Genomic DNA, 115,343 nt, shown 5'->3' with positions numbered 1-115,343 from the left:
GGCAAAACGGCGGATAACTTTTTCTAAAAAAACGATAACCCGGCCGAAAAAGCGCACCGGGTGGGGTAACCAGTAAGGATCAGCAATCAGGAGGTCTACTATAAACGCGGCTACCACAACAACTGCCGTTTTCATCCAGACTCCGCCGTAAACCCCGGAAAGAAAAGCTCTTTCACCCGGTTAACCAACTCGTTGATTAAATGGGGTAGGGGTTCGCCCCGGTAACCAACCAGCTCAATTTGCCCGCGGATTAAAGGAAGAAGAATTTTCGGCGCCGCACAGGAGGCCACCGCTTCGGCTATCCGCGGCGTCACTTCGCCGAGCATACTGTTCGGCACCAAGATACCAAGGGGGCCGACAACCAAATCAACGCGCGGCATATTCCAGACGATGGCGTTCTCGCCACTTGCCCCCTCGTTTGCCCCCGCTTTCAGCATCACCGACGTTGCCAGGGCGTTCGTGCCGAGGGCCAGGATTTCCACGTCTTCCGGGAGTTCCCGCCGCAGTTTTTCGGTGATGTGTTTGCCGATGCCGCCTCCCTGACCGTCGATGACTGCAATTCGCATACCCTGTCCCCTTTCAGGGACCAATTATAACACAGGGAGACAGCAGAAGAAAAGGCCTCCGGCGAAGCCTGATCAGCTGTCAGCATTTTAATTTGTTAGAAATAATTCCCAGGTTGTGTATAACTTTGTGAATAAATTTTGTAGCGGTTACGAATTTTGGCTTTCGCTGGAACGCAACCTGGATTCGAGTTCGATGATCTGCTGGTTTTTCTTTAAAAGCGACCGGGCATAACGCGCGTTCGCCCGCTGCAGGCGCCGGTTTTCTTTTTCCAGCCGCTTCAGGAAAAGGTTCCGCTCGGCCTCAACCTTTTCGAGAAGGTGAAGCAGCACCCTCCTGCTCAGCCGCACCTGCGCTAATTTCTCCTCCGTCTCCCGCAACCGCACCTTGAGCCTGCTGATTTCCTCCTCCTGGAACAAGAGCAAACCCTCCCTCTCCTTCGGCCCAGTTCCAGGAATAGTATTATGCCAAACTGTCAAAATTTAGACGTGTTCCTGGCTGCCCGGTAAAGCCTTTCCACCGCGCTATACCCAACCACCGCCGTCCCTAAAGGATACCGGCGGTCCGGCCCGTGATAGTCCGAACCGCCGGTTACAATCAAGCCGTACCGCGCCGCCAGTCCCCGGAAGTACTCTTCCTGTTCTGGAGCGTGTTCTGGGTAAACCGCCTCAATCCCGCAAAGCCCGGCAGGCACCAATTCTTCCAGCAGGTCCGCACCCCCACTTACCCCTGGATGGGCGAGCACGGCCGCACCGTTAGCATCCCTGATCAGCTGGACCGCATCGACCGCCCGGAGCCGCGCCCGCGGCACGTAGGCAGGACAGCCCCGGCCAAGCCACCGGGCAAAAGCCTCTTCTACCGTCCGGACAACCCCCTTCTGCACCAGCAAAAAAGCAATATGCGCCCGGCCAACCACCCCGGAAGCTAAGGCAGCGACTTCTGGTAGGGTAACCGGAATGCCGTGGCTCTTGAGTTTCGCGACTATCTTTGCCGCGCGGGCTTGACGCTGCTCAGCCAGCCAGGCCAACTTAGCCCGCAGCGAAGAATCATTATGGTCAATAAAATAGCCGAGGATGTGCACCTCACGGTCGTTTTCTTCCGTGCTGATCTCAACCCCCGGCACAACCGTGATCCGTTGCTCCGCCCTGGCCAGCGCCGCCGCAACACCACCAACAGTATCGTGGTCCGTTATCGCAATCGCCGCTAAACCCATAGCGACCGCCCGCTCCACCACCTGCTCCGGCGTCTCCGCGCCGTCGGAGGCCGTGGTATGGACGTGCAGGTCACAGTAACCCTGATTCTTATTGCCAGACATCACGGAACACCCGTAAAAAATTTTGCCCAAGAACCTTCCGGATATCCTCTTCCCGCCAACCGCGCCGCTCTAACGCCCCTGTGATGGCGGGTAAACAAGAAGGATCTTCAAGACCCGCTACCGTTTGCGGCGTCCCGTCAAAATCGGAACCTAACCCCACACACGCCACGCCGCCTACAGCCGCCAGGTGCTCGATATGGTCCACCACTCTTTCGAGGGTAGGCTTCTCCGGGTCAACAAATTCGGGCACGAAACTCACGCCAATAACACCGCCCTTTGCTGCCAGCGCCCGCACCTGCTCGTCCGTAAGGTTCCGTGGGTGGTCGCAGAGAGCCCGCGCGTTAGCGTGCGAGGCGATCACCGGCAGCCGCGATAGGCGGAGCACATCCCAGAAGCCCGCCGGCGCCAGGTGCGCCACATCGACCACCATCCCCAGCCGTTCCATCTCCCGCACCACTTCCCGGCCGAAACTGGTCAGCCCACCGCCCGTCCCGCTTTCCAGCACGCCGTCCGCCAATTCGTTTCGCCCGTTCCAAGTTAGCGTGAGACAGCTAACGCCCAACCGGCGAAGTACCCGCAGGACGCCCAGGCTCCCCTCCAGCACGTGCCCCCCTTCTACGCAGAGGGCGGCACCGATCTTCCCGGCGACCAGCGCCCCTTCCAGGCTCGCCCGGTCACAGACTGGCATAAGCTCCCCCGCGTAAAGAGAGAGGAAACGGTAAAAGGTATCGATCTGCTCCAGTGCCCGGCGCAAGTAGCTCCCGCGGTGGCGCGGCGCTACAAAAACCGCGAAGCACTGGAGGTTAACGCCCCCCTGCTTCAGTCTCTCCGGAGTAACTTGGCCCGCCGCCTCTTCTCCCCGCAACGCCGTCTGGTGCACCAGGAGGGAAAGGGTATCACAGTGGGCATCAACTACCGGCGCGGCGCGATGCAGCCGGGAAATCCCTTCAGGCCCCATCAAGATAAAAAAAAACCCCTTTCCGGCTCGCCCGGCAGGAGGTAAATGCATAACCCGCTGCTATCTTGGCTCTACAATGATCTTAATCGCCGTTCTTTCCTCCCCATCGATCATAACATCGGTAAAAGCCGGAATACATACCAGATCCATACCGCTCGGCGCCACAAAACCCCGGGCAATCGCAATCGCCTTCACCGCCTGGTTGACGGCTCCGGCACCAATCGCCTGGATTTCGGCTGAACCCCGCTCCCGCAACACCCCGGCCAAGGCACCGGCTACAGAATTTGGGTTGGATTTTGCCGAAACCTTGAGGATATCCATCCGCTTGCCCCCCTTACTTAGACTGATGCGTTAATCGCTTCTAAGACCGTTCGCCGGAAAAAATTTTTGGTGGTTACTTTTACCTACCCGCCTTTCTTTCTCTTCACCCAAAACTATATTCGCGGTCAAGAGGAAAATTCCTCCGGTAGCGGGCAGATTAAGATGAAAAAAATGCTAAATGGGCAGGAATATTCCTGCCCATCGCTTAAGAGGTGTTTCTTGACTTTCAGCCGGCTCCTACCCGGCTAAACATCGCAAATTCGCGCGTCTACAGTTTCCGGCTCTTCCGGCCGCACCATCCTCAGTGGTGTTCGTGCTCCTCCGGCATAATCTTAAAGTTCTCGACGAAGAAGCAGTAGGCCATGATGAGCAGGCTTACCAGGCCGATGCTAATCGAAAACTCCATCCAATGCGGGAAGTACCAACCGCCCATTGCCTGGTACATACTGGTAAAGACCACGTTCATCCGGTTGAGCATAACACCGATTACGATGAGCACGGCCGCCGTTACCATACCCGGGACACTTTCCCTGATGTGCTTTTTGGCTAAGAGGATGATCGGGATAATCACGCCGATAACCATCTCTAACAGGAAGAGGTTAGAAGGTGTGGAGCCGTCGAACATATCGAGGAAATGACCGCGGTAAACCAGGTCGATAACCTTAAGTACCAGATAGATGACCATGAGCCACATAGCGGCCTTAAGAAGCGGCGCCAGAAGCGGTACCTCGTGGCGGAAATCCTTCTTGTAAGCCTTGGACGCTAAGACACCCTCTACCACACACATGGCGGGTCCCACAAAAGCCGCCGAAAGGAAGAAGAAAAGGCCAATGAGCATGGACCACCAGAGCGGGTTCTGCCGGTCAATCATCGCGATATAAAGTGCACCTAACGCCGACTGGTGGAGAAAACCGATGACCAACCCGGCAACGAAAATCACGGGGAGAATCTTATCGAAAATCTCCTTCAACCGTGGTGCGTTGACGCGCTCAAAGAAGATGTGGCCGAACTGGAGGGTCATAACCGCCTGGTAGCCGATCACGCAGAGGAGAACTACGAAGAGCCACGAGTGGTAACCCCACGAAACAAAGGGCCGCCAGAAGTTGTACCAGCGACCGAGGTCCATGAGCACCCCGAGCGCCACCACAATGTAACCAAACCAGGCCGTTATAAGCGACGCGCGGGCGATATACTTGTACTGCTTGAGGTTCAGAATGTGCGCCACGAAAACGGTGAAGAAACCACCGGCCGCCAAGGCGATCCCGCACAGGTCGTCAAACGCGATCCAGAGCCCCCACGGCCACTGGTCGTTCAGGTTCGTAGCCGGTCCCAGGCCCTGGGTTAAACGGTAAATCATCGAAAAGGCCATAAGTCCTATCAAGGCAAAGGCCAGCACCCGGTAGCCGCTCATGGCGAAAGACCATTTGCCGCCGAAGACAGCATCGTAATCCGTAAAGTCACTTTCTTTTTTCACCGGACGCTCTTCTTTGTAAATCTCAATTTCCGCATGTTCCACATGCGCCATCCCCGTTTTCGCCTCCTTACTTTAAATTCCGCGTGGGCCCACAAATTACCAGCCGGTCCACCCCTTAATGCTCCTTCTCCTCCTTACTCTTGTTGGCCACATATAGTGTCGCCATTGCCGCCCCGTAAACTGCAGCCACACCGAGCGTCCACATTAACGCCTGGTCGGTGTACTCCGGAACGGCTCGGCCGGTAATCCTGCCGTCCTGCACCGTCTTCATTCCGAGTTGCTCAAAGGGGACATCAGAGATCATGAGGAGCGACGTGCCGCCGACTTCCTTTTCGCCGTATATGTAGTCGACGTATTGACCAGGGTTTTGCTTAATCCGCGACCGCGCTTCGTTGAGCAGCATCTGCCGGTCACCGAAGATGACCGCCCGCGTCGGACAGGCAGAAACGCAAGCCGGCGGCGCCCCAATCTTTGTCCGCTCGTAGCACATCCGGCATTTCTGTACCTCGGGGAAAAGTTCGTCCCACTGGTACTTCGGGACGCTGAAGGGGCAACCCATCATGCAGTAGCGGCAGCCGACGCACTTCGAGCGGTTGTAAAGCACGGCTCCCTCCGGTGTTTTATAAAAGGCGTGCGCGAAGCAGACCGCCTCGCAGGTGGGCCGCTCGCAGTGAAAGCAGGAACGCCGTACGAAGCGCCACATGCTCTTGTTACCCCGCTCGATCAGATAAGCGTGAATCCTTATCCAGTTGTTCCCCGTTAAAGGATCCTTGCCGTCCCAGTCCTTCTTGAGTTTCTCAAGCCGCCGGTCCATCCCGCTATCCAGGGGTAGTTCGTTCATGCCGCCCTTAGTTGGCACCAGATATCCCTTGTTGTACTGCCTGCAGGCAGCAACGCAGGCCCGGCAGCCAATACATTTGGTAACATCGAACAAGAACCCGTAACCCACTCTCTTACACCTCCAGTTTTCAAGAAGACGTTGGCGCGATGCTCACAACCCTTTCCCGGCCGACCTCGCTACTGGGGTAGAAGAAAGCCCCAGCCTTCCGCATCAAGGCTCCGGCGCATCCCTGCCGCACGGTAACCGGCGCGAACCGGATCACCGCCCGCGCCAGACGCCGCCAAACCCACCGTCCTGGCTGCCCGATCCATCCCGGCCGGAACGCACTCCGCCACCTCGGCGGCAACCAGGTTGATATCCGGAATTCTTTCCCCGCCGTAGTCCCATCTCGTTTCGCGGAGAGAGTCAGGTATACATCCGCCTTGCCCGTACGCATCACGCACGGCTTTGAAAAGCCTGTCGGCTATCCAGAGCGGCGCCCGCGCGTCTCCCGAAGGCTCAACCGCCCTGGCGCACCACTGAACCCAGCGTCCTTGACAGAGAAGCGAACCCTCTTTTTCCCACGGCGCTACCGCAGGCAGGAGGAAAACCTCCGCTCCGGGCCAAAACTGAAGAACTCGTTGGCGTTTGCGCTGCAGCTCTTCCTTACTCTTAAACCAGTCAACTAGAGCAAGCCATTCGAGGCCCGGGAACCAATCTGTCGCCTCTTCCGTGAGTAGAAAATCACCCCCCCAGATGAGCACACCTTTAATCCTTTCGCTCGCCAGTAATTCAGCCCCCGTTTTTAGCGGAAATCCTATCCGGCGTAAAAAAGTTACGGCACCTGGATACCGGTTGCGGCTTACTACCGGTATGCCAAGTGCCCGTGCAAACTTACTTAAGAGATAAACCTCTTCGTTGTATAAAAAGAGATCAGCCCACAGAATCACAACACCCCGGACTTCTCCCGTTCCTTCATCATCCAGGGTTGCCTCCCCCACCGCTCTTATTCGCCCCGCAACTGAACGCAATACCCAACCCCAGTCCCGCACTTCCCACGCCTCTGCTCCAGCAGGACGATAAAACAGGGTGCTTCCGCCTGCCCCGCGCTCGCTTCTCAGAAGGCTTAGTTCGAGAAGCGATACGCCCTCACTACACAAAAAACCCTGGTTTACCGGGTGGTCAGGATCCCCTTCAAAGCCCGCCACCGCGCCGTCCTGCACCGTCAAAAGTACACCGCAACCGAAGTCACAACCCGGACAAACCACCGGAACTTCTCTTAACTGATCTATATTTGTAAGGCTTAATATTTCCGCCGGCAATCCTTTACCTTTCGCTTCCCTGCGGGGGTGAGATACGGGGCTCAAACCGCCGAGGCTTTTAAGAAAATCCCGTCGCGAGATCTTCTGCAAACCGGAAAGCACCCCCCTCCCTCACGAAAAAAGCGAAAGATACGGGAAAATGCGTGAAAAGTTATTGCCTTCACTATATCACTCTCTTGAAAAAGTGTCAATAATCACCGCCTGTAGCCGCCAGGTAAACCGTTCCGTAACCAACCGCCGCCTGCCTGCCGAAATTACCCGCTGGTACCTTCTCCCGCCAAAGGCAAATAAAAGGAGAGCCCACCCGGGTAAGGCGGCCCCTCGTCAAGTGGGGGCAGCGTTATCGTCCACTTTTATATCCGAGGGGTTGTGGGCTCTCGCTTTGGGAGACCCGCAGAATACGTTTGGTTTTCAGTGAAAATCGTCCGGTTCGAGATACGGCCGGTCGATATCCACCATCGCGTTTACCATCAGCTCGACCAGACCACCGTAATTGATCCGGTACTTATCCCAGAGTTTGTAGTGGGCGATGGCGTCTCTGATAGCTCCCTTGCAGTTAGAGCAGGGCGCACAGAGGTATTTATACGGGTATTTGTTCGGGTCGAGTTCGTTTCTGAAGGCCTCGAGGGTTTGCTTCATTTTCATCCTGGTCGAAACCTTGTTCCGCCACTGCGGGAAATTCATGGACTGCATGATTGCCAAGCCCCCGCCGCCGCCGCAGCAGTAGTTGTAAACGCTGTTGGGAGTCATCTCCCGGAACTGCGGGCACAGCGCTTTGAGCGCGTAACGCTGTGGGGTAACGATACCCATCAGCCGCACCATGTTACAGGGGTCGTGCAGCGTCACCGGGAAGTTATTCCGGCTCGGATCGAACTTGATAACGCCGCTTTTGATGATCTCCCACAGGAGCGGCAGACAGCCTTCGCGCGGCATTTCCGAGCTTGATAAACTCGCGGGCAGGACCCGGTCCGCTACGACCACCAGCGCCTTGGTCGCGTGACCGCACTCACCCACCACGATCTTCTTAACGCCGAGTTTCTGGGCTATTTTGACATGCCGCTGCGCCACCCGCGCCAGCTCAACGTCGTCGTTCCAGAGGCCGTAGTTTACGGCGTCGTATCCGACCACGTCGCTCGAAAGCGTCCAGCTGATCCCCGCCGCCTCGAAGATGATCGCAAAGGCTTCCGGATTCTCGGGCCACGAGAGGTACTCACCGGCGTTATGGATCAGCAGGATGTCGGCGCCCTTTTTATCAACCGGAATCTTGATGCTCTTGCCGGTCCGGTCACCGATATCCTCCTCCATGAACTGCACAGTTTCCTTGAAACCACTAGGAGTCATCTGGGTAGACGAACCGATGGTGAGGTGATAGACACAGCCCTTTTCTAAGATTTCCGGCGCCGCGATGCCGAACTCCTGGCTGAAGAGCTTCCGGAGCTCCCGGGCGATCATTCCGTTATCTACGCCCATTGGGCAGCGCTGGGCACACCGGCGGCAGATGGTGCAGCGGTGGCACGACTCTGCAAGGCGCAGCACCGTCCGCCAGTTGAGGTCGATGTCGGCACCCACGAAACGTCCCAAAAGTCTTCCTTCGGGGGTGAAATATTTCTTGTAGATGCGGCGCAGGACCTCAGCCCTGTAGGTGGGCCGGTAGATCTCCTGCCGCCCGCTACCCAAGTAAGCGTGGCAGGCATCAGCACAGGTCTGGCACTTAACGCAGTAGTCCATCGAGAGGCGGAAAACCTGAACGAAGGTCCAGCTCTCCTGCGGGTCGAAGAGCTTCTGGAGGCCGCTTAAAAACTTATGAACAAGCGCGTCTTCTTCTTCTTTGCTTTTAGGCTTCGGCAGCCCCATATCGGTATGGCCGTCGAAACTTAAATCGTACTTTTCCCACCAGCTCGCCGGCGCCGGTTTAAAGGGTTCTTCTTCGTCGAGGTACGGTAGCGGCATCAGATCCGCCACTGTGAGGTTAACGAGCGGTTCGTCGCCAGGCCTGGAAATGTCCTTAAGACCGACCTTCTTTCTGGCAGCGGCCACTTCCGCCATAACTTATCCCTCCTTAAAAATCTATCCCTAAGATAAGGGGCTCCCTAGCGCGCTCATCCCCCTCCTTCCTCCTAATCCTTTCCAAACTCCTAAATTATTAGAATTTTCAAATAATAACTTTACATATGCTCACTATATTGATAACACCTTTCCTGTAGGCGTGTCAATAATTTTTCAAATGTTCATTTAAGCACAAACAAAAAACCCCTCTCCCGGACAGGAGAGGGGTCAACCTTTCAAGCTACGTTCGGCTGATCAATGGAAGTCCTCGTATTCAATGAACGGACGGTCGATATCCACCATCGCGTTCACCATCAGCTCCACCAGGCCACCGTAGTTGATCCGGAACTTATCCCACAAGCCGTAATGGGTAATCGCGTCCCGGATGGTCCCTTTGCAGTTCGAGCAAGGAGCACACAGGTACTTAAAGGGATACTTCACCGGATCGAGTTCGTTCTTGAAGGCTTCGAGGGTCTGCCGCATCTTCATCCGGGCGCCAATCTTGTTCCGCCACTGCGGGAAGTTGAAGGACTGGATAATCGCGTAGCCCGAGCCGCCGCCGCAACAGTAATTATAAACCCCGTTGGGTGCCATTTCCCGGAACTGCGGCGCGATGGCTTTGAGCGCCAGACGCTGGGGCTTCACCACGCCCATCGCCCGAACCATGTTGCAAGGGTCGTGCAGCGTTACCGGGAAGTTATTCTTGCTCGGGTCGAACTTGATCGCCCCGCTCCGGATGATCTCCCACAAAAGTGGCAGGCAGCACTCCCGCTCGACCTCGGAGCTGGATAGCTCGCCGGCCAGCACCCGGTCGGCGATGACCACCAGGGCTTTAGTTGCGTGGCCGCACTCCCCAACAACTATCTTTCTGCAGCCGAGAGACTTAGCAATCTTCACGTGCCGGACTGCTACCCGCGCGAGCTCCACGTCGTCGTTCCAGAGCCCGTAGTTGACCGCATCGTAACCCACCGCCTCGCTGGCCAGCGTCCAGCTGATCCCCGCCGCCTCGAAAAGGATGGCGAAGGCTTCCGGGTTCTCCGGCCAAGATAAAAACTCGCCCGCATTATGGATCAACAGGATCTCTGCGCCCTTCTTGTCCACCGGTATCTTAATTTTCTTGCCGATCCGGTCACCGATATCCTCTTCCAGGAACTCCACGGCTTCCTTGAAACCGGACGGGCTCATCCCTGTTGAGGAGCCGACGCGCAGGTGCTGGACGCAACCCTTCTCTAAAATCTCAATTGGGGCAATGCCAAGCTCCTGGCTGAAAAGCTTCCTGAGCTCCCGGGCAATAAGCGCGTTATCGACGCCCATCGGGCAACGCTGAGCGCACCGGCGGCAAAGGGTGCAACGGTGCCCAAGCTCTGCCAGCCGCGTCACCGTCCGCCAGTTCACGTCGACATCCGCACCAACAAACTTCCCGAGCAGCTTCCCCTCCGGCGTAAAGTATTTTTTCCAGATGCGCCGCAGAATCTCCGACCGGTAAGTTGGCCGGTAGATTTCCTTACGGCCGCTCGCCAAGTAAGCGTGGCAGGCCTCGTTACAGGTCTGGCACTTAACACAGTAGTCAAAGGAGAGGCGGAGCGCCTGCTTGAAGGTCCAGCTATCCTCGGAATTAAAAAGTTTTTCGAGACCGCTTAGAAACCGCCGGACCAGGAAATCCTCTTCTTCCTTCGACTTGGGCTTCGGAATCCCGATGCAACAGTGGCCGTCAAGGCTCATCTCGTACTTATCGATGAACTTTTTGGGCGTGGGCTCAAGCGGGGGTTCCTCGTCAAGCCCCGGCAGATCGATAAGATCCCGCATCGACAAAGAAACAAGCGGGTCGTCGTTCGGCCGGGCAATATCTCTAATGCTAACTTCAAGCGCCATTATTTACCCTCCCTCGCGTCAACAATCTCAACCTCTTCAACCCAGGTCTTCCCAGGGACGATGTGTGGCCCGGCCCAAGTAAGCTTATAGGATAGCTGGGAGGTTATCTTTTTATCTACCGCCGAGCCCTTAACGTTTAAAATATCATCCCACAAAACCTTGTCAATCGTGAAGTACTTCGCGACGTAATGGAAGAGTTTAGAGAAGGGCATATAGAGCAGAAAAAGCTCGAAAATCAAAAATTGTAGCGCCACCCAGAAAGGAACCGTGACCGGCTGAAGCGTGACGGCACCCGCCACGTAAGCCCGCGCATCATCGAAGAAGTAGGGATCGGTTACCCAGGCGATAATGCCTGTCGCGAAGATTGCTAACAGGAAAAAGAGGTTAAAGTAATCTACGGGAGCCGTATAGGCGGCAAGCTCGGCAATCCCCACCCGTTTAAGGATGAGGCCCAGCGAACCGAAAGCACCGGCAATAATAGCTACAGCACCAACTACGTTGCTAAGGGGAGAAATAGCCCCCCAGTTAAAGACTTCTTCCACCACCAGCAGGACTGCCCAGAAGCACATCAGGTAAATACCCCAGTGCATGCAGAAGGAGAAAGGCCACATCCCGTACTTGTTGTACTCTTTTACCTTCTTCAGCAAAAAGACCTCTGAAGCCATATCCAAGATGCCGTTAATGCGAATGTGGTGGCGCGGCTTGCGGACGTAGTCAACCTCTTCCATGTAAGAACCGCCGTGATGGTGCTTGGGCTCGAGCGGCAGTGGGTAGAGCTCCCACCGCAGGTGGAGCGGCATAGAGTTAAACTTGATAAAGCGGTAGATTACCATAAAGACAAAGACCGCCACCGCGAGCCAGGCAAGGTAAGCTGCAAAAGATCCCATTTTTCTACCTCCTCAATGCTTGGAATCGACTCACTACTTGGAACCAAGCTCTCCGTAGTTGACCCTTCCGGCAACATCCTCCCGCCCCGACCTCAACCTCCCTTCCTGAGAGAAGCCCAACTGACTGGTGAAGAAAAAAGCAGACTACCGCGGCAGAAAAACCCCAGTGAACTTTGGTAAAATTATATATGCAGATTTCCGCTAAATTCAAGAGAAGCAGAGATTTACAGAATATTCTTAATATTTAAATAATTTTTCCGGGCTAAAATCAAAAGATTCAAAAAACAAGGGCTGCCCGTTGCGGCGCAGCCCCGTCAAGGAACAATTTTGGCGTGACGCTACTCGTTGCTTATGAATTCAAGTTCTATAAAAGGCTTCGGAAGATCCGCCATCGCGTTAACGATCAGCTCCACCAGGCCGCCATAAGTGATCCTGTATTTGTCCCAGAGACCGTAGTGGCCGATTAGGTCCCGCATCGCCCCCTTGCAGTTGGAACACGCCGCGATAACGTATTTCGGCTGGCTAGGGTCAAGACAATCCCTAAAAGCTTCGAGGATCTGCTTCGTCTTCATGCGCTCACTTACTTTTTTGCGCCACTGGGGGAAGTTAAGCTCGTTCATAATAGCAAACCCGCTACCGCCGCCACAACAGTAATTCCGCGCGCCATTAGGCGTCATTTCCCGGAACTGAGGGCAGATCGCCTTTACTACGTTACGTTGCGGCATAACGATACCCATCAACCTAGCTATGTTACACGAGTCGTGAAGCGTTGTCGGAAAGTTATTCCGGGAGGGGTCGAGTTTAATAACCCCACTCTTTACGATCTCCCAAAAAAGCGGCAGGCAGCTCTCCCGCGGTATCTCCGATATACTGAGGTCGCCGGGGAAGACCCGGTCGGTAATCACGCAGAGAGTTTTGGTCGCGTGACCGCACTCACCAACTACAATCTTCCTTACGCCGAGTTTTTTAGCAATTTGCACGTGCCGCAAACCTATTCGCGCCAGCTCCACGTCGTCGCAGAAGAGGCCGTAATTCACACCGTCGTATCCTACAGGCTCGCTGCTCAACGTATAATCGATGCCTGCGGCGTCGAAAAGAACCGCAAAAGCCCCCGGGTTTTCGGGCCAGGAGAGGTACTCCCCGGCGTTATGGATGAGCAGGATATCGGCACCTTTTTTGTCTACCGGGATTTTAATCTTCCTGCCCGTCCGGTCACCGATATCTTCTTCGATAAACTCGATCGCCTCTTTGAACCCCCCGACACTCATACCGGTAGAGGAACCCACTTTCAGGTGTTGCCGGGTGCCCTTGGCGTACAGCTCCTTCGGGGCTATGCCCATCTCCTGGCTGAAAAGTTTCCTTATCTCCCGCGCAATGAGGCCGTTATCGATGCCTACCGGGCAAACCTGCGCACACCTACGGCAGACGTTACAACGGTAAGATACCTCCATTAGCCGGATAACTAACTTGTAGTTAAGCTCGATGTCAGCACCAACGAGGGATTTCAGGAGTTTCCCGCTCGGCGTGAAATACTGCCGGTACAGACGCCGCAGGATCTCGGAACGGTAGGTCGGCCGGTAGATTTCCTGGTGCCCGCTCGCCACGAAAACATGGCACGCCTCGGAACAGGTCTGACACCGCATACAATAGTCGGTTGTAAGGCGGAGAATCTTTAAAAAGGTCCAGTTGTTTTGCGGGTCAAAAAGTTTTCCTAAACCACTTAAAAATCGCCTTACCAGCTCGGCCTTCTCCTGCTCCGTCTTCGGCTTAGGAACACCGACTGGAGAATGCCAATCGAGCGAAAGATCGTACTTTTCTAACCACGACTCTGGTGGCGGTTTAACCGGCGGTTCTGCATCAAGGTAAGGTAGGGGCATCAACTTTTTAGTGTCGAGCTTGAGCAACGGCTCATCGGTTAAGGCAGCCAGGCGATTAAAAGCCAGCCCTTTTTGCTCCTTCATTTTTCTCCACCCCCGTCGGTAAGCTGGGCTTCCTCAAGCCAGGTTTTACCAGGAACAATATGGGGACCCGCCCAGGAAACGATATACGAGAGTTGCTTGGCAATCTTTCGGTCAAGGGGACTATCCTTTACCTTAAAAGCGTCGTCCCAAAGAATCTTATCGAAGGTCAGGTACTTGATGGCGTAGTGGAAGAGTTTTGAAAAGGGCAGGTAAATCAGGAAAAGCTCAAAAAGAAGGAGGTGCAACCAAACCCAGAAGGGAACTGGGAGCGGCGAAGCCTCAAAAAAGAGCGCCTGTTTAATCAAGGCACGGGTGCAGTCGAACGTAAGGTCGGCGTAGGACCACGCGATAAGCCCGCTCCCAAAAACCGCACCGAGGAAAATCAGGTTGAAATAGTCCTCCGGCGTAGTGTAGGAACCGAGTTTATCATTGCCCACCCGCTTGAGAATAAGGCCGAGGGAGCCAAAAGCGCCGCTGATGAAGGCCACGGGGCCGAGAAAGTTCACCAGGCCAGTAAACACTCCTAATTTAAGGCGCGCCTCAACCGCCAGGAGCAAAAACCAGAGAAAGAGAAGGTAGATGCCCCAGTGCATCAGAAAGGAAAAGGGCCATAGACCGAACTGGTTATAATCCTTGAGCTTTTTTAGGAGAAAAACTTCCGAAGCCATATCTATCAAGCCGCCGATCCGGGTATGATGCCGCGCCTTTTTTACGAAATCAACCTCCTCCATGTAAGAGCCGCCGTAATGGTGTCGGGGTTCCGTAGGTACAGGATAAAGCTCCCAACGCAGAAAAACCGGTAGTGACGCATACCGCAGCATCCGGTAAAGCCCAACCAAAACAAATACCGCCACCGCAACCCACGCTAGATAACTAACGACTACCTCCATCCTCCGGCCCCCTTTTTTAGAATTTTTAAAATTTTCTTACAACTAAGAATAACATGGGGCGCCACGGAGGGCAAGAAGGAATTTGCCCGCCGTCTTGCCGTATGGTGGTAAAAAAAGCGCCAGACGGGCTCCATCAAGCCCAATTCCGGCGCAAAAACCACAAGTTTGCCGCGTCTCGTTACATTACGAAGAAAACCCTTTAAAACCGGGTAAAACCGGCCGCCACCTGGGCCAAACGGAGCAGCGGACCCGGGAAGAGGCCGAGCAGGATCACGCCGGCCAGGCCGAGGATCAGCGCCGCCTGGGTTCCCCAGCCATAGGTTATCGGTGTTGTCTCCGCCGGCTCATCGACGTACATAACCTTGATAACCTGGAAGTAGTAATAGATCGAGATCACGCTTAACAGCAGCGCAACGGCCGCTATAACCACGTACCCCGCCTGAACCGCTGCCGCAAAGACTGCAAATTTCGCCATAAAACCGGCCAGGGGCGGTACCCCCGCCAGTGAAGCTAAGGCGATCACCATGACGAAAGTTAGGAAGGGTGCCCGCCGGTTGAGCCCGGCAAAGGCACTCGTTTCGCCGCCTGCCGTAAAGTCGGCGAAAGCACTGATCACCGCGAAAGCCGTAACCGTTGATACCGCGTAGAGTAGGGAATAGTACATCACCGCCGCAGTACCCAGGCCGCTGCGCGCAACAACCGCAAGCAGGATGTAGCCGGCATGCGCGATACTCGAGTAGGCGAGCAGCCGTTTGATGTTGGTTTGCGGTAGCGCCAGAATGTTACCGATAGCTACGGTGATGAGCGCCAAGATCACCAGGAGCGGCAGCCAGACACCGCTTAACCCGGCAAAGGTTTCGCCAAAGAGGCGCAGCACCGCCGCCAGCGACGCCGCACTCGAACCGGTTGCCAGGAAGGCCACCGCTGGACTCGGCCCGCCTTCATAAACGTCGGGCGCCCACATGTGGAAGGGTACAACATAGATTTTGAACCCCAGACCGGCCAGGATCAGCAGGCAGCCCACACCGGATAGTACCGGCCATTCCCCTGCACTGAAGGCCTGCCTGATAGCCGTTAGGTAGGTGCTCCCGGTAAGTCCGTAAATGAGACTCATCCCGTAGAGAAGCACCGCCGACGCAAGACCGCTTAAAAGCAGGTACTTCAGACCTGCCTCTGCCGGCCGCACCTCACCACGTTGCAGCGCGAGTAGCACGTAGAAGCTGACGCTGATGAGCTCGAGGGCGATGTAGAGCGTGATGAAGTCAAGCGCCGAAGGCAGAAGCATCATCCCTGCGGCCGCAAAAAGAACTACAGAGGCGAAGTCCCCGCTCTTCACTCCCTTCCGGACCAAAAAATCCGGCGCGAAGAGCAGGGTCATGCCGGCGGCCACAATGGCAACCAGCTTGAAGAAAACGGCCAGGTCGTCAACCCGGTAGCTGCCGTAGAAAGCAGTCTGATTCACCCCAAAAAGCTTCGCGGCGAAAATGCCCGCTAAGAGAAGCCCGCCGACGCCAAACCAGGCCGCATCCTTCCTTTGCAGGTCGGCCTTTGTAAAGATGCGCTCCGTCAGGATGATGAGCCCGCACAAGGACACGATGATTTCCGGCAGTAACAACTTGACCGCATCCATTTACCGCACACCCCCTAACGCCGCGAGCCAAGTAGTAAGACCCGCTACCGGCGTGGCCCCTTTAAAACCAGCCATGATCGGATCTAACCCGCTGGTGATCAAATTCATAAGCAACGACGGATAGACACCCATGGCGACAATGAAGAAAACGATGACCGTGATCACAACCCAGTCGTGCCACACCGCGTCTTTGAGCTTGGCGAATTCCTTATGCCGCAAAGGCTCAAAGTAAACGCGCTGCAGGGCCCGCAGCATGTAGTAAGCCGTGAAAACGATACCCGAAATCGCAAGGATGGAGAGCGTCGGGAAAATAGGGAAAGAGCCGACGAAGACGGAGAACTCCGCCCAGAAACTTGCCGTTCCCGGCAGGCCCACGGAAGCCAAACAACCGATGGCGAAGGCGATTCCTAACACCGGCATCACCTTGGCCAGACCGCCCATCGCCGCGATTACCCGGGTATGCGTCCGGTCGTACGTCATTCCCGCAATGGCAAAGTTCAGGGCCGCCATGATCCCGTGGGCGAAAAACTGGAAAAGCGCTCCCGCCAGACTCGCGACCGTGAGAGCAGCAATACCGAGCACCGAGTACCCCATATGGCTGATACTCGAGTTGGCGATCATGTATTTGAGGTCCTTCTGGCCCATGGCAACGAAAGCAGCGTAGACCACGCAGACGATCGCCAGCACCGCGATCACCGGCGCCCAGAAGAGCGCCCCCTGCGGGAAGAGCCAGCAGGCGATCCGAATGATACCGTAAGCCCCCAACTTCATCACGACGCCGGCCAGGATCATACTACCGGCCGTAGGCGCTCCCGTATGGGCGTCGGGTAACCAGGAGTGGAGCGGCACAATCGGTACCTGAACTGAAAACCCGAGGGCAAAGATTGCGAAAAGCAACAACTGCTGGTTGCGGGTAAACTCATGCCTGGCGAGTTCCAGAAGGTCAAGCGAGTTAATCCCCGCTACGAAGTAAAGGCAGAGAATACCGAGGAGGGTGATGGCGCCGCCCAGCGTGAGGTAAAGGGCGAGCTTCATGGCTGCGTATTCCTTCTTCGTACTTCCCCAGACGGAAATCAGGATGTATTTCGGCAGCACCGCCAACTCGAAGAAAACGAAGAGGAGAAAGATATCAAAGGAAGCGAAGACACCGGCACAGGCGAAGGTAAGCGCCAAGAAGGTGATGTAATACTCCTTCACCCGGTCTTGGATGCCCCAGGAGGCAAAGACGCCCGTAAAGCCGACGATTGCCGTGAGGAGCAACATCACGGCGCTGATTCCGTCAACCCCTACAAAGTACTTGATACCGAAGCTCGGCAGCCAGTTGATCTTTTCCGCGAATTGAACACCGCCCGCGCTAAGGTCGTAGGCGAGAACCAGATAAGCCGCAAGGACCAGGGAAATCCCCGTCGTGACGGCCGCAATCCAGCGAATCAGCTCTTTCCGCGCTGGAGACAAGCAGAAGATGAGCGCTGCCCCGACCAGGGGTGCAAAAACGGTAGCGCTTACAACCGGAAAGCTCATCGTATCCCCCCTCCAATCGCCGCACTCACACCAGGTTCACCCAGAACCAGGACGGCCACAATCACCAGCACGCCTAAGAAGAAAATCAGCGCGTAACGCTGCACCCAGCCGTTCTGGAAGAGCCGGAGCGAGCGTCCCAGATCCATGAAGAAGGCACCGATGCCGTTGGCCAGAACACCCGTGAAGATGTTTTCCTCGAACCAGGCCAGCACCGCCGCGCCGCCGTCAACAAAGCGCCGGATGAACCAGAGGTAGATTTCGTCGAAGTAGTACTTCCGCTCGAAGAGCCGGTAGATCGGTCCGAGCATCTCGGAAAGCGGGTCCGCCGCAGTCTTCCGGCGCCCGTAGATCGCCCAGGCCGCGCCAATACCCGCAAGCACCATCAGGTTCGAAATTACCAACGTGGGAACGTCGAACCCTGCAGCGTGGTGCGGGTGTTTGTAATATACAAAGGAAGCAAAACCATGCTCAATCCCCGGCCAGGCAAGAAAGCCGGCAAAAATCGCGAAGAGGGAGAGGACCGTGAGCGGTACGATAACCGTCCAGGGTTCCCGCCGCAGGTGGCGGTCCGACTCCTCCCGCGCCACCGGATCCACCGGTTCCATCTTCCATACCTGGCTAGGCCGCGGGTTGCCAATATCGGGCAGCTCCTCGTGGTGGTCGTGGTCGTGACCGTGGCTGACCGGAGACCACTCCGAACGTGGTCCGAAGAAAACTACGAAGATAAGCCGGAAGGTATAGAAGGCGGTCATGAAGGCGATGATCGTTCCCAGCCAGTAGAGTCCCATATGGCCGCTCTCCTTCGCCGCCACCAGGATCTCATCCTTACTGAAGAAACCGGCGAAGGGGAAAAGACCGGCGTTGGAAAGACCAGCGATGATCATCGTAACGGCCGTAACCTTCATAAACCGGTAGAGACCGCCCATCCGCCAGATATTCTCCTCGTGGAAATAGAGGAGCATCACGCTGCCGGCACACAAGAAGAGCAGGGCCTTAAAGAAGGCATGGACCATAAGGTGGAAGGTGCCCGCCGTGAAGCCCCCCACGCCGAGCGCCATCATCATGTAGGCAAGGTGGCTACAGGTGGAGTAGGCGATGATCCGCTTCATGCGGCTCTGAGCGATGGCCATCGAAGCGGCAAGGAAAGCGGTAATACCGCCGATGTAGGCAACCACGAGCATCGCCTGCTCGCTCACGTGGTAAAGGTCGTAAACCCGGGCCACGAGGTAGACGCCTGCCGCAACCATGGTGGCGGCGTGGATGAGCGCGCTGACCGGGGTAGGACCTTCCATCGCGTCCGGGAGCCAGACGTGCAGTGGAAACTGCGCCGACTTACCAATGGCGCCGCAGAAGACCAGAACCGCCGCTACAGTGAGGGCTAAACCCGACAACTGCCCGGTCTCAATCGCGTGTGAAACCGCCCCGTAATTGAAAGCGCCGACATAGTAGAAAAGCATCAGGATACCGAGCAAGAAACCAAAGTCACCAAACCGCGTAACCACAAAGGCTTTCTTGGCCGCCGCCGCTGCTGCCGGCTTGAAGTACCAAAAGCCGATCAACAAGTAGGAACAGAGGCCGACCAGTTCCCAGAAGATGTAGACCATCAGGAAGTTGTTGGCGAAGACGATCCCGAGCATCGAAAAGGTGAAAAGCCCCATGAAGGCAAAGTAGCGCGAATAGCCGGGATCATGCTCCATGTAAGCCGTTGAGTAAACCTGGATGAAAAAGCTTACGAAGGAGACCACGAAAGCCATGGCGGCGGATAGCGGGTCGACCAGGACGCCGAATTCAATCTTCACCGGCCCCACCGTAAGCCACTTGATAGACGATTCGTAGACGCCAGGTGTAGCAATAACCCGGGCCAGCTGAATTATAGCCAACACCGCACTGGCACCAATCGCCGAAACAGTCACCAAACCGCTGAGCTTCTTGTAGGGCCAGGTTACCAGGCTAATTATCAGAAAGGCCGCAAGCGGTAAGAACAAAATCCACCACGCTAATTCCATCGTCTCTTCCGCCTTTCCTTACAATCTACCCGGCTAACCCTTCAGCCAGGTGAAGTCGTCGAGGTTGACGGTGTCCCGGTAGCGGTTCAGCACCAGCACGATTGCCAGACCTACCGCCACCTCTGCTGCGGCAACGGCGATAGTGAAAATGACAAAAAGCTGACCGAGCAACGCCCCGGGATCGATAAAGCGGGCGAAGGCCACCAAGTTGATATTCACCGCGTTAAGCATCAGCTCAATGCACATCAGCACCACGATCGCGTTCCGCTTTGTCAGCGCCCCGAAGAGCCCGATAACGAAAAGGATGGTGCTGAGGCCGAAGTAACAGGGCAGACCCACCATCAGGATTTACGCACCTCCTCCAGGGCGATCATAACCGCGCCAACGAGAGCCACCAGTAAAAGGACCGCCGCAATCTCGAAGGGAACCGCCAGCTTGCTCAGCATGGCCTCACCAAGGTACCGGGTGATGTCGGTAACCGGCGCCTGGTCCGAAATCCGCCACGGCTTCTGGCAGCCCAGCCCGACGAGGATCACCCCGAGCGCCGCCGCGACCAGCGTGCCAATTACCAGTTGCGGCAGGTTGCCCACAAACCGGTTCGAATCGACCATCCGGCCGCGCCGCGTGAGCATGATGGCGAAAGCAATAACCACTGCCACCGCGCCAACGTAAATCAGAACCTGCATCACCGCTAAGAAATTAGCCTGAAGGGTAAAGTAGACTCCGGCCACTCCGAGGAAGCAGACCACCATCGCCACTGCGGCGTGAAAGATGTTGCGCAGAAAAACAACTCCCAGACCCCCACCAAGCACAAGAACGGTTAGGGCAGCAAACGCAACGTAACTTCCGAGTTGTCCGTCAACCATCACTCAGCCACCTTCCTTTGAGCGGATTCCTCCCGCCCCGCCGGACCCTTGACCGCCACGGCCTTACCCCCACCAGTTGCCCCGGGGCTCGGCGCGGGTAGAAATCCCTCAGCAAGCTCCACCCGGAGGACAGAACGGTCGTAACAGGTAAGGTTGATCTGGTCGGTCATGACCAGCGCGTTCTTGTTGCAAGCCTCCACGCAGAAGCCGCAGTAGAGGCAGTACTGCAGGTCCATCTCGTAGCCGACCAGGCGCAGCTTCTTGTCCTCGCCCCGTTCCGTCCTGACGGTGATCACCCGGTTGGGGCAGGCATTCTGACACAGTTTACAGCCGACACACCGCGCCGGGTAAAAACAGAAGCCGCCCCGGTAAATGGGTGAAAACTTTAACTTCTTAAACGGATACTCAACAGTGATGGGGCGCTTTAACATCACCCCGAGGGTTACCCGTAAACCACGTAATGCTCCTCTTCCGTGCGCCACGCTTTCTCACCCACCAATCCACCGAATAAGGGCAACCTCGCCGGCGCTAACAAAGATGTTGAGCAGCGCCAGCGGTACGAGAATCTTCCACGCAAAGTCCATCATCTGGTCAATCCGGAACCGGAGCCACGTCGAACGCACCCACATGATGCAGAAGGTTAAGGCCATCGCCTTGACCATAAACCAGACAAAGGGCCAGAGCCACGGCAGGAAAGAGAAAACCGGACCGTGCCAGCCGCCCAAGAAAAGCGTCGTGGCCATAGCCGAAATGGCAAAGGTATTCCCGAACTCTGCCAGGAAGAAAAGGGCGAAGCGCATCCCGCTGTACTCGGTATTGTAGCCGGCAACCAACTCCGATTCTCCTTCTGGCAGATCGAAGGGCGTCTGCCCCGTTTCCGCCAGCCCGCAGAGAAAGTAGATAATGAAGCCGAGCGGCTGGAGGAAAATAAACCACCGGGGGAGGAAGCCGAGCCAGGTTCCGCTCTGCGCCCGGACAATTTCCTGCGTGCTGAGCGTCCCTGCAAGCATCACCGCTCCCAAGAGAGCCAGCACCATCGGAACCTCATAGCTGACCACCTGGGCCACCGAACGCATACCGCCCACGAGGGAGTACTTGCTATTGGAGCCCCAACCGGCCATGAGCAGACCGAAGGCCGCCAAGGAACCAAAAGCAATGAAAAAGAGAAGGCCGACGTCAAGGTCGTTAAGGATCCAGGTCGGTGAGAGGGGCAAAACCATAAAAATCATACCGCAGGACAAGAAAACAAGGTAAGGCGCTAAAATGAAAACCGGTCGGTCAACCTGGGCGGGAATGATGTCTTCCTTTTGCATCAATTTGAGGGCGTCCGCCACGGTCTGGAGTAAACCAAACGGACCCGTGACCCGTGGCCCCAACCGGCACTGCATATGCCCCATGACCTTCCGCAGCATATAAACCAGCACGAGCGCCAGGATAGAAATCAGGGTTAAGACCAAAAGACCCGCGCCGACCCGGTAGAGTATTTCCGCCAGCCAGGCCGGAACGCCGCAGCCTTTCAGCCACCCGATTATCGCCGGGTAGGCACCCAAGCCTTGGGTTACATCCACATTTTCACCCCTTTGCGACTATTGAAGCCTAACGGTCCACTTCGCCCATTACCGCGTCGTAGCCAGCGAAGATGGCGATAAAGTCGGCAATCTTCCAGCCCCGCACTAATTCCGGCAGGGACTGCAGGTTGATGAAGAGCGGCGGCCGCCACCGGAAACGGTAAGGATTAGGCCCGCCATCGCTCACCACATAGCACCCCAGATCCCCCTTAGGCGATTCGATATGGACGTAAGCTTCGCCCGCAGGAGGCTTCAAAACCTTAGGCACCTTGCCCATGACGGGACCCGGGCCCACTTCCTCGAGGTAAGCGATCGCCTGCTCGATGATCCGCATGCTCTGCCACATCTCGAGGACGCGCAGCCAGTAAAAATCCCACGCGTCGCCGTTCTTGCCAAGCGGCACCTTAAAATCAAACTTGCTGTAGAGCGAGTACGGGTCCACCTTGCGGACGTCGTAGTTCACACCCGCAGCCCGAAGCATCGGACCGGTGATGGAGTACTTTAGCGCAACCTCCTTCGTGAGTTTCCCGACCCGCTTCAGCCGCATCTGGAAGATCTCGTTGCCGCTTAGGATGTTGTTGTACTGCTCAATGTGACCCGGCATTTCCTTGAGGAACTTTTTGAGCCGCGGGATGAACTCGTCCGGCAGGTCGCGCGCCACCCCGCCAATCCGGAAGTAAGTGGGGAACAATCGCCCCCCGGAAAGCATCTCCAATAGATCGTAGATCGTTTCCCGCTCACGCCAGACGTAGAGGAAGGGCGTAATAGCTCCGGTATCCAGACCAAAGCAACCAATCGCCATCAGGTGGCTGTGGATACGGCCGAGCTCCGCAAGGATGACCCGGATGATCTCCGCCCGTAAGGGGACTTCGATCCCGGCTAGCTTTTCCACCGCCATCACGTAAACCTGGTTGTTGTTGATCGCCGCCAGGTAGTCGGTCCGGTCGGTGTACGGGATAACCTGGGCCCAAGTCCGCGTCTCCGCGATCTTTTCGAGGCCCCGGTGGAGGTAACCGATAATCGGCTTGAGATCAACGATCGTTTCCCCGTCAAGTTCCACAACAGCCCGGAAAACGCCGTGCATCGAAGGGTGTTGCGGCCCAAAGTTTACCAGCACCGTCCGCGGGGCGCCGTTGCCGTTCGGGGAAATTTCTCTGATGTCGAGCGGTCCTTCTGTAGAGGTACCGGTCAGGTAGATTTCGTGCGGTTCGGTTTCCGGTGGTGCCTGATCGAAAGCCTTGAAGTCTTTCCGGAAGGGATGCCCTTCGAAACCTTCCCAAAGCATGATCCGGCTGAGATTGGGGTGGCCGGTAAATTTGACCCCGAAGTAATCGTAAACCTCCCGCTCCAGCCAGTTGGCCGCGGGCCAGATGTTGCTTGCGGTAGCCACTTCCGGTTGGTTCCGGTCAACCGGAACCTTGACCACCACCGTATCGGGTTTCTCGAGGTTCATCAACCGGTAGACGACCGTGATCTGGTTCTCCTTGATGTAGTCGACCGCGGTAAGATCGTGGAGCTGGTGGAAGTCGTAATCATCCCGGAGCGCCTGCAGCACGTCTGCGGCCTGCGGCGGTGCAACCTTAAGCTCGAGAACGCCGTCACGGTCGATACTGACCGTAACCGCTTCCCCGAAACGCCTGGAAAGGCCGGCTTTTATCTTTTCGGCATCGCGCGTTTTCATCGCCCTCTACTCACCACCGATTCCTTCATAATCTTTTCCCGCAGCCGCAAAATACCCTCAATGAGCGCCTCCGGCCGCGGCGGGCATCCCGGGACGTAAACATCCACCGGGATGATCTGATCAACGCCCGGTACCACGCTGTAAGAATCGCGGAAAGGCCCGCCGCTGATCGCACAGGAACCCATCGCCAGAACGTACTTGGGGGAAGCCATCTGCTCGTACAGGCGCTTCACGGTCGGCGCCATCTTTTTGGTGAGCGTTCCGGCCACTAACATCAGGTCCGCCTGCCGGGGTGAAGCGCGAAACATTACGCCGAACCGGTCAAGGTCATAGCGGGCCAGCGAGCCCGCCATCATTTCAATCGCGCAACAGGCCAGACCGAAGGTGAGCGGCCAGATGGAGCTCATACGCGCCCAGTTAAAAACGAGATCGAGCGGCGCGATGAGAACGTTACGGTGGACCACCATTTTCTTCAGCGCCGCCCGGGTCGCCTCCTGAATCCGGTCCTGCACGCAGACCACTGGCTCCGCCCCGGACGCCGCAACAGCCCCGGAGTGACCGGTATCTTCCATGGAAACCGAGCGTTCTACTTCCATTCGAGTGCTCCTTCCTTCCAGGCGTAACCCAGGCCGACCAGCAGAATGAGAATAAAAAGAATAGCCTCGATGTAAGCAAAGAGGCCGAGCCGGTGCAGGGCTACCGCCCAAGGGTAAAGAAAGATTGTCTCCACATCGAAGACGACGAAAACGAGAGCATAGAGGTAATAGGCCACGCGGAAACGGACCCATGTCTCGCCCCGCGTAGGAATACCGCACTCGTAAGGGGCCTGTTTAACAGGCGATTTGGGAGGCTTAGCGCGAAGAACCCATGCCAGAGCCAGCACAAAAACCGAAAAGCCCAGAATCACCAACGGATAGATAGCCAGGGTTAAGTAATCCTGCTGCAAACAACTCCACCTCCCGGATAAGATTTGGAGCCTCCGCGAGCTACCCTGAACCAACCGCTCCGGCCGGAACTTGATTCTTGCCCGCAAATGTTCCGGTCTTTACAGGCTGGCCCGGTCTTCCTGCGTCTCACCTCCCCGAGCTTTTATGAGCTCTTTAATTGTTGAGTAACTCAGAAACAAAAACTATCCGGAAAATTTTCTCTTTAAAAGGATTATGAAGCAAGGGACAGGTCTATTACGTCTTCTTTTTGGTCGAAATTTGCCGAAAGAAACCAGGAACAGCCTAAATTTTCATATTATTTTAATATAAAGCACCAGGGCTTTCAACATCTTTCTCTTAACGGGTGGTTAAAAAGTTTTAGCGGCAGCTATAAGGTCCGTAAGTGTCTCCTCCTCCCGAAGAACAACCGCCGCCCTACGAACCCTCACCCGAAGTCCGGCGTCAGCCATTCCTCCGCCACCTTCTCTACCCGCTGGTGCTTCTTGAGCCGCCCGGCCAGCTCTGCGGCTTTAAAACCTCCAGGTAAAAGCATCTCCGGCACGAGCTGCGATAGCGGCACAACCACGAAGGCGCGCTCCGTAAGATGAGGGTGCGGCAAGGTCAACTCCGGCGTAGCAAGCTGCAGGTCGCCATAGAGCAGGAGGTCCAGATCAATGAGGCGTGGGCCCCAGCGTTTTTCCCGGACCCGGCCGAGGGACGCCTCGATCTTAAGGAGCCACGCCAGAAGTTCCCGGGGCGGCAGCGCCGTTTCTACCTCAACCACACTGTTGAAAAACTCCGGCTGGTCCTCAACCCCTAAAGGGGCGGTACGGTAGAGCGGGGCCACCCGCTTTACCGTAATCTCCCCTGTCTCCGCGAGCAGCCGTACGGCCCGGCGCATATTCTCGCGCCGGTCACCAAGGTTACTGCCGACGCCGATATAGGCAGTCACTTCGCCGGACAACTTTTCCCCCGCAAGATTTCCACGCCGACGGTTTCGAAATATCCCGGCAGCGGTGCCCCCGGTTTTCTTACCCGCACGCCCACCTGCCGGACCGGAAAACTCTCGAGGATGGCGGTAGCCACCGCCTCCGCCAGCGCTTCGAGCAACTGGAAGGAACGGCCGCAGACTACCGCTTCCACCTTATGGTAGACATCCAGGTAGTTGATAGTCAGCTCCAGGTCGTCCGCCCGCCCGGCAAGGGAAAGGTCAAGGTAAAGGGCCACGTCAATCAGAAAACGTTGCCCGGTCTCCCTCTCCGCAGGGAACACGCCGTGCCGCGCAAAAAAAGCCATCCCTTCAAGAAAAATCTTATCCATGTAATTACGCGCCCCGCCGAAATTCAGCCTTTGCGCTTTAAAGCATCGGTCATCCGCGCCACCCGGACCATCTCCTTGACGTCGTGCACCCGGACGATATCTGCGCCCTTCATGATGCCCACGGCTACTGTAGCCGCTGTTCCTTCCATCCTCTCGGAAACGGGAAGGTCAAGCGCGTAACCGATGAAGGACTTCCGGGAGGTCCCGATAAGGATCGGGCAGCCCAGGGCGTTGAGTTCCTCAAGCCGGCGCATCACCTCGAGGTTTTGTTCGGGTGTTTTGCCAAAACCGATGCCCGGGTCAATAATGATCCGCTCCCGCGGGATGCCGGCCGATACAGCAAAGGCGATCCGCTCGTTGAAATAGGCGATAATATCCGCCATTAGGTCCCGGTAGGCCGTCCCCTTCTGGTTATGCATTAGCACCACCGGGGCACCAGCAGCGGCTACTGCCTCGGCCATCCCTTCGTCCCGCAGCGCCCACTGGTCGTTCACGATGTGCGCCCCCGCCGCCAGCGCCGCCCGCGCGACCGCTGCCTTTGAGGTATCGATCGAGACGGGCACCGGAACCGCAGGGATAACCGCCTCCAGTACCGGAAGCACCCGCCGCATCTCTTCCGCCGCGTCGACCGGCGTGTGGCCGGGGCGTGTCGACTCGCCCCCGATATCGATGATATCTGCGCCCTGCGCCACCATCTCTATCGCCCGCGCTTTCGCGGCTTCCACCGTTTCGTAGCGGCCCCCGTCGGAAAAGGAATCGGGCGTCACGTTGAGGATGCCCATTACCAGGGTCCGTTCCCCGATAACCAGCTGCCGGCCCCGGCAATCTAAGGTGTAGGGCCGACGCCCTTCAATATTCTCCAGCACCCGGCGGATCTCCTCACCGAGCCGCGCGAGACCGAAAGGCTGGAGGCGCAGTTTACGCACTAACTCTTCGTACTGGCGGAGGGTTCCCAAGAGCAGAACGTCCGTTTCCGCCACCGAATGATTGATTACCCCGCGGGAGACAGCCGCCTCCCCGCCTTTTGATAGCATCTCCTGCTTCAAAATGTTGGCCTGTACGGGGCTGAGCCCGCGAATTTTTACCGCCCGGAAGACCGCCTTCGGCGCCATAATCCGGCAACCCGGATCGTCGGCCCCCACACTCCTTATTTCTTCCGCCGCCGCCCGGAGGTTGGCAACTGTCACCACGCGCACTTCGTACTCGGTTCCCATTTTCATCGCGATCCCACCGACAAAAGAGCCGCAGGATAACTCCCCCTGCGGCTTTTCCGCCTCCTTACCTAACTCAGAGACTTCCCGTCAAGCTTGGCGTCGAGGATGCGGGGCAAGTGCTCCAGCCCGCTCTGGTCACATTCCTCAATTTCCCCGGCGTCCACCAACTTCGCGAGCTTGGGGTCAACGGGGAGGGTGGCGAGCAACTCGAGCCCCGTTTCCGCCGCTACGGTTTTGCCCTGCGGCGCGCCGAAAGCGTAAATCTTCTCGCCGCACTGCGGGCAGACGATGTAGGCCATGTTTTCGACCAACCCGAGAAGCGGGACCCCCATCATCTCGGCCATTCTGATCGCCTTCCGGACTACCATGATGGTAAGGTCCTGCGGCGACGAAACCACGATAATCCCGCTTAGCGGCAACGACTGCATCACCGTCAGCGGCACATCCCCCGTCCCGGGCGGCAAATCAACAAAAAGGTAGTCCAGGTCGCCCCACGCCACGTCGGTCCAGAACTGCTTGATTGCGCCGCTGATTACCGGTCCCCGCCAGATAACCGGCTCATCCTCTTTTTCGAGGAAGAGGTTCATCGAGATCACCCGGATACCGCAGGCCGTCCGCAGCGGGTAAAGGACTTCTCCCACAACCTCCGGGCGCCCCTTTACCCCAAAGCTCTTCGGGATGCTCGGGCCAGTGACGTCGGCGTCGAGGATGCCCACCTGGTAGCCGTCGCGGGTGAAGGTTACCGCCAAAAGCGAAGTAACGAGGGACTTACCAACCCCCCCCTTGCCGCTCATCACGGCCACGACCCGCTTCACGTTAGAAAGCTCGTTCTGCTGCAAGTACTCGAACTTTGGTTTCCCTTTGCCGGCTTCGCGCCCGTCACAGGCAGCGCAGGCTTCTCCGGTCTGCCCACTTTTCGTTTCCCCGCTCAAAGCAAAATCACCCCGTCCGTCCAGAATTTTATTCCCTGCCGCAGCGCCGCCGGTGCCGGTAACCCCGAAAAACCTCGCGTATTTCCGCAGGCGTTATATTTTTGATTTCTGCGCTGCCACATTTGGGGCACACCTCGGTTTCCGGGTTCCCCCGTGGCTCTTCCCACTCATTCTTGCAGGCCGGGCACTGCATTCGCCGCGTAATTAACTGGAAATAACCTCCTTCAACCCGGATAGCCTTCCCCTTTACCAACGCCTCCGCAATCTTCGCGCGGGCTCCGGTCAGCAGCCGCTGAAAAGTAGGGCGCGAGATGCCCATCCGGTCGGCACACTCTTCCTGCTCGAGTCCTTCCAGGTCTTTAAGTCTGATCGCCTCTACCTCCTCTACCCCGAGAGAAACCTCTTCCAGGCGGTAAAGGGGTATCCCGGCGGGTTTAAAAAAGGTGCAGTGGGGCATGTACTCTACCCGACGGCACTTTGGCGGCCTCCCCAAGCTCGCAGCCCCCTTTCGAAAAGATCGCGGAAGGGCGAGGACCAAGATATAATTATACCGGCTGGGATAAACCGGGTCAAGAAAAGCGACGGGAATTGGGGCAAAAACACCCGGGGCAAAACGCTGCAGCCGGACCAAAACCGGAACAGAGGCAAAAACCGCCCGGTAAAAGTTACGGGGAGGTAATTTCCTCCCCGTACTCGTTTTCCCCGCGTCAGGTGCCCCACGGTTAAAAGAGACCCACAGTACGCCCGTTTTCGTCGATATCCACCTTGAAGGCCGCCGGCTGCGAAGGCAACCCGGGCATAGTCCGCATCGCCCCGGCCAGCGGGTAAAGGAAACCGGCACCGACCGACGCCCGGATATCGCGGATCGGGAAGATGTAATCCCGCGGCACGTTGAGCAGCTTCGGGTCGTGGGAAATCGAGAGGTGGGTCTTGGCCATACAGATGGGCAGTTTACCCCATCCCTGGGCCTCGAACTGGGCGATCTTTCTCTCCGCCAACGGCTCGTACCGCACCCCGGCAGCATTATAAACCTTAGTCGCCAAAATCTCGATTTTTTCCTTGATTGTGAGATGATCCGGATAAAGGAACTGGAAGTTGCTCGGTTTTTCGCAGGCCTCTACCACGGCCCTCGCCAAGTCGACCGCCCCGGCGCCGCCATCCGCCCAGACGGTGATCGGGTAGGCCCCTTCCGCCCCGGCCGCGAGCGCCTTCTGCCGCACCGCCTCGACCTCGGCATCGGTATCGCTGACAAACCGGTTGATGGAAACCAGCACCGGAACACCGAAGTACCGCGCGATCTTGATCATATGGGCGAGGTTCTCGCAGCCCCGCTCGACGGCGGGCACGTTCTCCCGCAGAATCTCTTCCGGCAGCGGTTTCCCAGCCACCACGTTGCCGACGCCGCCGTGCATTTTAAGCGCCCGGATGGTACACGTGATTACCACACAATCAGGCTTCAGGCCCGAGTAACGACACTTGATGTTCATAAACTTCTCCATCCCGAGGTCCGCGCCGAAGCCGCTCTCCGTAACCACGTAATCCGCAAGCTTCAGCGCCATCATATCCGCCAAGATGGAACATTGGCCGTGAGCGATGTTCGCAAACGGACCGGCGTGGAGGATACAGGGCTGCCCCTCAAGTGTCTGGATCAGGTTCGGCTTGATAGCTTCCTTCATGATTACGGTCATGGCCCCGGCTGCCTTCAGGTCCTCTGCCGTAACCGGCTTCCCATCGTAGCTGTAGCCGATAACGATCCGCCCCAAACGCCGGCGCATATCCTTGAGGCTGGTCGTAAGCGCTAGGATCGCCATTACTTCGGAAGCCACCGTAATATCAAAGCCGGCCTCGCGCGGGTATCCGTTCTCCCGGCCGCCGAGTCCGATCACGATGTTGCGTAGCGCCCGGTCGTTCACGTCAACCACCCGCGGCCACATAATGGTAAGCGGGTCGATGTTGAGCGGGTTCTTGTGGAGGATAGAGGCATCAATCATCGCCGCGAGCAGGTTGTGCGCCTGCCCTACGGCGTGAATGTCACCGGTAAAGTGAATGTTTAAGTCCTCCATCGGCACGACCTGGGAGTAGCCGCCGCCCGCAGCACCGCCCTTAATGCCGAAAACCGGCCCCATCGAGGGCTGGCGGAGGGTGCAGATCACCTTCTTGCCGATCTTCCCGAGAGCCTGCGTGAGACCGATGGTGGTAACGGTTTTTCCTTCACCAAGGGGGGTAGGGGTGATGGCGGTAACGTCGATGTACTTTCCGTTAGGGCGGTCCTTAAATTTCTCCAGGACCTCAAGTTTGATCTTGGCTTTGTAACGGCCGTAGTAGTCAATGTCATCCTCGTCGAGGCCGATCGAGGCGGCGATGTCCCGGATCGGGATCATCTTGTGGGCTTGGGCAATCTCGAGGTCGCTCGGTACAACCCGCATACAGCTCTCCCATCCCTTCTTTTGTGAAAATTCTCGGCTTACCCCCGTCAGGGATTTTGATTGCTTTAGTTTAGCACTTTCCCGGGTCGTTTTACAATAAACCCCGCTTTTAAAAGCCATAAACGGCGCCCAAACTGCCAAAAAAGGGCATTGATTAGCTCACCCCGCAAAAGCCAGCCGCACCCAACACAAAGGCGGCCCCCACAGGGCCGCCCCGAACATTGACGCTGCGTAACATGGACCCGCGAAGATTACTCATAAATCCACCTATCGAGCGGCCGCTCGTAATTTAAGAGCTCGTCCGCCTTAAAAAAGATGTCGATCTCCCGCGCCGCGCTCGCCGGCGAATCAGAGCCGTGCACCACGTTGCGCCCCACGTCGATCCCGTACGTACCGCGGATCGTACCGGGAAGCGCCTTCTGCGGGTCAGTTGCCCCCATCATTTCCCGCGCCGCGGCGATTACGTTCTTCCCCTCCCAGACCATAGCGACCACGGGACCGGAAGTGATGTAACGCACCAGCCCTTCAAAAAAAGGTTTGCCGCGGTGCTCGGCGTAATGGGTTTCGGCAACTTCACGCGGCATGGTAAACATCTTGAGCCCCACCAGCTTGTAGCCGCGCCGCTCAAAACGGGCAATGATCTCACCGACAAGACCCCGTTGCACCCCGTCGGGCTTAACCATAACGAAAGTCCGTTCCAAAAATCTCTACCTCCCAGTGCTACTTAGCCTTCTGTTTTAACCGGCAGTCCCCTACTTTCGCCGGCTTTACCGCCCGCCGCCTTAACCGCCAGGCCGCTCAAAACCGCAACTTCCTAAAGGTAACCGCCGGCTCCGGTTGGGTCAGCGGTAAGGGACACTTCGTCTCCTTATTGAAAGAGATCGCCGGCGCCGGCTTGTCTTCGGCGCGGCCATCCTCCGGCACCCCCATGAGCGCAGCAAACTCTTCCGCTTCGATCGTCTCCTGCTCAATAAGGCGGTTGGCCACTAACTCGAGCTTGTCGCGGTTCGCGGTCAGAATCTCCCGCGCCCGGTTGTAGCAATCGTCAATCACCCGCCGCACCTCGCGGTCAATCGCGTAGGCAATCTCCTCGCTGTAATTCCGGTCCCGCGCGATATCCCGGCCCAGGAAAGGCGTGTCGTGCTTGTGGCCGAAAGTGAGCGGGCCCAGTTCCTCGCTCATCCCGTACTCCATGATCATCCGGCGCGCGATCTCCGTAGCCCGCTCGAGGTCATTCTGGGCGCCGGTGCTCACCTCTTTAAGCATCAGGTCCTCGGCTACCCGCCCCCCTAACAGCATGGTGATCTGGTCCAACAGCTGGGACCGCGTCATGTAGTAGCGGTCTTCCTTCGGCAGCAAAAGCGTATAGCCGCCCGTCCGCCCGCGCGGGATAATCGAAATCTTATGCACCGGGTCGGTATGCGGCAGGAGGTAACCTACGATTGCGTGACCAGCTTCGTGATAGGCAACGAGCCGCTTTTCCTTGTCGCTTATGACCCGGGACTTCTTCTCCGGACCGGCGATTACGCGCTCGACCGCATTTTCCAGGTCCTCCATATCAATCTTCTTTTTATTCCGCCGCGCTGCGAGAAGGGCCGCCTCGTTCAAGACGTTCGCCAAGTCGGCACCGCTGAAACCGGGTGTCCGCCGGGCCAACACGTCCAGGTCCACATCATCAGCCAAAGGCTTGCCACGGGCGTGGACCTTCAGGATCTCCTTGCGGCCGTTGATGTCGGGGATGTCCACCACGATCTGCCGGTCAAACCGCCCGGGACGCAAAAGCGCCGGGTCCAAGATATCAGGCCGGTTGGTCGCGGCGATGACGATTATGCCGTCGTTAGGGTTGAAGCCGTCCATCTCTACCAGGAGCTGGTTGAGCGTCTGCTCCCGCTCGTCGTGGCCGCCGCCCAAACCCGCACCCCGCTGGCGCCCCACCGCGTCGATTTCGTCAATAAAAACGATGCAGGGCGCGTTTTTCTTGGCCTGCTCAAAAAGATCCCGCACCCGCGCGGCCCCCACGCCGACAAACATTTCCACGAAATCCGAGCCGCTGATGCTGAAAAAGGGAACGCCCGCCTCCCCGGCCACCGCTCGCGCCAGGAGCGTCTTCCCGGTACCCGGTGCGCCGAAAAGGAGCACCCCTTTGGGAATGCGTGCCCCTAACTCGCTAAACTTCCGGGGGTTCTTCAGGAACTCGACGACCTCCTGAAGCTCCTCCTTCACCTCGTCAATGCCGGCAACGTCGGCAAAGGTGACCCGCTTCCGCTCGTCGGTATGCAGCCGCGCCCGGCTTTTACCGAAAGACATCACCCGGCTGCCGCCTCCCTGCGTTTGCTGCAACATAAAGAAAAAGAGCCCGATGAAGACCAGCACCGGTAAAAGGGCGGTAAGGAGATTCGCCCACCAACCGGGCTCCTGAGGCGGCAACTGCTCAATCCGCACTTTTTTCTCCCTGAGAAGCGGGTAAAGCCGGTCGTCAAGCACGGGACCGGTAGTCCGGAATTTGGTGCCGTTGCGCTTGGTCCCCTCGATAAAGTTGGTGTTGCTCTGGGTCCGGATGACCACGCTGGCAACTTCGCCCTGCTCAAGCGCCTGGAAAAAATCGCTATAGCTGATGCTGGCAACGTCGCCTTTGGGTGGTCTGGCGTACTGAATAAGCAAAATGATCACCAGGACGATGAGCAGGTAAATGCCTACGTTTTTAAAACGCTGCAAAAAACTCTCCCCCCGTTTTTCTCCCACCAAACGAAAGATTACTAACCAATAGATTATACCACAGCCACAGCCCTTTTATAAGCCTATAACACCGCAGATGGGAGTCTTCATATAGATTCTTCGCCGGAGGGTAAATTTTTTCCTGCTTTTCCCCGCAAAGTGATTACTTATAAGTCGTTTTTCTCCAGAGGAATAAGCTCCAAGTGAAGGCAGCGCCTCGTCTGGGAGGTTACCCGCACCGGCTCTGCCGGCCGCACGCCGGCAACCCATAAGATGCCGGTAGCGTCGACAATAAGGGGGATTCTATCCCGTTGGTAACGCGGAATCTTCTGGTTGATAAAGAAGCTCTTGAGCCGTACGGGAGCCGGGTAGCCCAGAGGATAAAAAAGGTCCCCCGAACGGCGCCGCCGCACGAAAAGAGGGGGCTTTACCCGTTCGTAATCGAGGAGCGTTTCCTGCAGCGGCAAGGTGGCAGGGTCCCTCCCGGGAGCCACTAGCTCGGCCTTAACGGCCACCCCTATCTCCCTAATGATGACCACGCCGGGAACAGGAAGCGGATAGCAGAAGTCGGGAACCGCCGGTATCGCACCGGTCCGGAAGAGAAGCCGCCCGTGAAGCCGGACCGCCTTCACCCCCCGGGGTAGAATAACTTCCCTGCCGGTGGCGCGCTCCAGTAACCTTAGCACCTCCTCCGTATGGAGGAAATCAAGGTCGTAAACGCTTCCCGTTACTTCCCGGTAAGCCAGACGCACCACCCGTCGGGCCATCGCCCGGGGTAGCGTTGATATGGCGGCCCCGTCGAAATAAACGCCCGCCGCCGCGACGCTGCGGAGGCCAGCGTAAACCTTCGCCGCCTCCGCCGCCAGGAATTCCTCTTCTTCCCGGAGAACCGCCGCTAGGCGACCAAGAGCAGGCACAAGCGCCGGATTATACTCCCGCTCCAGGAGGGGGAGGAGTTCGTGACGGATCTTGTTCCGGCGGTAAGCCGTCTGGATGTTTGAGGCGTCATAACAGGTTTTAAGTCCCCGGGAAGCACAGTAAGCCTCGATGGCCGCGCGCCGCACCTCAATAAGCGGCCGCACGAACGGCCCGCGCACCGGCGGTATCCCTTTGAGCCCCGCCAGTCCCGTTCCCCGAAGAAGGTTCATGAGCACCGTTTCGGCTTGATCATCGGCCTGGTGCCCCAGCGCCACCTTCGCTGCGCCCACCGCGCTGAGCACGCGGGTAAAAAAGGCGTACCGGAGTTCCCGGGCGGCCATCTCGGTAGACAGGCGCCGTTCGCCGGCATACGCAGGAACGTCGGCCGCATCCACGGTAACCGGCAGGCCGTAGCCGGAAGCAAGCCGGCGCACAAATTCGGCCTCCTCAGCCGCCTCCGGCCGCAAACGGTGGTTGAGATGGGCCACGTGAAGCCCAAGCCCAAACTCATCGCGCAACCGGGACAAAAGGTCGAGCAGCGCGACCGAATCAGGCCCCCCCGAGACGCCCACCACCACCGCGTCTCCCGGCGTAAGCATCCCGAAACGCTTGATAGTTTCCCGCACCTGCGGCAAAATATCCAATGAAGACCACCCTGGGCTTTAAAGTTCCACGCTTCCCCTTTTTTTCCCTCCCCCGAAAATCGTTCAACCTTAATACTGAGAGACCCAAAATCTATCAGCCGCACGGAAGCCTGGCTTACACGGCCACCACGCGGGCCACCACCACCGTCGCGTCATCCGGCAGCGTTCCCCCCGCTACAAAATGCGCCCGGTTGAGGATGAAGCTAGCGATCTTCTGCGGTTCGCCGGCACCAGCCTCCGCAAGGCACCCCACGAGCCACTCCTCCTTACCCTCCTCGCCCCGCCACGCTTCCAAGAGGCCGTCCGTCACCAGCACCACCAGGTCCCCGTCCTCAAGCTCTCGCTCCACCACGAGCACTTCGATCGGGTTAACAATCCCCACCGGTAGGGAAGGCGTCCGGATCACTTCCGCGGTGCCGTTGCTGCGGTAGAGAAAGCCGGGAGCCGCACCGATCTTCACCCACTGGAGCTTCCCCGTATAGAGATCGAGGACCGCCATATCCACAGTGGCGAAGCTTTCCCCGGGCGCGTGTAAAAGCAACAGCGAGTTCACCGTTTTGACCGCAAGTTCTGCACTGAAGCCGGCCTTCAAAAGAAGCTCTAAAAGTGAAACCGCAGTTGCACTCTCCTGGGCTGCCTGCGCGCCGGTGCCCATCCCGTCGCTCAGAATCAACGCACAGCGGCCGCCCTTCATTTGGAGGCGCGCAAAGGTATCCCCCGAAACCTCCTCCTTCGCCGCCGTGGCTACTCCCACCGCCAGCCGGAAGCGGAGCGCAGCGTAGAGGGTGAACCAGCACTCCTCCTCTCCCTCCCGGAGCGGGCAGGCCGTATGCGCCACGGAGTAAACCCGCCGGGCCACATCCGATACTACGGGGGCCACCACCCGCTGGCAGTAAAGGTTCCCGGTGCAGGCCTTTGTGCAAACATGCACCTCAATCTGCCCGTCGTCCCCTAAGGAAACCCGCAGGTCCTCAACGCGTAGCCGGCCCTTGCGCGCCATTTCCCGGAGCTCCGCCTCGATTGCCGCCACCCGGGCAAGACCCGCACCGAGCTCACCCGCGAAATCCTGCAAGACCCCGGCAATACCGCGCAACTGTTCCGCCACCACCGCCCGACTCTCCACCATCCGCCGGTACCAGTAGCGGTTCAGCCGGTGAGCCTCGTGGAGCAGTGAGAGGGTAAGGGTTAGTTCTTTTAGCTTGACGCATCTTTTTTCGAGATACTCAGGCAGGTCTCCGGGCTGAAGCTGTCCTTTGCTCTCGAGTGTATGCAGCGCTTCCCGGAAGACGACCGCCGCCTGGCGCTCCTCCCATTGCCAGCAAGTGCGGTGCAGGGGACAGTTGCCGCAGACCCGCTCCCTAACTTCCGACAGCAACTGCACCAGTTGGTTCTCCGCAGCCGGCCGCAGCGCGCCCGCTGCGTTGAAGGTCACCGCAAGCTCGTCGAGCACTTGCGCCCAGCCATTAAGCCGCCCGAGAACGAGCTCGCTGAAAGGTTTTGAGGCTTCGGCGACGGTCACCACACCGGAAAGCGAAGCCCGTAGGCCAGCGTACCACTTGAGCGGGACCAAAAGATAAAGGATAGTCGCAATCCCGGTCTCCGCCACGATTTGGGTTAAGCTGTTTGGATCCCGGATATAAAGCACGAGCAGGACGTTCCCGAGGGCAAAACCAAGGACCACTCCGGGCCTGCCGAATTTCCGGAAGCACCCGCCCAGAAAACCGGCAAACGCGTAGTTCGACACCGCCTGGGGAACAACCGTGTAAGCCAGTCCCGGGATCACCCCCAGGACCGCTCCCGCCGCCGCACCCGCACCGCCGCCTCCGGCGGCCGCGGCGAAAAGGAGGGCGAGCCGTGTCAGCACCCCTTTAACCGCAACCGGCCCCCAGACGAGATTCCCGCTCCCGGCAATCACCCCGGCCCCGATAACGGTGAGACAGAAGAGTTCTTCCGCACTCAGTTGCAGGCCTTTTTTCTCCCGCCAGGCAACGAGTCCCTGCTGAAAAAGATAGGTGAGCACTCCCGCAAAAGCCGCCTCAAACAGGATGCTCACGTAGGCGTAAGGGTTCGGGCCTCCGAAAGCTAGGAAGGCCATTTTTACCACCACAATAGCCACGGCAACTATGCCGGGCGCCCCCAGGGGCCGGCACACCAGTTCCTGAGGTGTCAGCGTCACGAGAAGCAACGTAGCGCCGGTAGCGGCGACCGCGCCCGCACAAGTAAGCCCCTTTAAAACGAAAACCTGGCCCGCTATCACGCTCAACCACACAGGCCAGGTGCACCCGCCGTAACTCAGGTTGGCCGCCACCGCGAAAGCAACGCCGAAGGGGGTCAGCGCCCCCAACAAAACCGCCCGCCCGAGGAAGAACCCGGCGAAATAAAGCGGCAACCAGCGGCGGTGCGCCCTCAGCCCTTCAACGATAAAAGATAGGTCGAACCCGGAGCGGGACCGCCGCCGTTCCCCGCGCGCAACCCTCCCTGACTCCTCTTCCCGCGCGATAACCCGGAGTTCCCGCCGGCGCGCGCTCTTCTCCCGCCTGTAAGGATAAACCTCCGTCGCCCGCTGCAACAAGCATACCACCCCGCCGGAATTTATTTCCTTATTATACCCCGGTGAGGTGGTAATTTCTGTCAGAATCAGGGCCGGTGATTTAATTTTCTTTCGACAGCATCCACCGCCTCGGCTGCCACACCGTAAAGGAGATCATGCTCGCTGACGGTCAACCCGGGAGCTCCGGTCAGCTCTAACAAAACGGTGAGAATCCGGATCCCGGCAAGGATGACATCGGCGCGCTCCGGCTGCAGCCCGGGAACGTTACGCCGCTCTTCAAGCGAAAGCGCGGCCAGCCGCGCGCCCATGGCGACCACCTCTTCCGCCTGGAGTTCGTAGCCGTGGACGCGCGCCGGGTCGTAGGCGGGCAGCGCCAGTGCCACCGCCGCCAGCGTGGTGATCGTCCCTCCGGTTCCAATAATCCGGCGGCCCGTGATCTTAGAAGCTACAGGCGCCAGCACGTGGGCGACCGTTTCGGCACCGCCCCCCTGCTCCGTCAGGCGAACTGCGCCGAGCGGCAGGCTACGGGCCATAAGCCGTCCTTTTTCCATCCAGATGATCTCCGTGCTCCCGCCACCGATATCGATAACTACCGTCTCGTCCGGGTCGAAGGCCAGCCCGGTCATAGCGCCGCAAAAAGTGTAAAAGGCCTCCTCGGTCCCGGAAAGGATACGCACCTCAAGCCCGGTAGCCCGGCGGATCAGCGTGAGGAAATCTTCCCGGTTAGCTGCCTCGCGCACCGCACAGGTGGCCACCGCGATAATCCTTTTGGCCCCCATCGTCTGCGCCCGCCGCCAGAATTCCGCAACCGCAGCTGCCGTCCTGGCCATCGCCTGCTCGGACAATCGCCCGGTGGCAACGAGCCCCTCCCCCAAACGGGTTGTTTTGAGCGCCGTTTCCACCCGGTCAACCACTTGGGGGCCTACCTCGGCTAAAAGGTAGCGTGTCGAATTAGTGCCAATATCTATTACGCCCACGCGCACCGGCAACACCCCTTATATTGAGTCCGCAGCCCCCTACCCCCGGATCATTCCTGCCAAAAGTCCATTTTTACTCTTGACCGCCCGTCTTTTCCCCTATTAAGATAATGCCTGATACTTTTCGTCGCAAAACCCGAGCCCAAGCTACAGCCACAGGAGGCGAAAAAATTGCAACTCCGACTCGGTCTGCCTAAGGGCAGCCTTCAAGAGGCCACTTTCCAACTCTTCCGCCGCGCCGGTTACAACATTACGGTAAGCGGACGCTCCTACCACCCAGCGATTGACGACCCGGAAATCGCGGTGGTACTTATGCGGGCGCAGGAGATTCCCCGCTACGTCTCTGAAGGCGTGCTCGACGCCGGCTTGAGCGGCTACGACTGGATTCAGGAGAACGAAGCCCGGGTCGTCGAAGTCGCCGAGCTCGTTTACGCCAAACAGTCGCAGCGGCCGGTCCGCCTTGTGCTGGCGGTAGCGCAGGATAGCAACATCCAGCAGGTAACCGACCTTGACGGCAAGCGAATCGCCACCGAGTTTGTGCGGCTCACCCGGCGTTACCTCGCCGCCCACGGCGTTACCGCGCACGTCGAATTCTCCTGGGGCGCCACCGAAGTAAAGGTACCCGAACTCGTCGACGCCATCGTTGACCTCACCGAAACCGGTAGCTCCCTTAAAGCAAACAACCTGCGGGTAATCGCTACCATTCTCGAATCGACGCCGCGGCTGCATGCCAATCCGGCCGCTTGGGAAGACCCCTGGAAGCGGAGCAAGATCGAAAACCTCGCCCTGCTCCTCAAAGGGGCGTTAGCCGCTTACGCCAAGGTAGGCCTCAAGATGAACGTTCCGGGCGACAGGCTCGCCACCGTCCTGGGCATCCTTCCGGCAATGAAGCAGCCAACCGTATCGCCGCTTTACAACAACGGCGGCTGGGTTGCCGTGGAAGTCGTGATCGACGAACACCGGGTACGGAAACTGATTCCCGCTTTGAAGGAAGCCGGCGCCCAGGACATCATCGAGTACCCCCTTAATAAAGTAATTCCCTGAAAAAATTAGTGGGTATTGCCCGCCCGGTTTTGGTCCCCTTCATGCCGTCTCCCTTGCCCTTCCTGCCGGGGGGCAACCGTTACCACCACGGGGACTTCTCCGGGTTTTACCAGGCCGAATTTTTCCCGGGCCAGCGACTCCACATAAGAATCGGACTGGAGAAGGCGAACGCGCTCCCAGAGCGCAGCGTTCTGGGCCTGCATCTCTTTTAACTCCCGTTCGGCTTGTCTTACGCTAGTCTCCAGAGCGTAGAGCCGGCCGAACTGGCTTCCGGTAACGATCAAAAGATAAATCAAAAAGACGACAAAGAGCAGTACCGGTAGCCGGCCGGGGTCGAAACGCACCCTGGGTCTCGTTTCCCTCCCCTGCTTAACCGTTTTACTCGCCGCCTTCACCGCCATCCGCCAGCTCCTCCTCGTCGGGTAGTAACAACCCGCCCGGCAAAACAATGACCACCTCATAGCCCTTCTGGCGCGCCCGGTTAAAAAGGGTAGCGACGCTCGAAGGGCTCAGCTTCAGGCGGCGGGCAATCGCCTCCGCCGGGTAACCCATCTCTTTTAGAACGACAACCTGCCGTTCGCGGAAACTGAGTTTCTCGGCACCCCTAATCTCAACGTGCAAGTCCTTCACCCGACCAGCTTATGCCCCGGTTTGTCCACAAAATGTGGACAAAATTATTACAGGTCTTCTACATAAATGAAAAATTTCCTGCCGGCGAACCAAAAACTTTCCGCCAGTTATTCTTCGGGCTTGCACCGGCGGCGCAGTGGCCACCGCCGCAAAAGGCTGGCGCAGCGCCGGAAGAATCTTGCGGTGGGCAAAAGGAAGCGTAGCGACACGCGCCAGAAACGCAAAAAGGCCGAACCGGCGCAAGTCGCCGCGGCCACCGTAGGCCGGCGCAAAAACCGGCAGTAAAAGAAGAACCCGGTGAGCATACCCAGAAAAGTATAGAACCGCACCCCGCCGGTATTGCCCGCAAAGAAAAGAAAACAGGCCAGAACGGTAAGACAAAGCCAGAAAAGGGTGTCCCCAAGCGCCAGCGCCACGCGCGTCCGCAACCGCAGCAGCCGGAAGGAAACCTGGTAGAGATCGTAAAGCCAGCCGCCCGCCAACCCCACAAGCACACTAAGACCGAAACCCTTGAGTTGGTAGAAGAAAGTGGCCACTACCGGAAAAGCCTTTCTAACAAACCGCGCCCGGCGCCCCGCCGGACGGTGCCTTTCTCCTCCGCATAGCTCAGCGCCTGAAACCGGCCCTCGACCACCAGCCGACCAGTATCGAGGTTGAGGTCGGTGATGTTCAGCCCCTCTCCCTTGAGCACTAAATAACCTAAGGCCGTATCCGCACGGATCTCCTTATCCGTAAATGCATCAACCTGACGCACCCCCTCGGCCACTACACGCTTTCTTTCTTCGAGGATGACCGTGTGGCGCTCCACTTCTTTCACAGTGTGTCACCCCTCTTTCCCCGCAAATTTTATGCGGGGTGTGCCACCGGGTAGAACCGGCCGGCCCAGCTTAGGCCCGCAAGCGCAAACTCTGCCACAGATAAAAAAACCGCGCTTAAAACCGCGCGGTTCAGTTATAACCGGATCACCGGGTAAACAAAATCAGTCCTCGAGGAACCGGTAAAGACCCGGCGCTTCTTTTGCCGTTACGTGCTCGGCAAGCCCAACAACTTCAAACTTTATTGTCCGGTGACCGAGAGAAAGAACTACCACATCCCCCGGCTTCACCCGCGTGGCCGGTTTCGCAGGCCGGCCGTTGACCGTCACCAACCCTTCCCGCAACACATCCTGCGCCACCGCCCGGCGGGGGATCAGCCGGCTTACTTTAAGAAACTTATCCAGACGCACCCCGGAGAAAACTATTTGCCCACAGCGTCCTTAAGCAGTTTGCCGGCCTTGAAAACAGGCACCCGCGCCGCGGGAATCTCGATTTCGGCTTTAGTCTGGGGGTTCCTCCCTTTCCTGGCTGCCCGCTGCCGCACCTCAAAGGTGCCGAAGCCCACCAACTGCACCTTTTCCCCGTTGGCGAGCGCGGCGGTGATGCTGTCAAAAACCGCCGCAATTGCCCTTTCTGCGTCTTTTTTCGTCAAATCTGCCTTTTCTGCAACGCTCGCTACCAGGTCCGCTTTGTTCACCCGTATCCCCTCCTGGAAGTATTTTGGCTAAACTCCCTAATTCGCTGCAGCCCTTTTTTCTCCTGCAAAAAAAGTGGTTAAAACGCAAATTTTTTTTCGCCGGACCAACCTCCTGCCCACCCAAACAGCTTATTTCTGAAAGCGATTCCAATTTATGGCATATGACTCCTAACCTTCGACCTCGAGGCGCTTGGCTTCTTCCCACCAGGCGTCCATCTGTGACAGGTCAAGATCTTTAAGTTCCAGACCCTTGTCCCGCGCCCGGGCTTCGATATATTCCATCCGCCGGATAAACTTCGCGGTGCTCTGGCGCAGGGCGTCTTCCGCATCTATCCCCAAGAGACGGGCCACGTTGACCACCGCGAAAAGAAGATCGCCAACCTCGCCGCCGACGCCCCGCCCGGCTGCTACAGCCTTCTTCAGCTCGCCAGCCTCCTCGAGAACCTTGTCCATCGCCCCGCGCCACTCATCCCAGTCGAAACCGATCCGGGAAGCCTTCTCCTGCACCCTGGTGGCGTACAGGAGTGCCGGCAAAGACCGCGTCACGCTCCCGAAGGTAGCGTTCGGCTTCTCCTTTTTTTTCAGGCGCTCCCAGTTAACCAGCACCTCCTCACTATCCTTCACCTCTTTACTGCCGAAAACGTGGGGGTGCCGGTAAACCATTTTCTTAGTAATCGTCCGGACGACATCGGCAAAGTCGAACTTCCCGGCCTCCCGCGCGATCTGGGCGTGGAAGACAATTTGTAGTAGTAAGTCTCCCAACTCCTCGCAGAGATTATGCGGATTGCCGCCATCAATCGCCTCTAAAACCTCGTACGTCTCCTCAAGAAGGTACTTTTTGAGGCTTTCGTGCGTCTGCTCCCTGTCCCAGGGGCACCCCTCTTTACTGCGGAGCTGGGCCATGATCCGGACGAGCGGCGCCACCGAATAAGAAGGCGGGCGCCGTCGCTTGACGGGAGGAAGATATATGGTAGTTAAATGGTCAAGCCACGGCAGCCGGTCGAGCGTGTACAGGGGAACGTCAGCCCGTTTCTCCTCATCCGGAACGCCGGCGGCACGGATTACCGTAACCGGGTGGGCATCGGAGTAGTAATCCATGAGGAAAAGCTTGACTTCAGAGGCGACCAGGCGGCTGTAAACCTGCATCACTACCGCCGGAAGGTGCGGACAGACAAGTTTGGGGTCAAGGGATAGGCCGTCGAGAACCACCATCCCCGCCGCAGGGTCAAGGGATAAAGCCGCGTAGACGGCGTCGAGAAAGCTCATTGCCGGAAGGAGCTGAACCGTAAGCCCTTCCGCTGCCGCCCCCGCCATGATCAGGCGGGTCGGCTCTTCGGCCACTAACGGGTGCCCTGGAACCGCGTAAACGACGGGCTGGAGCTTCGCTTGCGATATAACCGTCGCCGCGATACGCTTATAAACAGCGGCAAAGCTTTTCTCCTCTTCATAAAAGCGGTCAAAACTGTTGAAGGTAAGACCCATCGCTTTCAGTCGCGGCACCACGGGATGCTGCTCAGTGCGTAAAAAAATAACCCCCGCCTGGCGCAAGGTAGCAAGCACACCGACGGGGAGAGCCTCCCAACTTCCGGGGCCGAGACCGCAAACAGTTATCTGGTATGCGGCCATAATCCTGCTTTTTCAACCTCACCTCTTGAGTGTCACGCTGCGCCCGCCGCTCGCCTTCGAAGTCAGGGATGACGTTATCAGTGTTCCATCTGCTTTGCCAGAAAACCGGCAGCCGTTTCCGCCAGTTTTAATTCAAGCTCCCCCATCTTTACGCCAGGTTCCCGCGAAACCAAAATCACCGCGCCAATCGGGTCACCTTCGGCAATAATCGGCACGATTACCTCGGCGGTAAAATTGCACTCCCCGTTCTCCCCCGTGAGGCAGCCAGCACAGAACGGATCCTCCTTGGGGCAGTTGATCACTACTGGCCGCCGCCCCTCCATTACTTTTTCCACCGCCGAACTTATCGGCCGGTTGAGAAACTCTTTCTTTGCCGCGCCGGCAACGGCAATAATCGTATCCCGGTCCGCGATCATGGCGATGTGCCCTACCGCCTCGTGGAGCGAGTCGGCGTACTCCTTGGCAAAGTCACCTAATTCCCCGATAGGTGAATACTTCTTTAAAATTACCTCGCCGTCGCGGTCCACAAAGATCTCGAGAGGATCACCCTCCCTGATCCGAAGGGTTCGTCGTATCTCCTTGGGTATCACCACTCTACCCAGGTCATCGATACGCCGAACAATTCCTGTTGCCTTCATGGTTTTACCTCCTTGAGTTTGAATTTCCTGGACGGATTGATTGCGGCTTACTTAACTATGAGTAGTATACAACGTCTCCTTGCCCGTTATTCATTTTTTACCAAAAAAAGCAAACCGGCGGGACAATTATTTCCAAGCCTATTATAATCACTTCAACCCAATTCTACAAGAAATTCTGTTAATTTTTTCAGGGAGGCACTCGATTCCTGTCGCTCCGTGGCAGGCAGGAGGATAGTAAACTCCTCGCCCTGCTGGTGAAAACGCGCTCCGTACTTGCGCGCGATCATCCCTAAGCGTTCCGCTTTAAGTGTATATCCGGAAGCGAAAACGATCCGGTAGAGCTGGCCCTGCCGGGTCACCAGACGCACCCGTAAGCGCCGCCCGTGAACCCTCAGGAGCGCTACCGAAAGGAGGTTTTCGAGCGGCGGCGGGAGTGGTCCGTACCGGTCGCGGAGCGAAGCGGCCACCGCCGCCACCGCCGCAGGCGTCGCCGCGTCAGCAATAGACCGGTAAACCTCCATTTTATGGTAATCAGGCACGTAGCCCTCCGGCAGGTAGGCAGATATAGGCAGCTCTACCACCGTTTCGACCGGCGTCACCACCTTCTCGCCCCGGAGTTCCTGAATTGCTTCCCGCAGCAACCGGCAGTAAAGTTCAAAGCCAACCGCTTGAATGTGGCCGTGTTGTTCTACGCCCAAAATGTTACCGGCCCCACGGATCTCAAGATCCCGCTTGGCGATCTTGAAGCCGGCACCGAGATCCGTAAAGTCGCGGATAGCCTGGAGGCGCTGGCGCGCTCCTTCGTTGACGAGCTTATCCCGCTGGTAGAGGAAGTAAGCGTAAGCCAGACGGTTCGTTCGCCCCACGCGCCCTTTAAGCTGATAGAGCTGCGCCAGGCCGAGCTGGTCTGCATCTTTAACGATTAGGGTGTTCACGTTACCGATGTCGAGACCGTTTTCGATAATCGTGGTCGCCACTAACACGTCGTACTTACGGGCGATGAAGTCAAGCATAACCCGCTCCAGCTTTTCCTCGGGCATCTGCCCGTGAGCCGCAACCACGCGCGCCTCGGGAACTAAGTCCCGCACCCAGTCCGCAACCTCCGCCAGCCCCACTACCCGGTTGTAAACGAAATAGACCTGCCCACCGCGCACCAACTCCCGCCGGATCGCTTCGCGGATCAGAACCGGATTTTCCTCCATCACGTAAGTCTCCACCGGAAGGCGATCCGGCGGCGGCGTCGAGAGAATGCTGGTGTCCCTGATGCCTGTCAGCGACATGTAAAGGGTGCGCGGGATCGGCGTGGCGGTCATGGTAAGCACGTCGACCTCCCGCCGCAAGAGTTTCAATTTCTCCTTTTGGACCACGCCAAAGCGCTGTTCTTCATCGATGATCAGCAGTCCCAAGTCGGCAAACCCCACATCATTCTGGAGGAGCCTGTGGGTACCGATGACAATGTCAATCGTGCCGCTTTTCAACCCCCGGATCACCGCGCGCTGCTCGGCCGGAGTCTGAAAACGGCAGAGCCAGGCCACCGTGACCGGGTAAGGGGCAAAGCGCTCCCGGAAAGTCTGGTAGTGCTGCTGGGCTAGGATGGTGGTGGGAACTAAGACCGCCACCTGCTTCTGGTCCATCACCGCCTTAAAGGCCGCCCGCAGCGCCACCTCGGTCTTGCCGTAACCGACATCACCGCAGAGTAGCCGGTCCATAGGGCGGGGTTTCTCCATATCCGCCTTAACCTCAGCGATAGCCTTGAGCTGGTCGGGAGTTTCCTCGTACGGGAAGGCGTCCTCAAATTCCCGCTGCCACGGCGTATCCGGGGAAAAAGCGTAACCCTTAGCCGTCTCGCGCGCAGCATATAGAGAGAGCAGGTCGCCCGCCACCTCGCGGGCGGCCTGCAGCGCGCGGCTTTTCGCTCGCTTCCATTCACCTCCCCCGAGACGGGAGAGGCGCGGGGCGGCTCCTTCACCGCCGAGGTAATGCTGGAGGATTCCTACCTGGTCGGCAGGGATGTACAGCCGGTCCTCCCCTGCGTACTGGATCAGCGCGTACTCGCGGGTCACACCTTCCACCGTGAGCATCGTAAGCCCTTTATACAGGCCTATACCGTGCTCGGGGTGAACTACGTAATCACCCGGGCGAAGCTGGGGCTGCTCGCTCACCTCCTGGGCCTGCATGCTGGTCTTGAGCCCTAAACGCCGCCGGCCGAAGACCTCCGCCGCGGTGAGCAAAACAACGCGGCCTGCAGGAAAAATAACCCCCTCGCTCAGCCCCCCGGTAGTAACTAGGACCTCGCCGGGCGCGAGCTTTTCCACACCCGCCGCGTACCGCGCGAAGATCTCCCGTGCGCGCAGATCGGTTACTACCTGGTGGGCCTGCTCTGGCTTCCGCATTATGATAATGACGCGGTTTTCCCGGCGCCACTCCCGGATTTCTTCGGCCAGCGCGTCGATCCGCCCCAGAAAATTAGGGGCCGTTTTGGTCACTACGCTTATCTCCTTGCCGCCCGAACCGAAAGGCGTTTTCTCGGGAAGAAAAGAGAGGGATGCAACCGGCCGGCGTCCTAACTTCTGCGCCACTTCGGCCCAGCTCAGGTAAATCTCCCTCTGGCGGGGCAGCATCGCTCCCGTCGCCTCGAGCCCGGCGATAAACTGGGAGATTTCCCGCTCGGCTTCACCGGCCGCTACGGCGCACTTATCGGCCTCCACAACGAGACAGAGCCCCTCAGGAGCCAGGTAGTCGAGGAGCTGGGCCGGCCGTTCGTAAAAGTAAGGTAGCAGCGTTTCGCCCCGTGGCGGGTAGTGACCCGCCCGGAGGGCGGCGAGAGTTTCTTCGACCCAGTTCCCCAGACGCGCGGCCGCCTGTGGTGACTTGAGGCGCGGGGCAAAGTCCGCGTAATCCTTCTGCAGCCGTGCTACCGCTGTTTCGAACGCTGCGGGGGAATAGATCCCCTCCGTTGCCGGACCCACCGTTACCCGCGCGATCTTCTCCCGCGACCGCTGGGTAGCCGGATCAAAATAACGTAGCGAGTCGATAATGTCGCCGAAAAACTCGGCGCGCACCGGCGCTGGCGCTCCAGGGGGATAAAAATCAACAATGCCGCCGCGGCGGGCAAACTTTCCCGGTACCTCTACCACCGCGGCAGGCTCGTAGCCCGTCGCGGCTAGATGGCGCAGCAGCTCCTCCGGCCCGAGCGTATCACCACGGGTGAGAACCCGGCAGGCCGCCCGAAATACCGCAGGCGGCACAAGCCCCCGGAGCAACGCGGCCGCACTCGCAACGACAACGCCTCCCCCGCAGACCAGCGCCGCGAGAGACATCAGGCGCTGCCGCGGGATGAAGGCGCCCGGGAGAGCCTTTTCGGCCATAGCTTCCCAGGGCAAAAAAACAAAAACCTCCTCCCCGAGAAGCTGGCGGAGGTCGGCATGAAGCTTAAGCGCCGCTTCATCATTAGGGGTTACCACCAAGGCCGGCAGCCTCTCCCCAAACACCAGCCCCGCGATAAAAAAGCTTTGTCCTGTCCCGCTGAGCCCGTAAACCGCCCGCGACGCCCCGGCTTGGATAGCTTCTTTTACTTGCCGGATAACGGGCGTTTCGGCCCAGATTTCGAGAAGTGCACGCATCCTTTAATTTGGTTTACCGGCGGCGGTTGAATTTATTCATCGCCTGAACTAACCCCTCCCGCAATACACAGTCCAGCGCCGCAACCGCCAGTTCGCGCACGGCCTGTACCAGTTCCTCCTCCTCAGGCGCAAACCGGCTCAAAACGAAAGCGGCCGCATCACCGCCGCCCGGCGGCCGCCCGATACCCACCCGCAGGCGGGGAAAGTCTGCGGTTCCTACCGCTGCGATAACCGACTCGACCCCCCTGTGGCCGCCGCTAGACCCCCGGGGCAGAAGGCGGATCCGCCCCAGAGGCAAGTCGAGGTCATCATAAACCAGCAGCATCTGAGCGGGAGAGAGCGCAAGCTCGCGCAAAAGGGGCCCGACTGCCTGCCCGCTCAGGTTCATGAAGGTCTGGGGCAGGGCCAGCGTTACCGCCGCACTGCCCACCCGGATCACCGCTACCAGCGCCCTACAACGTGCCTCCTTGAAGCGGGCACCGTAGCGCTCCGCCAGGCGCGCGACCACCGCAAATCCGATATTATGCCTGGTTCCCGCGTATTCTGCGCCGGGATTTCCCAACCCAACGATTAGACTGACCGTACGCATCGCCACCCTTATAACCTAACAACCTACCTGGCTCCCTGTATAACCATTTTACTTCTTGCTGCCCGCCGGGCAAGCCTCTCCCGCTTCGGGAGCCAAAATTCCTTGACAGCAACTCATAATTTAGCTAAATTGTTAATAAGTCTTCAGTAAAGAATTTTACCCGTTATTAACCTTTATTTGCCGAAAAAAGTCTAAGTTTAGCCAAAATACCTGCGTAGCGCGCGTAGAAACAGGTGGTTAATATGGGAGATGCACCCGCACCTCGGCGGCTGCGGTGGTTGGGTTATGCAGTGGCAATCCTTGGAATTTTAGTCGCCGCATATTTCATTTCCGATATTGCCCTCAGCAGGGTAGAGCAACCAAGTTACTGCCCCCGCTGCCACGAAGTGAGGGCGCAGTATCTGGCCTGGAAGGTTTCCTCCCACAGCCAGATCAACTGCCTCACCTGCCACGGCGGTGATAACAGCAGTTTGCGCCGCTGGGCACGCCGCCGCGTTGAAGCCCGTAACTACATCATCCACCTCCTCGGCAAGGCCAAGTACCCTTACCAGAAAAATCTGGTTCCTGAAGATCAGGTCTGCGGCGAGTGTCACTCCCCGAACCGTGAAGTTACGCCCTCCGGCGACCTCATCATTCCCCACCGGAAGCACACCACCGTCACCGGAACGCCCTGCGCCGCCTGCCACGTTGACGTCGTCCACCTCCGCGCGGCCAAGCGTCTGGAGGTAGCTATAGAAAAAGCGGGCGGCCAGCAGGAAAAGGCGTTCCAGATCCTGGCGCAGGAACTGCAACACCTGGGCCCCAAGGACCGGCTGCCGCTCATGGGCGCCTGCATGGGCTGCCACAACGGCAAAAAAGCGCCCGATAAATGCGCGATCTGCCACAAGAAGCTCGATATTCCGGCCGACCACAAGGCAAAGGACTGGGTCTACAACCACGGTACTAAGGCCCGGCAGGATATTCACTACTGCGTTTACTGCCACGCCGTTTTGCTCGACGTGGCCCGGCCCGGCGAAACCATCACCCTCTTGCAGGGAGTACGCGGTAACCCCTTCTGCGTCAACTGTCACAGCCAGCGGCCCGTAACCCACGGCCCGGACTTCAAACTCAAGCACAAGTTCCGGGCTCAGGAGGACCTGGAGGGTTGCCTTGTCTGCCACGACGCGGAGAAAAGAGATAAAATGTCCCTGCGCGGCGTCGTTCGCTGCAGCGACTGCCACCACACGCCGGTGACCCACCCGCCAAACTACCGCCGCATCCACCCGAACATCGTGATGCGCGAAGGAGCGGGGCAGTGCTTTAAGTGCCACGATACCACGAGCTGCTCCTACTGCCACACAAGCGGCAGGGTGGGCCTGCCATAAATTACTCCGGCGGCGGGTCCCTCCCCCCGGTTTTGAGCGCGTCGCACTCAAGCGGTACGCCGCCTTCAAGTAGAACAGGGTTCCTGCCGATTTAAGTAAAAGACGGGCCTCGCGGGAGAAACAGGAGAAACGGTATATGCCTCCGGAGAGCGAAAAGAAGAACGGCAGCCAGCAAGAAAAGTGTCCCTTACTAAAAAAGCTTTTGCTCCAAGCGCAAAAGCGACGCACGGTTGTGCTTGCCGTTGTAGCCGGAGCCGGATTGGTAGCCGCCTTTCTCCTCTTAGTCTGGCCGTGGGGGCTTATCGCCCGCGAAAAAACAGCCGAACAGTGGTTGAAGGAAGGCCTTGAGGCTTTCAAGCAGCAAAAGTACTTCCTGGCCGACCGCGCCTTCCGGGAGGCCTTGCGGCTTGACCCCCGTCATGGCGATGCCGCTTATTACTTAGGGCAACTCTACGACTCCTGCTGGCGCCGCCGCGAAGCGCTCAAATGGTATACCCAGGCGTTCGAAACCGAGCCCGCCCTTGCCGCCGCCGCCTTCAACGCCGGGCTGCTTTATGGCCTCGACGGCTCAGCCGACATGGAACTCGCCTCCCAGAAGCAAGCCGTAGCGACAAATCCGGCCTTTGCCGCCGCCTGGTTTCGCCTCGGCGAAATCTACTTCGAGCGGCGCCAGTGGGCTGAGGCAGCAGAAGCCTACCAGCACGCGATAGAAAACCCGCGCGTTCAACTCGACCGGAACCTCATCACGGAGCGTCTTGCCGCCGCCACCCAGCACCTCGCTACCGGAGAGTTAAAAGGCGAGCACATCACCGGCACACCCCCAACCGAAGCGCCCCCGAGCGACCGGCTCTGCACCCGCTGCCACGCGGACCTCGGCCGCACCCATAAACTGAAAAACGACAACCCCAACGGGTGCCTCCGCTGCCACGCGCCCCACAACCCCGTAATGCCCCCGCGCCTCAAAACACCGGCGATGAACCAGTGCCAAGTCTGTCATTTTGAGTACAGCGAAGAGGCCATTAAGTTCGCACGCGGCGAGGGTGCCCTTATCCATATGCCCCTGGTTAACGGCCACTGCACCGACTGCCACCGGGAACACAAGCTCGGGGAGAAAGCGGTCTTACGAACAAGCCAGCGGTTTCTCTGCTTCTCCTGCCACCCGGATACCAAGGGGGAGCTTAACCGCCACCTGCAGCACCCCCCTTACAAAAACGGCTACTGCACCGACTGCCATAACCCGCACTTGAGCCGGCAGCCGGCACTGCTTCAGGGACCGGAGAACAAACTCTGCTACCTTTGCCATTTCGTAGGTACGAATATCAAAGAGCTGCCGGTGCAGCACTCACCCTTTAAAAACGGCTACTGCACCTCTTGCCACGAGCCCCATTCTTCGAACTACCAGGGCCTTTTGCGGCTCGAGCAGCTTCGCCTCTGCTATAGCTGCCACTTCGACCGCGAGGCCGACCTCGCCAAACCGTACAAGCACAAGCCTTACGCCGAGGGAAAGTGCTGCGACTGCCACGACCCGCACGCCGCCCTCACCAAAGGACTGTTACCGGCACGCTCGCAGACCGAATTTTGCCTCAAGTGCCACTCCCGGGAGTACGTCTTCGGTCCCAACCACCACCCGGTGCCTGAGGGGTTGCTATGCACCGCGTGCCACCACCCCCACGCCGGCTACGCGCGGGCGCTCCTACCCAAGAAAAGCCCCGACCTCTGCTTCGACTGCCACGACTTCGGCTGGGGCAAGATGGGGCTCCTCTACTTCAAGCGGAGCAAGCACGGGAAGCTCGCCTGCACCGACTGCCACGGCGGCACAGGTTTGGGCTTCCGCTTCCGCACGCGCGAAGAGGCCCTCCGCGCGTGTCTTCACTGCCACCCGCGCTACATCGGCAAGACCGCCCAGCGCGGCAAGAAAACCTGCTACCTCCACCCCGTCGGCCCTCCGTGGGAAGATTGGCACAAGGGCGGCTTGCTTACCTGTAGCTCTACCTGCCACAACCCGCACGGGACACCCTACCGTTGCCTTCTTACCGCCCGGGGCGACGGCCTGTGCCTCAAGTGCCATAAGAAGTAGGCGCGGTAGCGGCAAGACTTACTACGGCTAGTAGGGGACTTCCTATTACATTTTCCCGGACTTTATACTCTAAAAAGTTACCGGCCGGCGGTATAATATTTATGGAATCCGGTAATAACCGGATTTTGTCGAACTTTGTTCCAAGCTAATCAATTGATTTACCAGGGCAATTCTGCTAAAATAGCAATTGTCCTGGCGATAACCAAACCGTATACGGAGGCCAGTTAAGGATGGAAAACAATATCACCACCCGCCCGGGCCAGGAAGAAAAGATGCTGCCCCTCAGCCGGGCGCTCGTCATCCTCGGTATTGTCACGGGGATTATTGTAGCGGTCGGTCTCATCATCGGCTACACCTTCTTCTGGGGCAAGTACCAGCACCAGACTTACAGCGACATCGTCTTCGAAACCGCCCGGCAGCACGTGAAGCAAAACCCCAAAAGCGCGATGGCCCACTTAGAGCTCGGTTACGCTTATCTCATGCAGGGCAAAGCCGACCAGGCGCTGAAAGAGTACCAGAAGGCTTACAAGCTCGACCCCAAAAACAGGCAGGTGCAGTACAACCTTGCTCTGGGCTACATGGCGAAAAAAGACTACCCGGCAGCAATCAAAATTCTGGAGCCCCTCACAAAACAAGGTCTCTTTGATTTAGAAGCCCATTACTCCCTGGGCGAGGCTTATTATAACAACGGGCAGTACCGTGAAGCACTTAAGGCATTCTCCCAGGCTGCCGGTATCAGGCCCGGGCTCGCTAACATTTACTACTACATGGCCCTGTGTTACGAAAAGTTAGGCGACAAGAATAACGCCATTGCGCAAATCGACAAAGCACTTCGCCTTGCGCCAAATTACACAGAGTTCCAAGAACTAAAAGCCAAGCTCACAGGGCAGCCGGTGGGAGGTGAGCGGCGTGGCTGATCTACGTGCTACCATTGCCGCCAAACTTGCCGGTAAGCAGGTAAAACGCGAACACCTTATCATTGCGGCACTCTGTATTGCTCTGCTCCTTACCCTCTATTTCGCCTGGATGTACTTGCGCCGCACAAGCCCGATAGAAGGGTTGAAGGCGGCAGTAATGCCCATTCACCAGCCGAAATGGGTAGCGACGATCTACGGGGATAAAGGGATTTTTCTCCGCCAGCCCCGCAGGGTATACGTCGCCGATAATCAGGTATTTATCTCTGATACCGCTAACCACCGGGTGTTGGTCTTCGATTACAACGGCCATTACATCCGGAAGTTTGGGGACAGCGGCAAAGAACAAGGGAAACTCCGCTACCCTTACGGGATTGAAATCGTAGGTGGCGAAATCTTTGTGGCCGACGCAGGCCACAACAAGGTTCTTGTCTTCGGCCTTGACGGCAAATTTAGACGGTATTTCGCCGACAACGCACTGGCTAAGCCGGTAGATATAGTTTACGCCCACAACAAGTTTTATGTTGCCGATGCCGGGCGCCACCAGGTAGTTGTTCTAGACCAAAAAGGGCATGAAGTCGCAGCAATCGGCAAATACGGGAAAGACGGGGCTGGCGAATTCTACTACCCCAACGGCCTGGCCCTTACACCTGACGGGCGAATTCTCGTAGCAGATACAAACAACAGCCGTCTTCAGGTTTTTGACTTATCTGGAAAATTCCTTGAGATGTGGACCGGTGACATGAGCAAGCACGAGGCTTACTTTGCAGCACCCGCAGACATTGCAGTTGATAGAAAGGGTAACGTCTACGTAGCCGACCCGCTCTGCCAGCGCGTCAGTATCCTGGACCCCAAAGGTAAGCTAATTAATGCTGCCCAGCAAGTAGGGCCGCCAGAAGAAGGGGATGCCCTTTCTCTCCCGACAGGGGTTTTTATTGATGGCCGGCAGCGCCTTTACGTAGCTGAGTACGGTAAATCACGCCTTACCATTTACGACCTTAAGTAACTAAATAGTTTTTCCGGTAATACTCATTACTGCCATCCCGGCTCCGCCGGGCCTTCTCCGAAAAATTAAAAATGTGCCGGAAAGGAGGTGAACCAAGATGTGTAAGGCAAAAGCTACCCTGATCCTCGTGGCAGCGCTGGCCTGTTGCCTCGCCTTCGCGGCGCCGGCATTTGCCTGGACTCACGGCCAGTTCTCAGCAACGACCGATGCCTGTGCTGGCTGCCACGTGGCGCACGCCGCCCAGGCTCTGAACCTGTTGAAAGCCGGCCCCACCCAGACAGAGTTCTGCTTCCTCTGCCATGGCGACGGTGGCACAAGCGCCCCGTACGACGTTAAGAACGGCTATACCGAGGTGACCGTCGGCACCGATACCTACCAGTATCCCTCCACGGGCGGTGGCTTTGACTACCAGCTCACCTTTACCGACAGCAACGATAACGGTCTCTTCGACCTCGGCGAGCCCACAGCTTCGGCGGCTATTACCTCGCGCCACACCGTCTGGGGCTACAACCATGATGATAAGAACACCGCCGGTTCCTGGGCCGGGGAAAGCGCCAAGATCTTCTCTGTGCCGGGCGGCACCAACACCTTCACCGGTAGCGGCTTCGTCTGCGGCTCCTGCCACGACCCGCACGACGGCGGTACCACCCCGGACACAAACGGGTACGTCAAAGGCAGCGCTACCAGCCCGAACCCGCGGCTGCTGCGCCGGACAATTACCGTGGGGACAGCAACTTACTCTGGCCTCTACGTCGAGTTCAAGCTTGACACGGTCGGAAAGTTCACCTACGGTAATCCGTCAGTTGATTCCGGCGTCTACCGGGTAAGCGAGTATATCGACGGCAGCACCGGCTGGTGCGGCGCGTGCCACAACAAGTTCAACATCGTCGACGCCGATGCTGGTAGCACCAAAGATGCGTGGGGCATGTACCGCCACGGGATGGACCTCCGGGCTACGCTACCCTCAGGGTCAAAGGGTACCATCGACGTCGGCACACCGCTCGAGAAGAACTACGATTACGCCGGTGGCTCCGATCCGCAGGTCGCTTGCTTGACCTGTCACAAGGCACACTCTACAACTGCGACCGTTGCCGGCTGGGCGTTAAGCTGGCCACGCTCGGAGGGCGGTACTAGCACCACCTCTGCGCTACTCAGAATGAACAACCGCGGCGTTTGCTACAACTGCCACGGCGCTGCCCAGTACAACACCAACTCGACTGTGGCTAATCCGTAACTACATTTCGCTTTCGGGGTGGCTAATACGCCACCCCGAAAGAAACTTTTGCAGAGTTCGCGTAACTTTATCATGCTACGATATCAAAACTGACTGGCTAAATTTTTATCCAGTTGTTTTTTTTACATCATTCCATACCATTTACTGTCACTTCTGTTACATTGTTGAAACTCGTCGAAACGTCTCTTGTCCTGTCGGATATTAAGTTAAAAACGTAGAAAGGAGGTGATTCAGGGAAGTGACACGGATCAAGCTTATTACCGTTACCGTAGCCGTCCTCGCAGCCGCCCTGGCCTTTGCTGCGCCTGCCTTCGCCTGGACTCACGGCCAGTTCTCGGCAACGACCGATGCCTGCGCCGGCTGCCACGTGGCGCACGCCGCCCAAGCCCCGAACCTGTTGAAAGCCGGCCCCACCCAGACGGAGTTCTGCTTCCTCTGCCATGGCGACGGTGGTACAAGCGCCCCGTACGACGTTAAGAACGGCTACACCGAGGTGACCGTCGGCACCGATACCTACCAGTATCCCTCCACGGGCGGTGGCTTTGACTACCAGCTCACCTTTACCGACAGCAACGATAACGGTCTCTTCGACCTCGGCGAGCCCACAGCTTCGGCGGCTATTACCTCGCGCCACACCGTCTGGGGCTACAACCATGATGATAAGAACACCGCCGGTTCCTGGGCCGGGGAAAGCGCCAAGATCTTCTCTGTGCCGGGCGGCACCAACACCTTCACCGGTAGCGGCTTCGTCTGCGGCTCCTGCCATGACCCGCATGATGGGGGCGCCGTTCCGGACGCGAGCGGTTACATCACCGGCAGCGCTTCGAGCCCCAACCCGCGGCTGCTGCGTCGGACCATCACTGTAGGTAATGCCACCTACAGCAACCTTTACATGAAGTTCAAGTTCCAAACCGTCGGTACCTTTACCTACGGCAATCCCGCCGTGGCCTCCGGGGTTTACCGGGTAGTCGAGTACCTCTGCGATTACGGTGTCACCCAGGCGACCACGTACGGGAGCTCGGTCTGGTGCGGTGCCTGTCATAACAAGTTCAACCCACGCTACTGGACAGGTGCTGGTCTTAACTTCTTTGGCACCATGAAGCGCCACCCGGTTTACGGCCATGCCGTGCTGCCGACCGGAGCCAACGGCACCCTCGATACTGGAACGCCACTTGAAACCGACACCTATCCGATTGGCCCGGTTATTTCCCATTACGTCGGTTGTCTTACTTGTCACCGGGCACACTCAACGACAGCCACCGTAGCAGGCTGGGCATCCAACTGGCCCCGGGATGCAGGCGGCACAAGCAGCACCTCGGCGCTCTTGCGGATGAATAACCGGGGTATCTGTTACAATTGCCACGGCGCAGCCAAGTATAACTGCATCAATGATACCCGTATCATTTACGGAACAAACGGAACGTGTACTTCGTGCCACCAGTAACTTCAGTAAATATCTTGGCCGGGTGGGAAAAATCAGAAAAATTACTAAGAGAACCAACTGAGGTATTAAGCGAACGAGCAAGACTAAAATTTATAGCGACCAAATTAATTAAGTCGCAGCGGGAAGGCACGGCAAAATTGAAAGTATTCATGGTGCCTTCCCGCATATCAACTTTAACCAGTAGCCAATTTGGTATATGTCCCATAGCAGCCATTAATATCCTGGCAGATATGAGAGCTTAAGAAGGAAATCTCCGCAGCAGTGCCGAACGTTTAAATGTTTAGCTCTTAAACCCAACGTGGCAAAGCAAACCGAAAAAGGAGCCTGGTTGTGGCGCGGCAAACCCGGAAATTCAGTAACGTTTTATTGGCCGTTGTTTTCGTGGCAGCTCTTATTGCCGGAATCTCAGTCTGGAAAACGCGGGGGCCGCAAAAAGAGCTAACCCTCACGAAAGAAAACCTGCCCGATGGAGTGGTCCAGGTCCTTGGCGGCAGGCCGGAGAAGCCGCTCACCCTGCCACTTGATGTGGCCGTAGCCCCGGACGGGCGGATCTTCGTGGCCGATGCGGGGAACAACGCGGTGCAGACCTTCTACCCCTGGGGGCGGCCGCGGGGCCTCTTCGGGAAGGGAAAGATAGACTTCGTTTATCCGAACACGGTAGCCATCGACCAGGACGGCCAGCTCTACGTTGGCGAGTTCAATACGGGTCGGATCCGTGTTTTCAGCCCGAAAGGTGAGCTTAAACTAACCATTAACCGCCGGACCGCCGGCGTGCCCGTACAGCCGCTCGACCTGGCGGTGGGAAACGACGGGCGGATTTACGTGGCCGACCGGCAGGGTGCGATCCTCATTCTCGACAAAAACGGCAGGCTCCTACGCCAGATCAGCCTGGTCCCGGCTAACCCGCGGACGCTCTCTTTCCCGAACGGCATCGCGGTGGATGCTGACGGCCGGTTTCTCGTGGCGGACAGCGGCAACCGCCGGCTGCTTCTGTTCGCCCCCGACGGAAAGCTCCTCCGGGTCCTCGAAAGCGCTATCCTTACCCACCCGCGGGGATGCGCCTTCTGGGGCAAAAATTATATTGTTGTAGCTGACCCTTTCGCGGGTCAGCTCGTGGTATTAAACTATAATGGGAGGATAATTAAGAGTCTGAACGCGGAAAGCGAGCCGGGCCTTGCCGGGATTGTCCCGAACGGCCTGACGGTTTACGAGGATAGAATCTACGCCGCCGACCGGGCCCACAACGTGGTGCTCGTCTTTGGCCGCCGGCAGGAGTAAGGCAGGGAGGAAAGAATATGCCGGGAGAGAAAAGGCTTCTGCTCACCGTGATGGCGGTAGCTATTGCGATAGCGGTAACCATCTTAGGAGGCCGATATCTGGGCATAGCCATTGGTAACGCGGTAGAAGAGTCCGCACCAGAAACCGCTGTGACCTCCCAGCCCTTAGCAAGTGACGCCGGCGCGTCTCCGGCCGATACCGGCACAGGGCCGTCTTTCGCTCCCTCACCCGTTGACACCGAGCCGCCCGCGCCCCCGACCGGGCTTACGGTTACGGACCCCGGCACGGGCGACCGTTTGCTCCTCCAGTGGAATGCCAATGCCGAGCCCGACCTCCTCGGCTACCGGATCTACCGCGCGGTGAGCAACGGTGTTTACGCGCCTCCAGACGACGCTTACCAGCGCCTCGGCACCGCAATGGTCGATACCATTGATCCTTTTTTCACTGACAATACAGTTAGCCGTGATGTCTACTATTTTTACCGTATCACCGCGGTTGACCAGTCAGGAAACGAGTCCCTGCCGTCGAACCCGTCCTCGACCTTCGCCACCGATATAACGCCACCGGCTAAGCCGGCAGGATTCAAGGTGAAGGAGCTTGATACCGGCCACGACGTAGAGCTGAGCTGGCAGGCCAATACCGAGTCCGACCTCGCCGGTTACCAGCTTTACCGGGCCACCAGCCCCGCGGGCCCCTTTGCACTGGTCAAGATCCTGGGCCGGGGCGAAACCGCCTTCCACGACACCGACCTTACGCAGGGCCAGTGGTATTACTACTACCTGGTGGCTGCCGATGAAAAAGGTAACGCCTCCCAGCCAACGGATGTGGTTTCGGTGCAGCCGCGCCAGGCCGTGCGGGCGGAGTTTAACCAGGAGAACGCGGTGCTCCCCGCCACCATTTTCATCGAACCTGATTGCTCAGCCCTCTTCCTGAACGTTCCGGGGGACCGCATCCGGGTCCGCGCCCGCGCCGTCGACGAAAAGGGCGAGCCGGTGCCGCTTACCGGCACCATCCGCTTTGCCACGGCCTTCGGCGAGTTCCGCGACCCGGTCGTCACCGGTGACGGAACGGCTGAAGCCACCCTTACAGCCGACCGCCACGGCAGCGGCGAAATCGCGGTGGAGTACTACCCGCCGGGGGCCGATATTCCTGCGGTCGTGGATACCACCACCGTGCGCGCCCTCGAGTGGTACGTCTCCCTCAGCGCCTCCGGAAATCGCACGGTTACGGGCGGTAACGATATCGAACTCACCGCCACGGTAACCGACCAGAACGGGCGGCCGGTAACCGACTGGCAGGCTCGGATCGCTTTTGAAACGGTTGACACGCCTACTTTTAAACTCTTTAAAGATAAAGATCACCCAGGCCGCTGGCAGGGGGCCGCCCACGCTAACGTTATGAGTCGGGGGTGCGCCATGGGGGTTTCTGCCGGCCGCGTGGAAGAAAACGGGGAGTTAAAAGCGCTCTGGGTAGCCAGCACCACCCCAGGAACAACTCGGGTGCAGGCGGTGCTCTACTACGACGACCTGCGGGGGCCAGAGTGCCCGCCAAAGCGAGTTTGCTCCTCCGGCACCTGCACCATCGAAGTAGTGCCGGGACCCGCACGCTACGTCGGCTTTGAGCCCGCTACAGTGAAAACCGGCCGCGAGCAGCGCGTGACCGTCCAGGCATTTGACGCCTTCGGTAACCCAACCACAGACTACGGCGACCTCAAAATCTGGGTGCGGGTCCCCGCGGGCGTTGCGGCGGCTTTCTCCCCCGACAACGGCGAAACGTGGTGCAGTGGCGAAACCTGGGTGGAAGTCAGACCCGGTGACCGCCTGTTAGTTAAAAGCCCGAAAAAGGAGCTGCCCGCCGACGGTTGTATCCTGGTGACGCGTGCGGAAGGCGCCACCCTTGACCCGCCGCCCGGCGTGCCGCAGGTGAACCTGCCGCTGCGGGCAGAGTTTAGCAAAAATAGAGGGGAGCGGTAGTTCCTGCGAGCTATTATCCAAAGAGGCTTTTGTCGGCTAAGCTTAAAGAGAGGTTTATTTGGGCGCTAACTGGTGAACCAAATTTCTGAATTAGACGCTGCTTTACGAAAACAGAAATCGCTGGCCAGGGAAAGTCTTGGTCGTAGAAAGCCGGGGGCAAATTTGCTTGCCCGGCGCTAAATCTTTGATGCTTTGGTCTTTTTGTGAGGTGGGTTTCCTTGTTGCGCTTTAAGGGTTTCCCCTTGCTTCTATTCCTTCTATCTGCTTTTCTGGGCAGTAGTATGGCTTACCAATCGGTGCCGGCAGCGGCCTACGACAACCCGCACGGGCCCTACGATAACTTCCCTGCGGGCTGCGCCGCCTGCCACGTCGCCCACGCCGCAACTGGCCCTAACCTTCTATCCCGGGCGGCGACAAACACGACTGCGCTTTGTCTTACCTGCCACGACGGCACCGGCAGTGTTTTTAACGTGGTCTACGTTACGACTAACCAGGAGGTCTACGGGCTTGGCTTCTACGATACCGCAGCCATGCACTTTCACCCGGTCCGCGATATGGGAAACCCGCTGATTGGCCAGTCAATCGGCTGCACCGACTGTCACAACCCGCACGGCGATATGTCCGTGCCGGGCCAGGTATACGCGCGGCTCTTAAGCGCCTTCGACGGCACCACCAGACAGCACCAGGGGCCGAACTTCTGCCTCGCCTGCCACGGCAGCGTTGACCGGGGCTTCCCGAGTGTTGAGGACCCCGCGGTGAGCTACTGGGTTTATACGCTGGGTAACCACGAAAATAGCCGGGCAGCACACTACGATACCTCAAAGGCCGCGCTACGACCTGCATCGGGGACGCAAGTTACGTGTGTGATGTGTCACAACAAACACGCCGCCCGCTACGCGCGGCTTCTGCCGGAGCAAGGCGCTGATCTTTGCTTTAAGTGCCACAATAGCGCCACTAACTCCTTGCACCACCGAAACATCAAAGAGGAGTTTTCTGTAACCCGGGCCTCCTACCACGACATCTACGGTGCAAAAACCGGCGCGGTTCTTAGTTGCTCAAGCTGCCACGGGCCGCATACCGCGGTTGCCGCGCCGCTTGTTGCAGGCGGTGGGCCGTCGCTGCTCGCTGACCCGACCAATACCAAGGCCGCTTTCTCAGGAACCACCGGTACCGGCGATAACGGCGTTCCTTATACCGTGGGCACGGTCACCGATTTCTGCATCAAGTGCCATAATCCTACGCCACCTACAGCCACGGCAAGCACTACTACTTTCGTCCCGCTAACCATCAAATTCCCATCCTACACGCCAACCACCAACGCGAGCGGCTGGAATAAGAGCGGGTACTACGACAGCGCGCACCATAAAGCCAGGCTGTTGTGCACCGACTGCCACCAGAGCCACGGCTCGGACTACCCACTGCTGCAGCGGTATCCGGAAGATGACCCGAACACCGACGGCGAGTGCCTGCGCTGCCATAACAGCAGTAAGGTCCTCGGCGCGCCCGACATCAAGAGCGACCTCCTGCTCGCAGCCGCGAGCCACCCAACCCTTACCGTTACGGGAGCGCACCAAAATACCGAGGACTACACCAAGCTGCAAAAGCGCCACGCGGAGTGCGCCGACTGCCACGACGTCCACGTGGCAACAAAAGACAACGCGATTAAAGGCGTCTCGGGGGCAATTCCGGACTACACCAAAGCCTCTTTGTGGAGCATCCCGAACTCTTACACCTTCACGAAGGAGATAACCCACGAGTACGAACTCTGTTTTAAGTGCCACAGCTTCTTCAGCTACGGGAGCACGCCGCCCACTTCACCTAGCGGCGGGTTTACGGAGACCGACCCGAGCGTGGAGTTCAACCCAAACAACCCGAGCTACCACGCCGTAATCGGTGAAAGCAAGATAGCCACGTACCAGTACGGGGGTCAGACCTATTATTACGGCAAGCTCACCGGTGGCTGGAGCGCCACCAGCCCGATGAAGTGCACCGACTGCCACGGCAGCCCGAGCGGTGTCCGGGGGCCGCACGGCTCGCCGAACGCTTTCATCCTCAAGGCGCCGTGGGATCCGAATACCGATGATAGCGGCAAATACGGAACTGGTGGTGGTTTGGTTAGCGGCGGCACCAGCAGTCACGTGTGCTTCAAATGCCATGACTACGATTTCTACGCCAAGGAGACATATGGTAACAACGAACAATACCGGTCCAAATTTTCTTCTTACCTATCAAAGGACGGGTGCAACTGCGGTTATAAATACAACCTCCACGCCCTCCACGTTGGTAAAAAAGGATACGGCTGCGCCTGCTGCCACGGCGCGATACCGCACGGTTACAAAAACCGAGGGATTTTAGTGGAAAAGGACGACCCGGCGCCTTACTCTTACGGCTCGAAGCTCGATATCCTGACCCAGACCTTACCAGATCCAGGGGAGTGGAAGAAGGACGACTGTGCCCACGGGATGACCGGCAGCCCCTGCCACGGAGGAATGTAGAGGAATGTAACTAATCTTCTCTTCGTATCAGGCCGGCGCGAACTTTTGCCGGCCTTTTCATTTAAGGGGGTACAACCAATAAATCACGCGTAAAGCGCGAAGCCGAACTGCAACCCTTTGCTCTGTAACCGCGAAGGTGAGGGGCACCAGGCAAAGAAAAGGTGGGGAGCGTCCAGGGTCCAGGCCGGTTCAGAAACGCGTAAACACTTCTACGATTCCCTAAAATCTCTTGTAACTTGGTATACCTTAGATAGAGATAAAGTAAAATTTACCCGCTACGGAAGGAAAAAGGTAATTCGTGTCGAATTATAGCAGAACTGCCTAAGGTAACCTGGTCAGGAGGGCATAAAAAATGCGGCGTCTGACAGCTTTCGCTTGCTTTATCTTCTGCTGCGGCCTGCTTCTTGGGAGCTCGCTTTCCGGCTCGGTGGTCGCCCAGGCTTACGAGAGCCCGCACGGGCCTTACGCCAATTTCCCGGCTGGCTGCGCCGCCTGCCACGTCGCCCACGCCGCCATTGGCCCCAACCTGATGCTCAAGACGAATATTACCGCGCTTTGCCTTACCTGTCACGACGGCACGGCCAGTGTCTTCAACGTCGTTTACGTCCCCGAACTGGACATTTACGGCACCGGCGTCACCCGCGCCGTTTACGGCTTTGGCTTCGGCACCACCTCCGGCGCCGTTTACTTCCACCCGGTGCGGGATACCGACAACTCCTTAGTCGGGCAGGTTCTTGAGTGTATCGATTGTCACAACCCGCACGGCGATATGTCGGTGCCCGGCGCCGTTTACCCGCGGCTCCTCAACAGCTTCGACGGTACCACCCGTTACTATCAGGGACCTAATTTCTGCCTCGCCTGCCACGGCAGCGTCGACCGCGGCTTCCCCAGCGTGGAGGACCCCGCAGTAAGCTACTGGGTTTATACCTTAGGCAACCATAAAAACAGCTTCGCCGCCCACTACAACACGAGCAAAGCGGCGCTGCAGCCGCCTTCCGGCACCTTAGTCACCTGCGCCACTTGCCACTACAAGCACGCCTCGGACCTGCGGCGCCTTCTGGCCGGACAGGAGGAGAACCTCTGCTTCAAGTGTCATAACACCACGGCCAACTCGATGAGCGGGCGAAACATCCAGGCCGAGTTCCAGAAGGCTTCCCACCACGATATCTTTGGGACTACGGGTGCCAAGGTCGAGTGCTCGAGTTGCCACGGACCGCACACCGTCGGCGCAGCTACCCTGACCGACGCGACTACCACTTATTCGCAGGTTTCCAACCCCCATAATACCAAGTCGGTGATGGGCCGGGTTTACGCGCTCCAGGATAACGGTATCGGCAACACGGTAGGCACCTTTACCGACTTCTGCCTCGCGTGCCACGACAACAGCCCGCCAACAGCGAAAGCAAGCACCACCGAGTTTGTGCCTTACACTATCGTCTTCCCGAACACGAACTTCACCACCAATTCCAGCGGCTGGAATAAAACAAACTACCCCACCAGCGCCCACGGCACGAAACCGCTCCTCTGCACCGATTGCCACAACAGCCACGGCTCGGACTACCCGCTGCTGCAGAAGTACCCGGAGGACACCCAGACCGCCGACGGCGAGTGCCTCTGGTGCCATAAAGCCGGGAACACGTGGGGCGCGCCCGACATCCGCACCGCCGTCAGCACGGCCAACGCCTCCTACCACCCGACGCTGGTTTACGCCGGCCGTCACAGCGATACTGAAAGTTATAGCAACGTGCCGCTTACCAACCGCCACGCCGAGTGCGCCGACTGCCACGACGTCCACCAGGCGACCGGCGGCACTGGTACCGCCCCTGCCGCCCAGCCGGCGATTCGGGGCGTTTCCGGCGTGGCGCCGAGCTTCACCAGCGCTTGGACCACAGCCTCCAGTTATACCTTCAAGAAGCCGATTGACTACGAATACGAGCTCTGCTTCAAGTGCCATTCGCCGTATAGTTACAGCACAACGCCGCCCAACCCGACGCCGAGCAGCACCTCCCAAGTTCTGGGGGGCTTCGCGCAGACAGATCTGACGAAGGAGTTCAACCCGTACAACCCAAGCTACCACGCGGTAGTGGGCGGCAGCCAGATTCCTACCTTTACGGATAGTACGGGCGCAACCCATTACTACGGAAAATTCGTCGCCCCGTGGACGGCTACCAGCCGCCTTTACTGCGCCGACTGCCACACCACCAGCCTTGCCGCCGGGAAAGGACCGCACGGCTCGGGTTACGGCTTCATCCTGCCCAAGCCATGGAACCCGATCACCAGCGGCGGCTACTACGGCACCGGGGGGTACTACGCCGGCGATACCAGCGGCCATCTCTGCTTCAGCTGTCACGACTACGCCTTCTACAGCAACAACGTGGCTGGCGGCGGCGGCGGCAGCGACACCGTGCGCTCGGCGTTTTCGTACCCCACCGTGACCCAAACGAAGAAAGGGGTCACGGTGTACGCCGGCTCCGCCGAGAGCTACAACTACCACAGCATCCACTCCAACCTCGGCTGTGCCTCTTGCCACAGCGCCATCCCCCACGGTTACTTCCGGCGGGGCCTGCTCGTGCTGCCCACCGACGCCAGCCCCTACAATTTAGGCGCCCAGATTAATAAATCATCCCTCACGCCGCCGGCGCCGGGCACCTGGGACTGCAGCTACTGCCACTAAAAATACTTTCCCCAGCCAGGGGCAAAAGGGGCTGCCCCGCTCAACTTTCGGGACAGCCCCCCTCTATTTTTCCTTCCTTGAATTCCGCAATTCCGCCGGCGGTCGTCTGCAGATCATAATAACCAACCATACAAAAAATCAATCTCGGTCTTTCTTTTGTCCTGCCCGGGCCTACCGCTCGTATGAGGCTACCAGGATGATCCCCGCTTCTTTCGCCACCGCTTCGGCCGACGGGTGAACAAGGAACCCGAACATCACCTTGACCACCTCCGTCTTGACTTGCGGCATAACCTGCGCGAGCAGCCGCACAAAACCTTTTACTTCCCGGGCGTAAATACGGTGTTTCACTTCCCCGAGCACGGTAACCTTCGTCCCGTTGCGCTGGCCGACGCCGTACAAGTCCACTTCGTATTCCGCGCCGTTGACGGTAAAATGCTTGCGCCGAAGCCTTTCCACCCGGACGCATAGGTGCCGCTCCAAATAACCCGGCAGCACCACGCGGGCAATATCCTCCAGGGTAAAGCCAAATCTATCCGAAAGGCGGCCTACTTCGCGCCGGGTCTGCCTAAGGGCTACCCATAGATCCGCCACCACCTGTTCGGTGCGCCGCTGCGCCTCCGCCAGTTCCCTCAACTCCTGCCGCGTTTCCTTCTGCGCCTCGGCTAACTCCGCCAACGCCCGGTCAAGCCGCCCTACCTCCTGCCGCGTCTCCTTCTGCGCCTCGGCTAACTCCGCCAACGCCCGGTCAAGCCGCCCTACCTCCTGCCGCGTCTCCTTCTGCGCCTCGGCTAACTCCGCCAACGCCCGGTCAAGCCGCCCTACCTCCTGCCGCGTCTCCTTCTGCGCCTCGGCCAGCTCCTCTACCCGCTGCTCCGTCCGTTTCTGCGCCTCGGCTAGCTCCGCCAACGCCCGGTCGAGCCGGTCGAAACGTTCTTCATGACGCGCCGCCGTCTCTTCAACTTTTTCTCTTAACCGGTCGAAATCCTCGCGGGTGACTTTGATTTCCTTCATCCGGTCATCCACAATCTGGATGATCGCCCGGTAAACCTCTGGTGGAAGCCCCTTAAACTCAACGGACACCTTCTCTCACCCCTTTTCTCCCCCATCATAACATGGCCCTTCTTTTTGGAGCAAGAAAGCCTTTAATACTAAAAGTTTCATTTGACTTCCCTACCGAAAAGAATTAAACTGATAAAATAAAAGCTTTTCGGTAAAATTCGGGTCTCCAAAAAAGCAGCGGACCAAACAATGAGGTGGGTAAAAATTTTCACGGCGCTAAAAAACCATTTCACTTCTATCCGGGCCGTGCTTACGGTCCTCGCCTTTCTCGGCATCGCCTCCGCCATCGGTACCCTTATCCCGCAGAACGAAGAAAACCTGCTCGTTTATACGGAGCGGTACGGGCCTAACCTGGGCCGCCTGCTCATCGCCACTGGGCTTACCCACGTTTTCCGCTCCTGGTGGTTTATTGCCGCCGAAATTTGGTTAGTTATCAGCCTCTTGGTCTGCACTTACTACCGGGGCCAGTTCGCCTTGCGCCTCAGCCGCCGGGACGCCAAACGAGGGCTTGGCGCATGGGGCTTAACCATCCTTCACGTTAGCCTGATTCTCATCCTTGTTACCCTGATGGCGACACCCCGGGTTAGCAAAGAACAAAGAGTGGCCGGCGCCCCAGGCCAAATCATGGCGCTTACCGCTCATGGTGTCCCTTTTGACCTGCAGATAAAAGATTTCCAAATCGATTATTACCCGGACGGCACGCCCAAGCAGTTCCGCACGCAGTGCGCCGTCCTGGAAAACGGCCGCGCAGTCCGGGAAGACACCATTTCCGTCAACCACCCGCTACGGTACCGGGGGGCGAAAATTTACCAGATGGATTACGGCTGGTTTCTGCGCGGCCTTCTGACCACCGGTGGGCAGACGTCACCCTTCGAAGTCGTGGCCGACCGAAACCCCTATCCCATAGACCGCCAGCACCTGCTGCTCGCCGTATTCTACCCGGATTTCGCTTACGATCAGAACGGGAACCCGGTCAGCCAGTCCCAGCAACCACGAAACCCTTACGTCCTCTACGTCCTTTACGAGTACGAAAGGCCGGTTAAAATGGGCATCGTGCGCGTAGGCCAGAAGGAGGATGTCCCCGGCGGCAATATCACCTTTAGCGGCTACGCCCTTTACACCGGCCTTTTAGTGAAACGGAACCCGGCCTTACCCTATACCTTCGCCGGTTTCGCCCTGGCTACTGCCGGCGTTATCGCCTACCTTATCTTCAACCCGCGCCGGCGTAAGCCAACGCAAACCGAAAACGGCGGCGAGCCAGAAGCCTAACCCAAATTGTGCTCTATTGAAAGGAGTGCTTGCCCAGTGTATACTATCGAAAGCAATTTCTTTACGCTCGCCTTCATCGCCTACGTTCTTTCGCTAGCGGCCTTCTTCTCCTTTTTTTGGACCCGGAGCGAACGTTCTGCCAAACTCGGCTATCTTTTAACCGCCGCCGGCCTGCTCCTTCAGTTGGTTAGTCTCACCGCCAGGAGCATTGCGGCCGGGCGCTGGCCCTTTGCCAACCTTTACGAGTTCATCAGCCTCATGACCTTCGGCATCGCCGCCGGAACCCTTATCGTCGGGCTCCGCTACCGCATCACCGCAACGGGGATTTTTGCCACCCCGTTGCTCGCGGGGCTTATGGCCTACGCTTTCTCCATTAAAAAGGCCCCGGAGGCCCTGGTACCGGCGCTGCAAAGCTACTGGCTCCAGTTCCACGTTGCCACGGCCATCCTGGCCTACGGCGCCTTCGCCCTTTCCTGCGCCTTAGGCGCGATGTACCTGGTGAAGGACCGGCCCGGCGCGCCGGAAACGGGGCTACGGGCGCTGATTCCCGAAACCGGCTGCCTCGAACGCCTGATTTACGGGACGATCGCCTTCGGCTTCGCCTTCCAAACCCTCCTCATCATTACCGGCGCGGTATGGGCGGAAGAGGCTTGGGGCGCCTGGTGGAGCTGGGACCCGATGGAAACATGGGCGCTCATCACGTGGATCGTCTACGCCTTCTACCTGCACGGCTGGACGCGGGGCTCCTGGCGGGGGCGGCGGGGCGCTTGGCTCGCCCTTATCGGTTTTATCGCCGTTCTTTTCACTCTGATCGGCGTGAAGTACCTGATGAGCGGTCTACACAGCTATAAATAATCAGGCCGTGAGAACCCCCGGTTTTATCCCGGCCTACTTTTAAAAAACGCTGGCCCCGGCTGCAGAGATTAGCCCTGCGCCGGGGCCACGTTTTAAAACGGCAAACTTCGCGTTCTAAACTCAAGCTATCCCGCTACGCCTATCTCTTCATCGGTCAGGTAGCAACCCGGGTCAGGCGCCCAAAAATCGTTGTGCACCGCCTCCGCCCGCGCCCGGAAGTTGCCGTTGCAGATTTCGAGCCAGCGGCAGGCGCCGCAACGCCCCTTTAAGAGCGGTTTGCGGTTGCGAAGCTGGTTTAAAAGCTCATTCTGCGGGTCGTACCAAATCTCCCCGAACTTCCGCTCCCGCACGTTGCCGAGGGGGTGGTTTTGGGTGAACTGGTCGGGATAAACGTTTCCGAACCAGTCTACCGCCCCGATACCGCTGCCGCTCCGGTTGCCGCCGGTCCGCGCAAGCCACGCGTAAACCTCTTCCGCCCGTGCCGGATTCGTCTGGCGCAGCTTCAGGTAGATGTAAACCGCGTCCGCGTGGTTATCAACGGTGAGAATCTCTTTTCCCAGCCCCCGCCGGACAAAGTCCGCCGTCCGCTCGATGATGAGGTCCACAACTTTACGCTTCGTCGCCGGGTCCAGGTCCTCTTCGCGCAGGTTTCTGCCGCGACCAACCGTCACGAGGTGATAGAAACAGACCCGGTTTATCTCTTCCTGTTCCACCAGGTCGAAAATCGCCGCGACATCCTGGTAATTTTCCCTGGTAATCGTAAACCGCAGCCCGACGCGCTGCCCTACCGCCACACAGTTCTTGATGCCCGTAAGCGCGAGCTTATAGGCCCCTTTCACCGCCCGCATCCGGTCGTTAAGCTCCTCCAGCCCGTCAAGGCTGATACCAACGTAGCCGACACCGGCTTCTTTGATCCTCTGGGCGACCTCGCGCGTGATGAGCGTCCCGTTAGTCGAGATGACGGGCCGGATACCACGCTCCCGCGCGTAGTTTACCAGTTCAAAAAAGTCAGGCCGCAGCAGCGGCTCCCCGCCCGAGAAAAGCAGTACCGGGACATTCGCCTCCGCCAACCCGTCGATGAAGCGCTGCGCCTCCGCCGTTGTGAGCTCCCCTTCCGCCGGCCCCGGCGTAGCGCTCGCGTAACAGTGCCGGCAGCGGAGGTTGCACGCCCGGGTTGAGTTCCAGACTACCACCGGGCCAACGGGGCGCTCCCGAAAGTGGTAGCGCAACGCGTCCCCCACTTCTTCCTGGCCCGAAAGCATCTTCGAAATACTAAGCACGCTCTACCTCCTCATTAAGTCACCGTCACTTTTTTATATCACCGGCCCGCCAGGTTCGTCAATACAGAAATGACCACCAAAAAGGGGCTCAACCGCAAACCCGAAGCGCGCTTCACCAGCCCGTCAAAGGCTAACGAAGCGGAAGTCCCGTACCTTGTTACTCCAGAGTCGGCGTTAAGGCCGGATTAGGAATTTTAATCCGCCTGCATAAGAATTTTTTCGAATAAAGAGAAGGAATTGGCGCCTGGGTTGTAGAATTTATCCTCCACAAACTCCAGCAATTCCGGAGCGGGAAGGAGGTGAATACGTGAAACGCTCCTCCACTGAGTGGCGTAGAGGCGTATCACCGGGTATCATCCTCGCGGTCCTGCTCGTTTTGCTCATGGTAGCCCTCTCCGGCTGCGGCGAAAAACAGGCCGCCACCGAAACCGCCAAGCCCGAAGCCACCCAGGGCGAGAAAGCCCAGCCTGCATCGGCTAAGCTTGCCGACATTGAATGCGCTCAGTGTCACGAAATGCTGCCGGAGGTCGTCACCTGGATGACCTCTTCCCACAGCAAGATTGCCTGTACCAAGTGCCACACCAATTACGACCAGAAGAAGGCGCAGATGCAGGCGGCCCACGACGCGGGCAATATCCCGCGGCCGATCAGGGCTACGGAGAAGATCCCGGGCGATACCTGCAAACAGTGTCACTCCTCTAACCGGGCCTTCTCCTTACCGGGCGACCTCATTGTGCCGCACGAACTTCACGACAAGGCGCGCGTTGGCTGCACCGACTGCCACTTCCAGGTGGTCCACGCGGCGATCGCCGAGCGGAACGTGATCGCGCGGCCCGGCTTCACGAACTATGCCGACTGGACACCGCAAAGTGTCGAACGGGTGGCCACCATCCCGGCGCGGCAGCCGACGATGTGGGTCTGCCTCGACTGTCACAAGACCGCGAAGCCTAACACCCCGTGTAAGGCTTGTCACAGCGACCCGCAGAACTGGAGCGCGCCTTACCACGACCGGCCAGATTTCCTTTCCATCCACGGCAAGGAAGGCCGCAAGAATGTTGACCTCTGCGCGCGTTGCCACGCTAACCGCGAGGGCATGAAGTTTGCTGAGTCCGGAACCGGCGACAAGATCATCGACTTCGAGCGGGCCACGCCGCTCTGCTACGACTGCCACATGAAGCGGCCGGCTTTCCACGGCAGCAACTTCATGTCGCAGCACGCGAATGCCGCGAAGACGAAGGGCTTGCTTAACTGCTTCGCGTGCCACAGTATCGAACCGCCGAAGCCTGGGCAGAACGTCACGGGCACCTATTGCAACAACTGCCACTGGTTCCCGGTAAAGAAAACCGAAGTTCCCGCTCAGCAACAGCAACAGCAGAAACAACAGCAATAATAAAGCCGGGGACCAATAAAGAAATCCCAGGTGGAGCAAAAGCAACACAGAGTACAAGTTGCGCGCGAAAGGGGTGCCTTTTAGAAAAGGCGCCCCTTTTATTTCCGGTCACTTTCTTTTCGCGATAGTCCGTCTCGCCAGAAGGGCATACCGTAGCCCGCTCCCTCATATCTTGTTACCGAAGGGAGGGATCGGGGGTGCGTAAGAGCAAAGAACTCCTCGGCATGCCGGTGGTGAGCCTGGAAGAAGGCCTCCGGGTGGGCCGGGTAACCGGCCTGGTGGTCGATCCCGCAGCGAAAACCGTCGCCGCGCTCATCGTTGAAAAAGGCGGCCTTTTCCGGGAACAGCGCTTTATCCCCTTCCCGCAAGTTTACAGCATCGGCGCTAATGCCGTTACCCTGCACCGTTCCCAACAGGCGGCCAAAGGTGCCAGTCTCCCGGAGATTCTCCGCCTTTTCAAAGAAAAGATTGCGGTAACCGGCGCCAAGGTCGTGGCCGAGAACGGCGCCATCCTCGGTCACGTAACCGAGTACTTCGTCGATACGGTAACCGGCGCCATCACCGGGCTCGAAATCGCTCCCGCAAAACCGGCCTTCGTTCAGGGAGTGGCCCATCTTGATAGCGCCTTTATCCGGACCATCGGCAAGGAAATCATTGTGGTTACGGATGAGGCAAGCCGATCACTGACTCCGGTTGACGGGGGTCTAAAAAAACGGGCCAGCCAGACCTGGGAAGAAGTAAAGAGTAAAAGCCAGCAGTTTAGTGAAAGCATCAGCACAAAAATAAAAAACCTCCGCCATTCGGCCCACAGGCCCAGCGAAGGTGAAAATTCGGCCGAACCGGCGGCGAAACCGCCCGGCGACAATCAATCAAAGAGCTTCGATACGGAAAGGTCCTCGTGAATCCGGATAATCGCTTCGCCGAGAAGGGGCGCCACAGAAACGACCGTTATCTTGTCAAGCATCTTTTCTGGCGGAACGGGAATGGTGTTGGTCACCAGGATCTCTTTAATGGCCGGCGTGCTAAGGCGTTCGACCGCGGTCCCGGAAAAAACCGGGTGGGTGCAGAGCACGTAAACCTCGCGGGCGCCCCAGTCGCAAAGAGCTTGGGCACCCTTCGTAATCGTTCCGGCGGTATCGATAATGTCGTCCACCATCACCGCCGTTTTACCCTTAATGGGGCCGATGATGTTCATCACTTCCGCCTCGTTAGGCTCAGGGCGCCGCTTGTCAATCACCGCCAGCGGCGCACCCATCCTTTTGGCGAGTTCGCGGGCCCGGACCACCCCGCCGACGTCCGGCGCCACCACCACAATATCCTCAAGCCCCCGCCGCATCAGATGCTGTGCCAGCATGGGGCCGGCGGGCAGGTGGTCAACCGGAATGTCGAAAAAGCCCTGGATCTGCCCCGCGTGAAGGTCCACCGTTAGTACCCGGCGGGCACCCGCCGAGGTGATGAGGTTGGCAACCAGCTTCGCCGTAATCGGTTCCCGCCCCCTGGTCTTCCTGTCCTGACGCGCGTAGCCGTAATAAGGAATAACCGCCGTTATTCGCCGGGCGGAAGCGCGCCGCAGGGCGTCAATCATAATGAGTAACTCCATCAGGTTCTCATTAACCGGCCAGCAGGTGGGCTGGATAACGAACGCATCTGTTCCCCGCACATTCTCGTTAATCCGGACCCAGATTTCCCCATCAGAAAAGCGCCCCACCGCCGAATCCCCTAAGGGCACTCCCAGGTAGTTGCAGATTTCCTCCGCCAATTTCTGATTGGCGTTCCCCGAAAAGATACGCATATTCTTATGGCGGGAAAGCATGGGTACGCTACCTCACTCTCTTCCTTTCTTTTTCACCCAGTCAGGAATATTCCGCTGCCGGCTCCGGGCAATCCCCAGCGCCCCGGCAGGGACGTCTCTGGTAATGGTCGAACCCGCCCCGATATAGGCCCCCTTGCCTACCCGAACAGGGGCCACAAGATTGGTGTTAGACCCGATGAAGGCCCCGTCCTCAATCACCGTCGGCCATTTCCGCCGGCCGTCGTAATTGCAGGTAATGGTCCCCGCGCCTACATTTACCGAGCGGCCGATTTCCGCATCACCGATATAACTCAAGTGCGGGACTTTACTCCCTTCCCCGATAACCGACTTTTTCACCTCAACAAAACCGCCAACCTTCGCCCCCGGACCGACAACGGTACCCGGGCGGAGGTAAGTAAAAGGACCTACTGTCGCGCCGCTCGCTACTGTTGCCCCTAAAACCACCGCGTTATGCACCGCCACCTTATCCCCTAGCCGGGAATCGGTTATCCGCGTCCAGGGACCGATACAGCATTCGGAGCCGATCACCGTCCCCCCCTCAAGGAAAGTGAAGGGGTAAATGATGGTATCTGGCCCCACAACCACACCCGGGTGGACGTACGTAGCCCGCGGGTCCACCACCGTAACGCCCGCATCCATCAATCTCTCCACCACCCGCCGTCGGATAACTTCCTCTGCCACGGCGAGCTGGCGCCGGTCGTTCACCCCCAAAAACTCCGCCGCGTCCGGAGCCTCCCAGGCAGCAACAGGGACCCCCTCCTCCCGTAAGAGCCGGATGGCGTCAGGGAGATAGTACTCCTTCTGAGAGTTATCCGGAGAAATCCGCTTTAGAACGGAAAAAATGGCCGGCTTAAAACAGTAGATACCGGTATTAACCTCGCTAACTGACAGTTCTTCTTCCGTAGCGTCGCGGTGCTCCACAATACGCAAAACATTGCCGTCCTGGTCCCGGATCACCCGGCCATAGCCTGCCGGGTCCGCAAAGCGAGCCGTAAGCACCGCCGCCGGTGCCCCCTGAGCCCGGTAATAAGTATAAAAATCCCGGAGCGTCTCCCCCCGCAGGAGAGGAGCATCCCCGGGCAAGACGATAATATCCCCCTCGTAAGTTTTCAGTGCCTCCTCGGCCTGCAGCAATGCGTGGGCCGTACCAAGCTGCTCTTCCTGAAGCACCACTTCCGCCCTTCCGCCTACTGCCGCGACAACCTCTGCCGCGCCGTGACCGGCAACCACAATAATCTTTTCCGCTCCCGCCCCGGCAGCCGCGTCGAGCACAAAAGAAAGCATCGGCCGACCGGCCACCGGATGAAGCACTTTGGCCTTGCGTGACTTCATCCGGGTCCCTTTCCCGGCCGCCAAGATAACCGCCGCTAAACCCACGCCGACCTGTCTCCTTAAGATTAACCTGTCTTTTAAAGATTCTATGCCTCGCGCCCCGGAAACCCTACTGCTGCAGCGCGCTGTTATAGGCGCTCAAAACCGCTTCTTCAAGCTGGCGGCGCGCATCGGGAGTTATCGGGTGGGCTACATCCCGGAAATCGCCGTTGGGCCGGCGCCGGCTCGGCATCGCTACGAAAAGCCCGCTCTTCCCTTCCACCACCTTGATATCGTGAACGACAAAAGCATCGTCGAAAGTAACCGAAACCACCGCTTTCATTCTGCCTTCGTTAAGTACTTTGCGCACTTTTACGTCCGTGATCTGCATGCCCTTTCCTCCTCGAAAGCTTAACCACTACACCAAAAATTTCGCCAAACCTCTGAAGATTCCTCTCAAGCCTTAGCGAAAAATATCTTTAAATTTTATTATCCCGCAAACAGGAGCCTAAAATAGCCGAAAAATATCGTTTGCCACTTGTTTAACCACTAAACCTATTTTACTATTTAAGCTAACAGGAGGCACAAGCCTTGAATCTCAACTGGCTAAAAACCTTCACCACCGTCGCCGCAACCCGTTCCTTTTCCCGCACGGCCCGGGAGCTTAACCTGACCCAGCCGGCCGTTTCCAAACATATTGCGGCGCTCGAAGCCTTCTACGGCGTCAAGTTGGTTCACCGGTCGCGCCGAGCAGTGACCCTTACCGAAGCGGGCACCGCCCTGGTCCCCCTGGCCCAAAAGATCCTTTCCGCCGTCACCGAAGCCGCCCAAGAAATGGACTCTTTCGTAAATAGCGTAAAAGGAACCCTCGCCATCGGCGCCAGCACCATTCCGGGGCATTATGTGCTTCCCCAGATCATCCGCCGCTTCCGGGAAGAATACCCCGAGGTAAAGATTAACTTGGAGATCGCTGACACCGGGAAGATCATTGAACGGATCGTAGCGGGGGAACTCCCCCTGGGTGCCGTTGGGGCGATCAAAACCGCCCCGCTGCTCGCGGCTATCCCCTTCGCCCAAGACGAACTGGTGCTGATCATCCCGCCCGGCCACCCGTTAGCCAACCGGAAAATCATTACCACCGCGGCCTTAGCCGGGCAAGAGTTTATCCGGCGCGAAAGCACCTCCGGCACCCGCTACGAGCTTGAAAAGCGGTTGCGAAGCGCGGGGGTTGATCCCGAAAACCTCCGGGTGGTCGCTGAATTCGGCAGCACAGAAGCAGTGCTGGCGGCCGTAGAGGCAGGATTAGGACTCTCCTTCGTCTCCCGCCGGGCAGCCGAAAACAGGGCCAAAAGTGGCCGGCTGGTGATGCGCCGCCTTCAGGGGTTATCCTTGAAGCGGACCCTTTACCTCGTCTACCCCCGAAACCGCTGCCTCTCCCGGCCGGTTAAAGCCTTTATCAATTTCGTTACCCAAAAACCGTCTTAATTTCTGCATCTCACCCCTGTTACTCTTTTAGAAAGAATGCGGTAGCTTCTTTCTCTTGCGCCATCCGGTCCTTGCCCTTCCACGTTTTTATAACTTTTTTTCATAACACTGATAGCCAAGTATAAGAGGAAAGTTAAAAACGCTATGGAATTAAATTTATTACGTTAATTCCTATTGGACTTCAAAATGTGGAGGGAAAGGGGCCGGTGCCCCCCGCGGGCCGCAAACCCGTTGGCCGGTCCGGACGACCGGGGTTGGGTTCGACTCCCACTTCCCTCCTCCAAATAGAATGCTCCACCACCCCGCCCGGCCAGGAGCCGCGGCCGGCAAGTAGTTGCATCCCAAACGCCGCAAGATCCTCCGCGGCGCCCCGTTTGACAAACAATCAATGTGCTGATATGCTATGAGTGGCACAAAAAGCGGAACGGGGCAAAACGTTGCCGGCAACTTTTACTGGGGGGAGAAAGAGTGCCAATCTTTGAATTTCGCTGCCTCGCGTGTGGGAACCTTTTTGAGAAACTTTTCCTTGACACCAAAGAAGAAGTGGAAATCAAGTGCCCCGGGTGCGGTTCAGAAGCCTTCGAACGGGTAATCAGTAAGACTAACTACGTGATGGGTCTCGGCAAAGGCGCCGACAAGCCAAAACTGACGAGCAAATCCTGTAGCCCGGGAAGCAGTTGCTGGACCCTTGAGTTGCCAGGGTACGGTGATTAGGCGTTATGAGCTACCAGCCACTCCGCAAAGAAGTCACCAGGGAAGCGGTTTGCCCCTTTTGTGGCCTCGCCATTGAAAGACCGAAGGAATTGGCCGGAGAAAGAGTGCGCGAGATGCCCCTCGGGCAGTGTTCGGGTTGCGGCGCCGTTTACGCCTACGACGCTACGGGACACAACCTCGGGGCCGCCTTTAGCGAAGCCCTTGTCTTTGCTTGCAATGACGACTGGGGGCTCGCTTGGAACCTCCTTCCCGACGAAGACTACCTCCAAGCGGTCGTCGAGCGGTACGACCTCGAAACCCACCGCATCATTCCCAACGGTGCCCTTGGTGACAGGCGAGTGAGAGGCGCCCTTTTCTTCGTTAGGCTGCAGGAAGACATCCAGGAACTAACCCGGAACGCCGTGCAGCAAAAGCTGCGGGCAGCCCGACCCGCATCCCCGAAGCCAGCCGCTCCCGAACCACCGCCAGCAGAAATAGCCGCCGGGCCTCTTTCCAAGAAAGAGGTCGAGGCGTTAGTGGCTAACTACCAGCTGGATCCGGTTATCGCGGCGGCCCGCCACGACCGGAAAATAATGCGGCACCTGCAGCGCCTTCTCTGTGCCGGCGACGAACTGGTCCGCCTGCGGGCTGCCGAAGCTCTGGGTAAAGTAGCCGGGGAGCTGGTTACAACCGACCCGGCGGCGGTGGTTTCCGTCTTCCAGGGTCTTTTCAACCACTTCGCCGATTCGAGCGCTTCCAACTGGGGGAGCGTGGATGCCATCGGCGAAGTTATCGCGAACGCACCAGACCTTTTTGCCGGCTACATTGCAAAACTTTTTCCCCTCTTAACCGAGGAGTCGGTGCGACCCGCCGCCGTTAAAGCCTTGGCCCGCATCGCTGCAGTCCGGCCTGACGCCGTTCGCCGGCGCATCTTCTTCCCTCTCCTGCCTTTCGTCCAGGATAAGAACCCCCTGACGAGGGGCTATACAGCCCTGCTTCTCGGCCGGCTGGGCGGACCGGAAGCACGGCAACTCTTAGAAATGCTCCGGAACGATACGACACCGATTGGGGTTTACGAAGAGGGCAGGATCGTCACGAAGACCGTGGGCCAGATAGCAAACGAGGCCCTAGCTACTCTCCCCTGACAAGTGCTTCGACCGGTGTTTGCAAAGCCTTGGCAACCGAGATGAGCAGCGAAGCCCGCTCCGCTGCGTCGGGCTGCTTAGCCTTCGTAAGCAACAGCGCCGATAAACGGCAAAGCTCCCGGTATGCAGCATCCAGATTGAAAGTAGGATACTCTTTGCCTCTTTCGAAGCCCGCCTTCCAGCAGACCTGCGCTCTGCCCCGCACGGCCACCGGAATCCCGTAAACCCGGCAGGTGACCGGCCGGTGCGGGTAAAGCGCACATTCATCCTTGGCGTTGAGGAGGGGACACCTCACCCGCTGCCGCGATAGGGCGTAAGCCTGCATCACGGGATCATCGGTATAGTAGTTAAGTTTCTTTTGCACCAGGCGGATTTCTTCCTCTGCCTGCTCCGCCCGCCGGAGGATCTCCTCCTGCTCCCCGGCAGGAAGCCTTTCAAAGTGGCTTCTGATATAGGCCGCCTCGACTAAAAAAAGGCCGAAGACTGCGTGGCAGCAATCAGCACAGCCGTGCGCACACTTAACCGCCGCTCCGTAGTCGCGCTGCATCTTCGCAAAAGCCGCATCGGCAGCAGCGCTTATCTCTTCGTACGCCGCAAACAGTTCTTCAAACACCACTTCCATCCTCTCGTACCGGACGGTAAGGCTCGATTTCCCTCAAGAACTCCGGATGCACCGGAAAACCGTATTTTACCGCCAGATCTACATGCTCAACCGCCTTCGCATAATCCTCCTTCATGTAGTACGCGCAGGCTAAATTGTTATGCCCCAGACCGAAGTTAGGCGCCATGGCCACTAACTTCTCGCCGATCTCAATCGCCTTGTCCACATCGCCCTTCTGCAGGTAGGCGCTCACGAGGTTGGCCCAGGCCTGGACGATCTGGGGGTTGAGCTCGATCGCCTTCTCAAGCGCCGCGATCGCCTCGTCCGTCCGGGCCATTTGCAGGTAAGCAAAACCAAGGTTAGCATAACCCCGGGCGTACCGGGGTTCAATCTCGATTGCGCGCTGGTTGGCCAGCGCTACCCGCTCTAAGTCACCCCATTTAAAATAGATGTAACCAAGATTTACAAATGCCTCAAACATCCGGCCGCCGCTTTCAATGGCCTCTTCAAAGTAGTCGGCAGCCTCGTCAAGACGGCCTTCCTCCATGGCTTTAACGCCCAAATTGTAAAGCGCCGTAGAACACTCGGGGTTCTCGCGCAGCAGCCTTTTTTGCTCCTCGATAAAGGTTTCCGCGTCTTTGGGCGTTACCACAAATAATCACCCCTTCCCACATCTTTCCCCTCTTGCTGATTAAGTATGGAGGCTGCCCGCCACCAACAACGAGCAGCCTCCCCCAACAGGCTAACAGAAACTCCGGGCTGGAGCCACCGAAAGGTTGTTACTCTCCCTTATCGGTGGTTTCTCCTTCCCGACCGGCCAAGCAGTACATGGTCGTGCTCCCGGTGGAAAAGTAGGTAATCTTCCCTTCGGCAATAAGCTCGTTGCATGCCTTCTTTACGTCCCGAAGGCTAGCGTCCGGAAATTTTTTCTGGATAGCCTTCTGGAGATCGTTGAAGTAATGCTTCGACTTTTTTGCCTGGGTAAGATACTCCACAACGATCGCCTTCATTTCTTCCAGCGACATATGACGTCATCTCCTTAGTGCCCTGCGGGCCTTATTTTATGCCACCCGCCGCTTTTGATACCGCCCAAGCTGCATCCGTGTACTTGAAGAGGGTGCTGGTCCGGTAGGTGTCGTAAGCCAAGCGGTAATCGTCGACGAGGTGGTCCGTGAACGGCAGCTCGCACAGCTCGAAGAACTTCTCCCAGCCGATGCGCTCCGCCCACTCGCCGAGCCGCTCGTACTTGTTGGCGTGGGCCGCGTAAACTTCGACGATCTTCCGGATGGTCTTGCATACCTCGGGGTAGCGCGGGAAGTTGTTCGGCAGGAACGGCACGATTACCTTCGAGAACCGCGGCTGGCTCTTCCGGTTGGAGAGCTTACCGCCGGCGAGAAGCACGACACCGTCGCCCTCTTTATCGGCCAGCGGCAGCGCGGCACACATCGTGTAGCAGTTGCCGCAGAACATGCACCGATCCTCTTTGATTTTCACGGTCTTCTTCCCGTCCGGGGTGGTCGCCGGCGAGATGGCACCGAGCGGGCAGGAAGCAATCACCGTCGGGATCTCACAGAGCTTCGCAACAAAGTCGTGGTCGATCATCGGCGGCTTGCGGTGGTAGCCCAGCATCGCGATGTCGGAGCAGTGCACCGCGCCGCACATGTTGAGGCAGCAGGCCATCGAAACGCGGAGCTTCGCCGGCAGCTTCATGCTCTGGAAGTACTCAAAAAGCTCATCCAAAACCGCCTTCACGATCGACGAAGCATCGGTTGCCGGCGTGTGGCAGTGGATGTAGCCCTGAGTATGAACGATGTTGGTGATGCCGCAGCCCGTTCCGCCAATCGGGAACTTATAGCTGCCGCAGTACTGTTTCCGCTCCTTGAGGTCTGCTTTCAGCGCCTCGACCTTCTCCAGGCTGTCGCAGAGGAACTCAATGTTATTACGCGTGGTGAAACGAACGTAGCCGTCGCAGTACTTGTCGGCGATATCGCAGATCTCACGCAGCAGCGCCACGCTCATGATCCGCATGCCGCCACAACGGACGGTGTAAACCTTCTCGCCCGTCTCGGATACGTGCATCAGAATACCCGGTTCGAGAATCTCGTGGTAGAGCCACTTGCCGTAATTCCGCTGGATAATAGGCGGGAAAAAGTCCCAGTAATACCGCGGCCCGATATCGGTAATCCGGTTTTCTCTGGGTTTCTCCGGATTGTAAACGCCGTATCTCGTCGTAGATAGACCCATTGCGATACCTCCTTATACTTCCTTTCTGGTGTGCCTGGTTCTGAAATCGTTGATGTCTCTCTTGAACCCACCCGGCACATCCTCTTCCTTCCAGAAGATGTACGGGTTCTCCCGCGGCTTCCAGACCATCTGCGGCATCACCGGCACGCCGATAACCTCGCAGAACTTCGGCAGGCCCATCCGCTGGATCAACTCACCGAGGCGCTCGCGGTTCTTACCGTTGTCCATCCACCACTCGAAGACCTTGTCCACGATCGCCTTGATGTTGTCGTAAGGCGGTTCCGCTTCCATGAAGGGAATCGTCAGCACCGACATCTGCGCGCCCTCGAGGATCGGCGCCTTCGCACCAAAGAGCAGCATTACGCCGGTATCGGTACCGGGCCGGAGCGCGCGCGGCATGGTGTTGATGCAGTGCATGCAGCGGACGCAGTTCTTGTCGTCGATTCTAAGCTTGTTGCCCTCCATCCACATGCACTTGGTCGGGCAGAGGTCGATGACCTCCTTCTGGATATCGAACTTACCCCAGTTCCTGCCGGCAAACGCACCCGCATTGGGCGGAATCTCCCCGGCGATGTAAGCCTGAACCGCCTCCTGGTCGATCCGAATGTTGTCCCGCCAAGTACCGATCACCGACATGTCTGCCCGCGCGATCGAAGCCACGCAGCCGTTGGGACAACCGTCAAATTTCATCTTGAACTTATAGGGGAAACCGGGCCGGTGCAACTCGTCCTGGTAATGCATGGTCATCTCGTAGCACATTTCCTGCGTGTCGTAGAGGGCAAACTCGCACCGCGCCTTACCGAGGCAGCAGGAAGGCGTCCGCAGGTTAGAGCCTGAACCACCGATATCCTGGCTCAGGTGGTGGGCCATTTCCTGGAAGATCGGCTCGAGCTGCTCGGTCGTGGTGCCGAGGAAGATAATGTCGCCGGTGGAACCGTGCATATTCAGAATGCCGCTCCCGCGGAACTCCCAGAGGTCTGCCATGGCGCGGAGGAAGTCGGTCTTGTAAAACTTGCTGGCGGGCTGGTTAACACGGATGGTATGGAAGTGAGCAATGGCTGGGAACTGGTCGGGCAGGTCGCAATACCGGCCGATGACGCCACCGCCGTAACCGCTGACGCCGACGATACCGCCGTGTTTCCAGTGACACTCGCCGTGCTCAAAGGAAAGCTCGAGCACGCCCAACAAGTCTTCACACACCTCGCGCGGAATCAACATCCGGTCGTCAGCAAGTTTCCTTCTGCGGCAAGCCTCAAGCTTCAGGTCCGCAACAAAGCTCGGCCACGGCCCTGACTCAAGCTGCTCACATCTCGGAATGTCGTACTTTATTTTGAAATTCTTAAGCTCTTCATCCGAAGGGTTCTGTAACTCTTCGTCGGTGTAGATGCGGAGTTCCTGATAGTTTATTTCTTTCTGGGGAACTTTTGGCCCTGGGGGCTTGAATTCCTTAGACATAAGCTTAATCAATACCTCCCTCTTAAACTGAGTTTGCGAGCTGTGGGAAACAGAAGACTAAAGAATTTTCGGCTTGCACCCCCCTCCGCAACTCAAATGAGACTAGGCAAACTATCGCGAAGTCAAACAAGCCTCGCTTTTTGATAGTGGCCGCTTGGTGAAGATCGAGAGGATTGCTCCGAATCGTACAAATTTCAAAAAGTTAAGAATAATATAATACAGGGGTCGAGAACTTGTCAACCGTCTAAATAACAAATGTTTTGTCACCTTTCGTCCGCTCTTCTGCCGTATCCGCAGCTTTTGGAGTAAGCCCAACTGTAAAAGTGCATAATACCCTTTGGAGGGAGAGCATGGATCAAACCGAACTTAAGGCCGCGGTCGAAGCGTTGCTAGCAAGGGATAAAAACCTCCGGGGTTACGGGATACGGGTCAATGTCGACCGTAATACCGTTTACCTGACCGGCGTGGTGGATACTCTTAGTGAAAAAGAATACTTGGCGGCGTTAGTAAGCGCTCTCCCCGGCGTAGACCGGGTAGTGCCTGATATTGCCATCAGCACGGACGGTGCGATTAACGACGGCGCCGTCCTGGCAGAGGTGGCTGAAGAGTTGCAGGTAGCAGGAGTAGACCCCAAGCACATTGGCGCCAGAGTGAAGGATGGCGTTGTCACCCTCATCGGGAGAACGGACGACCCCGCAGAACTGGCTGCGGCACGTGAGGCGGCGGCGAAAGCCCGGGGAGTAAAAGGCGTTACCGCCGCCGTCCGCCTGCAAAGGGGCAACCGAGAAACTCTCGCCGCTATTTTTCACCGCCAGGTAAAAAACGACCGGGAAGAGGGAAAAGACTAAAATCGGGCGAAGCAAGGGAACGGCCTCGGCCTAAATCACTCTGTTTTTAATCTTCACCCGCTTTTTGCAGCTTTGCAAAGTATCTTTTGGGCCAACACGAAATCAGAAGGCTTATCGACATCGATCCCGATTTCGGGCCAAGGCGTAACCACCACCCGCCCCCGAACGCCTAAAAAGCGGGCGACTTTCCGCTCCGCCTGAACCAGCGACAAACGCCCCAAAACGTACCAGAGCAGAAGCCCTGGACCGACGACCAGCGCCAGGCGCAGCGGTTTCTTGCGGAGACGCACAAAGTCCCGGGCCCGACCCAGCGCCCTTTTCATCACGGTGGGATCAACCAGCCCAACGTTGCCACCGGTGAAAACTCCTTCTTTCAAGCGGACGTAAGTGCGCTTAACTTCCGGGTAGGCCCTTTCCACGGCATCCCGCGGCACAACAGAATAGTAGACATCGGCATCGTGGCGCGCGCACAACCGCAAGAATCCTTCTACCGCCACCGGAGTCAAGAGCGGGATATCCCCTGTCGCTACTAGCACCCGGGCGGCACCGGACACGGCCTCTAACCCTGCCGCCAGGTTCTCGATCATGTTCCCCTGCGGTGGAATGATGGTAACCCGCGCGGCGGGAAATTCTTTTTGAAGCTCCCCAGGACCGACAACCACAACCTTGCTGATAACTGCGGAATCAAGCAGCGCCTGGATCACGTACGCCGCAAGGGGCCGCCCGCATAAATCAATAAGTGCCTCGAAGCTCGCCGGTGAAATCTCGTGGAGTGGCCCGCTGTTAGGAGCTCCCGCCAGAACAACCGCCGGAATCATCATCTATCGCTCCTTCAGCGTGCTTAAGAGGCTGCTTTCGGCATTCTCTATGTGCTCGCGGGCTAACTGCGCCGCAAGCTCGCTGTTCCGTTCCGAAATTGCCTCGACGATTTTCCGGTGTTCCTCAACCGCCTCGCGGGTTCTACCCGGTCGGGAGAGGGTGGTCATCCGGAAGCGTTGGAGCTGGTCCTGAAGGTTGGAAATGATCTGGATTAGCCAGTTGTTGCGGCTGGCCCGGTAGATAATATCGTGAAACCGCGTATCCCGCGCTACAATTGTCTCGATATCTTGCGTCTCACTCACCTCGCCGATTTCCACCAGGGACCGTTCCAGTTCTTCAAGCTCCTCTTCCGTAATCCGCTCCGCCGCAAGGCTTGCCGCGAGAGCCTCCAGCGCCGCCCGGACTTCGAAAACGTCCGCAATATCCTTCACGCTGATACCGGCAACATAAGCGCCACGGCGGGGAAGCATCACCACCAGACCTTCGAGCTCGAGTTTGCGAATCGCCTCCCGTACAGGAGTCCGGCTCACCCCTAACTCCTCCGCAAGCTGCACCTCCATTAGCCGCTCACCCGGTTTTAACACCCCTTTGATGATCGCCTCCCGGAGGGACTCGAAAACCACCTCGCGGAGGGGCTTGTAGTTATCGAGCTTCACCGGCAAAAGCCGCTGCTGTTGCAGATGGCATCACTCCCCGAAAAAATACTCGCCCCGGCACAGGCGTTAGCCCGCGTCGAGCGGGCTTTCCTCCCGGCGTCCGAGGCCTGCCGCCGTCGTAGCAGTCACGATCACCCGGAGATCCCGCCCGGAAAAAACCTGCGCCGCCCGGGACGCCGCCTCAACCGAAGGGAAAAGCCCATAAAGCGTAGGCCCGCTGCCCGACATGAGCGCGGCGAGCGCGCCAGCCTCCTTTAACTCCTGCTTTAAACGAGCCAGCTCCGGGTGTTTCCTGAAGGCAACCGCCTCGAAGGCGTTACCGCAATATCCCAGGGCCTCGCGCCACGCGCCACGATCAAACGCCGCGGCCATTGCCGCGGCCACCGGTTCCCATTTAGGGGCCAAGAGGTCGTAATCGCGGTAAGCCTCACCCGTAGAAATCCCGTACGGCGGCTTCAAAAGAAGAACCCCCAGCTCCGGTAGCGCAGGCAGGTGGCGTATCCTCTCTCCCCTGCCCGTGGCCAGCGCCGTGCCGCCTGTGAGGCAAAAAGGAATATCGGCACCGATTTCTGCCCCCAGGGCCGCCAAAAACGCGGTGTCGCACCCCAACCCCCAGAGCTCGTTCAACCCAACCAGGGTAGCGGCAGCGTCGGCCGACCCCCCACCGAGCCCCGCGGCCACAGGTATCCGCTTAACAAGCGTGATCACCGCTCCTCCCCGGTAGCCAGTCGCTTCGGCCAGACGCCTGGCCGCCCGGACTACCAGGTTCGCCTCGCCTTCCGGTACCGGTTCACCTTCCACCGTGAGGGTCAAACCCGCCGCCGCTTCGAGGAATATACGGTCACCCAGCGCCAGGCTCTGCATCACCGTAGCTATCTCGTGGTAACCGTTGGCGTAGCGTCCAAGGATATCAAGGCAGAGGTTAATTTTCGCCCGTGCAACGTAGCAAATAGCCACTTAGTTACCCACACATACCGGGAGATGCTTTTTCATAACTTTACACAAAAAGCCTCACGGAAGCAAGAGTTTTGCAAGCAAGACTGGAGGATAGGGGGTGGGGCCCCTGCTTTGCGCTTACGCTCCGGCGACTGGCCACCTCTACGTTTCCACATTAACGGGCAACCAGACTCTCTTTCTCTTGCTCCTCAGCCTCCTCGCCGGCGCGGGGACGCTGCTCGGCGCGGTCCTTGCCCTCCTTATTCCCCTTGACCGCACATTGCCCTTTCTCGCCGGCTTTGCTGGTGGCGTCATGAGCAGCGTGGTGGCCGCTGAGCTCCTTCCCGCTTCCGTAGCGCTTGGCGGCCCCGGTCCTGCCTTGGTGGGGTGCCTTGCCGGCGGCGCCTTCCTTTTTTTCTTCGATCTTCTCTTACCCCACCGCCCGGCAGCGCGGGATGAGTACCGGCGCCTCGGCTGGCTCCTCTTTACCGCGATCGCCCTTCACGATCTGCCGGAAGGGATCGCCCTCGGCACCGGCGGCTCAGCCGCAGCGAAACTCGGCATTTTGCTGGCCGTCGCGCTCGGGGCACATAATCTCCCTGAAGGACTAATAAACACGGTGCCGCTGCGCCTCGGAGGGCTGGGGGCAAAAAGGCTTCTCACCCTAAACTTCCTTCTTTCCCTCGTCACTCCTCTGGGGACCCTCCTCGGGATAGCTATGGCCGAATGGCAGCCGCGCCTCATCCCGGTCCTTCTGGCGCTCGCGGCAGGAGCAATGCTTTATATCGTACTGAAGGAGCTTCTGCCCCGAATGGTAGATGGCGGCGGGGACACCGGCTTTCTCTGTGGCTTCTTACTGCTTATCCTGCTCTGGTGGTTATTAGAGCGGCTCTGACTTCCTGCGGCCGCGCTATTTTTTTAGCAGGCACCAGGCCCCTGCGGCCAGGAAGGCAACCCCGAGGATACGCCAGCAGCTAAAAGGAAGGCGGGTCATCCCGAAAAGACCGAAATGGTCGATTATCGTCGCCGTCAGCACCTGCCCTAAGATGATCGCGGTCGTTGCGGGCGCCACGCCAACCTTGGGAATGCACCGGGCAACGCTGTAAATGATCAAAACCCCGAACACGCCGCCCGTCCAGGCGTACCACGGCGCCTGACCGACACGCGAAAAACCGCCCCGCGCAAACGGCAACAACAGCCCCGCAAAAGCCGTTCCCACCGCGTGGACGATGAAGGTGGCCAGACATACGCCGGCAATCTTCCCCATGAGCGCGTTCACCGCACCCTGCACCGCCATAACGGACCCTGCAAGGGCCGCCAGAAGCAGCGGAAAAAGCTTTAAACCGAACATCGCCTCACCCGACGTCTATTATTTCCCAGGGGAGTTTGCCGCAACCGGCCAACTTTCTTCTTGTCTTTCCACACCCTACCGTGTTAAATTTGACGTTAAAGAAAAAACATTCATGAGAAAGGGGGGTTGCTCGCTTTTTGGGCCGTTTAATCTGCAGGGCAGGAACGGTTACGGAATTTTTCGCTATCAATCATGCCGATTCGGCAGATGAGCCGAGAAAAAATCGGGAGAGAGGAGTCAAGGTAATGCTGAAGCGGAGCGTTAAACTGATTTGCCTGCTGGCGCTTTTCCTTTTTGTGGCCGGTTGCGGTAAGGCCAAAACCACAACCGCCCCCGCACCACAAAGCGCGCCCAAGGAGCCCTACAAGATCGGCGCCATCGTTGATGCGAGCGGCCCCGCAGCCTCGCTCGGCGAGCCGGAAAGGGATACGTTGAAGATGCTCGCCGATGAACTCAACGCCAAAGGGGGCATCAACGGCCACCCGGTCGAGCTTATCATCCTCGATAACAAGAGTCTCGAAAGCGAAGCGGTCCTGGCGGCCAAAAGGCTCATCGACCAGGATAAGGTCCTGGCCATCATCGGCTGCACCCAAAGCAGCACTTCGCTGGCTATCGTAGACACCGTCACCAAAGCCCAGGTGCCCACGGTTTCGATGGCGGCCTCTGCCAAGATTGTCACCCCCGTTGCCGAGCGCCACTGGGTTTTCAAGACCGCGCAGAGCGACATCATCGTCGCTAACAAGATCGCCAAGTACCTCACCGACAAGGGCGTCAAGAACGTGGCTTTCCTTTCGGTCAACAACGCCTTCGGCGACTCGGGCCTGGTCAATTTTGAGAAGGCCGCCCAGGCAAACGGGCTTAACATCCTCCTGAAGGAAAAATTTGAGGCGACCGATACCGACATGACCGCCCAGCTCGCCAAGGTCAAGGCGTCCCAAGCACAAGCCACCGTCGTCTGGGCGATTCCGCCGGCAGCTTCAATTGTTACGAAGAACTTCCGCGATCTTGGTATCAAGATGCCGCTCATCCAAACCCACGGGATCGGCAACAAGAAGTTCCTCGAACTCGCCGGCACTGCGGCCAACGGTGTAGTGGCCCCGATGGGCAAGCTTCTGGTAGCCGAACAGCTTCCGGACAGTGACCCGCAGAAGCAGGTGCTCCTCAAGTATATCGCGGATTACCAGAAGCGGTACAACGCCCGTCCGAACACCTTTGGCGGCCATGCCTACGATGCGTTTAACTTGGTGGTAAAGGCCATCGAGCAAGCCGGTCCCGACCGGGCGAAGATCCGGGACGCCCTCGAGCAGATTACCGGCTACGCTGGTATCAGCGGTGTCTTCAACATGTCACCCCAGGATCACAACGGCCTCGGCGAGGATTCGATGGTTATGGTGGAGATCAAGGACGGCAAGTGGCAGCTTCTCCAATAAAACGGCCTACAGAAAAGTCTCTGACCACCAAGTCAGAAAGACATCCGGGGGTGCGGCTTTCCCTATGGGACAAGGCGCACCCTCATCTTGTCGCCAGAATGGAGCGCAGATGGGTTTGCAGCTAAAAATCTTATCGGGTAACGAAGCAATCGCCTACGGAGCACTAGAAGCCGGTCTCCACGTGGCTACCGGTTACCCCGGTACCCCGTCTTCGGAAGTTCTGGGCACTCTCGCCCGCCTGGCACCGGAATATGGCTTCTACGCCGAATGGTCCACCAACGAGAAAGTTGCCCTGGAGGTAGCCGCAGGTGCAGCGTTGAGTGGCGCCCGCGCGCTCGTGACGATGAAACAAGTAGGCCTAAATGTTGCCGCCGACGCCCTGATGACCCTGGCTTACCTCGGGGTGGTAGGGGGGCTTGTCCTCGTAGTGGCGGACGACCCCGGCCCGCATAGCTCGCAGAACGAGCAGGATACCCGGCTTTTCGGCCGGTTTGCCAAGGTGCCGGTACTCGATCCGGCTACCCCGCGCGAGGCGAAAGCGATGACGGTTTTCGCCTTTGACCTTGCCGAGCGGCTCCAGCTGCCCGTGATCCTTCGCCCCACCACGCGCGTTTCCCATGTCTGCCAGGAGATGGATGTGTGCCCAGCTTACCGGCCCCGGCCGGTGGAAGGATTCAGGCAGGACCCCCGGTGGGTTTGCATGCCCTCCCTCGCCGCCCAACGGCACGTGTGGCTTAACACCGTCCAGGAGCAGGTGGCAGCGCTCCTGGGCGAATCACCCTTTAACTTTGCCACGGTGGCCGGCGAAGCCGGCATCATCGCTTGCGGGGTTAGCTTCAATTACATCCGTGAAGCACTCCGGTTGCTGGGGCAGGAGGTCTCGGTGCTTAAAATCGGTACCCCTTACCCCCTTCCGGAGAAACCGGTGGTCGACTTCCTCCGCCGGATGAAACGGGTGCTGGTGGTGGAAGAACTGGAACCGGTGGTGGAAGACCAGGTAGTAGCCATGGCCTGGCGGCACGGCTTGCGTCTTTCGATTGCGGGCAAACGCGACGGCACCGTTCCGCGCGAAGGAGAGTTCGATGTTGACCGGGTTGCGCCGATAGTAGCGGCCTTCTTAGGGGTTCCGTACCGGCAGATTCCGAAAACGCTGCCGCCGCCACTCCCCCGGCGAGGCCCTGTTTTGTGCGCCGGTTGCCCGCACCGCGCCTCCTTCTACATTTTCAAGGAGGCAGCACAGGGGATGGATGTTGTTTTTACCGGGGACATCGGCTGTTACACCCTGGGCTTGGCCCCGCCTCTGGAAGCGGTGCATACCTGTCTCTGCATGGGCGCAGGCATCGGCATGGCGGCAGGCATCCACCGCGTTAACCCGGGGAAAAAGTGCGTCGCTTTCATCGGCGACTCCACTTTCTTTCATGCCGGACTGCCCGGCTTAATCAACGCCGTTTACAACCGGGCGGAGATCGTAGTGGTGGTGCTTGATAACCGAACTACCGCGATGACCGGGCACCAACCGCACCCGGGTACAGGGCGCACCGCCACCGGCGGCGAAACAGCCGTGGTGGACATCGCCAGCTTGGCCCGCGCCTGCGGGGTTACCTACGTCCGGGAAGTGGACCCCTTCGACACCGACACGGCACTGGTTACCGCGAGTGAGGCGCTGCGCCACAGCGGACCAGCCGTAGTAGTGATGAAAAGCCCCTGCACAAAGCTGGTCAAACCTATTACCCGTTACCGGGTGGTCACGGAAAGGTGCGTGGGCTGCGAAGAGTGTATCCGAAAGGTCGGTTGTCCGGCATTCCTACCCGGGGCAGAAGGACCGGTAATCGGTAGCGATTGCACCGGCTGCGGGCTCTGTGCCGCCGTCTGCCCCGCTGACGCTATCGAAAGGGTGACAGAATGAGCTTCGATGTGGTTATCGCCGGCGTCGGCGGGCAGGGGAACATCCTCGCCACCCGCGTCTTTGCCCGGGCGGCCGTAGCGGCCGGCTTTGGGGTGCTAACTTCGGAAAGCGTCGGGATGGCGCAGCGCGGGGGACCCGTCGCCAGTCACGTCCGGATCGGCCACGATCTTTCCGGGGCCATTATCCCAGACGGGAAAGCAGACCTCGTGATCGGCCTCGAGCTGGCGGAAACAGCCCGCGTTCTTCCCAAGCTGCGTTCCGGCGGCCAGGTCATAGCCGCCACCACCGTCATCCAGCCGCCGGCGCTGATCTTGACCGGCGCCGCCTACGATGCGGCGGCTATAGCCGCCTATCTCCGCGAGGCGGTCCCCGGCCTCCTGCTGATCGACGCTGCCGACGTTGCCACCCGGGCCGGTAACCGCCGGACAGCCAACAGCGTGCTATTAGGCGCTGCCAGCACCCTGGGCAGCTTTCTCCCGTTTGCTCCCGAATTGCTTTTGCCTGCGCTTCTCGAAAGCCTGCCGCCCGGCCTCCAGGAAGTTAACCGGCACGCCTTCACCCTCGGCAGGCAGGAGGCGGAAAGGATCCGGACGGCGGGACAAGGCACTTGATTCCATATGTTAGGAGGATGAGCGGATGGCTGAGCTGAGCCGAGTAGTCCCGGAAGGGGACCAGTTACGCGCCCGCCAGGAGGAATTACTCCGGCAGTTGATTGGGCGTCTCTTTGCAAACTCGCCCTTTTACCGGGCCAAACTCCGTGCCGCGGGAATAGAACCCGGCGATATAACAACTCTCAGCGACTTAGACCGGGTTCCCTTCACCACCAAGGAAGAGCTGCGGGAGGCCTATCCGCTTGGACTGATGGCGGTACCGGAGGAAGCGGTGGTTCGCATTCATTCCTCTTCGGGAACTACAGGTAAACCCGTTATCGTGCCCTACACCGCGAAGGACGTGGAAGACTGGACCACCATGTTTGCCCGCTGTTACACGATGGCCGGCGTCGGCCGGCGGGACCGGGTGCAGGTGACGCCCGGCTACGGGCTGTGGACAGCAGGCATCGGCTTCCAAACGGCAGCCGAGAGGATAGGGGCGATGGTGGTGCCGATGGGACCCGGCAACACCGAAAAACAGTTACAGATGATGGTCGATCTCGAAACCACGGTGCTTACGGCCACTTCCTCCTATGCCCTACTGCTGGCCGAAGAGATTAACCGGCGCGGCCTGCGGGAAAGGATCAAGCTCAAACGCGGCATCTTAGGTTCGGAGCGCTGGAGCGACAGGATGCGGGCCCGCATCGAGAAACTGCTCGGCATCGAAACCTTCGACATTTACGGGATGACCGAGGTTTACGGCCCCGGCATCGCCATCGATTGCCCGCTGCACCGGGGGCTACATTACTGGGCCGATTACCTGCTCTTCGAGGTGATCGACCCAGAAACCGGAAAAGAGGTGCCGCCAGGAACCCAAGGAGAGCTGGTAATTACCACGTTAGTTAAAGAAGGGATGCCGCTACTCCGCTACCGGACACGGGACATTACCCGCCTGATCCCCACGTCCTGTCCCTGCGGGAGCCCTTACCCGATGATCGACCGGATCTTAGGGCGCACCGATGACATGATTAAAATCAAGGGGGTGAACATCTACCCAGGACAAATCGATTTTGTCCTCAAATCGGTTCCCGGCCTCAGCAGCGAGTACCAGATCATCCTCACGCGGGAAGCAGGACGCGACCAAGCGCTGGTAAAGGTAGAAGGAGAACCCGGCGTAGATGCCGCTGCTGCCGCTGCCGCCTGTCGCAACGCGATCAAGACCCATATCGGGGTGACGTTCGCGGTGGAGGTAGTTCCGTTCGGCAGCCTGCCCCGTAGTGAAAAGAAAACGCAACGCGTTTTTGACCTAAGGGAAACATAAGGGCCCGTCCGGCAACAGGAGTGAAATCTCTGCTTGTTTTTCGTGCCCTAACGTGTTAGATTTGAACAGTGAAGGGAAAACCGGCAGAAAACGGGTATTTTTACAGTAACTAAATGGCATCGCAGGAAAGATTAGTCTGATGAGGCAAGGAGAGGAGAAAAGATGAAGCGGAGCCTTTTCCTGGTTTGTTTGCTCACCTTACTGGTCTTGGCTGGTGGTTGCGGCAAGGCTAAAACCACCACGACGCCAGCAGCAACTAAAGCGCAGAAAGAACCTTATACGATCGGGGCTATCCTTGATACAAGCGGTCCCGCCGCGTCGCTTGGCGAACCCGAAAGAGACACGCTGCAAATGGTGGTGGAAGAACTTAACGCCAAAGGCGGTATTGACGGCCACCCCGTGGAGCTCATCCTCCTGGACAATAAGAGTTCTGAAAGCGAAGCGGTGCTGGCAGCCAAACGTCTGGTAAACGAGGATAAGGTGCTGGCAATCATCGGCTGTTCCCAAACCGGGACCTCGCTGGCGATTGTAGACACCGTCACCAAAGCGCAGGTACCGATGATTTCGGTCGCTTCATCCGCTAAGATCGTAACGCCGCCTAGTGAGCGGCGGTGGATCTTTAAGACCACCCAGAACAACGAAATCGTAGCCCAGAAGATGATTGCGTACCTCAAGCAAAAAGGGATCAAGGACGTTGCGGTGCTGTCCGTAAACAATGCTTACGGGCGGGACGGCGCCGGTACCTTCATCGAACTCGCGGCCAAGAACGGCATCAACGTAGTCCTCCACGAAAAGTTCGAGGCCACTGATACCGATATGACGGCGCAGCTCGCCAAGGTGAAAGCCTCACCGGCCAAGGCCACCGCGGTTTTTGCCATCCCGCCGGCGGCCTCGATTGTGACCAAAAACTTCCGGGATCTGGGTCTTCAAATGCCGCTCCTCCACTGCCACGGCATCGGCAACAAAAAATTCCTCGAACTCGCCGGTGATGCCGCAAACGGTGTCGTTGCCCCGATGGGCAAGCTCCTGGTTGCCGAACAGCTCCCGGATAACGACCCGCAGAAACAGGTATTACTGAAGTTCATTGCCGATTACCAGAAAAAGTACCACGTGCGGCCGACGACCTTTAGCGGCCACGCCTATGATGCTTTCTACCTGCTCGTTAACGCGATCAAGCAGGCCGGTCCAGACCGGGCAAAGATCCGGGACGCGCTTGAACAGACCACCGGATTTGTAGGCGTAAGCGGTGTCTTCAACATGTCGGCCCAGGACCACAGCGGCCTTGGCGAGGATGCGATGGTCCTCGTAGAAGTGAAGGATGGTAAGTGGCACCTTTTACAGTAGGAGGATATGACTGTTGGGCACCGAAAGCCAGTACATCCAGTATCTCTTAAGTGGGCTGACGACAGGCAGTATTTACGCTTTGATCGCCTTGGCTTTGGTGGTTACTTTTAACATCACCGGGATCTTCAACCTTGCGATTGGGGAATTCGTGACGATCGGGGCACTCACCGCGGTAAGCCTGCTTCACGCAGGCTTACCGGCCACCCTATCTTATTGCATAGCCGTCCTGGTCGCCGGTTTGGTTGGTGCCCTCGTGGAGCGCGCAACGATTCACCCCGCCCGCAACGCCTCAGTTCTAAGTTTAATCATTATTACCATTGCCGTGTCGATTGTCTTACGGGGTGCGGCTCTTCTCATCTGGAAGACGTACCCCTACACTCTTCCTCCTTTCGTTACCGCCCCGCCGCTGCGGCTCTTAGGTGCCTCGCTTGTTCCGCAGAGCCTATTCATTCTGGGCCTGGCGGTGGTGGCCGTAAGCCTGCTCTTCATCTTCTTTGAGTTCACCTATACCGGCAAGGCGGTGCGGGCGGCAATGATGAACCAGACGGCAGCCCGGCTGGTAGGAATTAACCCCGGTCGCCTATCCCTTTTCGCCTTCACCTTCAGCGGCGCCATTGCCGCCCTGGCGGGCATCTTCATTACGCCCATCACTATGGCTACCTATGACATGGGGTTTATGCTGGGACTTAAAGGTTTTGTGGCCGCCATCCTGGGCGGCGTAACAAACGCCACGGGAGCCATTATTGGCGGCATTCTGCTTGGGGTCCTGGAGGCTTTCGCCGCCGGAATGGTCTCCTCCGGATTGAAGGATGCGATCGCGATGGTGGTTATGATCGCGGTGCTCCTGACCCGGCCAACGGGCATCTTAGGTTCAACCCGAAATAGCGCTTAAACCTTAAGGAGATGGATTTCTTGGTTTCGCGCAACTCCTGCTGCCGGCTCTTATTCTGCGGTGTTATCGTCTCCTTGCCGCTCATCATTAAAAGCACCTATATCTTGGGAATTCTTATCCTTATTGCGCTTTACGCCATCGTTGCCGAAGGCCTGGGGGTCCTGATGGGGTATGCAGGACAGGTTTCTTTCGGCCAGGCGGCTTTTTACGGACTCGGTGCCTATACCGCCGCCATCCTGGCTACGCGCTGTCACCTGCCACCGCTCCTCTGTCTTGTCGTGGCGCCCGTGCTGCCTACCCTGGTGGCGCTTATCATCGGCCGCTCGATTTTACGCCTCCGGGAGCACTACCTAGCACTGGCCACCCTGGGCTTCGGTATTCTCGTCTATGCGCTTTTCAAGGAATTCGCCGGGCTCACCGGCGGACCCTCAGGTCTCACCGGTATCCCGTATCTTTCTCTCGGACCCTTCATCCTGGACCGCGACTGGAAGTACTACTACCTCGTCTGGGTCATCCTCAGCCTCGTACTGGTCAGTATCGACAACCTCACCCGCTCACCCGTAGGACGGGCCTTCAGGGCGATCCACGCCAGCGAAAAGGCTACGGAAGCCGCCGGGATCGACACCACAACGCTGAAAGTACAGGCCTTTGGGCTGAGCGCTTGCTTAGCTGGGCTCGCCGGTGCCCTTTACGCCTTCTGGGTCACCTTCATCAGCCCCTCCCCTTTCAGCTTCACCGCCTCGGTCGAATTCGTCCTTATGGTGGTGATCGGGGGGCTGGGAACCCTATGGGGGCCGCTTTTAGGAGCCGCAATCATCGTCGGGCTTACCGAATTCCTCCGGTGGGCGGTCAGAATAATCATGCCGGAAGCGGGCGGCGAGTTTGAGATCATCTTTTTCGGTCTTATCTTCGTCCTGATCATGCTCTTCCGGCCGCAAGGACTCCTCGCGCCGCGCGCCTTCCAGGGCGCCACGACCGGGAAAATGGAGGAAGAAGGATGTTTGCGGTAAACAATCTCACCAAGCGTTTCGGTGGGCTCCTAGCGCTAAACAGGGTGAGTTTTTCGCTGGAACGGGGTGAAATCCTGGCGCTCATCGGACCGAACGGGGCTGGGAAAACCACCCTCTTCAACGTGGTTACCGGAAACCTTCGCCCTGATGAAGGGGAAATCATCTTTAAAGATAGACGGCTTAATGGTCTCAAACCCTTCCAGATTGCTCGCCTGGGGATAAGCCGCACCTTTCAGAACCTCGAGCTCTTCACCACCTTAACGGTGGCCGAAAACGTGATGGTTGGTTTTTACCGTTTGCACCGGACCGGTTTTTTTAAAGCGCTCCTGCGGCGTCCTGGCGTAATGCGGGAAGACCGGGAACTTTACCGGGAAGCCGTCAGGCTACTGAACAGATTGGGGCTGGCAGATAAAGCCGACTGGCCGGCCGGGAGCCTTCCCTTCGGGCAGCAGCGCCTGCTCGAGATTGCCCGGGCGCTGGCCGGGCAGCCGGAGATCCTGCTCCTGGACGAGCCTGCCGCGGGCCTTAATAACGCGGAATCCGAGGCCCTCGCGCGTTTTTTGCGTACGCTTCCAGAAGCAGGACACACCCTCATCCTGGTAGAACACGACATGGACACCGTCATGGGCCTCGCCGACCGGGTGGTGGTGCTCAACTTCGGCACCGTTATCGCCACCGGAACCCCCGCCGAAATTCAGCGCAACCGGGAAGTAATCGCCGCTTACCTGGGGGAAGAGGAGGAAGAGGCATGCTGAATGTCCGTGAAATCACCGTCTACCGCGGGCACATCCGGGCCCTGACCCAGGTCTCGCTTAGCGTAAATCCAGGGGAAGTGATCGCTGTCTTAGGGGCAAACGGCGCGGGAAAGAGTACCTTCTTAGGCGCGCTTGCCGGCCTCTACCCGCTGGCGAGCGGCGAGATCATCTTTCAAGGGAATTCCCTTAAGGGCCTCTCTCCCGAGGCCATCGTCCGCAGAGGTATCAGCCTCGTTCCGGAGAACAGACAGCTCTTCCTTTCGCTCAGCGTCCGCGACAACCTGCTTCTCGGTGCCTTCCACCGCTACCAGCGGGACAAAAGGTTACTGAGCGAAGAACTGGCCAAGATCCTCGACCTCTTCCCGGCCTTAAAGGAAAAATTAAAGGCACCGGCCGGGACTTTAAGCGGCGGCCTGCAGCAGATGGTCGCCATCGGACGGAGCCTCATGGCCAAACCCCGCCTCCTGCTCATGGATGAGCCCTCCGTTGGCCTCGCTCCCCTAGTGGTCCGCGAAATCATGCAAACAATCCGCCGGTTGCGAGAGCAGGGCCACACGGTTCTCCTCGTAGAACAAAACGCGCGGGCCGCACTCAAAGTCGCAGACCGCGCTGTGCTCCTGGAGCAGGGACGAATCGTCCTCTCTGGCAGCCCGAGCGAACTCGCCCGGAGCAGCAGCCTCTACACCGCTTACCTCGGCTACACCGCACCGGCTTGAGATCCCCCGGGCAAAACCTCATTCGGGCAAGCAATGATCAACCAGAGCAGGATTAGGAAAAGGATGAAGGGCGCCAGGAGAAAAAGGATGATAAACCAGATGAGGTCCTGAGTTTTATAATCAGCCATCGTGGATCCCTCCCTGTTTTCCAGTATATGCCAGCCAGTAACGGGTGTGCTTTTTTACTTGCGCACATCATTCCGCCCAAAATCCCAGTGGATTACCTCGCGCCCCTGGCTTTTCCTGCTCCCGGGCACCTCTTTTCCATTATCGGGATGCCCCTTCGGCCCGGGATTTTGTCCCCCGCCGAGCCGCTGCAGAAGCGGGACCACCTTTTCCATGACCTCCCGGTTCGTAAGCAGTCCCGCCAGCATCTTCAGCCCCTCCTTATTACCCAGGAGACCCGCAAGTTCCTTAGCACCGGGAACCACTCGCAGCCCCGCCGCGTTCACCTCCCCGCCTTCTTGCGTTTGGGACTTCGCCGCCGAAGAGATGAGCGGGCCTAAAAGCTGCTGGAAAAACTGCCCCTCGCCGCCGCCCTGGCGCCGCCCTAGTATCTCAAGCACCCCTAAGATATTGACCAGACTTAACAGCAAAAGCAGGCTATCGCCGGTGAAGCCCCCGCGGAGGTGCAGGTCGAGCAAATCGCGCAAAACCTGGCGGAGTTCCTGCCGCCCATCAATCCCGTTCGTTTTATCCACCCGCGCAACCCCCCTTTCAGGTAAGACCCGGAATCGCAGGGATCGTCCAGCCGGTCAGCCGCTCGATCTCCTCCTTGGCCGCCTGACGCGATGCCGCTACCCCCTTGTTAAAGCAGGCGCCGAGCCAACCCTCCAGGCGGGCCAGCTCCTTCCCGGCTTCCGGCCTGATCCTGACCCGAACCACCTCCTGAAGACCGTTGAGTGTGAGGGATACCGGCCCCTCGGTCACCTCGACGCGCAGCCCCTTCAGCGCATCCCTCACCCTGCCGATCTCCCCGAGAAACTTCCCGAGACCCTCGAGTTCGAACAAAATCAACACCTCCCGAACCTCCCACCACGGTATCACGTAAGCCAGTATATTCGCCGCCCCGAAAAATGGTGTCCCCGGCCCGACCATAACCCCAAAACCCCAACCTGCACACACTTTTTACCCGCCCGGAATATACTGCTTAACAGAAAAAGGAAAGTCCGCCGCGGTTCGCGGCAAGGAGGGTCAATCATGTTGTATAAGGAGAGCGACACTACCACCTCGATCTGGCTTATTCTGCTCCTGATTCTGCTCGCATTCCTGGTCTTTATGAACTACGGATGCAACTGACGGAGCTGTGAGCCTAAAGACCCTAACCTGTATCCCTAAGGAGGGTTGACGCAAAATGGCACACGATGATACCACTTCCATCTGGTTGATATTGCTTTTGATCCTGCTGGTATTTCTTGTCTTCCTGCCTAACTGGGGCTACAAGAAGTAAGGAGCGACAGCGCGCTTAAGGAGGGAAGGCTCGATGCCGGTAGATGTCACATCCATCTGGCTCATCCTGCTCCTGATCTTGCTGGCGTTCCTGGTATTCTTGCCCGCAGTGAACAAATAGCCGGCCCTACTGTAACTTAGCGGGAGGAGGGAAGATACCATGCCGTATACCGAGGATGTCACTTCGATCTGGCTGATTCTGCTCCTAATCCTTATCGCGTTCCTGGTATTCTTGCCCGCAATGAGCTACAAGGCGGTCGGTTAAGACCGCTCCTCCCCGCCCTTTCCGGCTACTTGGCATTATAACCAAGACCAGGGGGAGGAGGGCTTAGCTAATGCGGGTTCGGGATGTCGTAATAAACATCTGGCTCATCCTCACCATCATCCTGTTTTTGTTTCTAACCTTTACCGGGAACAAAATAACTTAACCGGCGGGAGAAGGAGCCCCAGGGTTCCTTCTCCCGATTTTAAGGCGGTGAAAAAAATGGACCTTTTGCGCCAAGCGCTCAAACGGCACCGGAAAAACCTCATCAACCTGCCGAACGTGGTGGGCGTAGGAATCGGCAGCAAGCAAACGCGCGGCACGGAAACGGGTGAGCCGGCGCTTGTTGTTTTTGTAGCGAAAAAGCTACCCCCGGAGTTCCTACCCCGCGCGGCCCTTGTCCCGAAAAGCATCGAAAAAATCAAGACCGACGTCGTAGAGACCGGGAGATTTCGCCTGTTAGTTGAAAACAGCGACCGCTACCGGCCCGCCCCGCCGGGGGTAAGCATCGGCCATTACCGGATCACCGCCGGGACCTTCGGCGCCGTGGTTTACGACCGCCAATCCGGCAAACCCCTCATCCTTTCCAACAACCACATCCTGGCCAACCGCACCAACGGTACTGACGGGAGGGCGCGCCGGGGCGACCCTATCCTTCAGCCCGGCCCGTACGATGGGGGGCACGCCGATAAAGACGTGATCGGAACCTTAGAACGGTTTGTTCCCCTCCGCTACAAAGAGGAACCGGCAACCTGCCCCGTGGCTGCCGGGCTCGAATGGTATATGAACACCCTGTTGCGCGTCTACCGGCCCAACTACTCGCTGCGTCTCTTCCGGCTTACAGAGACTTACAACCTCGTTGATTGCGCCGCAGCGGCACCCACTGATCCGGGGCTCATAACACCCGAAATACTGAAGATCGGTCCCGTCCGGGGAACGGCGGAAGCGGAACCGGGAATGCCGGTTAAAAAATGCGGCCGGACCACCGACCTCACCACCGGCACCGTCCGTTACACGCACGCAACGGTAAGTGTGGATATCGGGAATAACGAAGAAGCCTTCTTCGAAGAGCAGTTTATCACCGACGCGATGAGCAGACCTGGCGATAGCGGCTCCCTCGTGCTCGACGACAAAAACAGGGCGGTAGGGCTGCTCTTTGCCGGTTCCGATACCTATACGGTGTGCAACCGCATCCAAAACGTCTTGGATGCGCTTGCCGTTCGCTTCTGAATGGGAGGGGTGCTCATTGCCCAACGGTCTTCCGTTTAGCGCTTTAGCTCTGGCGGCCCTGCTGCTTGCCAGTCTCAACCCCGATGTAGAACAACGACTTGAAACTATCGCCACTGCCGCCCAGAACACCAAAGAAGCAATCCGGAATATCCGCCAGGGGATGCAAAATTTCAATCAGGGGGTAATCGAATTGCAAAAATTGAGGGGCTGACCTGAGGTCAGCCCCTTATCCTTGGACCGCAACGCTCCCAAATTACTGTGGCGCTAAGCCGGGTCACCCGGAGCCACGGGGATATTGATAATCTGCCCCACCTGAAGGTTATCCGGATCAACACCGGGATTCGCAGCCATGATCGCCTCTACGGTAGTTCCGTAGCGCTCGGCCAGATTATAAAAGGTGTCTCCGGGAGCAACGGGATGCCGGATCAGCGTCACGGGCGGAGCCGGAGAGACCTCCGGCAGCTTGATGCAGGTGATAACTCCTTGCTGAACCGTTTCCGTAACCTTTGCCAGAACCGTCACGGCCGCATCGACGACGATACCGCCTTCTTTCACCCGGGCCACCGCGTAGTCGATCGCCGGCAAAATGTGCACACCGTAGCCCGGCTTTGCCCCCCGAACACTCACCCTGGCGGTGAAGTCAAGCTGCGCATCGGCGGCATATACCTCTTCGTCCGGAGTCGCCGCCGCATAGATAACCCGGATACCGGCCCGACCGCGCGTCACCACAATATCGTCAATAACTTCGGCCGCCACAATGGTGACGCCCAGGGGCTCGGTCACCAGGATCCTCTTCGCCGGCGGGTCCGCCGGCGGTACGACCGCGACTTCGGCGAGGGCCACCGTGGCACTATTTTCGCCCACAACGGTCTCCACCCGCAGCTTCGCCTTCTCCACCACCGCAGCCCCCGTAACCGCGGTAACCACGTCGAGCTGCCTGGGCTCTACGACCAGAATCCGGCACGAGATCAGCGCGCGGGCGGCCAGCGCGCGGGAAGGAGCATCTTTTGGCGCCGCTTCCGCCACAAGCGTTCGGGCCTCCACCTGTACCGTCATTTTCTCTTTTACCCCTGCTACGGCCACCGTTTGGCCGAAAGGCACCATACATTCTAAATGATAGACGGAGCCGGCCGCGTTTGCCGCCCGGTAAACAACGTGAGCGTGCAGATTACCAGATAGATATACCTCATCCGTCGCGGTTTCCGCCCGCGTAATTTCGGTTTCCGTAAGCAGATCCAGGACCTCTGCCACCGCCGGCTTCTCCTCCGGCACCACACACTCGCCCAGGGCCAGCACTTCCGCGCTGGTGGTGGCCACAACGTCATCCACACGCAACCTTTTCGTCTCCTTAACTTCGACCCCGGAAGGGGCTTCCACAAGCACTTCGATCTCCTTGTGCTCTGTTACTTTAACCTGGAGGTCAAGCGCCACTACGGCAGTGAACTCCCTGCCGCACGACGCTTTCGGTCTAAGTTCGTTTGCCTTTACCAGCGCAGTCACATGAGCGTTCATCCCCGGCAACGCCCCGGCCACATTTAGGCTGTGGGAGAAGGGGACCTCCAGATGCGCGGCGTAAACCGGTTTTTCGGGTACGCACGCGACATATGTAAGTTGAAGCTCCACCCCGCCCTCAATAAGAACCCTGCCGGGGAGAACTTCCACCCGCTTTACCCGCGGTCTTCCTTTCACGCTGAGAAGCGTTTCTACCCCGGGATGCTCCGGTCGAAGCGCCACTTCCTCCTCCTGCCTGAAGGTGGCGGCAGCCTCCCCCACCACCTGGTTTACCTTCAGAAGCTCATATTTGCCGGCACACACCATAGCCGAAACCCTCCCCTTATTTCCTTGCCGCACACCAGTAACCCGAGCACAGATGTTATACCAGTTATTCCTTGCCATGCCACCTGTTTCCATAGCAATATATGCGGGTGGAGATAAATTGTCGCCCCGGCGCTGCCTGCGCTGACACGCCAAAAAGGCGGGAATAACCCCGCCAGCTAACCGCTTTCCGCCTCGGTCTGTCATCTATATAACCGGCGACTACGGCCCGCAAGAAAGCTCCAGGTTGCCCAGCTTCTCGATTAGTTTCCGGACCTCGTCTGCCGGGGCACCGCAAAGATCGACCTTCCGCCGGGAGAGTAGCTCCCTTAGGTGCCGGAGGGTCAGAAGGACTTCCTCCTTCCACGCCAGGATGGCGGCATAGCTCTCATTGTAGCCGAAACTTTTCCCGCGTTCGAACCCTGCCTCATAGCCCGCATCGAAACCTTCCATGTATCCCTGATTGTAACCCGCCTGCCAGCCGATGCGAAACCTTTCCTGCCGGTCCATGAATTTCCTTCTGCCTCCCTGCCGGGCAAGCCGGTATTATGTAAACTTTCGCGCCAGCGGCCGCTGGAAAATAACGAGGCCGAGTCCCTCCGTCCAGACGAGGGGTCGCGGCTTCTGCCCGTCCGCAAAGCTCGTGACGACAAAGACGCACCGCCGCCGGAACTCCCGCTGCAGGCGCCAGAGCAGGACTTCGTCGAGACCTTCCAGCCGGTGCAAAATCCTGCCGTTCACCGCTATCACCAACGTGTAAAGATCCTCCCGCCGTTCAACCCCCACCTGAACCGCATCGCCATCGCCACCGGAAAACTGCGCTAACCTTACGAGCCACCGCAACGCTGCCCGCCGTGCCGCTTCATAGTCATGAAAAAGCGGGCCGACAACCGGTATCCCGCCGAGCACCTCCAAACATACACGGCGCATCCTTCTGCCCCTTATTCAATCTATGTCAGTAAGGCGACTTTGGCACCCCCAGGCGGAGCCGGCCCTGCGTCTCAATCCCGCCGATTCCGGCATAGCCCGTGATCGTATGTTCAATCGCCTCCTGCAAAGGGACGGACTGGTGAACGGGTGTGTAGGCCACCCTTTCCGCAATGAAGACGGGGTCGAAGGCGTGGATCAGCACCCGGCGCGGGGAACTGGCAAAGTTTGCCCCGGCCGCGAGAAGCGCCTCGTAATGGGACTGGCAGGCGCCGGCGAAGATTACCAGCGCGTCCCGGTCGGGCTCAAAAATCCTGGCGGCCTTCACGGCGGCGACAAAGTAGCGGGAGTTGCGGTAGCTGGCGAGGTCCTTGAAATCGCCCTTCTCCGGCAGAAAACTGTCGTGACCCGTTACAATCAGGATGTCGGGAAGGTGCCTCGGCAGGAGTTCCGCCACGGCCTTCGGCTGCCTTTCTTCCGGAATTACGTAAGCGCTTGCCGGTACCCCCATCTGTTTGTAAGTGGTGAGACAGAGTTCTACATAATCGCGGTCCCCGTCTATGTGGAGGACCCTGCCCGGAACCGTGAAAGCCTCGATGGTCCCGCCATCCCGCATATTGGGGAAACCTTCGGTCCGCCTGGCCAGGCTACGCCGGATAATCTCGCTGTTCCGCGCAAAAACCTGTCGCCAGTGTGCCGCTATTTCGTCTGGCTTCAGCAGCACCAGATCTTCGAGCGGCGCATCGCAAACCAACCGGAAATCGATACCCTTCAGGAGCGCATATTCTTTCCCATCATCCTTGGCAAAAAGACGCATGATTTTGAAGAGCACATCCATTTCATGGGAGCGCCGGGCCACAACGTCCCCTTCGCGAAAAGAAGCCACGGCAACCAGTCCCCTCTACCGTTTTTTACATATTATGTAAAAGAAAGCTTAAACGCCAGAAGGGGATGGAAGCTTGATTTGCGCGGTAGTGCCTGCCCATAACGAAGCCGGACGCATTGGAAAAGTGGTAGCCAAACTCTTATCCTTACCGGTGGATCTGACAATTGTGGTGGTTAACGGCTCAACTGACGGGACTTGGGCCGAGATAAAACGCTTCCCGCCGGCTAAAATCAAGCCGGTTTTTTTCGCCCCGGCCTTGGGGGTGGATGTTCCTCGGGCTATTGGCGCGGCCTGCGCCTTGAAGTCAGGGGCAAAGGTAACCCTTTTTGTGGACGGGGATATGCATCGCGTACCCCTCAAGGTGCTCCGGCAACTAGCCGCCGCAGTGACCGGCGGTCTCGACATGGGGCTCACCGACTGCTACCCCCCGGATACGCCGCCGGCAGCGGAGCCCTTAGTGCAACAGATTGTGGCCTACCGGCGGGAGCTCAACGAGGCTCTCGGCCTCGCGCAGCTCGGGGCAGCATCCCCAAGCCACGGGCCCCACGCTGTTTCCCGCAGGTTGCTCGAAACCGTACCGCTTGAAGAGATAGCGGTTCCGCCCGTGGCCTTGTGTCTTGCCGCGCGCGCCGGGCTGCGGATAGGGGTGGCGGCACACCTACCCCATGCCGCGCTCGGTTCGCCGCCCCGCAGCCCGCTTCACTCACTGCGGATCGCCGCCACCATCATCGGGGACTACATAGAAGCTCTCGCCATCTGCCGGGGGCTTCCCCGCTCCCGCGAAAAGGACGGCGTTTGCTACGACGGCTACAACTCCGCGCGCCGGCGGGACCTCCTTGCCTCTTTCCTCCGGGAAATGAATAACCCGGCATAAGCCGGGTTATTTTGTGTGCCTGTCCGCCACGGTCGACGCGCCATAAGCCTCCGGTTTGATCTTCGCTTTGAAGCCACTTCCCACCACCATGCCGACGACCTCCCGGATGAGCTCTCGTGTCTCCCCGTGATTTCCCACGTCGATATGAATCTCGATCTTCTGGTCCTCAAGACCGGCCGTATTAAGCGCCTGCGTCACCATCCCGCCGATTTCTAAACTGAGGGAGGTTTCGAGAAAAATCCGCTGGCGGAGACTCCTCACCTTACGCTGGGTGCGTTTGCGGTAAAAGTAGCGCGCTCCCTTGCCCAGACGGTGCACGATTACCGCGGTGATAAAGTGGGTTTCGCCGTGAATCACCTGGGAATCGGAACCGATGATTATTTTGTAGGCCGATGTAGGTAGCCCCTTGATAAACTCGATGATATCGGCCATCATCTCGTTGAAGCTCAATTTCCCCTTCGTGGGGCTGACGAAGTTCATGGTTACCCCTTCTCCAGAATCCTTACACGACCATTATAACATAAATCCGCGCTTTTTACTCTTTTACCCCCTCGGCCAGTACCCGCGCTATCGCTGCGAACGCCGCAAGGTCGAGCGTCTCGCCCCGCCGCTGCGGGTCAATGCCGGCCTGCTTCAGGACCGCTTCCCATTCCTGCCTGCCGCGGCCGAGTCCCGCCCCCGCCAGAGCGTTCAGGAGCGTTTTGCGCCGCTGACCGAAAGCCGCCCGGACCACCCGGAAGAAAAGACCTTCATCGGGAACAGCAACCGGAGGCGCACTCCGGAGCCGCAGCTTAACCACCGCCGAATCCACCGCCGGTGCCGGGAAGAAGCTCCCTCTTGATACGACCGTTACCAGCTCGGCTTCGCTCCGGTACTGCGCCAAAACCGAGAGTGAGCCGTACTCCTTCGTCCCCGGGCGGGCGACCAAGCGCAGGGCCACCTCTTTCTGGACCATGACGACGAGCAGACTCACCGTAAAATTGGTGTTCAGAAGACGTGTTAGAAGGGGGGTGGTGACGTAATAGGGCAGGTTAGCCACAACTTTATAAGGCAAGGTTCCGCCAGCAGCCCTAACGAGGGCGTCAAAGTCCGCCTTCAAGGCGTCCCCTTCAACCAGGAAAAGGTTGGGACAAGCCGAAAAGCGTTCTTTCAGCAGCGCAACCAGCGACCGGTCTATCTCTACGGCAACTACGTGGCCGGCCAGAGCCGTCAGACGCGCGGTAAGCGCCCCGATACCCGGCCCGACTTCTACCACGGTATCCGCGGGGGAGATTTCTGCAGCCGCCACAATCTTTTCCAGGATTCCGGGATTGATAAGGAAATTCTGCCCCCAGCGCTTCCTGGGCCTGATACCGTACTGGCGCAGTAAGGCCCGCACCGTCGCCAGGGAAGCGAGTTCATCCAAGGCGGTCCCTCCAGCTCCAGGGTGCCTTACAACGCTTATTATAGCAGAAACCGCTCGCAAAAAAATCAAGGAGGGGGCACCCCCTCCAAACCTTTATACCCCGCAAGGCTTTGAGGCCAAAATCTTATCACTCAAGAAGATAGACCCGCACGTACCGCATACCCCACGCCCGCGCTTCTGCCCAGGAAGAGAAGAAGACGTCGATCCGGTTACCCCTGATGCTGCTTCCCCGGTCGCAGGCCAGTGCGTGTCCGTAGCCCTCGATGTAAAGCCGCGTGCCGAAGGGAATCACTGCCGGATCAACGGCTGCTACCCCCTCGCGCGGCGGAATGCCGGAGGCCGTATTGCGGCCGGTGTAGGTATAGGCTGTCGCTAGCATGGTGAGGACCCGGGTGAAACGCAGCTCCTCCCCACCACGGGAAATCGTCCGCAGGATGCCGACCTGAACCACCCGGTCTACCGGCTGCCGGACCACCCGCCGCTCCACAAGCCGCCGTGCTTTTTCCTTACCGTCGTGGTAAGTAACCTCCCACCGTTCCACGGCCAGCCCGTTCTGGCCCGCCACCAGCACCCTGGTCTGCCCCTTCAGGAGGGAAGCCGTTGGCTTCCGTTTCACCCCGTAAGGAAGCGATACCTTCTTTTCCTGGATGGCCCGGGTTACGCGCGTGATCCTCACCGTGGTGCCGGCAGACAGCTCCGTATCCGGGGACGGCAACACGATATCCTCTTTCCCTACCCGGATTTTCTCTTCCCGCAGCAGGTCGGCCACCGTTTTGCCCCTGGTCAGATACTGGTGCGTAGCACCGTCCACGGTTACCGTGACCGGCAGCGCACGGATGACCTTCACTTGCATCCCTTCGCACAGCCGGGTCCTCATTCCCGGCACCACTGTGTCTTCGGGGCCCAGTTTCACCCCCGCCTGCTGCAAAAGTCCGGCCACATCCATCTGGAAAGTCTTGACCGGAAGCGTTTTCCCGTCAACGGTGAGGGTAACCTTCTTTTGCGCCCACGCGTAACCCGTCACCCCAAGGGCTACCAGGAGGACAAAGAAAAAGCCAATGGCAAGCCGCGTCCTCGATAACCGGCGCGCCTCTTTTTTCCCGGAAGAAAGAGAGGCTTCTCCCGTTCCCCGCCTCCGGGCAATAACATACCATTCCATAAACTCACCGCCGTTTCTCTCAAAAGGTCTGCGAATTTTACGACTATTTTATTCGGCGGGTGGGATAGGAATTCCTGCTGCGAATTGGAACGATTTTTGGTTATTTGAGGCCAGCTCTCCACCTTTTTCGCGTGAATTTTCGACGGGCGCCCCTAGGCTCTGTTTGTTACGCTCACCCATAGCACGTGAGCAATCGCGCGTGCAAGAAGAAACCAGGCTAAGGTTGTATTATTTTTCTGGTAATGACAATTATTTTTATTAAATTTTAGACCTTAAACGCCTCGGTATGCCCCGAACATAACTCGCGCCGCTAATATTCGACCCCCTTTTGCGCCGGTATGCCCCGCGCATAATGGTGCTTCACCACCCGCATCTCCGTTACCAGGTCCGCCCGTTGGAGTAACGCCGGCGGTGCGTCCCGCCCCGTGAGCACCAGGTGCACCGCCGGCGGTTTGGCATCGATAAGCATCAGCACCGCTTCTTCGCTGACCAACCCGTGCCGCAGCGCGTGGGTGATCTCGTCGAGGACCACCATGTCGTAGCCGCCGGTCAGTGCCTCTCGCGCCGCCGCCAGGGCCCGCGCCGCCGCCTCCCGGTGGCGGTCGCGATCATCCGCCGGAAAAACGAAGCCTTCGCCGAGTGTCTTGATGACGAATCGCTCCCCTAATTGTGCCGCAGCCAGGCGTTCCCCCGTCATTACCCGGTCGCTCTTCACGAACTGGACGATGAAAACCCGCATCCCGTGCCCCCAGGCCCGCAAAGCCATTCCCAGCGCCGCCGTCGTTTTCCCTTTTCCATCACCGGTGAAAACCATTACCAAGCCTTGTGCCATTTGCCCCACCTCTTTTAAGAATTTCGCCTTTCCTCTTCGCCAGGGACCCATCCGCTTCCTCTATACGGACTAGGGTAGAAAGCCTACGCGGTTAAAAGACCGGCAGGACTTTCTAGGTGAAAGGCGAAGTTCTCTACGATTCTGTGTTTACCATTTTGAAGGGAGACGCAGAGGCAAAGTTATGCCGGATCTACCCGTAGGCGAGCCTTATTTCTACCTCCCGGACCGGGTAACGCTTTACCTGGAAGACTGCCTCGCCGGGATGAGGAACCGTGACCTGGCTGGCTCATTCGACGTGGTGGTGACCTCACCGCCTTACAACATCGGCATCCATTACAACCGGCACAACGACAGGATGCCGCGCGAAGATTATCTCGCGTGGCTCGAAGAAGTAGCGGTGGAAATAAAACGGGTGCTAAAGCCGGACGGCTCCTTCTTTCTCAACGTCGGCGGCAAACCGAGCGACCCCTGGATTCCGCTTGACGTAGCCCAGCGCCTACGCTCCCACTTCGTGCTCCAGAACGTGATCCACTGGGTAAAATCGATTGCCATCGAGAAAAAATCGGTCGGCAATTATCCGGCAATCCGCGACGACATCGCCGTGGGCCACTACAAGCCGATCGGGGGGAGCCGCTTCCTCCACGACAACCACGAGTACATCTTCCACTTCACTAAGACCGGCCGCGTCGTTTTGGACCGGCTGGCCATCGGGGTCCCTTACCAGGACAAGTCGAACATCGGCCGCTGGAAAAAGGCGCGGCAGGACAAGAGGTGCCGGGGCAACACCTGGTTCATCCCTTACGAAACGATCTGGGACCGGGAAAAGCAGCGGCCCCACCCTTCGACCTTCCCGGTGGCCCTGCCGGAGATGTGCATCAAGCTGCACGGCGTTAAAGACACGCGCCTGGTGCTGGACCCTTTCATGGGCATCGGCAGCACCGCCCTGGCCTGCCTGCGGTTAGGGGTCAGCGTGGTCGGCTTCGAGATCGACGCGGCATACTTGAAAACCGCAGTAGAGCGCATCCGCAGTTTTCTTGGGAGTGATATCCAGAAAAGCGAAAACCCTGACCAGCGGAGCCGCTCCGCGACCGCGGACAAAGAAACGCTCTCTGCCACGGGGAGTATCTCGCGCTGACGCGGGTAAGCTGCGGAGCAGCCAGCGCCCATCTATCTAAAATGTGGGTAACCCGAAAAGGCGCGCCGCGTTCGCGGTCGTAGCCGCAGCGAGTTCCTCCAGGCTGATTCCCCGGATTGCGGCTACTTTTTGCGCGGTGTGAACCAGATAAGCAGGCTCATTGCGCTTGCCCCGGTGGGGCACCGGTGTGAGATACGGGGCGTCGGTTTCAAGCAGCAGCCGCTCTATCGGCATCTGCCGCACCACTTCTACCGGCCGGCGGGCACCAGCGAAGGTAACCGGTCCGGCAATTGAAAGGTAAAAGCCAAGCGCCAAAAAACGCTTGGCCTCCTCCCAACCACCGGAAAAACAATGCATCACGCCGGAAAGCCCTACCGCCTCCCGTTGCAATATCGCGTAAACTTCGCCCAGCGCCTCGCGGCAGTGGATAACAACCGGCAGGCCGAGTTCCCGTGCCAAGTAAAGCTGGGCTACAAAAACCTCCCGCTGCACCGGGCGGGGCGAAAGATCCCGGTAAAAATCAAGACCGATCTCCCCAATCGCCACCACCTGTGGCGCACGCGCTAGCTGGCGCAGCTCTTCCAGGTAGTCCGGCGGCACGCCGGCAGCATCGTGGGGGTGCACGCCTACCACCGCGTAAACCCCTGGCAAAGCAGCGGCAAGTTCAACCGCCCGCCGGGAGGAAGCAAGATCGTAGCCGACGGTGACGAGCCGCGTCACGCCCGCGGCGCGTGCCCGCCCAACCACAGCCGCCCTGTCCGTTTCATAGCGTTCGTCGTCAAGGTGGCAGTGGGTATCGGTTAACTCTGCAGCCATAGCCTACTTCTTAACCTCAATCCGCGGGAAGAGCGGACCGCGCCGCTCCACCTTAACCCCTGGTGGAAATTTCCCCCATTCAAGCGAAGCAAAAGTATGAAGGTCAGGCCGGTCCGCGATACCGAGCTGCGGCCAGACCCGCTCCGGAAAACCCGGCATAAAGGGACCGAGCAGTACCGTCACAAAGCGGTAAACCTCCAACACATTGTAAATTACCGCATTGAAGCGCTCCCGCTGGGCCGGGTCCTTCCCTAAGTTCCAGGGCGCCGTCTCGTCCAGGTACTTGTTTGCCCGGCTGACCGGTTGCCAGAGAGCCGCCAGGGCTTCCGCAAGTTGCAAACCATCCACCAATGCCGCCACCTTAGCCGGCGTTTCTTTGGTGATTTCGATTAACTCTTCATCCGGCCCCTCCGGCGGCCCCGGTGGTCCCACTATCCCGCCGCCGAATTTTTCGCAGACGGTGAGCGTCCGGTGCAGCAAGTTCCCGAGGTCGTTCGCCAGGTCGCTGTTGATCCGCCCGATGAGATTGTCTTCGAGGTAGTAGCCGTCCGCGCCGAAGGCAAGCTCCCGCAAAAGGTAGTAGCGTACCGCGTCCACGCCGTATTTATCGAGCAGCACGTGGGGGTCAACCACGTTCCCCTTGGATTTGGACATCTTGCCGCCATCCACCAAAAGCCAGCCGTGGCCCACCACCCGCTTCGGCAGTTCCACCCCGATGGCCATCAGCAGAATCGGCCAGATAATGGTGTGAAAGCGAACGATATCCTTACCCACCAGGTGCACATCTGCCGGCCAGTAGCGCCGGAAAAGGGCGTCTTTCTCCGTCCCGTACCCCAAAGCCGAAATGTAGTTCGTCAGGGCATCAATCCAGACGTAGATTACATGGCGGGGATCGAAAGGTACCGGAATGCCCCAGGAAAAAGTGGTGCGGGAAACGCAGAGGTCCTCCAATCCCTGCCGGATAAAATTGATCATCTCGTTGCGGCGGGAGACAGGCTGGATAAAGTCGGGGTGGGTTTCGATATAGTCAAGGAGCCGGTCGGCATATTTCGAGAGGCGGAAGAAGTAGCTTTCCTCCTGTAAAAGTTCTACCGGCCGGCCGCAGTCGGGGCAGTTCCCATCCACCAGTTGCCGCTCGGTCCAGAAGGTCTCGCAGGGGGTGCAGTACCAACCCTCATACGCCGCCTTATAAATGTCACCCTGGTCGTATAGCTGCCGGAAAACCTTCTCCACCACCACCCGGTGGCGCTCTTCAGTTGTCCGGATGAAATCGCTATATTCGACCTTGAGCCGCGCCCAGAGTTCCTTGAAGGTGGCGACGATCTCGTCCACGTACTCCTTCGGTTTTTTCCCTTTCGCCTGGGCGGTACGCTCAATCTTCTGTCCGTGCTCGTCCGCCCCGGTGAGGAAATAAACATCGTAGCCCTGGAGGCGTTTGAACCGCGCTACGGTATCCGCCGCCACGGTGGTATAAGCGTGGCCGATGTGAAGCCTGTCGCTCGGATAATAAATCGGCGTGGTGATGTAAAAGGTGGGCCGCGCCGCTTCTTTTTCCGCCGCCAAGGTCCTACTCCTTCCACAGCCTTGTAAGTTTAAGAATTTTTTACCGTAAGGATTACCCGCAAAACGGCAGCAAAACCAAATTTCATTCTATTGGAGAAGCGAGAGGCTGTCAAGCTGACCTTCGGAACCTCTCTCCTCTACCCCTTCGGCGACCCGCTAAAGTCGTTTCCTGCCCAGGCCGTACTCTCCTGAAGCTCTCGGAACGCCATCTGCCCGAAGACCAAAATTTTTTAAAACCGGCGGCAAATTTTTCCTTGCCAAAAACGCCGCCTTCCGGCATAATAAATTATGACTCCGGTCAGAAAATGACCCGGGTCACAATACCCCGGGGGAGAATGGCTTGAGCAAAGAAAGTCTCAGGGAAAGCCGCAAAAGAGAACTCAAGGAAGAAATCTATCTCCAGGCGCTCCGGCTCTTCAAGGAACGGGGCTTCGAAAACGTTACCGTAGATGAAATCACCAGCGCGTGCGGCGTCGCTAAAGGTACTTTTTACAATTATTTTCCCCGGAAGGAGGCGATCCTTCTCCACTTAGGACAGGGGCAGATCGTGCTCCTGCGGGAAAGCATTCGCCGCCACGCGGGCGTCAAAGAGATCAAAGCGCGCCTGCAGTTGATCTTCAAAGATCTGCTCACCCGGATTGACACGGATCCCGAATTAATGAAGGCGACGATCCTCGAGATCCTCCGCTCGTCCCTTTTAGTGGCCGAAGAGATCCAGCTAATCAGCGAATTTGAAGGGCTTCTCATTCCCCTTTTCGCGGAAGCCATCGCCGCCGGGCAGGTCTCTCCCCGCTTCAGCGCGCCACAATTAGCCTCATTCTTAGTGGGCGTTTATTACTACACTCTGTTTTCCTGGCTGGCCAACCCCGCACGGGGAGAGCCAGCGGCACTCTTGGCTGCTCACTTAGAGATTATCTGGGACGGAATTGCCGCCGAAGGGAGCAAGAACCGTGGGTAAGAAAAACTTTTTCCGTTCCGCAACGCTACTGCTGGCACTCCTGATCACCGGCGCGCTCTGCTCCGGCTGCCCCCAGAAAACCGCGCCGGCGCAAAAGGCAGTAGAGAAGCCGGTAGCGGTCAAGACGGCACCGGTGGTTGCAGGCGCTATCACGCCCGCGCTCACCATCACCGGCACGGTAACCGGCGAAAAAGAGGTCGAACTCAACGCCAGAACCCAGGGAACCGTAACCGCCTTCAACGTCCGCGCCGGCGACCGGGTGCGGGCGGGCCAGGTATTGGCCGTCCTCGAAAGCGAGAACCAGCGGCTGACGGTAGCCAAGGCCCAGGAGCAGGTAAACAACGCCCGGATCAACTTAGAAAAAGCGCGGCTCGCCTTCGCGCGGGCAGACGCACTCTACCAAGAAGAGGCCATCGCCCAGGCCGAGTGGGAAAACGCGCGCTTCATGTTAGAGAGCGCCGAAACCGCCTATAACGCCGCCCGTGCCGACCTGCAGCTCGCGGAAAAGACGGTCCGCGACGCGACCATCACCGCTCCCTGCAGCGGCAGCGTAGTGGAGACTTTTGTTGCCGCCGGGCAGACCGTTTTTCCGGGAACGAAGCTTTTGACGCTCGTTGACGACACGCGGCTCAAAGTGAAGGCTACCATAGCCGCACCACAACTGCGCCTCGTTTTTCCGGAGCAGCGGGGGACTTTCACCACCCCGGCCTGCCCGGGGAAGGCGTTCCCCTGCACGGTAAAAACAGTAGGCAGCGTCGCCAATCCCGCCAACCGCGCCTTCACCATCGAACTCCTCCTCCCGGCCACGGCGCGGCAGAGCCTGAAGCCGGGCATCTTCGGCTACGTCCGTCTCCAGACGGCCCCCATCAAAGGAACCGTCATCCCGCGCGCGGCCATCATAACCCAAGATGAAACCGGCACCGCAACCATTTTTACCGTTAAAAAAGGTAAAGCCCGCGTCCAAAAGATCAAAACCGGCCAAAGCGACGCGCGTAATATCCTGGTGTTAGAAGGGCTCAAGCCAGGCGAAAGGGTGGTAGTCTTCGGCCAAAACCTGCTGCAAGACGGCACCCCGGTGACCGAAGGAGAATAGCCAGAATCGAAGGATGAAATTAAGGCGTGCGACGGAAGAAGAAAAGTCTAACGGGTTGCGGAAATCAGCAGCCATTTCGGGGGATTAATTAATGAAGCTTACCGAGCTTTCTTTAAGCCGTCCGTCATTTACTACGGTAGTTTTTATTGCCCTGTTCGTTCTGGGCCTCTTTAGCTACTTTCATCTCCCGGCCGACCTTTTACCTAAAATGCAGTTTCCTTACGTGGCGGTGATGGTACCTTATCCCGGCGCGGGTCCGGAAGAGGTCGAGCAAAAGGTAACCAAGCCCTTAGAGGATGCTTTCTCTTCCCTCAACAACCTCGACCACCTCAACTCCTTTTCCCAGGAGGGAATGGCCGTTATCTGGATCGGCTTCAAGCTGGATACCGACCCGGACGTAGCCACGAACGAAGTCCAGCGGAAATACAACGCCGCCGTGCACCAACTGCCTCCGGATATTGAACCGGCCACCATCCAGCAGTTTAACCTCAACGACACCCCGGTTCTTCAGCTTTCGGTAACGGGTAACCTTCCCGAAGCAACACTCTACAACCTGGTCAAAAATGAAATTCAGCCCCGCCTCCAGCAGACGGAAGGCGTCAGCCGCGTCTTGCTCTTGGGCGGCCGGGAGCGGGAAATCCGGGTTGAAGTCCAGCCAGAGCAGCTCGAAGCTTATAAAATCTCGCTCCTCCAGGTCCTGGCGGCGCTCCAGGGGGACAACCAGGACGTTCCGGCCGGCCGGGTGGAGCAGGCGGGGGAAAATTTTGTCGTCCGGGTAAAATCCCAGGTGACGGTCCCCCGGGAACTTGAACAGATTATCGTCGCCAACACCAAAGCGGGGCCTATATACCTGCGGGACGTAGCCCATATCCGCGATACCTTCAAGGACCCGGCGAGTATCGCCCGCGTGGGCGGCCGGCCGGGCATCGTCCTTGCGATCTTCAAGCGCACCGACGCCAACACCATCGAAACGAGCGAAAAAGTCCGAGAAGCCGTAGCGGCCCTCGAAAAAAGCTTTGGCGTCAAAATCACCTGCGCCTACGATGCCGCAGAATTCATCAAGGACTCCCTGGCCGGTATCCAAGAGGAACTCGGCTTAGCGGTGCTGGTTGTCGCGGTGGTTATTTTCTTTTTCCTCGGTAGCCTCCGGGGCGCGCTTATCGTGCTGCTTACCATTCCGACCTCGCTGGTGGGTACACTTGTCTTCGTCAGGCTTTGCGGCTTTTCGCTAAACCTGATGACCCTCCTCGGCGCCGCCCTAGTAGTTGGTATCGTCGTAGATGACGCCATCGTGGTGCTCGAAAACATCCACCGCCACCTCGAAAAAGGCGAAGAGCCGGTGGCCGCAGCACTTGCGAGCAGTAAAGAAATCGGTCTTGCCGTCACCGGCATCTCCTTAACCCTGGCGGTTGTCTTTCTCCCCGTCGCCCTGGTCTCAGGTATCGCCGGTAAGATCTTCCGCGAGTTTGGCCTCGTGGTCGTTTGCGCCACTCTCCTTTCGCTGGTGGTAGCGCTCACCCTCATTCCGCTGCTGGTCGCGAGGTTGGCCCGCCCGCAGGTACAGTCTGATACCTCCCTTCAAGGTCATCTTGACGGCACCGGCAAAGGCTTCTTGGCGCAGCTGAGCCGGGCCTACGAAAAAGGAATTGCCTGGGCGCTCGCGCACAAAAAGGCGGTGCTCGCGACCGCCACCTTTTCCTTCCTCGCTGCCGGAGCGCTCCTACCCCTGCATTTAGTAGGAACCGAGTTCATCCCGAAGGTAGACCGGGGCGAATTTGTGCTTAAGCTCTCCGCCCCGCCGGGAACCACGCTGGAGAAAATGGACGCGCTGGTACAGGGAATTGAGCAGGAGATCCGCGCCCTACCGGAAGTGAAAGACGTTTTCACCACCATCGGCTACACTACCGGGCAGTGGGACGCAGGTGCGAGCAGTAACGTAGCAGAGTTAAAGGTACTCCTCAAGGTGCGGGGCGCAGAGAAAACCGCCCCGGTGAAAGAAAAGGTCAAAGCGCTTGCCGAACGGCGGGCAGGGCTCGAGTCGAGCCTTGTGCTCACCTCGCTCTTCGGCGGCGCGGAAGACGCCGCCCTCCGGATCGAGCTACGGGGCCACAACCTCCAGCGCCTCCAGGAAACCGCCGAACTGGTCCGCAAAATCGTTGCCGCTACCCCCGGTACGCAGGACGTCCGCACCTCGGTCGAAAGCGGCCTGCCGGAGTACAACATCCGGGTGGACCGCGAGGCTGCCGCCGCGCACGGGGTCACCACCAGCGACGTTATCCAGACAGTCGGCCTCTACCTCACAGGAAAAGTGGCCGGCAAATACAGCGACGGCAAAGATCAGTACGACGTGCGCGTCATCGCCGACCCTGCCGCCCGCGACGATACCAACGACCTCCCCGAACTCCTTTTACTCAACCGGGCGGGTGAACCTATCAGGCTCGGCCAAGTGGCTAAGTTCAGCCAGGAGACGGGGCTAAAACGAATCTCCCGTGTAGACCGCCAGCGGGTCTTCGTCGTCAACGCCAACCTGGTTGAAGGCTACACCCTCGGCGACGCGGTTAGGGCAATCAAAGAAAAACTTGCCGGCGCGTCCATCCCGCCGGACGTGACCGTTTTCTTTGGCGGCGAGCAGAAGATGTTTGAAGAGTCAATGCGCGACCTCTTAACGGCCATGGTGCTCAGCCTGATCTTCGTTTACCTCATCATGGTGGCGCTTTTTGAGTCCTTCCTCCTGCCGCTCACCATCTGGCTTGCGGTGCCGCTCGCCCTGGTCGGCGCGCTCTTCGCCCTGGCGCTCACCCGCGACACTATCAACATCATCTCGATGGTCGGCCTCATTATGCTCGTCGGCCTCGTCACCAAGAACGCCATCCTGCTCGTCGATTTCGGCAACCAGGCCAGAAAGCGCGGCCTCTCCGTAAACGAAGCCCTGATCCAGGCCGGCGCTTTACGCCTCCGCCCCATCCTGATGACCACCGCCGCGATGGTCACGGCGATGATCCCCTTGGCTTTGGGCCTCTCCTCCGGCTCCGAGATGCGCCAAGGGATGTCGGTCGCTCTCATCGGCGGGCTTATATTCTCCACGCTCCTTACCCTCTTCGTCGTGCCGGTAGTCTATAGCTTGTTGGAAGGACTGAAGGAAAAAGCACTCGGGCTGCGGTGGCGGAGATAAACATAAAAAGAGTTAAAGGGGCTGCCATTTGGAGGACAGCCCCTTTCAAAACTTTCCGGCGGCGACCTACTCTCCCGCCCCGTCGCCAGGGCAGTACCATCGGCGCTGGAGGGCTTAACTGCCGTGTTCGGAATGGGAACGGGTGTT

The 115,343-nt window shown here is 58.4% G+C and carries 107 protein-coding genes, 1 tRNA gene, 1 rRNA gene and 1 pseudogene (1 of these 110 running past the window's edge); 37 read left to right on the top strand and 73 right to left on the bottom strand.

Annotation, left to right across the window (positions count from 1 at the left end; all coding sequences use genetic code 11):
• The 35 genes and pseudogenes from cbiB to EDD75_RS07805 form a co-directional block, all read right to left on the bottom strand.
• On the bottom strand, positions 1-135 hold the beginning of the coding sequence (gene cbiB / locus EDD75_RS07975; protein ID WP_123930781.1) for an adenosylcobinamide-phosphate synthase CbiB. The gene continues 834 nt to the left of window position 1, outside the view; 135 of the gene's 969 nt are visible here — the first part of the coding sequence; its start codon is at positions 133-135; the stop codon falls past the left edge of the window.
• Positions 132-566, bottom strand: a complete 435-nt coding sequence (locus tag EDD75_RS07970) for a DUF3842 family protein (protein WP_123930778.1) — start codon at positions 564-566, stop codon at positions 132-134. Before EDD75_RS07970 ends, cbiB begins: the two co-directional genes overlap by 4 nt.
• 147 nt (positions 567-713) lie before the next feature.
• The gene (locus EDD75_RS07965; protein ID WP_123930775.1) at positions 714-989 is read right to left on the bottom strand and encodes a translation initiation factor 2; all 276 of its coding nucleotides are present in this window, start codon (positions 987-989) and stop codon (positions 714-716) included.
• A gap of 50 nt (positions 990-1,039) precedes the next feature.
• Complete coding sequence (locus EDD75_RS07960; RefSeq protein ID WP_123930771.1) at positions 1,040-1,879, bottom strand: PHP domain-containing protein; 840 nt, start codon at positions 1,877-1,879, stop codon at positions 1,040-1,042.
• Positions 1,866-2,837, bottom strand: a complete 972-nt coding sequence (locus tag EDD75_RS07955; RefSeq protein ID WP_123931957.1) for a dipeptidase — start codon at positions 2,835-2,837, stop codon at positions 1,866-1,868. The genes EDD75_RS07960 and EDD75_RS07955 overlap by 14 nt, the downstream gene beginning before the upstream one ends.
• A 60-nt stretch (positions 2,838-2,897) precedes the next feature.
• Complete coding sequence (locus EDD75_RS07950) at positions 2,898-3,158, bottom strand: stage V sporulation protein S (RefSeq protein WP_123930768.1); 261 nt, start codon at positions 3,156-3,158, stop codon at positions 2,898-2,900.
• Between the two features lie 301 nt (positions 3,159-3,459).
• Positions 3,460-4,683 (bottom strand): NrfD/PsrC family molybdoenzyme membrane anchor subunit, encoded by a 1,224-nt coding sequence (gene nrfD, locus EDD75_RS07945; RefSeq protein WP_123930765.1) that lies wholly within the window; start codon positions 4,681-4,683, stop codon positions 3,460-3,462.
• Positions 4,684-4,747: 64 nt separating this feature from the next.
• Positions 4,748-5,581, bottom strand: a complete 834-nt coding sequence (locus EDD75_RS07940; RefSeq protein WP_123930762.1) for a 4Fe-4S dicluster domain-containing protein — start codon at positions 5,579-5,581, stop codon at positions 4,748-4,750.
• A 68-nt stretch (positions 5,582-5,649) separates the two neighbouring features.
• Complete coding sequence (locus EDD75_RS07935; RefSeq protein ID WP_170157770.1) at positions 5,650-6,720, bottom strand: molybdopterin-binding domain-containing protein; 1,071 nt, start codon at positions 6,718-6,720, stop codon at positions 5,650-5,652.
• 465 nt (positions 6,721-7,185) lie between these two features.
• Positions 7,186-8,820 (bottom strand): (Fe-S)-binding protein, encoded by a 1,635-nt coding sequence (locus EDD75_RS07930; RefSeq protein ID WP_123930756.1) that lies wholly within the window; start codon positions 8,818-8,820, stop codon positions 7,186-7,188.
• A 255-nt stretch (positions 8,821-9,075) separates the two neighbouring features.
• A complete protein-coding gene (locus tag EDD75_RS07925; protein ID WP_123930753.1) occupies positions 9,076-10,692 on the bottom strand; it encodes a (Fe-S)-binding protein in 1,617 nt (538 codons plus the stop codon).
• Positions 10,692-11,579 carry a respiratory nitrate reductase subunit gamma gene (locus EDD75_RS07920; RefSeq protein ID WP_123930750.1) on the bottom strand — a complete coding sequence of 296 codons (888 nt, stop codon included), beginning with the start codon at positions 11,577-11,579 and terminating at the stop codon, positions 10,692-10,694. Before EDD75_RS07920 ends, EDD75_RS07925 begins: the two co-directional genes overlap by 1 nt.
• Positions 11,580-11,917: 338 nt before the next feature.
• Positions 11,918-13,540 (bottom strand): (Fe-S)-binding protein, encoded by a 1,623-nt coding sequence (locus EDD75_RS07915; protein ID WP_123930747.1) that lies wholly within the window; start codon positions 13,538-13,540, stop codon positions 11,918-11,920.
• Positions 13,537-14,430, bottom strand: a complete 894-nt coding sequence (locus EDD75_RS07910) for a respiratory nitrate reductase subunit gamma (RefSeq protein WP_123930744.1) — start codon at positions 14,428-14,430, stop codon at positions 13,537-13,539. Before EDD75_RS07910 ends, EDD75_RS07915 begins: the two co-directional genes overlap by 4 nt.
• 199 nt (positions 14,431-14,629) lie before the next feature.
• Entirely contained in the window at positions 14,630-16,060 is a 1,431-nt protein-coding gene (locus tag EDD75_RS07905) for an NADH-quinone oxidoreductase subunit N (RefSeq protein WP_123930741.1), read from the bottom strand.
• Positions 16,061-17,581 carry a complex I subunit 4 family protein gene (locus EDD75_RS07900; protein ID WP_123930738.1) on the bottom strand — a complete coding sequence of 507 codons (1,521 nt, stop codon included), beginning with the start codon at positions 17,579-17,581 and terminating at the stop codon, positions 16,061-16,063. It abuts the gene before it with no gap.
• Positions 17,578-19,587: an NADH-quinone oxidoreductase subunit L gene (gene nuoL / locus EDD75_RS07895; RefSeq protein WP_123930735.1), complete on the bottom strand. Its 2,010-nt coding sequence runs from the start codon at positions 19,585-19,587 to the stop codon at positions 17,578-17,580. The genes EDD75_RS07900 and nuoL overlap by 4 nt, the downstream gene beginning before the upstream one ends.
• Before the next feature lie 33 nt (positions 19,588-19,620).
• Positions 19,621-19,929 (bottom strand): NADH-quinone oxidoreductase subunit NuoK, encoded by a 309-nt coding sequence (gene nuoK, locus EDD75_RS07890; RefSeq protein ID WP_123930733.1) that lies wholly within the window; start codon positions 19,927-19,929, stop codon positions 19,621-19,623.
• Positions 19,929-20,453, bottom strand: coding sequence for an NADH-quinone oxidoreductase subunit J family protein (locus tag EDD75_RS07885; protein WP_123930730.1), 525 nt, complete (start codon positions 20,451-20,453; stop codon positions 19,929-19,931). The genes nuoK and EDD75_RS07885 overlap by 1 nt, the downstream gene beginning before the upstream one ends.
• Positions 20,453-20,935, bottom strand: coding sequence for a 4Fe-4S dicluster domain-containing protein (locus tag EDD75_RS07880; RefSeq protein WP_123930727.1), 483 nt, complete (start codon positions 20,933-20,935; stop codon positions 20,453-20,455). The genes EDD75_RS07885 and EDD75_RS07880 overlap by 1 nt, the downstream gene beginning before the upstream one ends.
• 6 nt (positions 20,936-20,941) lie before the next feature.
• Positions 20,942-22,021: an NADH-quinone oxidoreductase subunit NuoH gene (nuoH, locus tag EDD75_RS07875; protein ID WP_245963132.1), complete on the bottom strand. Its 1,080-nt coding sequence runs from the start codon at positions 22,019-22,021 to the stop codon at positions 20,942-20,944.
• Between the two features lie 28 nt (positions 22,022-22,049).
• Positions 22,050-23,702 carry an NADH-quinone oxidoreductase subunit D gene (locus tag EDD75_RS07870; protein ID WP_123930724.1) on the bottom strand — a complete coding sequence of 551 codons (1,653 nt, stop codon included), beginning with the start codon at positions 23,700-23,702 and terminating at the stop codon, positions 22,050-22,052.
• Positions 23,699-24,298 (bottom strand): NADH-quinone oxidoreductase subunit B, encoded by a 600-nt coding sequence (locus EDD75_RS07865; protein ID WP_425451661.1) that lies wholly within the window; start codon positions 24,296-24,298, stop codon positions 23,699-23,701. The genes EDD75_RS07870 and EDD75_RS07865 overlap by 4 nt, the downstream gene beginning before the upstream one ends.
• Positions 24,289-24,648 carry an NADH-quinone oxidoreductase subunit A gene (locus EDD75_RS07860; protein WP_123930720.1) on the bottom strand — a complete coding sequence of 120 codons (360 nt, stop codon included), beginning with the start codon at positions 24,646-24,648 and terminating at the stop codon, positions 24,289-24,291. The genes EDD75_RS07865 and EDD75_RS07860 overlap by 10 nt, the downstream gene beginning before the upstream one ends.
• Positions 24,649-25,073: 425 nt before the next feature.
• Entirely contained in the window at positions 25,074-25,592 is a 519-nt protein-coding gene (gene folK, locus EDD75_RS07855) for a 2-amino-4-hydroxy-6-hydroxymethyldihydropteridine diphosphokinase (RefSeq protein WP_211328155.1), read from the bottom strand.
• Positions 25,577-25,948 carry a dihydroneopterin aldolase gene (folB, locus tag EDD75_RS07850; RefSeq protein ID WP_123930718.1) on the bottom strand — a complete coding sequence of 124 codons (372 nt, stop codon included), beginning with the start codon at positions 25,946-25,948 and terminating at the stop codon, positions 25,577-25,579. Before folB ends, folK begins: the two co-directional genes overlap by 16 nt.
• Before the next feature lie 23 nt (positions 25,949-25,971).
• Positions 25,972-27,168, bottom strand: coding sequence for a dihydropteroate synthase (gene folP, locus EDD75_RS11605; protein WP_245963131.1), 1,197 nt, complete (start codon positions 27,166-27,168; stop codon positions 25,972-25,974).
• Positions 27,169-27,230: 62 nt separating this feature from the next.
• Complete coding sequence (locus EDD75_RS07840) at positions 27,231-28,094, bottom strand: Mrp/NBP35 family ATP-binding protein (RefSeq protein WP_123930714.1); 864 nt, start codon at positions 28,092-28,094, stop codon at positions 27,231-27,233.
• A gap of 205 nt (positions 28,095-28,299) precedes the next feature.
• A pseudogene (locus EDD75_RS11585) lies at positions 28,300-28,587 on the bottom strand (DUF134 domain-containing protein); the annotation flags it as partial.
• Positions 28,588-28,816: 229 nt separating this feature from the next.
• Positions 28,817-30,520, bottom strand: a complete 1,704-nt coding sequence (locus EDD75_RS07830) for a formate--tetrahydrofolate ligase (protein WP_123930708.1) — start codon at positions 30,518-30,520, stop codon at positions 28,817-28,819.
• 251 nt (positions 30,521-30,771) lie between these two features.
• Positions 30,772-31,221: a nucleoside-diphosphate kinase gene (ndk, locus tag EDD75_RS07825; protein WP_123930705.1), complete on the bottom strand. Its 450-nt coding sequence runs from the start codon at positions 31,219-31,221 to the stop codon at positions 30,772-30,774.
• A gap of 97 nt (positions 31,222-31,318) precedes the next feature.
• Positions 31,319-33,235, bottom strand: coding sequence for an ATP-dependent zinc metalloprotease FtsH (gene ftsH / locus EDD75_RS07820; RefSeq protein WP_123930702.1), 1,917 nt, complete (start codon positions 33,233-33,235; stop codon positions 31,319-31,321).
• Positions 33,236-33,402: 167 nt separating this feature from the next.
• The gene (gene tilS, locus EDD75_RS07815; RefSeq protein ID WP_123930699.1) at positions 33,403-34,797 is read right to left on the bottom strand and encodes a tRNA lysidine(34) synthetase TilS; all 1,395 of its coding nucleotides are present in this window, start codon (positions 34,795-34,797) and stop codon (positions 33,403-33,405) included.
• A 115-nt stretch (positions 34,798-34,912) separates the two neighbouring features.
• Positions 34,913-37,366 carry a stage II sporulation protein E gene (spoIIE, locus tag EDD75_RS07810; protein ID WP_170157769.1) on the bottom strand — a complete coding sequence of 818 codons (2,454 nt, stop codon included), beginning with the start codon at positions 37,364-37,366 and terminating at the stop codon, positions 34,913-34,915.
• Positions 37,367-37,434: 68 nt separating this feature from the next.
• Positions 37,435-38,331: a Ppx/GppA phosphatase family protein gene (locus EDD75_RS07805; RefSeq protein ID WP_123930692.1), complete on the bottom strand. Its 897-nt coding sequence runs from the start codon at positions 38,329-38,331 to the stop codon at positions 37,435-37,437.
• Positions 38,332-38,496: 165 nt separating this feature from the next.
• Here EDD75_RS07805 and hisG point away from each other — a divergent pair, with 165 nt between their 5' ends.
• A complete protein-coding gene (gene hisG / locus EDD75_RS07800) occupies positions 38,497-39,369 on the top strand; it encodes an ATP phosphoribosyltransferase (protein WP_123930690.1) in 873 nt (290 codons plus the stop codon).
• A 5-nt stretch (positions 39,370-39,374) separates the two neighbouring features.
• On the opposite strand, the gene EDD75_RS07795 is transcribed toward hisG, so the two are convergent.
• The 10 genes from EDD75_RS07795 to pth form a co-directional block, all read right to left on the bottom strand.
• Positions 39,375-39,770 carry an FtsB family cell division protein gene (locus EDD75_RS07795; protein ID WP_170157768.1) on the bottom strand — a complete coding sequence of 132 codons (396 nt, stop codon included), beginning with the start codon at positions 39,768-39,770 and terminating at the stop codon, positions 39,375-39,377.
• Entirely contained in the window at positions 39,748-39,999 is a 252-nt protein-coding gene (locus tag EDD75_RS07790; RefSeq protein WP_245963130.1) for an RNA polymerase sigma factor, read from the bottom strand. The genes EDD75_RS07795 and EDD75_RS07790 overlap by 23 nt, the downstream gene beginning before the upstream one ends.
• 107 nt (positions 40,000-40,106) lie before the next feature.
• A complete protein-coding gene (yabQ, locus tag EDD75_RS07785; protein ID WP_123930684.1) occupies positions 40,107-40,535 on the bottom strand; it encodes a spore cortex biosynthesis protein YabQ in 429 nt (142 codons plus the stop codon).
• Positions 40,535-40,816 carry a sporulation protein YabP gene (gene yabP / locus EDD75_RS07780; RefSeq protein WP_123930682.1) on the bottom strand — a complete coding sequence of 94 codons (282 nt, stop codon included), beginning with the start codon at positions 40,814-40,816 and terminating at the stop codon, positions 40,535-40,537. The genes yabQ and yabP overlap by 1 nt, the downstream gene beginning before the upstream one ends.
• A gap of 162 nt (positions 40,817-40,978) precedes the next feature.
• The gene (locus EDD75_RS07775; protein ID WP_123930679.1) at positions 40,979-41,224 is read right to left on the bottom strand and encodes an RNA-binding S4 domain-containing protein; all 246 of its coding nucleotides are present in this window, start codon (positions 41,222-41,224) and stop codon (positions 40,979-40,981) included.
• 11 nt (positions 41,225-41,235) lie between these two features.
• The gene (locus EDD75_RS07770; protein ID WP_123930676.1) at positions 41,236-41,511 is read right to left on the bottom strand and encodes an HU family DNA-binding protein; all 276 of its coding nucleotides are present in this window, start codon (positions 41,509-41,511) and stop codon (positions 41,236-41,238) included.
• A gap of 168 nt (positions 41,512-41,679) precedes the next feature.
• Positions 41,680-43,137, bottom strand: coding sequence for a bifunctional methyltransferase/pyrophosphohydrolase YabN (yabN, locus tag EDD75_RS11300; protein WP_123930672.1), 1,458 nt, complete (start codon positions 43,135-43,137; stop codon positions 41,680-41,682).
• A 77-nt stretch (positions 43,138-43,214) separates the two neighbouring features.
• Positions 43,215-43,775, bottom strand: coding sequence for a stage V sporulation protein T (spoVT, locus tag EDD75_RS07760; RefSeq protein WP_123930669.1), 561 nt, complete (start codon positions 43,773-43,775; stop codon positions 43,215-43,217).
• Between the two features lie 152 nt (positions 43,776-43,927).
• Positions 43,928-47,398, bottom strand: coding sequence for a transcription-repair coupling factor (gene mfd, locus EDD75_RS07755; protein ID WP_123930666.1), 3,471 nt, complete (start codon positions 47,396-47,398; stop codon positions 43,928-43,930).
• A 13-nt stretch (positions 47,399-47,411) separates the two neighbouring features.
• The gene (gene pth, locus EDD75_RS07750) at positions 47,412-47,987 is read right to left on the bottom strand and encodes an aminoacyl-tRNA hydrolase (RefSeq protein WP_123930663.1); all 576 of its coding nucleotides are present in this window, start codon (positions 47,985-47,987) and stop codon (positions 47,412-47,414) included.
• Positions 47,988-48,277: 290 nt separating this feature from the next.
• Here pth and EDD75_RS07745 point away from each other — a divergent pair, with 290 nt between their 5' ends.
• The 10 genes from EDD75_RS07745 to EDD75_RS07700 all read left to right on the top strand — a co-directional run bounded on the left by EDD75_RS07745 (position 48,278) and on the right by EDD75_RS07700 (position 64,446).
• A complete protein-coding gene (locus EDD75_RS07745) occupies positions 48,278-49,351 on the top strand; it encodes a cytochrome c3 family protein (protein ID WP_170157767.1) in 1,074 nt (357 codons plus the stop codon).
• Between the two features lie 136 nt (positions 49,352-49,487).
• Positions 49,488-51,428: a cytochrome c3 family protein gene (locus EDD75_RS07740; protein WP_123930657.1), complete on the top strand. Its 1,941-nt coding sequence runs from the start codon at positions 49,488-49,490 to the stop codon at positions 51,426-51,428.
• Positions 51,429-51,658: 230 nt separating this feature from the next.
• Positions 51,659-52,345, top strand: a complete 687-nt coding sequence (locus EDD75_RS07735) for a tetratricopeptide repeat protein (RefSeq protein WP_123930654.1) — start codon at positions 51,659-51,661, stop codon at positions 52,343-52,345.
• Positions 52,338-53,348, top strand: coding sequence for a 6-bladed beta-propeller (locus EDD75_RS07730; RefSeq protein ID WP_123930651.1), 1,011 nt, complete (start codon positions 52,338-52,340; stop codon positions 53,346-53,348). The genes EDD75_RS07735 and EDD75_RS07730 overlap by 8 nt, the downstream gene beginning before the upstream one ends.
• 97 nt (positions 53,349-53,445) lie before the next feature.
• The gene (locus EDD75_RS07725; RefSeq protein WP_123930648.1) at positions 53,446-54,582 is read left to right on the top strand and encodes a cytochrome c3 family protein; all 1,137 of its coding nucleotides are present in this window, start codon (positions 53,446-53,448) and stop codon (positions 54,580-54,582) included.
• Between the two features lie 238 nt (positions 54,583-54,820).
• On the top strand, positions 54,821-56,026 hold the full coding sequence (locus EDD75_RS07720) for a cytochrome c3 family protein (protein ID WP_123930645.1): 1,206 nt from the start codon (positions 54,821-54,823) through the stop codon (positions 56,024-56,026).
• Positions 56,027-56,356: 330 nt separating this feature from the next.
• Positions 56,357-57,304, top strand: a complete 948-nt coding sequence (locus EDD75_RS07715; RefSeq protein WP_123930641.1) for an NHL repeat-containing protein — start codon at positions 56,357-56,359, stop codon at positions 57,302-57,304.
• A gap of 17 nt (positions 57,305-57,321) precedes the next feature.
• Entirely contained in the window at positions 57,322-59,277 is a 1,956-nt protein-coding gene (locus EDD75_RS07710; protein ID WP_123930638.1) for a fibronectin type III domain-containing protein, read from the top strand.
• A gap of 221 nt (positions 59,278-59,498) precedes the next feature.
• Positions 59,499-61,772 carry a cytochrome c3 family protein gene (locus tag EDD75_RS07705; RefSeq protein WP_123930636.1) on the top strand — a complete coding sequence of 758 codons (2,274 nt, stop codon included), beginning with the start codon at positions 59,499-59,501 and terminating at the stop codon, positions 61,770-61,772.
• A 352-nt stretch (positions 61,773-62,124) separates the two neighbouring features.
• Positions 62,125-64,446, top strand: a complete 2,322-nt coding sequence (locus EDD75_RS07700) for a cytochrome c3 family protein (protein ID WP_123930633.1) — start codon at positions 62,125-62,127, stop codon at positions 64,444-64,446.
• Between the two features lie 171 nt (positions 64,447-64,617).
• Here the strand turns inward: EDD75_RS07700 and EDD75_RS07695 are convergent, their stop codons facing one another.
• Positions 64,618-65,526 (bottom strand): DUF3782 domain-containing protein, encoded by a 909-nt coding sequence (locus EDD75_RS07695; RefSeq protein WP_123930630.1) that lies wholly within the window; start codon positions 65,524-65,526, stop codon positions 64,618-64,620.
• Positions 65,527-65,694: 168 nt separating this feature from the next.
• Here EDD75_RS07695 and EDD75_RS07690 point away from each other — a divergent pair, with 168 nt between their 5' ends.
• Together EDD75_RS07690 and ccsB are read left to right on the top strand one after the other, a co-directional pair.
• Entirely contained in the window at positions 65,695-66,774 is a 1,080-nt protein-coding gene (locus tag EDD75_RS07690) for a cytochrome c biogenesis ResB family protein (RefSeq protein WP_123930627.1), read from the top strand.
• Between the two features lie 36 nt (positions 66,775-66,810).
• Positions 66,811-67,629, top strand: a complete 819-nt coding sequence (gene ccsB / locus EDD75_RS07685) for a c-type cytochrome biogenesis protein CcsB (protein ID WP_123930624.1) — start codon at positions 66,811-66,813, stop codon at positions 67,627-67,629.
• 125 nt (positions 67,630-67,754) lie between these two features.
• Here ccsB and EDD75_RS07680 read toward each other — a convergent pair whose 3' ends face one another.
• Positions 67,755-68,909 (bottom strand): radical SAM/SPASM domain-containing protein, encoded by a 1,155-nt coding sequence (locus EDD75_RS07680; RefSeq protein WP_123930621.1) that lies wholly within the window; start codon positions 68,907-68,909, stop codon positions 67,755-67,757.
• A 307-nt stretch (positions 68,910-69,216) separates the two neighbouring features.
• Here EDD75_RS07680 and EDD75_RS07675 point away from each other — a divergent pair, with 307 nt between their 5' ends.
• Positions 69,217-70,299 (top strand): hypothetical protein, encoded by a 1,083-nt coding sequence (locus EDD75_RS07675; protein WP_123930618.1) that lies wholly within the window; start codon positions 69,217-69,219, stop codon positions 70,297-70,299.
• A gap of 197 nt (positions 70,300-70,496) precedes the next feature.
• Positions 70,497-71,201: a PRC-barrel domain-containing protein gene (locus EDD75_RS07670; protein WP_123930615.1), complete on the top strand. Its 705-nt coding sequence runs from the start codon at positions 70,497-70,499 to the stop codon at positions 71,199-71,201.
• Here EDD75_RS07670 and EDD75_RS07665 read toward each other — a convergent pair.
• The 3 genes from EDD75_RS07665 to spoVG form a co-directional block, all read right to left on the bottom strand.
• On the bottom strand, positions 71,165-72,112 hold the full coding sequence (locus tag EDD75_RS07665; protein ID WP_123930612.1) for a ribose-phosphate diphosphokinase: 948 nt from the start codon (positions 72,110-72,112) through the stop codon (positions 71,165-71,167). The genes EDD75_RS07670 and EDD75_RS07665 overlap by 37 nt on opposite strands.
• A gap of 12 nt (positions 72,113-72,124) precedes the next feature.
• On the bottom strand, positions 72,125-73,489 hold the full coding sequence (gene glmU / locus EDD75_RS07660) for a bifunctional UDP-N-acetylglucosamine diphosphorylase/glucosamine-1-phosphate N-acetyltransferase GlmU (RefSeq protein WP_123930609.1): 1,365 nt from the start codon (positions 73,487-73,489) through the stop codon (positions 72,125-72,127).
• 64 nt (positions 73,490-73,553) lie between these two features.
• Entirely contained in the window at positions 73,554-73,814 is a 261-nt protein-coding gene (spoVG, locus tag EDD75_RS07655; RefSeq protein WP_123930606.1) for a septation regulator SpoVG, read from the bottom strand.
• Positions 73,815-74,014: 200 nt separating this feature from the next.
• Here spoVG and EDD75_RS07650 point away from each other — a divergent pair, with 200 nt between their 5' ends.
• The 4 genes from EDD75_RS07650 to EDD75_RS07640 all read left to right on the top strand — a co-directional run bounded on the left by EDD75_RS07650 (position 74,015) and on the right by EDD75_RS07640 (position 76,746).
• Complete coding sequence (locus tag EDD75_RS07650; RefSeq protein WP_123930603.1) at positions 74,015-74,908, top strand: selenium metabolism-associated LysR family transcriptional regulator; 894 nt, start codon at positions 74,015-74,017, stop codon at positions 74,906-74,908.
• Between the two features lie 190 nt (positions 74,909-75,098).
• Positions 75,099-75,191 (top strand) — tRNA-OTHER (locus EDD75_RS11220).
• A 185-nt stretch (positions 75,192-75,376) separates the two neighbouring features.
• Complete coding sequence (locus EDD75_RS07645; protein WP_123930600.1) at positions 75,377-75,622, top strand: FmdB family zinc ribbon protein; 246 nt, start codon at positions 75,377-75,379, stop codon at positions 75,620-75,622.
• Between the two features lie 5 nt (positions 75,623-75,627).
• Entirely contained in the window at positions 75,628-76,746 is a 1,119-nt protein-coding gene (locus EDD75_RS07640) for a DVU0298 family protein (RefSeq protein ID WP_123930598.1), read from the top strand.
• Here the strand turns inward: EDD75_RS07640 and EDD75_RS07635 are convergent.
• From EDD75_RS07635 to dsrA, 5 genes are all read right to left on the bottom strand, one after another.
• A complete protein-coding gene (locus EDD75_RS07635; protein ID WP_123930595.1) occupies positions 76,733-77,359 on the bottom strand; it encodes a YkgJ family cysteine cluster protein in 627 nt (208 codons plus the stop codon). The two genes, EDD75_RS07640 and EDD75_RS07635, sit on opposite strands and share 14 nt — an antisense overlap.
• The gene (locus EDD75_RS07630; RefSeq protein ID WP_123930593.1) at positions 77,352-77,999 is read right to left on the bottom strand and encodes a tetratricopeptide repeat protein; all 648 of its coding nucleotides are present in this window, start codon (positions 77,997-77,999) and stop codon (positions 77,352-77,354) included. The genes EDD75_RS07635 and EDD75_RS07630 overlap by 8 nt, the downstream gene beginning before the upstream one ends.
• Positions 78,000-78,126: 127 nt before the next feature.
• Positions 78,127-78,372, bottom strand: a complete 246-nt coding sequence (locus tag EDD75_RS07625; RefSeq protein ID WP_123930590.1) for a dissimilatory sulfite reductase D family protein — start codon at positions 78,370-78,372, stop codon at positions 78,127-78,129.
• Positions 78,373-78,403: 31 nt separating this feature from the next.
• Positions 78,404-79,591 carry a dissimilatory-type sulfite reductase subunit beta gene (dsrB, locus tag EDD75_RS07620; RefSeq protein WP_123930587.1) on the bottom strand — a complete coding sequence of 396 codons (1,188 nt, stop codon included), beginning with the start codon at positions 79,589-79,591 and terminating at the stop codon, positions 78,404-78,406.
• Between the two features lie 12 nt (positions 79,592-79,603).
• Entirely contained in the window at positions 79,604-81,046 is a 1,443-nt protein-coding gene (dsrA, locus tag EDD75_RS07615) for a dissimilatory-type sulfite reductase subunit alpha (RefSeq protein WP_123930584.1), read from the bottom strand.
• A gap of 350 nt (positions 81,047-81,396) precedes the next feature.
• On the opposite strand from dsrA, the gene EDD75_RS07610 reads away from it, so the two are divergent.
• Positions 81,397-81,894 carry a BON domain-containing protein gene (locus tag EDD75_RS07610; protein WP_123930581.1) on the top strand — a complete coding sequence of 166 codons (498 nt, stop codon included), beginning with the start codon at positions 81,397-81,399 and terminating at the stop codon, positions 81,892-81,894.
• A gap of 53 nt (positions 81,895-81,947) precedes the next feature.
• Here the strand turns inward: EDD75_RS07610 and EDD75_RS07605 are convergent, their stop codons facing one another.
• The 3 genes from EDD75_RS07605 to ispE all read right to left on the bottom strand — a co-directional run bounded on the left by EDD75_RS07605 (position 81,948) and on the right by ispE (position 84,326).
• Entirely contained in the window at positions 81,948-82,715 is a 768-nt protein-coding gene (locus tag EDD75_RS07605) for a nucleotidyltransferase family protein (protein WP_123930578.1), read from the bottom strand.
• Positions 82,716-83,369, bottom strand: a complete 654-nt coding sequence (locus tag EDD75_RS07600) for a GntR family transcriptional regulator (protein WP_425451660.1) — start codon at positions 83,367-83,369, stop codon at positions 82,716-82,718.
• A 66-nt stretch (positions 83,370-83,435) separates the two neighbouring features.
• On the bottom strand, positions 83,436-84,326 hold the full coding sequence (gene ispE, locus EDD75_RS07595) for a 4-(cytidine 5'-diphospho)-2-C-methyl-D-erythritol kinase (RefSeq protein WP_123930572.1): 891 nt from the start codon (positions 84,324-84,326) through the stop codon (positions 83,436-83,438).
• 97 nt (positions 84,327-84,423) lie between these two features.
• Here ispE and EDD75_RS07590 point away from each other — a divergent pair, with 97 nt between their 5' ends.
• Positions 84,424-85,200 (top strand): ZIP family metal transporter, encoded by a 777-nt coding sequence (locus EDD75_RS07590; RefSeq protein ID WP_123930569.1) that lies wholly within the window; start codon positions 84,424-84,426, stop codon positions 85,198-85,200.
• Between the two features lie 15 nt (positions 85,201-85,215).
• On the opposite strand, the gene EDD75_RS07585 is transcribed toward EDD75_RS07590, so the two are convergent.
• Entirely contained in the window at positions 85,216-85,656 is a 441-nt protein-coding gene (locus EDD75_RS07585; protein WP_123930566.1) for a DMT family transporter, read from the bottom strand.
• Positions 85,657-85,901: 245 nt separating this feature from the next.
• Here EDD75_RS07585 and EDD75_RS07580 point away from each other — a divergent pair, with 245 nt between their 5' ends.
• The 9 genes from EDD75_RS07580 to EDD75_RS07540 all read left to right on the top strand — a co-directional run bounded on the left by EDD75_RS07580 (position 85,902) and on the right by EDD75_RS07540 (position 95,620).
• A complete protein-coding gene (locus tag EDD75_RS07580; RefSeq protein WP_123930563.1) occupies positions 85,902-87,086 on the top strand; it encodes an ABC transporter substrate-binding protein in 1,185 nt (394 codons plus the stop codon).
• A gap of 115 nt (positions 87,087-87,201) precedes the next feature.
• Complete coding sequence (gene iorA, locus EDD75_RS07575; protein WP_245963127.1) at positions 87,202-88,992, top strand: indolepyruvate ferredoxin oxidoreductase subunit alpha; 1,791 nt, start codon at positions 87,202-87,204, stop codon at positions 88,990-88,992.
• Complete coding sequence (locus EDD75_RS07570; protein ID WP_123930557.1) at positions 88,989-89,603, top strand: 2-oxoacid:acceptor oxidoreductase family protein; 615 nt, start codon at positions 88,989-88,991, stop codon at positions 89,601-89,603. Before iorA ends, EDD75_RS07570 begins: the two co-directional genes overlap by 4 nt.
• A gap of 25 nt (positions 89,604-89,628) precedes the next feature.
• Positions 89,629-90,903 (top strand): phenylacetate--CoA ligase family protein, encoded by a 1,275-nt coding sequence (locus EDD75_RS07565; RefSeq protein ID WP_123930554.1) that lies wholly within the window; start codon positions 89,629-89,631, stop codon positions 90,901-90,903.
• A 162-nt stretch (positions 90,904-91,065) separates the two neighbouring features.
• Entirely contained in the window at positions 91,066-92,247 is a 1,182-nt protein-coding gene (locus EDD75_RS07560) for an ABC transporter substrate-binding protein (protein WP_123930551.1), read from the top strand.
• A 13-nt stretch (positions 92,248-92,260) separates the two neighbouring features.
• Positions 92,261-93,139: a branched-chain amino acid ABC transporter permease gene (locus EDD75_RS07555; RefSeq protein ID WP_123930548.1), complete on the top strand. Its 879-nt coding sequence runs from the start codon at positions 92,261-92,263 to the stop codon at positions 93,137-93,139.
• A 20-nt stretch (positions 93,140-93,159) separates the two neighbouring features.
• Positions 93,160-94,149 (top strand): branched-chain amino acid ABC transporter permease, encoded by a 990-nt coding sequence (locus tag EDD75_RS07550; protein ID WP_211328154.1) that lies wholly within the window; start codon positions 93,160-93,162, stop codon positions 94,147-94,149.
• Entirely contained in the window at positions 94,137-94,904 is a 768-nt protein-coding gene (locus EDD75_RS07545; RefSeq protein ID WP_123930543.1) for an ABC transporter ATP-binding protein, read from the top strand. The genes EDD75_RS07550 and EDD75_RS07545 overlap by 13 nt, the downstream gene beginning before the upstream one ends.
• Positions 94,898-95,620: an ABC transporter ATP-binding protein gene (locus EDD75_RS07540; RefSeq protein ID WP_123930539.1), complete on the top strand. Its 723-nt coding sequence runs from the start codon at positions 94,898-94,900 to the stop codon at positions 95,618-95,620. The genes EDD75_RS07545 and EDD75_RS07540 overlap by 7 nt, the downstream gene beginning before the upstream one ends.
• On the opposite strand, the gene EDD75_RS11215 is transcribed toward EDD75_RS07540, so the two are convergent.
• Genes EDD75_RS11215 through EDD75_RS07530 form a run of 3 tightly spaced genes read right to left on the bottom strand, consistent with a single transcriptional unit; the run spans position 95,602 to position 96,745 of the window.
• Positions 95,602-95,748, bottom strand: a complete 147-nt coding sequence (locus EDD75_RS11215; protein ID WP_170157766.1) for a hypothetical protein — start codon at positions 95,746-95,748, stop codon at positions 95,602-95,604. The two genes, EDD75_RS07540 and EDD75_RS11215, sit on opposite strands and share 19 nt — an antisense overlap.
• Positions 95,749-95,802: 54 nt before the next feature.
• A complete protein-coding gene (locus EDD75_RS07535) occupies positions 95,803-96,321 on the bottom strand; it encodes a hypothetical protein (protein WP_123930536.1) in 519 nt (172 codons plus the stop codon).
• Positions 96,322-96,337: 16 nt separating this feature from the next.
• A complete protein-coding gene (locus EDD75_RS07530; RefSeq protein WP_123930533.1) occupies positions 96,338-96,745 on the bottom strand; it encodes a YbaB/EbfC family nucleoid-associated protein in 408 nt (135 codons plus the stop codon).
• A gap of 808 nt (positions 96,746-97,553) precedes the next feature.
• Between EDD75_RS07530 and EDD75_RS07525 the strand changes: the two genes are divergently transcribed.
• Both EDD75_RS07525 and EDD75_RS07520 read left to right on the top strand, forming a co-directional pair.
• Positions 97,554-98,561: a chymotrypsin family serine protease gene (locus tag EDD75_RS07525; RefSeq protein ID WP_123930530.1), complete on the top strand. Its 1,008-nt coding sequence runs from the start codon at positions 97,554-97,556 to the stop codon at positions 98,559-98,561.
• A gap of 16 nt (positions 98,562-98,577) precedes the next feature.
• Positions 98,578-98,772 carry a hypothetical protein gene (locus tag EDD75_RS07520; protein WP_123930527.1) on the top strand — a complete coding sequence of 65 codons (195 nt, stop codon included), beginning with the start codon at positions 98,578-98,580 and terminating at the stop codon, positions 98,770-98,772.
• A 53-nt stretch (positions 98,773-98,825) separates the two neighbouring features.
• On the opposite strand, the gene EDD75_RS07515 is transcribed toward EDD75_RS07520, so the two are convergent.
• The 4 genes from EDD75_RS07515 to yabG all read right to left on the bottom strand — a co-directional run bounded on the left by EDD75_RS07515 (position 98,826) and on the right by yabG (position 102,189).
• On the bottom strand, positions 98,826-100,379 hold the full coding sequence (locus EDD75_RS07515) for a DUF3794 and LysM peptidoglycan-binding domain-containing protein (RefSeq protein ID WP_170157765.1): 1,554 nt from the start codon (positions 100,377-100,379) through the stop codon (positions 98,826-98,828).
• A gap of 219 nt (positions 100,380-100,598) precedes the next feature.
• Positions 100,599-100,886 carry a FliH/SctL family protein gene (locus EDD75_RS07510; protein ID WP_123930522.1) on the bottom strand — a complete coding sequence of 96 codons (288 nt, stop codon included), beginning with the start codon at positions 100,884-100,886 and terminating at the stop codon, positions 100,599-100,601.
• Positions 100,887-100,922: 36 nt separating this feature from the next.
• Positions 100,923-101,306: a hypothetical protein gene (locus EDD75_RS07505; RefSeq protein WP_123930520.1), complete on the bottom strand. Its 384-nt coding sequence runs from the start codon at positions 101,304-101,306 to the stop codon at positions 100,923-100,925.
• A 25-nt stretch (positions 101,307-101,331) separates the two neighbouring features.
• Positions 101,332-102,189 (bottom strand): sporulation peptidase YabG, encoded by an 858-nt coding sequence (gene yabG, locus EDD75_RS07500; protein WP_123930517.1) that lies wholly within the window; start codon positions 102,187-102,189, stop codon positions 101,332-101,334.
• Between the two features lie 73 nt (positions 102,190-102,262).
• Here yabG and EDD75_RS07495 point away from each other — a divergent pair, with 73 nt between their 5' ends.
• Complete coding sequence (locus EDD75_RS07495) at positions 102,263-103,063, top strand: glycosyltransferase family 2 protein (protein WP_123930515.1); 801 nt, start codon at positions 102,263-102,265, stop codon at positions 103,061-103,063.
• A 6-nt stretch (positions 103,064-103,069) separates the two neighbouring features.
• On the opposite strand, the gene EDD75_RS07490 is transcribed toward EDD75_RS07495, so the two are convergent.
• The 4 genes from EDD75_RS07490 to cobO all read right to left on the bottom strand — a co-directional run bounded on the left by EDD75_RS07490 (position 103,070) and on the right by cobO (position 106,459).
• The gene (locus tag EDD75_RS07490) at positions 103,070-103,543 is read right to left on the bottom strand and encodes a ribonuclease H-like YkuK family protein (protein WP_123930513.1); all 474 of its coding nucleotides are present in this window, start codon (positions 103,541-103,543) and stop codon (positions 103,070-103,072) included.
• A gap of 55 nt (positions 103,544-103,598) precedes the next feature.
• Positions 103,599-104,468: a 16S rRNA (adenine(1518)-N(6)/adenine(1519)-N(6))-dimethyltransferase RsmA gene (gene rsmA, locus EDD75_RS07485; RefSeq protein WP_123930510.1), complete on the bottom strand. Its 870-nt coding sequence runs from the start codon at positions 104,466-104,468 to the stop codon at positions 103,599-103,601.
• Between the two features lie 127 nt (positions 104,469-104,595).
• Entirely contained in the window at positions 104,596-105,627 is a 1,032-nt protein-coding gene (locus EDD75_RS07480) for a resuscitation-promoting factor (RefSeq protein ID WP_123930507.1), read from the bottom strand.
• Positions 105,628-105,937: 310 nt separating this feature from the next.
• Positions 105,938-106,459 (bottom strand): cob(I)yrinic acid a,c-diamide adenosyltransferase, encoded by a 522-nt coding sequence (gene cobO / locus EDD75_RS07475; RefSeq protein ID WP_123930504.1) that lies wholly within the window; start codon positions 106,457-106,459, stop codon positions 105,938-105,940.
• Positions 106,460-106,640: 181 nt separating this feature from the next.
• On the opposite strand from cobO, the gene EDD75_RS07470 reads away from it, so the two are divergent.
• Entirely contained in the window at positions 106,641-107,594 is a 954-nt protein-coding gene (locus EDD75_RS07470) for a DNA-methyltransferase (protein WP_123930501.1), read from the top strand.
• Positions 107,595-107,630: 36 nt separating this feature from the next.
• Here the strand turns inward: EDD75_RS07470 and EDD75_RS07465 are convergent, their stop codons facing one another.
• Both EDD75_RS07465 and metG read right to left on the bottom strand, forming a co-directional pair.
• The gene (locus EDD75_RS07465) at positions 107,631-108,410 is read right to left on the bottom strand and encodes a TatD family hydrolase (RefSeq protein ID WP_123930498.1); all 780 of its coding nucleotides are present in this window, start codon (positions 108,408-108,410) and stop codon (positions 107,631-107,633) included.
• A gap of 3 nt (positions 108,411-108,413) precedes the next feature.
• Entirely contained in the window at positions 108,414-109,973 is a 1,560-nt protein-coding gene (metG, locus tag EDD75_RS07460; RefSeq protein WP_123930495.1) for a methionine--tRNA ligase, read from the bottom strand.
• Positions 109,974-110,313: 340 nt separating this feature from the next.
• Here metG and EDD75_RS07455 point away from each other — a divergent pair, with 340 nt between their 5' ends.
• The 3 genes from EDD75_RS07455 to EDD75_RS07445 all read left to right on the top strand — a co-directional run bounded on the left by EDD75_RS07455 (position 110,314) and on the right by EDD75_RS07445 (position 115,196).
• On the top strand, positions 110,314-110,931 hold the full coding sequence (locus EDD75_RS07455) for a TetR/AcrR family transcriptional regulator (protein ID WP_123930492.1): 618 nt from the start codon (positions 110,314-110,316) through the stop codon (positions 110,929-110,931).
• Complete coding sequence (locus EDD75_RS07450; protein ID WP_170157764.1) at positions 110,924-112,024, top strand: efflux RND transporter periplasmic adaptor subunit; 1,101 nt, start codon at positions 110,924-110,926, stop codon at positions 112,022-112,024. Before EDD75_RS07455 ends, EDD75_RS07450 begins: the two co-directional genes overlap by 8 nt.
• A gap of 91 nt (positions 112,025-112,115) precedes the next feature.
• A complete protein-coding gene (locus tag EDD75_RS07445; RefSeq protein WP_123930487.1) occupies positions 112,116-115,196 on the top strand; it encodes an efflux RND transporter permease subunit in 3,081 nt (1,026 codons plus the stop codon).
• Between the two features lie 53 nt (positions 115,197-115,249).
• Here EDD75_RS07445 and rrf read toward each other — a convergent pair.
• Positions 115,250-115,343, bottom strand: a 5S ribosomal RNA gene (gene rrf / locus EDD75_RS07440); the annotation flags it as partial.

The sequence above is a fragment of the Thermodesulfitimonas autotrophica genome (genome assembly GCF_003815015.1).
Taxonomy (GTDB): Bacteria; Bacillota; Desulfotomaculia; order Desulfotomaculales; family Ammonificaceae; genus Thermodesulfitimonas; species Thermodesulfitimonas autotrophica.
Note: the sequence above shows the minus strand (reverse complement) of the source record. Positions and strands in the feature narration are given on the sequence as shown.

Bases quoted from the DNA above. Each gene is read 5' to 3' on its own strand.
- EDD75_RS07545 (WP_123930543.1), top strand. From the start codon at position 94,137: ATGTTTGCGGTAAACAATCTCACCAAGCGTTTCGGTGGGCTCCTAGCG.
- EDD75_RS07580 (WP_123930563.1), top strand. From the start codon at position 85,902: ATGCTGAAGCGGAGCGTTAAACTGATTTGCCTGCTGGCGCTTTTCCTT.
- EDD75_RS07515 (WP_170157765.1), bottom strand. From the start codon at position 100,379: ATGGTGTGTGCCGGCAAATATGAGCTTCTGAAGGTAAACCAGGTGGTG.
- dsrA (WP_123930584.1), bottom strand. From the start codon at position 81,046: ATGTCTAAGGAATTCAAGCCCCCAGGGCCAAAAGTTCCCCAGAAAGAA.
- EDD75_RS07480 (WP_123930507.1), bottom strand. From the start codon at position 105,627: ATGGAATGGTATGTTATTGCCCGGAGGCGGGGAACGGGAGAAGCCTCT.
- EDD75_RS07690 (WP_123930627.1), top strand. From the start codon at position 65,695: ATGAGGTGGGTAAAAATTTTCACGGCGCTAAAAAACCATTTCACTTCT.
- EDD75_RS07740 (WP_123930657.1), top strand. From the start codon at position 49,488: ATGCCTCCGGAGAGCGAAAAGAAGAACGGCAGCCAGCAAGAAAAGTGT.
- nuoK (WP_123930733.1), bottom strand. From the start codon at position 19,929: ATGGTGGGTCTGCCCTGTTACTTCGGCCTCAGCACCATCCTTTTCGTT.
- EDD75_RS07560 (WP_123930551.1), top strand. From the start codon at position 91,066: ATGAAGCGGAGCCTTTTCCTGGTTTGTTTGCTCACCTTACTGGTCTTG.
- cobO (WP_123930504.1), bottom strand. From the start codon at position 106,459: ATGGCACAAGGCTTGGTAATGGTTTTCACCGGTGATGGAAAAGGGAAA.
- mfd (WP_123930666.1), bottom strand. From the start codon at position 47,398: ATGCGTGCACTTCTCGAAATCTGGGCCGAAACGCCCGTTATCCGGCAA.
- yabN (WP_123930672.1), bottom strand. From the start codon at position 43,137: ATGGCCGCATACCAGATAACTGTTTGCGGTCTCGGCCCCGGAAGTTGG.
- EDD75_RS07710 (WP_123930638.1), top strand. From the start codon at position 57,322: ATGCCGGGAGAGAAAAGGCTTCTGCTCACCGTGATGGCGGTAGCTATT.
- EDD75_RS07585 (WP_123930566.1), bottom strand. From the start codon at position 85,656: ATGTTCGGTTTAAAGCTTTTTCCGCTGCTTCTGGCGGCCCTTGCAGGG.
- folP (WP_245963131.1), bottom strand. From the start codon at position 27,168: ATGAAAATGGGAACCGAGTACGAAGTGCGCGTGGTGACAGTTGCCAAC.
- EDD75_RS07625 (WP_123930590.1), bottom strand. From the start codon at position 78,372: ATGTCGCTGGAAGAAATGAAGGCGATCGTTGTGGAGTATCTTACCCAG.
- EDD75_RS07735 (WP_123930654.1), top strand. From the start codon at position 51,659: ATGGAAAACAATATCACCACCCGCCCGGGCCAGGAAGAAAAGATGCTG.
- EDD75_RS07505 (WP_123930520.1), bottom strand. From the start codon at position 101,306: ATGCGCCGTGTATGTTTGGAGGTGCTCGGCGGGATACCGGTTGTCGGC.
- EDD75_RS07640 (WP_123930598.1), top strand. From the start codon at position 75,628: ATGAGCTACCAGCCACTCCGCAAAGAAGTCACCAGGGAAGCGGTTTGC.
- EDD75_RS07870 (WP_123930724.1), bottom strand. From the start codon at position 23,702: ATGAAAACGCGCGATGCCGAAAAGATAAAAGCCGGCCTTTCCAGGCGT.
- EDD75_RS07445 (WP_123930487.1), top strand. From the start codon at position 112,116: ATGAAGCTTACCGAGCTTTCTTTAAGCCGTCCGTCATTTACTACGGTA.
- EDD75_RS07910 (WP_123930744.1), bottom strand. From the start codon at position 14,430: ATGGAGGTAGTCGTTAGTTATCTAGCGTGGGTTGCGGTGGCGGTATTT.
- EDD75_RS07960 (WP_123930771.1), bottom strand. From the start codon at position 1,879: ATGTCTGGCAATAAGAATCAGGGTTACTGTGACCTGCACGTCCATACC.
- EDD75_RS07605 (WP_123930578.1), bottom strand. From the start codon at position 82,715: ATGATGATTCCGGCGGTTGTTCTGGCGGGAGCTCCTAACAGCGGGCCA.
- EDD75_RS07830 (WP_123930708.1), bottom strand. From the start codon at position 30,520: ATGCGGGTTGTACCGAGCGACCTCGAGATTGCCCAAGCCCACAAGATG.
- EDD75_RS07490 (WP_123930513.1), bottom strand. From the start codon at position 103,543: ATGAACTTCGTCAGCCCCACGAAGGGGAAATTGAGCTTCAACGAGATG.
- EDD75_RS07970 (WP_123930778.1), bottom strand. From the start codon at position 566: ATGCGAATTGCAGTCATCGACGGTCAGGGAGGCGGCATCGGCAAACAC.
- EDD75_RS11215 (WP_170157766.1), bottom strand. From the start codon at position 95,748: ATGGCTGATTATAAAACTCAGGACCTCATCTGGTTTATCATCCTTTTT.
- EDD75_RS07665 (WP_123930612.1), bottom strand. From the start codon at position 72,112: ATGCTTTCCCGCCATAAGAATATGCGTATCTTTTCGGGGAACGCCAAT.
- EDD75_RS07865 (WP_425451661.1), bottom strand. From the start codon at position 24,298: ATGGAAGTAGAACGCTCGGTTTCCATGGAAGATACCGGTCACTCCGGG.
- pth (WP_123930663.1), bottom strand. From the start codon at position 47,987: ATGCGTACGGTCAGTCTAATCGTTGGGTTGGGAAATCCCGGCGCAGAA.
- EDD75_RS07955 (WP_123931957.1), bottom strand. From the start codon at position 2,837: ATGGGGCCTGAAGGGATTTCCCGGCTGCATCGCGCCGCGCCGGTAGTT.
- EDD75_RS07525 (WP_123930530.1), top strand. From the start codon at position 97,554: ATGGACCTTTTGCGCCAAGCGCTCAAACGGCACCGGAAAAACCTCATC.
- EDD75_RS07950 (WP_123930768.1), bottom strand. From the start codon at position 3,158: ATGGATATCCTCAAGGTTTCGGCAAAATCCAACCCAAATTCTGTAGCC.
- folB (WP_123930718.1), bottom strand. From the start codon at position 25,948: ATGGATAAGATTTTTCTTGAAGGGATGGCTTTTTTTGCGCGGCACGGC.
- nrfD (WP_123930765.1), bottom strand. From the start codon at position 4,683: ATGGCGCATGTGGAACATGCGGAAATTGAGATTTACAAAGAAGAGCGT.
- EDD75_RS07465 (WP_123930498.1), bottom strand. From the start codon at position 108,410: ATGGCTGCAGAGTTAACCGATACCCACTGCCACCTTGACGACGAACGC.
- EDD75_RS07700 (WP_123930633.1), top strand. From the start codon at position 62,125: ATGCGGCGTCTGACAGCTTTCGCTTGCTTTATCTTCTGCTGCGGCCTG.
- EDD75_RS07570 (WP_123930557.1), top strand. From the start codon at position 88,989: ATGAGCTTCGATGTGGTTATCGCCGGCGTCGGCGGGCAGGGGAACATC.
- EDD75_RS07920 (WP_123930750.1), bottom strand. From the start codon at position 11,579: ATGGGATCTTTTGCAGCTTACCTTGCCTGGCTCGCGGTGGCGGTCTTT.
- EDD75_RS07725 (WP_123930648.1), top strand. From the start codon at position 53,446: ATGTGTAAGGCAAAAGCTACCCTGATCCTCGTGGCAGCGCTGGCCTGT.
- EDD75_RS07795 (WP_170157768.1), bottom strand. From the start codon at position 39,770: ATGGCGGTGAAGGCGGCGAGTAAAACGGTTAAGCAGGGGAGGGAAACG.
- EDD75_RS07610 (WP_123930581.1), top strand. From the start codon at position 81,397: ATGGATCAAACCGAACTTAAGGCCGCGGTCGAAGCGTTGCTAGCAAGG.
- EDD75_RS07510 (WP_123930522.1), bottom strand. From the start codon at position 100,886: ATGGACCGGCAGGAAAGGTTTCGCATCGGCTGGCAGGCGGGTTACAAT.
- spoVT (WP_123930669.1), bottom strand. From the start codon at position 43,775: ATGAAGGCAACAGGAATTGTTCGGCGTATCGATGACCTGGGTAGAGTG.
- EDD75_RS07900 (WP_123930738.1), bottom strand. From the start codon at position 17,581: ATGAGCTTTCCGGTTGTAAGCGCTACCGTTTTTGCACCCCTGGTCGGG.
- EDD75_RS07915 (WP_123930747.1), bottom strand. From the start codon at position 13,540: ATGAAGGAGCAAAAAGGGCTGGCTTTTAATCGCCTGGCTGCCTTAACC.
- EDD75_RS07885 (WP_123930730.1), bottom strand. From the start codon at position 20,453: ATGGTTGACGGACAACTCGGAAGTTACGTTGCGTTTGCTGCCCTAACC.
- EDD75_RS07925 (WP_123930753.1), bottom strand. From the start codon at position 10,692: ATGGCGCTTGAAGTTAGCATTAGAGATATTGCCCGGCCGAACGACGAC.
- spoVG (WP_123930606.1), bottom strand. From the start codon at position 73,814: ATGCAGATCACGGACGTAAAAGTGCGCAAAGTACTTAACGAAGGCAGA.
- dsrB (WP_123930587.1), bottom strand. From the start codon at position 79,591: ATGGGTCTATCTACGACGAGATACGGCGTTTACAATCCGGAGAAACCC.
- EDD75_RS07540 (WP_123930539.1), top strand. From the start codon at position 94,898: ATGCTGAATGTCCGTGAAATCACCGTCTACCGCGGGCACATCCGGGCC.
- EDD75_RS07930 (WP_123930756.1), bottom strand. From the start codon at position 8,820: ATGGCGGAAGTGGCCGCTGCCAGAAAGAAGGTCGGTCTTAAGGACATT.
- nuoL (WP_123930735.1), bottom strand. From the start codon at position 19,587: ATGGAATTAGCGTGGTGGATTTTGTTCTTACCGCTTGCGGCCTTTCTG.
- EDD75_RS07905 (WP_123930741.1), bottom strand. From the start codon at position 16,060: ATGGATGCGGTCAAGTTGTTACTGCCGGAAATCATCGTGTCCTTGTGC.
- EDD75_RS07565 (WP_123930554.1), top strand. From the start codon at position 89,629: ATGGCTGAGCTGAGCCGAGTAGTCCCGGAAGGGGACCAGTTACGCGCC.
- EDD75_RS07470 (WP_123930501.1), top strand. From the start codon at position 106,641: ATGCCGGATCTACCCGTAGGCGAGCCTTATTTCTACCTCCCGGACCGG.